This window comes from Neorhizobium vignae, from assembly GCF_000732195.1.
GTDB lineage: Bacteria > Pseudomonadota > Alphaproteobacteria > Rhizobiales > Rhizobiaceae > Neorhizobium > Neorhizobium vignae.
The window spans coordinates 172,088-284,241 of sequence record NZ_JNNU01000006.1; the positions used below are offsets into that span (position 1 = coordinate 172,088).

At 62.4% G+C, this 112,154-nt stretch carries 114 protein-coding genes (2 of these 114 running past the window's edge); 75 read left to right on the plus strand and 39 right to left on the minus strand.

All coding sequences use genetic code 11. The features are described from left to right. From GQ59_RS11935 to GQ59_RS11950, 4 genes are all read left to right on the plus strand, one after another. Positions 1-1,306: the 3' portion of an ammonium transporter gene (locus tag GQ59_RS11935; RefSeq protein WP_037081398.1), read on the plus strand. 122 nt of this gene lie to the left of the window's left edge; 1,306 of the gene's 1,428 nt are visible here — the last part of the coding sequence; its start codon lies off the left edge, out of view; the stop codon is at positions 1,304-1,306. 242 nt (positions 1,307-1,548) lie between these two features. Beyond that, positions 1,549-4,248, plus strand: a complete 2,700-nt coding sequence (locus tag GQ59_RS11940; protein WP_037081399.1) for an FtsK/SpoIIIE family DNA translocase — start codon at positions 1,549-1,551, stop codon at positions 4,246-4,248. 74 nt (positions 4,249-4,322) lie between these two features. After that, positions 4,323-4,979, plus strand: coding sequence for an outer membrane lipoprotein carrier protein LolA (locus GQ59_RS11945; protein ID WP_037081401.1), 657 nt, complete (start codon positions 4,323-4,325; stop codon positions 4,977-4,979). Positions 4,980-5,090: 111 nt separating this feature from the next. After that, positions 5,091-5,894 (plus strand): exodeoxyribonuclease III, encoded by an 804-nt coding sequence (locus GQ59_RS11950; protein WP_037081402.1) that lies wholly within the window; start codon positions 5,091-5,093, stop codon positions 5,892-5,894. Positions 5,895-6,067: 173 nt separating this feature from the next. Here GQ59_RS11950 and GQ59_RS11955 read toward each other — a convergent pair whose 3' ends face one another. Together GQ59_RS11955 and GQ59_RS11960 are read right to left on the minus strand one after the other, a co-directional pair. Further along, positions 6,068-6,523 (minus strand): cyclic nucleotide-binding domain-containing protein, encoded by a 456-nt coding sequence (locus tag GQ59_RS11955; RefSeq protein WP_037081404.1) that lies wholly within the window; start codon positions 6,521-6,523, stop codon positions 6,068-6,070. A 9-nt stretch (positions 6,524-6,532) separates the two neighbouring features. Next, entirely contained in the window at positions 6,533-7,216 is a 684-nt protein-coding gene (locus tag GQ59_RS11960) for a response regulator transcription factor (RefSeq protein WP_037081405.1), read from the minus strand. 243 nt (positions 7,217-7,459) lie between these two features. Here GQ59_RS11960 and GQ59_RS11965 point away from each other — a divergent pair, with 243 nt between their 5' ends. Next, positions 7,460-8,020 carry a L,D-transpeptidase family protein gene (locus tag GQ59_RS11965; protein ID WP_037081406.1) on the plus strand — a complete coding sequence of 187 codons (561 nt, stop codon included), beginning with the start codon at positions 7,460-7,462 and terminating at the stop codon, positions 8,018-8,020. Here GQ59_RS11965 and GQ59_RS11970 read toward each other — a convergent pair. Both GQ59_RS11970 and leuC read right to left on the minus strand, forming a co-directional pair. Continuing rightward, positions 8,017-8,562 (minus strand): SixA phosphatase family protein, encoded by a 546-nt coding sequence (locus GQ59_RS11970; protein ID WP_037081407.1) that lies wholly within the window; start codon positions 8,560-8,562, stop codon positions 8,017-8,019. The two genes, GQ59_RS11965 and GQ59_RS11970, sit on opposite strands and share 4 nt — an antisense overlap. Positions 8,563-8,629: 67 nt before the next feature. Further along, positions 8,630-10,039: a 3-isopropylmalate dehydratase large subunit gene (leuC, locus tag GQ59_RS11975; protein ID WP_037081409.1), complete on the minus strand. Its 1,410-nt coding sequence runs from the start codon at positions 10,037-10,039 to the stop codon at positions 8,630-8,632. Positions 10,040-10,362: 323 nt separating this feature from the next. On the opposite strand from leuC, the gene ppk2 reads away from it, so the two are divergent. After that, a complete protein-coding gene (gene ppk2 / locus GQ59_RS11980) occupies positions 10,363-11,277 on the plus strand; it encodes a polyphosphate kinase 2 (RefSeq protein ID WP_037081831.1) in 915 nt (304 codons plus the stop codon). Between the two features lie 79 nt (positions 11,278-11,356). Here the strand turns inward: ppk2 and GQ59_RS11985 are convergent, their stop codons facing one another. Further along, positions 11,357-12,175 carry an amino acid ABC transporter permease gene (locus tag GQ59_RS11985; RefSeq protein ID WP_037081412.1) on the minus strand — a complete coding sequence of 273 codons (819 nt, stop codon included), beginning with the start codon at positions 12,173-12,175 and terminating at the stop codon, positions 11,357-11,359. Between the two features lie 5 nt (positions 12,176-12,180). Then, positions 12,181-12,975, minus strand: coding sequence for a transporter substrate-binding domain-containing protein (locus GQ59_RS11990; protein WP_037081414.1), 795 nt, complete (start codon positions 12,973-12,975; stop codon positions 12,181-12,183). Between the two features lie 167 nt (positions 12,976-13,142). On the opposite strand from GQ59_RS11990, the gene GQ59_RS11995 reads away from it, so the two are divergent. Both GQ59_RS11995 and GQ59_RS12000 read left to right on the plus strand, forming a co-directional pair. Further along, entirely contained in the window at positions 13,143-14,423 is a 1,281-nt protein-coding gene (locus GQ59_RS11995; RefSeq protein WP_037081415.1) for an MFS transporter, read from the plus strand. Between the two features lie 136 nt (positions 14,424-14,559). Continuing rightward, positions 14,560-15,060, plus strand: coding sequence for a nuclear transport factor 2 family protein (locus GQ59_RS12000; protein ID WP_244447953.1), 501 nt, complete (start codon positions 14,560-14,562; stop codon positions 15,058-15,060). 63 nt (positions 15,061-15,123) lie between these two features. Here GQ59_RS12000 and rplS read toward each other — a convergent pair whose 3' ends face one another. After that, the gene (gene rplS, locus GQ59_RS12005; protein ID WP_037081417.1) at positions 15,124-15,669 is read right to left on the minus strand and encodes a 50S ribosomal protein L19; all 546 of its coding nucleotides are present in this window, start codon (positions 15,667-15,669) and stop codon (positions 15,124-15,126) included. Between the two features lie 263 nt (positions 15,670-15,932). Between rplS and GQ59_RS12010 the strand changes: the two genes are divergently transcribed. Next, positions 15,933-16,679 carry a sulfite exporter TauE/SafE family protein gene (locus tag GQ59_RS12010; protein WP_037081419.1) on the plus strand — a complete coding sequence of 249 codons (747 nt, stop codon included), beginning with the start codon at positions 15,933-15,935 and terminating at the stop codon, positions 16,677-16,679. 135 nt (positions 16,680-16,814) lie between these two features. On the opposite strand, the gene trmD is transcribed toward GQ59_RS12010, so the two are convergent. From trmD to ffh, 5 genes are all read right to left on the minus strand, one after another. Then, positions 16,815-17,516 carry a tRNA (guanosine(37)-N1)-methyltransferase TrmD gene (gene trmD / locus GQ59_RS12015; RefSeq protein WP_037081421.1) on the minus strand — a complete coding sequence of 234 codons (702 nt, stop codon included), beginning with the start codon at positions 17,514-17,516 and terminating at the stop codon, positions 16,815-16,817. A gap of 5 nt (positions 17,517-17,521) precedes the next feature. Beyond that, the gene (rimM, locus tag GQ59_RS12020; protein WP_037081424.1) at positions 17,522-18,088 is read right to left on the minus strand and encodes a ribosome maturation factor RimM; all 567 of its coding nucleotides are present in this window, start codon (positions 18,086-18,088) and stop codon (positions 17,522-17,524) included. Positions 18,089-18,207: 119 nt separating this feature from the next. Continuing rightward, positions 18,208-18,573, minus strand: coding sequence for a 30S ribosomal protein S16 (gene rpsP / locus GQ59_RS12025; protein WP_037081427.1), 366 nt, complete (start codon positions 18,571-18,573; stop codon positions 18,208-18,210). Between the two features lie 78 nt (positions 18,574-18,651). After that, complete coding sequence (locus GQ59_RS12030) at positions 18,652-18,966, minus strand: chorismate mutase (RefSeq protein WP_037081430.1); 315 nt, start codon at positions 18,964-18,966, stop codon at positions 18,652-18,654. Positions 18,967-18,980: 14 nt separating this feature from the next. Beyond that, positions 18,981-20,561, minus strand: a complete 1,581-nt coding sequence (ffh, locus tag GQ59_RS12035; protein WP_037081433.1) for a signal recognition particle protein — start codon at positions 20,559-20,561, stop codon at positions 18,981-18,983. 296 nt (positions 20,562-20,857) lie between these two features. Between ffh and GQ59_RS12040 the strand changes: the two genes are divergently transcribed. The 14 genes from GQ59_RS12040 (at position 20,858) to GQ59_RS33395 (ending at position 34,993) form a co-directional block, all read left to right on the plus strand. Next, on the plus strand, positions 20,858-21,100 hold the full coding sequence (locus GQ59_RS12040; RefSeq protein WP_037081435.1) for a type II toxin-antitoxin system VapB family antitoxin: 243 nt from the start codon (positions 20,858-20,860) through the stop codon (positions 21,098-21,100). After that, positions 21,100-21,537, plus strand: coding sequence for a type II toxin-antitoxin system VapC family toxin (locus tag GQ59_RS12045; RefSeq protein WP_037081436.1), 438 nt, complete (start codon positions 21,100-21,102; stop codon positions 21,535-21,537). The genes GQ59_RS12040 and GQ59_RS12045 overlap by 1 nt, the downstream gene beginning before the upstream one ends. 64 nt (positions 21,538-21,601) lie before the next feature. Further along, positions 21,602-22,684 carry an MBL fold metallo-hydrolase gene (locus GQ59_RS12050; protein WP_037081438.1) on the plus strand — a complete coding sequence of 361 codons (1,083 nt, stop codon included), beginning with the start codon at positions 21,602-21,604 and terminating at the stop codon, positions 22,682-22,684. A 239-nt stretch (positions 22,685-22,923) separates the two neighbouring features. Further along, positions 22,924-23,454, plus strand: a complete 531-nt coding sequence (locus tag GQ59_RS12055; protein ID WP_051903922.1) for an RNA polymerase sigma factor — start codon at positions 22,924-22,926, stop codon at positions 23,452-23,454. Further along, positions 23,447-24,376 (plus strand): FecR family protein, encoded by a 930-nt coding sequence (locus GQ59_RS12060; protein ID WP_037081439.1) that lies wholly within the window; start codon positions 23,447-23,449, stop codon positions 24,374-24,376. Before GQ59_RS12055 ends, GQ59_RS12060 begins: the two co-directional genes overlap by 8 nt. 137 nt (positions 24,377-24,513) lie before the next feature. Further along, the gene (locus GQ59_RS12065) at positions 24,514-27,063 is read left to right on the plus strand and encodes a TonB-dependent receptor (RefSeq protein ID WP_084683132.1); all 2,550 of its coding nucleotides are present in this window, start codon (positions 24,514-24,516) and stop codon (positions 27,061-27,063) included. 28 nt (positions 27,064-27,091) lie between these two features. Then, positions 27,092-27,682, plus strand: a complete 591-nt coding sequence (locus tag GQ59_RS12070) for a biliverdin-producing heme oxygenase (RefSeq protein ID WP_037081444.1) — start codon at positions 27,092-27,094, stop codon at positions 27,680-27,682. A gap of 425 nt (positions 27,683-28,107) precedes the next feature. Further along, complete coding sequence (gene dapF / locus GQ59_RS12075; RefSeq protein ID WP_037081445.1) at positions 28,108-29,025, plus strand: diaminopimelate epimerase; 918 nt, start codon at positions 28,108-28,110, stop codon at positions 29,023-29,025. Further along, positions 29,022-30,308, plus strand: a complete 1,287-nt coding sequence (gene mtaB / locus GQ59_RS12080; protein ID WP_037081446.1) for a tRNA (N(6)-L-threonylcarbamoyladenosine(37)-C(2))-methylthiotransferase MtaB — start codon at positions 29,022-29,024, stop codon at positions 30,306-30,308. The genes dapF and mtaB overlap by 4 nt, the downstream gene beginning before the upstream one ends. A gap of 15 nt (positions 30,309-30,323) precedes the next feature. After that, positions 30,324-31,922, plus strand: a complete 1,599-nt coding sequence (gene ftsY, locus GQ59_RS12085) for a signal recognition particle-docking protein FtsY (RefSeq protein WP_037081448.1) — start codon at positions 30,324-30,326, stop codon at positions 31,920-31,922. A gap of 64 nt (positions 31,923-31,986) precedes the next feature. Then, the gene (locus GQ59_RS12090) at positions 31,987-32,670 is read left to right on the plus strand and encodes a septation protein A (RefSeq protein ID WP_037081454.1); all 684 of its coding nucleotides are present in this window, start codon (positions 31,987-31,989) and stop codon (positions 32,668-32,670) included. Next, positions 32,667-33,254 (plus strand): DUF2585 domain-containing protein, encoded by a 588-nt coding sequence (locus GQ59_RS12095; protein ID WP_037081457.1) that lies wholly within the window; start codon positions 32,667-32,669, stop codon positions 33,252-33,254. Before GQ59_RS12090 ends, GQ59_RS12095 begins: the two co-directional genes overlap by 4 nt. A 537-nt stretch (positions 33,255-33,791) precedes the next feature. Further along, positions 33,792-34,160: a hypothetical protein gene (locus GQ59_RS33390; RefSeq protein WP_341872385.1), complete on the plus strand. Its 369-nt coding sequence runs from the start codon at positions 33,792-33,794 to the stop codon at positions 34,158-34,160. A gap of 92 nt (positions 34,161-34,252) precedes the next feature. Further along, on the plus strand, positions 34,253-34,993 hold the full coding sequence (locus GQ59_RS33395; protein WP_341872386.1) for a GGDEF domain-containing protein: 741 nt from the start codon (positions 34,253-34,255) through the stop codon (positions 34,991-34,993). Here the strand turns inward: GQ59_RS33395 and GQ59_RS12105 are convergent, their stop codons facing one another. From GQ59_RS12105 to ccmA, 5 genes are all read right to left on the minus strand, one after another. Beyond that, positions 34,994-35,596: a DsbE family thiol:disulfide interchange protein gene (locus tag GQ59_RS12105; protein WP_037081459.1), complete on the minus strand. Its 603-nt coding sequence runs from the start codon at positions 35,594-35,596 to the stop codon at positions 34,994-34,996. Beyond that, positions 35,593-35,763 carry a heme exporter protein CcmD gene (gene ccmD / locus GQ59_RS12110; protein WP_037081462.1) on the minus strand — a complete coding sequence of 57 codons (171 nt, stop codon included), beginning with the start codon at positions 35,761-35,763 and terminating at the stop codon, positions 35,593-35,595. The genes GQ59_RS12105 and ccmD overlap by 4 nt, the downstream gene beginning before the upstream one ends. Before the next feature lie 4 nt (positions 35,764-35,767). Next, entirely contained in the window at positions 35,768-36,526 is a 759-nt protein-coding gene (locus tag GQ59_RS12115; RefSeq protein WP_037081465.1) for a heme ABC transporter permease, read from the minus strand. An 89-nt stretch (positions 36,527-36,615) separates the two neighbouring features. Then, the gene (gene ccmB, locus GQ59_RS12120; RefSeq protein ID WP_037081467.1) at positions 36,616-37,275 is read right to left on the minus strand and encodes a heme exporter protein CcmB; all 660 of its coding nucleotides are present in this window, start codon (positions 37,273-37,275) and stop codon (positions 36,616-36,618) included. Positions 37,276-37,606: 331 nt separating this feature from the next. Further along, positions 37,607-38,251 (minus strand): heme ABC exporter ATP-binding protein CcmA, encoded by a 645-nt coding sequence (gene ccmA / locus GQ59_RS12130; protein WP_037081834.1) that lies wholly within the window; start codon positions 38,249-38,251, stop codon positions 37,607-37,609. A gap of 271 nt (positions 38,252-38,522) precedes the next feature. Here ccmA and acnA point away from each other — a divergent pair, with 271 nt between their 5' ends. The 4 genes from acnA (at position 38,523) to GQ59_RS12150 (ending at position 43,805) form a co-directional block, all read left to right on the plus strand. Continuing rightward, positions 38,523-41,216, plus strand: coding sequence for an aconitate hydratase AcnA (gene acnA / locus GQ59_RS12135; protein WP_037081472.1), 2,694 nt, complete (start codon positions 38,523-38,525; stop codon positions 41,214-41,216). A gap of 216 nt (positions 41,217-41,432) precedes the next feature. Next, entirely contained in the window at positions 41,433-42,176 is a 744-nt protein-coding gene (locus GQ59_RS12140) for a sulfite exporter TauE/SafE family protein (protein WP_244447954.1), read from the plus strand. A gap of 195 nt (positions 42,177-42,371) precedes the next feature. After that, complete coding sequence (locus GQ59_RS12145) at positions 42,372-43,121, plus strand: DUF1223 domain-containing protein (protein ID WP_037081474.1); 750 nt, start codon at positions 42,372-42,374, stop codon at positions 43,119-43,121. Between the two features lie 294 nt (positions 43,122-43,415). Next, positions 43,416-43,805 (plus strand): DUF2794 domain-containing protein, encoded by a 390-nt coding sequence (locus GQ59_RS12150; protein ID WP_037081477.1) that lies wholly within the window; start codon positions 43,416-43,418, stop codon positions 43,803-43,805. A 9-nt stretch (positions 43,806-43,814) separates the two neighbouring features. On the opposite strand, the gene GQ59_RS12155 is transcribed toward GQ59_RS12150, so the two are convergent. The 4 genes from GQ59_RS12155 to GQ59_RS12170 form a co-directional block, all read right to left on the minus strand. Continuing rightward, positions 43,815-44,372, minus strand: a complete 558-nt coding sequence (locus GQ59_RS12155) for a GNAT family N-acetyltransferase (protein ID WP_037081480.1) — start codon at positions 44,370-44,372, stop codon at positions 43,815-43,817. A gap of 108 nt (positions 44,373-44,480) precedes the next feature. Further along, complete coding sequence (locus GQ59_RS12160) at positions 44,481-45,263, minus strand: Bax inhibitor-1/YccA family protein (protein WP_037081483.1); 783 nt, start codon at positions 45,261-45,263, stop codon at positions 44,481-44,483. Between the two features lie 233 nt (positions 45,264-45,496). Beyond that, positions 45,497-48,040, minus strand: coding sequence for an ABC transporter permease (locus GQ59_RS12165; RefSeq protein WP_037081486.1), 2,544 nt, complete (start codon positions 48,038-48,040; stop codon positions 45,497-45,499). Beyond that, positions 48,037-48,750 carry an ABC transporter ATP-binding protein gene (locus GQ59_RS12170; RefSeq protein WP_037081488.1) on the minus strand — a complete coding sequence of 238 codons (714 nt, stop codon included), beginning with the start codon at positions 48,748-48,750 and terminating at the stop codon, positions 48,037-48,039. The genes GQ59_RS12165 and GQ59_RS12170 overlap by 4 nt, the downstream gene beginning before the upstream one ends. A 76-nt stretch (positions 48,751-48,826) precedes the next feature. Between GQ59_RS12170 and GQ59_RS12175 the strand changes: the two genes are divergently transcribed. The 4 genes from GQ59_RS12175 to GQ59_RS12190 all read left to right on the plus strand — a co-directional run bounded on the left by GQ59_RS12175 (position 48,827) and on the right by GQ59_RS12190 (position 50,928). Beyond that, the gene (locus tag GQ59_RS12175; protein ID WP_037081490.1) at positions 48,827-49,477 is read left to right on the plus strand and encodes an arylesterase; all 651 of its coding nucleotides are present in this window, start codon (positions 48,827-48,829) and stop codon (positions 49,475-49,477) included. Between the two features lie 66 nt (positions 49,478-49,543). Then, positions 49,544-50,134 carry an RNA 2',3'-cyclic phosphodiesterase gene (thpR, locus tag GQ59_RS12180; RefSeq protein ID WP_037081493.1) on the plus strand — a complete coding sequence of 197 codons (591 nt, stop codon included), beginning with the start codon at positions 49,544-49,546 and terminating at the stop codon, positions 50,132-50,134. A 36-nt stretch (positions 50,135-50,170) separates the two neighbouring features. Then, entirely contained in the window at positions 50,171-50,473 is a 303-nt protein-coding gene (locus tag GQ59_RS12185; protein WP_037081496.1) for a 4a-hydroxytetrahydrobiopterin dehydratase, read from the plus strand. A 56-nt stretch (positions 50,474-50,529) separates the two neighbouring features. After that, on the plus strand, positions 50,530-50,928 hold the full coding sequence (locus GQ59_RS12190; protein ID WP_037081499.1) for a YkvA family protein: 399 nt from the start codon (positions 50,530-50,532) through the stop codon (positions 50,926-50,928). Between the two features lie 12 nt (positions 50,929-50,940). Here GQ59_RS12190 and GQ59_RS12195 read toward each other — a convergent pair whose 3' ends face one another. Then, on the minus strand, positions 50,941-51,504 hold the full coding sequence (locus GQ59_RS12195; RefSeq protein WP_037081503.1) for a sigma-70 family RNA polymerase sigma factor: 564 nt from the start codon (positions 51,502-51,504) through the stop codon (positions 50,941-50,943). A gap of 328 nt (positions 51,505-51,832) precedes the next feature. On the opposite strand from GQ59_RS12195, the gene GQ59_RS12200 reads away from it, so the two are divergent. Then, on the plus strand, positions 51,833-52,399 hold the full coding sequence (locus GQ59_RS12200) for an invasion associated locus B family protein (protein WP_037081837.1): 567 nt from the start codon (positions 51,833-51,835) through the stop codon (positions 52,397-52,399). Positions 52,400-52,619: 220 nt separating this feature from the next. Further along, entirely contained in the window at positions 52,620-53,858 is a 1,239-nt protein-coding gene (rlmN, locus tag GQ59_RS12205) for a dual-specificity RNA methyltransferase RlmN (protein WP_037081505.1), read from the plus strand. Between the two features lie 31 nt (positions 53,859-53,889). Here rlmN and GQ59_RS12210 read toward each other — a convergent pair whose 3' ends face one another. Together GQ59_RS12210 and GQ59_RS12215 are read right to left on the minus strand one after the other, a co-directional pair. After that, positions 53,890-54,531 carry a LysE family translocator gene (locus GQ59_RS12210; protein ID WP_037081508.1) on the minus strand — a complete coding sequence of 214 codons (642 nt, stop codon included), beginning with the start codon at positions 54,529-54,531 and terminating at the stop codon, positions 53,890-53,892. 72 nt (positions 54,532-54,603) lie between these two features. Further along, positions 54,604-55,461, minus strand: coding sequence for an SDR family NAD(P)-dependent oxidoreductase (locus GQ59_RS12215; protein WP_037081511.1), 858 nt, complete (start codon positions 55,459-55,461; stop codon positions 54,604-54,606). 194 nt (positions 55,462-55,655) lie between these two features. On the opposite strand from GQ59_RS12215, the gene GQ59_RS12220 reads away from it, so the two are divergent. Beyond that, on the plus strand, positions 55,656-56,879 hold the full coding sequence (locus GQ59_RS12220; protein WP_037081514.1) for an argininosuccinate synthase: 1,224 nt from the start codon (positions 55,656-55,658) through the stop codon (positions 56,877-56,879). 55 nt (positions 56,880-56,934) lie between these two features. Here GQ59_RS12220 and GQ59_RS12225 read toward each other — a convergent pair whose 3' ends face one another. Both GQ59_RS12225 and GQ59_RS12230 read right to left on the minus strand, forming a co-directional pair. Then, entirely contained in the window at positions 56,935-58,110 is a 1,176-nt protein-coding gene (locus tag GQ59_RS12225) for a multidrug effflux MFS transporter (protein ID WP_037081517.1), read from the minus strand. Positions 58,111-58,132: 22 nt separating this feature from the next. After that, positions 58,133-58,636 carry a MarR family winged helix-turn-helix transcriptional regulator gene (locus tag GQ59_RS12230; RefSeq protein WP_432762582.1) on the minus strand — a complete coding sequence of 168 codons (504 nt, stop codon included), beginning with the start codon at positions 58,634-58,636 and terminating at the stop codon, positions 58,133-58,135. 115 nt (positions 58,637-58,751) lie between these two features. On the opposite strand from GQ59_RS12230, the gene GQ59_RS12235 reads away from it, so the two are divergent. Beyond that, positions 58,752-59,393, plus strand: a complete 642-nt coding sequence (locus tag GQ59_RS12235; protein WP_037081519.1) for a LysE family translocator — start codon at positions 58,752-58,754, stop codon at positions 59,391-59,393. Positions 59,394-59,420: 27 nt separating this feature from the next. Here the strand turns inward: GQ59_RS12235 and GQ59_RS12240 are convergent, their stop codons facing one another. After that, a complete protein-coding gene (locus GQ59_RS12240; protein ID WP_152564312.1) occupies positions 59,421-59,876 on the minus strand; it encodes a hypothetical protein in 456 nt (151 codons plus the stop codon). Between the two features lie 157 nt (positions 59,877-60,033). Between GQ59_RS12240 and GQ59_RS12245 the strand changes: the two genes are divergently transcribed. From GQ59_RS12245 to ppa, 4 genes are all read left to right on the plus strand, one after another. After that, positions 60,034-62,124: a M3 family metallopeptidase gene (locus tag GQ59_RS12245; protein ID WP_037081525.1), complete on the plus strand. Its 2,091-nt coding sequence runs from the start codon at positions 60,034-60,036 to the stop codon at positions 62,122-62,124. A 339-nt stretch (positions 62,125-62,463) separates the two neighbouring features. Then, complete coding sequence (gene typA, locus GQ59_RS12250; protein WP_037081527.1) at positions 62,464-64,287, plus strand: translational GTPase TypA; 1,824 nt, start codon at positions 62,464-62,466, stop codon at positions 64,285-64,287. A 203-nt stretch (positions 64,288-64,490) separates the two neighbouring features. Beyond that, a complete protein-coding gene (locus GQ59_RS12255) occupies positions 64,491-64,997 on the plus strand; it encodes a GNAT family N-acetyltransferase (protein ID WP_037081530.1) in 507 nt (168 codons plus the stop codon). A 147-nt stretch (positions 64,998-65,144) separates the two neighbouring features. Further along, positions 65,145-65,678, plus strand: a complete 534-nt coding sequence (ppa, locus tag GQ59_RS12260) for an inorganic diphosphatase (RefSeq protein WP_037081533.1) — start codon at positions 65,145-65,147, stop codon at positions 65,676-65,678. A gap of 4 nt (positions 65,679-65,682) precedes the next feature. Here the strand turns inward: ppa and GQ59_RS12265 are convergent, their stop codons facing one another. After that, positions 65,683-65,997 carry a DUF167 domain-containing protein gene (locus GQ59_RS12265; RefSeq protein ID WP_037081536.1) on the minus strand — a complete coding sequence of 105 codons (315 nt, stop codon included), beginning with the start codon at positions 65,995-65,997 and terminating at the stop codon, positions 65,683-65,685. Next, positions 65,994-66,314: a YggT family protein gene (locus GQ59_RS12270; protein ID WP_084683133.1), complete on the minus strand. Its 321-nt coding sequence runs from the start codon at positions 66,312-66,314 to the stop codon at positions 65,994-65,996. The genes GQ59_RS12265 and GQ59_RS12270 overlap by 4 nt, the downstream gene beginning before the upstream one ends. Before the next feature lie 111 nt (positions 66,315-66,425). Here GQ59_RS12270 and GQ59_RS12275 point away from each other — a divergent pair, with 111 nt between their 5' ends. Continuing rightward, positions 66,426-67,685: an MFS transporter gene (locus GQ59_RS12275; protein WP_037081548.1), complete on the plus strand. Its 1,260-nt coding sequence runs from the start codon at positions 66,426-66,428 to the stop codon at positions 67,683-67,685. Here the strand turns inward: GQ59_RS12275 and GQ59_RS12280 are convergent. The 6 genes from GQ59_RS12280 to hemC form a co-directional block, all read right to left on the minus strand. Further along, positions 67,673-68,440, minus strand: a complete 768-nt coding sequence (locus GQ59_RS12280; protein WP_432762583.1) for a glutamine amidotransferase — start codon at positions 68,438-68,440, stop codon at positions 67,673-67,675. The two genes, GQ59_RS12275 and GQ59_RS12280, sit on opposite strands and share 13 nt — an antisense overlap. 13 nt (positions 68,441-68,453) lie before the next feature. Next, positions 68,454-68,933: a tellurite resistance TerB family protein gene (locus GQ59_RS12285; protein WP_037081551.1), complete on the minus strand. Its 480-nt coding sequence runs from the start codon at positions 68,931-68,933 to the stop codon at positions 68,454-68,456. A 22-nt stretch (positions 68,934-68,955) separates the two neighbouring features. Further along, positions 68,956-70,581, minus strand: a complete 1,626-nt coding sequence (locus GQ59_RS12290; RefSeq protein ID WP_037081554.1) for a heme biosynthesis protein HemY — start codon at positions 70,579-70,581, stop codon at positions 68,956-68,958. A gap of 15 nt (positions 70,582-70,596) precedes the next feature. After that, positions 70,597-71,847 (minus strand): COG4223 family protein, encoded by a 1,251-nt coding sequence (locus GQ59_RS12295; protein ID WP_037081556.1) that lies wholly within the window; start codon positions 71,845-71,847, stop codon positions 70,597-70,599. Between the two features lie 90 nt (positions 71,848-71,937). Next, a complete protein-coding gene (locus GQ59_RS12300) occupies positions 71,938-72,648 on the minus strand; it encodes a uroporphyrinogen-III synthase (RefSeq protein WP_037081558.1) in 711 nt (236 codons plus the stop codon). Positions 72,649-72,652: 4 nt separating this feature from the next. Continuing rightward, a complete protein-coding gene (gene hemC, locus GQ59_RS12305; protein WP_037081561.1) occupies positions 72,653-73,582 on the minus strand; it encodes a hydroxymethylbilane synthase in 930 nt (309 codons plus the stop codon). Positions 73,583-73,653: 71 nt separating this feature from the next. Between hemC and tsaD the strand changes: the two genes are divergently transcribed. The 5 genes from tsaD to GQ59_RS12330 are packed head-to-tail and all read left to right on the plus strand — an operon-like array spanning position 73,654 to position 77,169. Continuing rightward, a complete protein-coding gene (gene tsaD / locus GQ59_RS12310; protein ID WP_037081564.1) occupies positions 73,654-74,751 on the plus strand; it encodes a tRNA (adenosine(37)-N6)-threonylcarbamoyltransferase complex transferase subunit TsaD in 1,098 nt (365 codons plus the stop codon). Next, complete coding sequence (locus tag GQ59_RS12315; protein ID WP_037081567.1) at positions 74,748-75,752, plus strand: NAD(P)H-dependent glycerol-3-phosphate dehydrogenase; 1,005 nt, start codon at positions 74,748-74,750, stop codon at positions 75,750-75,752. The genes tsaD and GQ59_RS12315 overlap by 4 nt, the downstream gene beginning before the upstream one ends. A 22-nt stretch (positions 75,753-75,774) precedes the next feature. Further along, complete coding sequence (locus GQ59_RS12320) at positions 75,775-76,065, plus strand: YciI-like protein (protein WP_037081570.1); 291 nt, start codon at positions 75,775-75,777, stop codon at positions 76,063-76,065. 8 nt (positions 76,066-76,073) lie between these two features. Further along, positions 76,074-76,514, plus strand: a complete 441-nt coding sequence (locus tag GQ59_RS12325) for an EVE domain-containing protein (protein ID WP_037081573.1) — start codon at positions 76,074-76,076, stop codon at positions 76,512-76,514. A 7-nt stretch (positions 76,515-76,521) separates the two neighbouring features. Continuing rightward, positions 76,522-77,169: a class I SAM-dependent methyltransferase gene (locus GQ59_RS12330; RefSeq protein WP_037081576.1), complete on the plus strand. Its 648-nt coding sequence runs from the start codon at positions 76,522-76,524 to the stop codon at positions 77,167-77,169. A 101-nt stretch (positions 77,170-77,270) separates the two neighbouring features. Here the strand turns inward: GQ59_RS12330 and GQ59_RS12335 are convergent, their stop codons facing one another. Then, positions 77,271-77,639 carry a DsrE family protein gene (locus GQ59_RS12335; RefSeq protein WP_037081578.1) on the minus strand — a complete coding sequence of 123 codons (369 nt, stop codon included), beginning with the start codon at positions 77,637-77,639 and terminating at the stop codon, positions 77,271-77,273. A gap of 68 nt (positions 77,640-77,707) precedes the next feature. Between GQ59_RS12335 and GQ59_RS12340 the strand changes: the two genes are divergently transcribed. Further along, on the plus strand, positions 77,708-78,700 hold the full coding sequence (locus tag GQ59_RS12340) for an AraC family transcriptional regulator (RefSeq protein ID WP_037081581.1): 993 nt from the start codon (positions 77,708-77,710) through the stop codon (positions 78,698-78,700). A gap of 86 nt (positions 78,701-78,786) precedes the next feature. On the opposite strand, the gene GQ59_RS12345 is transcribed toward GQ59_RS12340, so the two are convergent. Next, complete coding sequence (locus GQ59_RS12345) at positions 78,787-79,209, minus strand: hypothetical protein (RefSeq protein WP_037081584.1); 423 nt, start codon at positions 79,207-79,209, stop codon at positions 78,787-78,789. Positions 79,210-79,494: 285 nt separating this feature from the next. On the opposite strand from GQ59_RS12345, the gene sdhC reads away from it, so the two are divergent. The 17 genes from sdhC to GQ59_RS12430 all read left to right on the plus strand — a co-directional run bounded on the left by sdhC (position 79,495) and on the right by GQ59_RS12430 (position 96,690). Beyond that, a complete protein-coding gene (gene sdhC, locus GQ59_RS12350; RefSeq protein WP_037081586.1) occupies positions 79,495-79,887 on the plus strand; it encodes a succinate dehydrogenase, cytochrome b556 subunit in 393 nt (130 codons plus the stop codon). An 11-nt stretch (positions 79,888-79,898) separates the two neighbouring features. Further along, positions 79,899-80,279 (plus strand): succinate dehydrogenase, hydrophobic membrane anchor protein, encoded by a 381-nt coding sequence (sdhD, locus tag GQ59_RS12355; RefSeq protein WP_037081588.1) that lies wholly within the window; start codon positions 79,899-79,901, stop codon positions 80,277-80,279. A 6-nt stretch (positions 80,280-80,285) separates the two neighbouring features. Further along, on the plus strand, positions 80,286-82,130 hold the full coding sequence (gene sdhA / locus GQ59_RS12360) for a succinate dehydrogenase flavoprotein subunit (RefSeq protein WP_037081590.1): 1,845 nt from the start codon (positions 80,286-80,288) through the stop codon (positions 82,128-82,130). A gap of 17 nt (positions 82,131-82,147) precedes the next feature. Then, positions 82,148-82,927: a succinate dehydrogenase iron-sulfur subunit gene (locus GQ59_RS12365; protein ID WP_037081594.1), complete on the plus strand. Its 780-nt coding sequence runs from the start codon at positions 82,148-82,150 to the stop codon at positions 82,925-82,927. Positions 82,928-83,113: 186 nt separating this feature from the next. Beyond that, positions 83,114-83,656 (plus strand): protease inhibitor Inh/omp19 family protein, encoded by a 543-nt coding sequence (locus GQ59_RS12370; protein ID WP_037081597.1) that lies wholly within the window; start codon positions 83,114-83,116, stop codon positions 83,654-83,656. A 30-nt stretch (positions 83,657-83,686) separates the two neighbouring features. Beyond that, positions 83,687-84,850: a cell division protein ZapE gene (gene zapE / locus GQ59_RS12375; protein WP_037081599.1), complete on the plus strand. Its 1,164-nt coding sequence runs from the start codon at positions 83,687-83,689 to the stop codon at positions 84,848-84,850. Positions 84,851-85,026: 176 nt separating this feature from the next. Beyond that, positions 85,027-85,989 (plus strand): malate dehydrogenase, encoded by a 963-nt coding sequence (mdh, locus tag GQ59_RS12380; RefSeq protein WP_007757753.1) that lies wholly within the window; start codon positions 85,027-85,029, stop codon positions 85,987-85,989. Between the two features lie 36 nt (positions 85,990-86,025). Beyond that, on the plus strand, positions 86,026-87,219 hold the full coding sequence (gene sucC / locus GQ59_RS12385; protein WP_037081601.1) for an ADP-forming succinate--CoA ligase subunit beta: 1,194 nt from the start codon (positions 86,026-86,028) through the stop codon (positions 87,217-87,219). Positions 87,220-87,238: 19 nt separating this feature from the next. Further along, positions 87,239-88,144: a succinate--CoA ligase subunit alpha gene (gene sucD / locus GQ59_RS12390; protein ID WP_037081603.1), complete on the plus strand. Its 906-nt coding sequence runs from the start codon at positions 87,239-87,241 to the stop codon at positions 88,142-88,144. 236 nt (positions 88,145-88,380) lie between these two features. Beyond that, positions 88,381-91,377: a 2-oxoglutarate dehydrogenase E1 component gene (locus GQ59_RS12395; RefSeq protein WP_037081605.1), complete on the plus strand. Its 2,997-nt coding sequence runs from the start codon at positions 88,381-88,383 to the stop codon at positions 91,375-91,377. A 12-nt stretch (positions 91,378-91,389) separates the two neighbouring features. Next, the gene (locus tag GQ59_RS12400) at positions 91,390-91,716 is read left to right on the plus strand and encodes a YciI family protein (protein WP_037081607.1); all 327 of its coding nucleotides are present in this window, start codon (positions 91,390-91,392) and stop codon (positions 91,714-91,716) included. A gap of 30 nt (positions 91,717-91,746) precedes the next feature. Beyond that, entirely contained in the window at positions 91,747-93,003 is a 1,257-nt protein-coding gene (gene odhB / locus GQ59_RS12405) for a 2-oxoglutarate dehydrogenase complex dihydrolipoyllysine-residue succinyltransferase (protein WP_037081608.1), read from the plus strand. Between the two features lie 15 nt (positions 93,004-93,018). Then, on the plus strand, positions 93,019-93,435 hold the full coding sequence (locus GQ59_RS12410) for an MAPEG family protein (protein ID WP_037081610.1): 417 nt from the start codon (positions 93,019-93,021) through the stop codon (positions 93,433-93,435). Between the two features lie 15 nt (positions 93,436-93,450). Then, positions 93,451-93,942, plus strand: coding sequence for a hypothetical protein (locus GQ59_RS12415; RefSeq protein WP_152564313.1), 492 nt, complete (start codon positions 93,451-93,453; stop codon positions 93,940-93,942). Between the two features lie 39 nt (positions 93,943-93,981). Further along, positions 93,982-95,388, plus strand: coding sequence for a dihydrolipoyl dehydrogenase (lpdA, locus tag GQ59_RS12420; protein WP_037081613.1), 1,407 nt, complete (start codon positions 93,982-93,984; stop codon positions 95,386-95,388). Positions 95,389-95,566: 178 nt separating this feature from the next. Next, a complete protein-coding gene (locus GQ59_RS12425; RefSeq protein WP_037081842.1) occupies positions 95,567-96,067 on the plus strand; it encodes a DUF2867 domain-containing protein in 501 nt (166 codons plus the stop codon). A 131-nt stretch (positions 96,068-96,198) separates the two neighbouring features. Continuing rightward, entirely contained in the window at positions 96,199-96,690 is a 492-nt protein-coding gene (locus GQ59_RS12430) for a cytochrome b (RefSeq protein WP_037081614.1), read from the plus strand. A 13-nt stretch (positions 96,691-96,703) separates the two neighbouring features. Here GQ59_RS12430 and GQ59_RS12435 read toward each other — a convergent pair whose 3' ends face one another. Next, positions 96,704-97,783, minus strand: a complete 1,080-nt coding sequence (locus GQ59_RS12435; protein ID WP_037081615.1) for a TraB/GumN family protein — start codon at positions 97,781-97,783, stop codon at positions 96,704-96,706. Between the two features lie 97 nt (positions 97,784-97,880). Beyond that, entirely contained in the window at positions 97,881-98,816 is a 936-nt protein-coding gene (locus GQ59_RS12440) for a tyrosine recombinase XerC (RefSeq protein WP_037081617.1), read from the minus strand. A gap of 152 nt (positions 98,817-98,968) precedes the next feature. Here GQ59_RS12440 and GQ59_RS12445 point away from each other — a divergent pair, with 152 nt between their 5' ends. The 12 genes from GQ59_RS12445 to GQ59_RS12500 form a co-directional block, all read left to right on the plus strand. Beyond that, positions 98,969-99,898, plus strand: coding sequence for a GNAT family N-acetyltransferase (locus tag GQ59_RS12445; RefSeq protein WP_037081619.1), 930 nt, complete (start codon positions 98,969-98,971; stop codon positions 99,896-99,898). 53 nt (positions 99,899-99,951) lie between these two features. Then, the gene (locus tag GQ59_RS12450; protein ID WP_037081620.1) at positions 99,952-101,094 is read left to right on the plus strand and encodes an AAA family ATPase; all 1,143 of its coding nucleotides are present in this window, start codon (positions 99,952-99,954) and stop codon (positions 101,092-101,094) included. A gap of 49 nt (positions 101,095-101,143) precedes the next feature. Further along, positions 101,144-103,366, plus strand: a complete 2,223-nt coding sequence (locus GQ59_RS12455) for a primosomal protein N' (protein ID WP_037081622.1) — start codon at positions 101,144-101,146, stop codon at positions 103,364-103,366. 62 nt (positions 103,367-103,428) lie between these two features. Beyond that, a complete protein-coding gene (locus tag GQ59_RS12460) occupies positions 103,429-103,812 on the plus strand; it encodes an AGROH133_08824 family phage infection protein (protein WP_037081844.1) in 384 nt (127 codons plus the stop codon). A 261-nt stretch (positions 103,813-104,073) separates the two neighbouring features. Further along, positions 104,074-104,640: a F0F1 ATP synthase subunit delta gene (locus GQ59_RS12465; protein WP_080956527.1), complete on the plus strand. Its 567-nt coding sequence runs from the start codon at positions 104,074-104,076 to the stop codon at positions 104,638-104,640. Next, positions 104,640-106,169 carry a F0F1 ATP synthase subunit alpha gene (gene atpA / locus GQ59_RS12470; RefSeq protein WP_037081627.1) on the plus strand — a complete coding sequence of 510 codons (1,530 nt, stop codon included), beginning with the start codon at positions 104,640-104,642 and terminating at the stop codon, positions 106,167-106,169. The genes GQ59_RS12465 and atpA overlap by 1 nt, the downstream gene beginning before the upstream one ends. 30 nt (positions 106,170-106,199) lie before the next feature. Continuing rightward, entirely contained in the window at positions 106,200-107,078 is an 879-nt protein-coding gene (locus tag GQ59_RS12475; RefSeq protein ID WP_037081629.1) for a F0F1 ATP synthase subunit gamma, read from the plus strand. Positions 107,079-107,101: 23 nt separating this feature from the next. Beyond that, the gene (gene atpD, locus GQ59_RS12480) at positions 107,102-108,532 is read left to right on the plus strand and encodes a F0F1 ATP synthase subunit beta (RefSeq protein WP_037081630.1); all 1,431 of its coding nucleotides are present in this window, start codon (positions 107,102-107,104) and stop codon (positions 108,530-108,532) included. Positions 108,533-108,609: 77 nt separating this feature from the next. After that, positions 108,610-109,017 (plus strand): F0F1 ATP synthase subunit epsilon, encoded by a 408-nt coding sequence (locus GQ59_RS12485; RefSeq protein WP_037081632.1) that lies wholly within the window; start codon positions 108,610-108,612, stop codon positions 109,015-109,017. A 151-nt stretch (positions 109,018-109,168) separates the two neighbouring features. After that, positions 109,169-110,062 (plus strand): LysR family transcriptional regulator, encoded by an 894-nt coding sequence (locus GQ59_RS12490; protein ID WP_037081634.1) that lies wholly within the window; start codon positions 109,169-109,171, stop codon positions 110,060-110,062. Between the two features lie 183 nt (positions 110,063-110,245). Next, a complete protein-coding gene (locus GQ59_RS12495) occupies positions 110,246-110,725 on the plus strand; it encodes a formate dehydrogenase subunit gamma (protein ID WP_037081636.1) in 480 nt (159 codons plus the stop codon). Beyond that, positions 110,722-112,154 carry the 5' portion of a formate dehydrogenase beta subunit gene (locus GQ59_RS12500; protein WP_037081639.1) on the plus strand. 124 nt of this gene lie beyond the right edge of the window, so only the first 1,433 of its 1,557 coding nucleotides appear in the window; it begins with the start codon at positions 110,722-110,724; its stop codon lies off the right edge, out of view. Before GQ59_RS12495 ends, GQ59_RS12500 begins: the two co-directional genes overlap by 4 nt.

Below are 112,154 nucleotides of genomic sequence, written 5' to 3' on the forward strand. Positions count from 1 at the left end.
TCCGGCCATGACGGTCGACAAGGGCGATACGACCTGGATGCTGATTTCGTCCATCCTTGTCCTTCTGATGATCGTGCCTGGTCTGGCACTGTTCTACGGCGGTCTCGTTCGCGCCAAGAACATGCTCTCGGTTCTGATGCAGGTCATGATGATCGCCGCCGTGGCGATGATTGTCTGGGTCACCTACGGTTATTCGCTCGCCTTCACTGACGGTGGCTCGATGAACAGCTTCATCGGCGGCTTCTCCAAGATGTTCCTTGCAGGCGTCGATACGACGACGATGTCGGAAAGCTTCACCAAGGGCGCCGCCATTCCGGAACTCGCCTTCGTCTGCTTCCAGATGACCTTCGCAGCCATCACCCCTGCGCTGATCATCGGTGCGTTTGCCGAACGCATCAAGTTCTCGGCAGTCATCCTGTTCACCATCCTGTGGCTCACCTTCGTCTACTTCCCGATGGCCCATATGGTCTGGTTCTGGGGCGGTCCGAGCGCCTATTCCGGCCCGACCGGCCTGATCTTCGGCTTCGGCGCGATCGATTTTGCAGGCGGCACCGTCGTCCACATCAACGCGGGTATCGCAGGTCTCGTCGGCGCCATCATGGTCGGCAAGCGCACCGGTTTCGGCAAGGACATGATGGCTCCGCACTCGATGACGCTGACCATGGTCGGTGCCGCGCTTCTGTGGGTTGGTTGGTTCGGCTTCAATGCCGGTTCGAACCTCGAAGCCAATGCCTACGCTGCTCTTGCAATGATGAACACCTTCGTTGCGACCGCGGCCGCTATCGTTAGCTGGGCCCTCGTTGAAACCTTCGCTCGCGGCAAGGCTTCCATGCTGGGTGCTGCTTCGGGTGCCGTTGCCGGCCTCGTCGTGATCACCCCGGCTGCCGGCTTCGTCGGCCCGATGGGTGCTATCATCATGGGCCTGATCGTCTCGCCGGTCTGCTACTTCTTCGTCTCGACCGTCAAGAACAAGTTCGGTTACGACGATACGGCTGACGTCTTCGGCGTACACGGCATCGGCGGCATCATCGGTGCGATCCTCACCGGCGTGTTCGTCAACCCGGCTCTCGGTGGTGCAGGCATTGTCGACTATTCGACGGCTGACTTCGCTGCCAGCTATGCCGGCACGGCTACCCAGGTCTGGGCTCAGCTCAAGGGCGTCATCGTCACCCTACTGTGGTCCGGTATCGGTTCCGCGATCCTCTACAAGATCGTCGATCTGATCGTCGGCCTCCGCGTCACGGTCGAAGCCGAGCGCGAAGGTCTCGACCTCGCCACCCACGGCGAAGCCGCTTACCACTCCTGATCACCGGTTCTCGGCGGCGGGTGACCGCCGCCGCATAATCAAGCCGCAGCTTTTTGTGGAAGCTGTATTGGCCCGGGTTTCGACCCGGGCTTTTTTATTCATGTTTTCAGCCTTCGCCGGGCCCGGTTTGGTTAAAGGGACATTAACCACCATCGCGCTATTCTCCGCTGGAATTGCGTGAATCAGCTCTCAGGCTGCCGATTCGCGCTTGGAGTTGCGTTCAAGGACGGCGGGCAGACACGATGGGCAGAAGCAGTTCAGCGGCTATGGCAAACCGGTCCACCCGCCTGGTGCTCACCGCCTTCGTGTGGCGCCAGGCGCTGGCACTCGCCGGTTTCGGCATCTTCCTCGCATTGGCGCTGGCGGTTGCGGCGCTGGCCACCTGGAACGTCGCCGACCCGAGCTTCTCCTATGCGACCGACAATGCGCCGACCAATATCCTCGGCTTTCCGGGGGCAGCCTTCGCCGACCTGATGATGCAGTTCCTCGGGCTTGCAAGCCTCGTCGCCCTGTTGCCGGTGCTGGCTCTTGCCCTGGCATTGATCGCTGGGCGCAAATACGACCGCGTTCCGGCGCGTCTTGCGGCCTGGGGCGGCGGCACGCTGCTCGCTTCCGCAACATTGGGCTGCTTTCCCGCGCCGCTCACCTGGCCGATCCCGAACGGCATCGGCGGTGTCATCGGCGACATGATCCTGCGCTTCCCGGCGTTGTTCGTCGGCGCCTATCCGACGGGCACCGTGGCGATGGTGCTCGGTTGCCTGTTCATCATCCCCTGCGCCTGGCTGATGCTGTTTGCCTCCGGCCTCGTCGGCGAAGCCTTCGCAGACGATGCCGAGGACGACGACCAGCCGGTTGCCGCCGCAAAAACCCGTTCCAAGCGCGAGGAGATCGAGGAAGAGGACGACGAGGACCGGTTTGCCGGTTTCCTGGCGTTCGGCGCCATCGCTCACTACTGGTATATCGCCCAGGCCAGATTGCGTCGCCTTGCCGGCATCAAGCCGCGCAGCCGGATGGATTTCGACCAGCCCTACGATTTCAACGAGGACGAGTTCGGAACGCTGAACGAGCCGGTCCGCGCGAGAGCGGCACCCGTTGCCCCCGGCCGTCGCATGGAGCCCTCGCTCGATGGTCCTGCCGAGCGGATCACCTCGCCGCGTCGGGTGGTGGCAGCTCCGCCGATTTCCCGCCATGACGATGACGAGGACTACGATCCGCCCTTCGACCTGGACGACATGCCGCCGCGTCCGGCCGGCATCCTGGCCGATGACGACGAGGACGATGATGCGCCGTTCGTCGCCTCGCGCGCACCGCAGACCGTCAACGGCGTCCGCGTCCAGCAGCGTGTGGCGCCGTCGGCTGCGCCGCCGAAGCCGAGCGCCCGTGTTGCCCGCGAAGCCCAGGGTTCGTTCATCGCGCCTGATGGCTTCCAGCTTCCTTCCGTCCATCTGTTGAACGAGCCGAAGGCCGTCGCCCGCGACGCCTCGCTGTCCGCCGATGCGCTGGAGCAGAATGCGCGGCTTCTCGAAGGCGTGCTCGAGGACTTCGGCGTCAAGGGCGAGATCATCCATGTCCGCCCTGGCCCGGTCGTCACGCTTTACGAACTCGAGCCCGCGCCGGGCATCAAGTCGTCGCGCGTCATCGGCCTTGCCGACGATATCGCCCGTTCGATGAGCGCGATCGCTGCCCGCGTCGCCGTCGTTCCCGGTCGCAATGCGATCGGCATCGAACTGCCGAACCGAACCCGCGAGACGGTCTATCTGCGCGAAATGATCGGCTCGAAGGATTTCGAGGGCAGCAAGGCGAAGCTCGCCATGGCGCTCGGCAAGACGATCGGCGGCGAGCCTGTCGTCGCCGACCTTGCCAAGATGCCGCATCTGCTCGTCGCCGGTACCACCGGCTCGGGCAAGTCGGTTGCCATCAACACCATGATCCTGTCGCTTCTCTATCGCTACACGCCGGAGAAGTGCCGCCTGATCATGATCGACCCGAAAATGCTCGAACTCTCCGTCTATGACGGCATCCCGCATCTCCTGTCGCCCGTGGTCACCGATCCGAAAAAGGCGGTCGTCGCGCTCAAGTGGACCGTCCGCGAGATGGAAGAGCGCTACAAGAAGATGTCGAAGATCGGCGTGCGCAATATCGACGGCTTCAACAGCCGCGTCGAGCAGGCGATGGAAAAGGGCGAGGTGCTGACCCGCACCGTGCAGACCGGCTTCGACCGCCATACCGGCGAGGCGATGTACGAGACGGAGGAATTCGATCTCCAGCCGATCCCCTATATCGTCGTGATCATCGACGAAATGGCCGACCTGATGATGGTCGCCGGCAAGGATATCGAAGGCGCCGTGCAGCGCCTGGCGCAGATGGCGCGTGCCGCCGGCATCCATGTCATCATGGCGACGCAGCGCCCCTCGGTCGACGTCATCACCGGCACGATCAAGGCGAACTTCCCGACCCGCATCTCCTTCCAGGTGACGTCGAAGATCGACAGCCGCACGATCCTTGGCGAGCAGGGTGCCGAACAGCTGCTCGGCATGGGCGACATGCTCTACATGGCCGGCGGCGGCCGCATCCAGCGCGTCCATGGACCTTTCGTCTCCGATACGGAGGTGGAAGACATCGTCGCCTACTTGAAAACTCAGGGGCAACCCCAATATCTCGATGCGATCACGGCCGATGACGACGAGGATGGTGATGGTGCCGGCCCGGCCGGCATGTCCAATCTGGCGGAGTCGGACGACCCCTATGATCAGGCGGTGGCGATCGTGCTGCGGGACGGCAAGGCGTCGACGTCCTATGTCCAGCGCCGTCTCGGCATCGGCTACAACCGCGCCGCTTCGCTCATCGAGCGGATGGAGCAGGAGGGGCTGATCGGGCCGGCCAACCATGCCGGCAAACGCGAAATCCTGGTGCCGACAGAGGCCGACATCCTCGAACGGTAAGGCTTTCGTGATCGCCACGGGCCGGCCATGAAGCCGCCGCCTTTGGTGCGGAGGAATAACGAAAGGAGACCAGAATGAAGAACGAAAAGACCATCCTTTCAGACATCAATTCCAGCGCGCTCGGCCGCCGGCAGTTTTCGCTGGGTCTTGCGGGCCTGGCCGCGGCTGCCTTTGCGCCGAACCTCGGCTTCGCCCAGAGCGCCGGCAGCGCGGCGGCACAGAAAATCGCCGACCATTTCTCCTCGGTCAAAACCATGATGGGCGAATTCGTGCAGTTCGGCCCGCGCGGAGAGCAGACCGGTGGAAAATTCTTCATCGAGCGTCCCGGCAAGCTGCGCTTCAACTTTGAGGATCCGTCGCCGATCCGCGTCATCGCCGACGGCAAGAATGTCGTCATCGGCAATATGAAGCTTAAGACCTGGGATATCTATCCGCTCTCCAAGACGCCGCTCAGCCTGCTGCTCGCGAGCCGCATCGACCTCGGCAACCAGATGGTCCGCGACGTCAAGGAAGAATCCGATCTCACCACGATCGTGCTCGGCAACAAGACCGTCTTCGGCGATTCGACCATCACCATGATGTTCGATTCCAAGACCTACGACCTGCGCCAATGGACGATCACCGACGCCCAGAACAAGGATACGTCCGTGATGATCTACAACGTCCAGAACGGCGTCAATCTCGACGATAAGGTCTTCATCATCCCCTATGAGGACGTCCGTAAGGGCTGACCTCGACAGGGCTTGGAATCAATGAAGGGCTGCGCTTGACTGCGCAGCCCTTTTTGCTTCTCAGGGACCGCAAAATTCCCTAAAGCTCGCGGCAGAGCCCCGAGGAATATCATGACATTTTCGATTACGACCTGGAATATCAACTCCGTGCGGCTGCGCATGCCGATCGTCCAGCAGTTCCTCGTCCGCCACAAGCCGGACATTCTCTGCCTGCAGGAAATCAAGTGCCAGGAGCCCGAGTTTCCGCTGCAGCCGCTGAAGGACCTCGGCTACCAGCACATCATCATCCACGGCCAGAAGGGTTATCACGGCGTCGCCATCGCCTCGAAGGTGCCGCTTCTCGAAGACCATCGCCAGAACTACTGCGATGTCGGCGATGCCCGGCATATTTCGGCGCTCTTCGAGCGCGGTTCGCGGCGCATTCGTCTGCATAATTTCTACGTGCCTGCCGGCGGCGACGAGCCGGACCGGACGATCAACCCGAAATTCGGCCACAAGCTCGATTTCATCGAGGAGATGAAGGCGCTAAAGGCCGATGCCATGCCCGGTATTTCATCGATCCTGGTGGGCGACCTCAATATCGCGCCGCTGGAGCACGACGTCTGGTCGCACAAGCAGCTCCTGAAGATCGTCAGCCATACGCCTGTTGAGACCGAGGGTATGAAGGAGATCATCGCGAAAGGCGGCTGGCTCGACCTGATGCGCCAGTACACGCCCGAGCCCGAGAAGATCTATACGTGGTGGAGCTATCGCGCCAAGGACTGGGAAGCGGCGAACAAGGGCCGGCGGCTCGACCATATCTGGTCCTCGCCTGATCTCGGGCCGTTCCTGGAGCGTATCGACGTGCTGAAGGAAGCCCGCGGCTGGAACCAGCCTTCGGACCACGTGCCGGTGACGGCGGTGTTCAAGTTCTGATGCAACGTGGGACGTTGCGTCTGGATCCTCGGGTCAGGCCCGAGCATGACGAAAACAAGGGGCGGTGCCGTGCCGTGATCTCCGCCTGAAGAGCATCAAGGTCGTCATCTTCGGGCTTGGCCCGAGGATCCAGACACGAGGCTCGACGATCTAGGACGAAGCTCCTTCGAAGTTCAGGCAAACCGGTCCTGCATCGCCGCCGCCGCCTTGGCAAGGCTGGCGATATTGTCGCGGATGCGGCTTTCAATCACCCGGCCGACCTGCGGATATTCCTCCAGCAGGCGGTGGAACAGCGAGCGGCTGATCTTCAGGGCTTCGGAATCCTCGATCGCAATTGCGGTGAACTTGCGCTCCACCATGGTGACGAGGGCGAGCTCCGACAGCAGCGTACCGGGCCCGACGGTGGCCTCGACCTTCATCTCGCCGCCCCGATCCGCCATCAGCAGCTCGAAACGGCCCCTGGCGACGATGAAGGCCGATTCCGCCGGGGATTTCTCCCGAAACAGCTGCTGGCCGGTCGCCACCTGCCGGCGCTCGGCACCGAAGGCGACGAGGCGCAGCTGGTCGTCGTTCATGTCCCGGAACAGGGGGACCTGCGAAAGCAGGCGGATATCTTCGGTCAGCGACATCAGGGCCCTTTACGGTACGATCTTGTAGCCGCCGTTTTCGGTGACCAGGATTTCGGCGCTCGACGGATCGCGCTCGATCTTCTGGCGAAGACGGTAGACATGGGTTTCCAGCGTATGCGTTGTGACGCCGGAATTATAGCCCCAGACTTCCTCCAGGAGGACATCGCGGGTCACGACCTTCTGACCGGCGCGGTAGAGATAGCGGATGATCGCCGCTTCCTTTTCCGTCAGGCGGATCTTCTTGCCGTCATCGGTCGTCAGCAGCTTCTGGCTCGGCTTGAAGAGATAAGGACCGACCGTGAAGGTGGCGTCCTCGCTCTGCTCGTACTGGCGAAGCTGGGCGCGGATGCGGGCGAGCAGCACGGCGAAGCGGAACGGCTTGGTCACGTAGTCGTTGGCGCCGGCTTCGAGGCCGAGGATCGTGTCGGAATCGGTGTCGTGGCCGGTCAACATGATGATCGGTGCCTTGAAGCCGTTCTTGCGCAGCAGCTTGACCGCCTCGCGGCCATCCATGTCCGGCAGTCCGACGTCCATGATCAGAAGGTCGATCTGGGCGTTCTTGGCCGTCTGCATCGCCTTGGCGGCATTCGCCTCCTGGAGAATTGCGAACTCTTCGTAAAACGACAACTGCTCGACGAGCGTCTCGCGCAGATCGTCGTCGTCGTCCACCAGGAGTATCGTGCGCGCTGCCATGCGTTCTTGCCTTTCGTCTGCCGTTGCGTTCCGACTGTCACTGCCAGTCAATCCAAGCGCATTTAGGGCTCTTCGATGTAAATCCCTACAGCATCAGCCCGAAAATCGGAATCGGTTTTCGGAAAGTACGATGCTTCGATTCAATATGCTAAAGCGTCGTTTGCGCATCCGGAGGATGCGCGGCGCTTTAGTGTGCTATGAATTCAAACGAAATCATATTCAAAGCAAAACCTTGTGAGAGAAATGCAACGTTTTCGCGAGGGAAATCACAAAAAGACGGCTGTCGTCACCGTCCGGACCGCGCCGCGCGACCGGCGCCGGGCAATCGTCTCCTTCGGCGGCATCACCGTGCCGGCAGCGCTCGGGCGTTCCGGCACCACGCCCTTCAAGCGGGAAGGGGATGGCGCAACGCCGATTGCCGCTATGCGCCTGCTCCATGGCTATGTACGTGGGGACCACGTGCGACTGCCTCCCACGGCGCTTTCGATGACGCGGATCGGCAAGGACCTGTTGTGGTGTGATCAGCCGGAGCACCCGGCCTATAATCGCCCCGTCAGGAAACGCCCCGGGGCCCCGTTTCGGCCAAGCCACGAGGAGATGATGCGGGCCGACGGGCTCTACGACATCTGCCTCGTTCTCGACTGGAACATCAGGTCGCGCGCCCGCAACCGCGGTTCGGCGATCTTTTTCCACCTCATCAAGCCCGGCTACCAGCCCACTGCGGGATGCGTTGCCGTCAGCCTTGCCGATATGAAGCGGCTCATCCGCTTCATGCGCAAGGGAACGGTGGTGAGGGTGCTTTAATCGAGCGATCGGGGTGTGACGAACCGTTCGAGACGGCCCGTTGCCTTGCCGATCCCCTGCCAGCCTTCGGTATCGAAGTCGATCACGGCCAGTCCGGCAGTCGGATATTTCGCGGCCATTTTTTCAAGAGCATCGGTATCTCCCGCTTTGACGAGAGACTGCGCAAGCTCCTGCAGTCCGGGATTGTGTCCAATCACCAGGACCGTATGGTGGACGGGCTCGATTTCGTTCAGTATTTCGAGAATGTCGGATGCCGCGGCTTCGTAGATGCCAGCGCAGTCACGAACCTCAGGAGAAGCCGGCAGCTTGGTCTTTACCAGGCTCCATGTCTCCTGCGTCCGCCTTGCGGGGGAGACCAGGACAAGATCGGGGACAAGCTTTTCCCGCGCTATATATTTGGCCATGATCGAGGCGGCTTTCCGCCCCCGTGGCGCCAGCGGCCGCTCTTCGCCCGCCACTCCTTCCGGCCAGGCTGATTTGGCATGTCGAAGCAGGATCAGACGACGGCGCTGCGCGTTCTTCTTTTCCGTCTCGGCAGTCATAACGAAAAGAGTCCTCCGCCGCGGAAGTGCCGCCCGTAAAAGGGCGGCACGGAGGCCTGAAGCGGCGTTATTTCCACTCGCGGATGTCGACGAAATGTCCGGCGACCGCGGCAGCGGCCGCCATGGCCGGCGAGACGAGATGGGTGCGGCCCTTGTAACCCTGGCGGCCCTCGAAATTGCGGTTCGAGGTGGAGGCGCAGCGCTCGCCCGGCTTCAGGCGGTCGTCGTTCATCGCCAGGCACATCGAGCAGCCCGGCTCGCGCCATTCGAAACCTGCATCCTTGAAGATCTTGTCGAGACCTTCGGCTTCCGCCTGTTCCTTGACGATGCCGGAGCCGGGGACGACCATGGCGGAAACGGTCGATGCGACGGTGCGGCCTTCGACAACCTTGGCTGCGGCACGCAGGTCTTCGATGCGGCCGTTGGTGCAGGAGCCGATGAAGACGCGGTCGATAGCGATATCGGTGATCTTGGTGCCGGGCTTCAGGCCCATATACTCCAGAGCGCGCCATTTGGAGGTGCGCTTGGTTTCGTCCTGAATATCGTCCGGGTTCGGAACGGAACCCTCGACCGAGATGACGTCTTCCGGCGAGGAACCCCAGGAGACGATCGGCGGCAGGTTGGCGGCGTCGAGCACGACGACCTTGTCGAAATGCGCGCCTTCGTCGCTCTGCAGCGTCTTCCAGTATTCGAGCGCCATGTCCCAGGCCTTGCCCTTCGGGGCGCGCGGCTTGTCCTTGATATACTCGAAGGTCTTTTCGTCCGGCGCGATCAGGCCGGCGCGGGCGCCGCCTTCGATCGTCATGTTGCAGACCGTCATGCGGCCTTCCATGGAGAGCGCGCGGATGGCCTCACCGGCGAACTCGATGACGTGGCCGGTGCCGCCGGCGGTGCCGATTTCGCCGATGATGGCAAGGATGATGTCCTTGGCGGTAACCCCCGGCGGCAGCTGGCCGTCGACGCGCACCAGCATGTTCTTCGCCTTTTTCTGCACCAGGGTCTGGGTGGCGAGCACGTGCTCGACTTCGGACGTGCCGATGCCGTGCGCCAGCGCGCCGAAGGCGCCGTGGGTCGACGTGTGGCTGTCGCCGCAGACGATGGTCATGCCCGGCAGGGTGAAGCCCTGTTCCGGGCCGACGATGTGGACGATGCCCTGGCGGACGTCCTTTTCGGAATAATATTCGACGCCGAAGTCATGGGCGTTCTGGGCAAGCGCCTCCACCTGGATGCGGCTTTCCTCGTTCTTGATGCCTTCGTGGCGGTCGGCCGTGGTCGGGACGTTATGGTCCACGACGGCAAGCGTCTTTTCCGGCGCGCGGACCTTGCGGCCGGCAATACGCAGGCCTTCGAAAGCCTGCGGTGACGTCACTTCGTGAACGAGGTGACGGTCGATGTAGAGAAGACAGGTGTGGTTTTCATCCTCGGAAACGACGTGGTCGTCCCAGATCTTGTCGTAAAGGGTGCGGGGTGCGCTCATGGCTGCTGTCCGTTAAGCTGACTGAAACAGGAAATGGGTATCCGGCAGCACGGGGCTGCCTCAAGCTGAGGAAAGTCAGCTAAGTCGGTCGCAAAGCGCCCCGGACACCCGCGCGAAAAACCGTGCCGGCAGACGCTTGTGGTCCTGCAGCACGACGATGTGGTTCGCGAGGCATCCGAATTTCGATCCCATGGTGGCTGGAATACCAGTTTCCGAAGAAATCGGCAATCGAATTGCGTTGCGGAAAATCTGTCGCATCTCTGTCATATAGCTTTCGCGGAAACGTGGTTGATCTCAGTTTCAATAACGGAGGAATGCCGACCATGTCCGAGCCCATGCAAGACCAGCTCAGCCGCATCAAGGAAGAGATCGCCGACAGCTTCGATGAAGAGCTGGAAATGCAGATGGAAGAGGACCGGCTCGACGAGCTGGTCGCCGAGGGCATGTCCGAGCCCGCCGAGGCGACGATCGACCGCCGCATCTATTTCCGCGAGCTCTTCCGCCTCCAGCACGAGCTCGTCCGCCTGCAGGACTGGGTACAGTACAAGAAGCTGAAGATGGTCGTGCTGTTCGAAGGCCGCGACTCTGCCGGCAAGGGCGGCGCCATCAAGCGCGTCACCCAGCGGCTCAACCCGCGCGTCTGCCGCACGGTCGCACTTCCGGCGCCGACCGAGCGCGAGCGCAGCCAGTGGTATTTCCAGCGCTACGTGCCGCACCTGCCGACCGCCGGCGAAATGGTGCTGTTCGACCGCTCCTGGTACAACCGGGCCGGCGTCGAGCGCGTCATGGGCTTCTGCACCAAGGACGAACTCGAAGAGTTCTTTCGCTCGGTGCCGGAATTCGAACGCATGCTGGTCCGCTCCGGCATCATCCTCGTCAAATACTGGTTCTCGATCACCGACGAGGAGCAGGAATTCCGCTTCAAGATGCGCATCCACGATCCGTTGAAGCAGTGGAAGCTGTCGCCGATGGACCTCGAAAGCCGCGTCCATTGGGAAGAATATACCAAGGCCAAGGAAGAGATGCTCCAGCGCACCCACATTCCGGAAGCGCCGTGGTGGGTGGTGCAGGCCGTCGACAAGAAGAAGGCGCGGCTCAACATGATCTCCCATCTTCTCGCGCAGGTGCCTTACGAGACCGTGCCGAAGGAACAGATCGACCTGCCGGGCCGCGTCCGGAACGACGATTACATCCGCCATCCGGTGCCGGCGGACATGTATGTCCCGGAAGTCTACTGAACAAAACTGCTGCGCCTGCCGTCGTTGATGCTGTGGGGCGCAGCCAGAGACTGAAACGGGAGGCGGCCTTCGGGCTGCCTCACCGCTCCGTCCGCCTGCGCAATCGGCTCTCGACGCCGCGCAAGGCTAACGACAGGCCGATCGTCAGCAACAGGTAGATATAGGTGACGATCGAATAGGTCTCGAAGAAGCGGAAGGAGCCGGCCGCATAGACCTTGGCCATCTGGGTGATGTCGGCGACGCCGAGGACCGAGACGAGCGACGAATCCTTCGCCATCGAGACGAAGTCGTTGGAAAGCGGGGGCAGGATCACCCGCATCGCCTGCGGAAAGACGATCAGCCGGAAACGCTGCCAGCGGGTGAAGCCCAGTGCCTTTGCCGCCTCGATCTGGCCGATGTCGACGGCCTGGAACCCGGCACGAAAGATTTCGGCGATGAAGGCGGCATAACCGATGGTCAGGGCGATGATCGCCCGCCACAGCAGCGAGACGTCGCGCACGAGAAGCGCCTCGGCCCAGCCGCCCTCGATCAGCGGCGCCAGCGCCCAGTTATAGAGCGTCACGAAGGCCGGTGCGCCGACGAAGGCGATGTAGAAAAGCAGCACGAGGATCGGGATGCCGCGGATGAGCTCGATATAGAAACGCGCCGCCTGCCTCAGCACGACATTGCCGGAAAGACCTGCAAGCGCAATGCCGAGCCCCAGCAGCGTCGCCAGGAGAAAGGCGGCGAGCGTCACCCCGACCGTGATGCCGATGCCCTTGACGACGACATAGAAGACCTGGGAATAGAGGTCGTTGAGGGCGATAACCGCCGCGAGGCCGAGGCAAAGTATCGCGAAGGCGACCAGCCACCAGGGGAAATCCTGCGGCTCGGACGTCCTGCGACGCGAAGGCGCCATGCCCTTTACTGGCCCATCTTGTAATCGAGGAACCACTTCTTGTTCAGCCCGTCGAGCGTGCCGTCGGCCTTCAGCGCGGCGATCGCGGCGTTGAGCGGCGCAACCAGATCCGAGCCCTTCTTGAAGATGAAGCCGAAATCCTCGGTGCCGAGCGGCTGGCCGATCAGCTTTAAGGAGCCGCCGGAGGCCTTGACGTATCCGTCGCCGGCGGTGCTGTCCGTCAGGACCAGGTCGACGTCTCCCGCCTTCAGCGCCTGCACTGTCGCACCGAAGGTCTCGAAGAGCTTGACCCGCGGGTTCTGCTCGTTGCCGTCGAGGATCTCGTACACCGCCGTGTAAAACGGGCTCGTCCCCGGCTGTGCGCCGATAAGTCCGGTGGTGAGGGCGCCAAAACTCTTGGCGTCGGTGAAACGCTTTTCGTCGCCGCGCACCAGCATCAGTTGCTGCGAGCGCATATAGGGATCGGAGAAATCGACCTTCTCCCTGCGATCGTCCTTGATGGTGATGCCGGTCATGCCGATGTCGTATTGGCCGTCGGAAACGGCCTGGATCATCGCATCCCAGCTGGTGTTCTGGTATTCGAGCTTGAAATTCAGCCGTCTGGAAATCTCGTTCATCGCATCATATTCCCAGCCGATCGCCTTGCCGCTTTTCGGATCGACGAATTGCAGCGGTGGATAGGCGTTTTCCGTGACCACGACAACTGTCCGGCCCTTCAGGTTCGGCAGTTCGGCGGCGCCGGCGGCGGGTGCAAAGGCAAGGGCGGCAAGGCCGGTGATCAGCATACGGCGTGAGAGCATTCTGGCACTCCTGACAAATGGCTGGCGAATCCCTCTCATGAAAAGCCGGCCGATAGCAAGCGACCGAAAGCGGGCATCTTTTTCTTGCCGCGCATAAGGGGGTCCTCTACATCCCCATCACCGAAATACGCCGCTTCCTCTGCGGCAAATGCTTTGGAGTAAATAAGTTGGTTCAGGAAAAAGAGCTAATTTCAAAGATCGTGTGGCGGCTTATGCCGTTCCTCGGCATCCTTTATCTGATTGCCTATATCGACCGTCAGAACGTCAGCTATGCCAAGCTGGAAATGGTCGGCGCGCTCGGCATGAGCGAATATGCCTATGGTCTCGGCGCCTCACTTTTCTTCATCGGCTACTTTCTGTTCGAGGTCCCGAGCAACCTCTTCCTAAACCGGTTCGGCGCCAGCCGCTGGTTCGCCCGCATCATGATCACCTGGGGCATTGTGACCGTGGCGCTCGCCTACACGCAGAACGCGACGATGTTCTACATCCTCCGTTTCCTGCTCGGCGTCGCGGAAGCAGGCTTCTTCCCGGGCGTCCTCTACCTGCTGACGCTCTGGTTCCCGAAGGATTATCGCGGCCGCATGGTCGGCCTGTTCATGATCTTCAGCGCGCTCGCCAATGCCGTGGGCGCCCCGATTGGCGGCATGCTGCTCGATCTGAACGGGCTGCTTGGCCATGAGGGATGGCAGTGGGTCTTCCTGGCAACCGGCATTCCCGCGGTGCTCGCCGGGATCGTCACTTTCTTTTATCTCGACGACACCCCGGAAAAGGCGAAATTCCTGACGGAGGATGAAAAGCGCTGGCTGCGCGATCGGCTGGCGCGCGAGAATTCCGGAATGGAAGAGCATGCAGACAACGGATTCAAGGCGCTCGTCAATCCGCGAGTGCTTCTGATGGCGCTTTGCTATATCGGCTTTCCGCTCGCTGCCTACGGTCTCAGCTACTGGCTGCCGACCATCGTCAGGGGGTTCGGCGTCTCGAACACGACGAACGGCTTCATCAACATCATTCCGTGGGTGATCGTGGCGCTCGCGCTATGGGTGGTGCCGGCCGCCGCAGACCGGGCCGAGAGCAAAACTCCGTATATTGTCGGTCCCGCCTTCGTCGGCGCGATATGCCTGGCGCTTTCGGCGATCGTCACCTCGCCGATCTTGCAGTTCACTTTCCTTTGCGTCGCCGCAGCCGGCATTTTTGCGGGGCAGCCTGTCTTCTGGAGCCTTCCCTCACGCTTCCTCAGGGGTGCGGGCGCAGCGGCCGGCATCGCGGCGATCAATTCGGTGGGCAATCTCGGCGGCTTCATCGCACAGAACGTCGTCCCTTGGATCCGGGATTCGACCGGCAACAATATCCTGCCGATGGTCTTCCTCGCGATCTGCCTTGCTGTCGCCGGTGTCCTCGTCATCATCGTCGCCCGAATGTTGGCCGCGAGACAGGCGATCTCCGCCTGACCGGACGATACCGCCACTGGTTCCCTCTGCGGAACCAATGGCGGTAAAACTGCCTGCTTCCGCCTCATCGGCGTTTCTCCTATGTCTTTTGGCAAGTCAGATCAAAACGCTTGGGAGAATGTCGATGATAAGAGCCTTGAAACATGCCGCTCTGGGTTTGCTCCTGTTCGGGGCCGCGGTGGGCACGCTTGCCGCGCCGTCGCTGGCACAGGAGCCGGTGTTGGCCGCCCCGGACAAAGACGCGCTTTTCACCAGTACGGACCCCAAGCTGCATGCAAACAAGCAGGTTGCCTACGGTATCGTCCGTGATCTGCTGGAAGCCAATCAGTGGGACAAGGCCGATCGGTATCTCACTGAACGTTACATCCAGCACAACCCGAATGCCGCGTCAGGGCGCGAGGGGGTGGTGCGCTATTTCATCGACGTCCTGAAGCGGAAGCCGAGCCCCATTCCTGACAAGATAAAGACGCCGGTCGTCTTTGTCACAGCGGAAGGCGATCTGGTGACCGTGGGGACGGTGCGCGAAATGAAGGATCCTCGCGATCCTTCGAAGAGCTATACCAGCACCTGGTACGACACATGGCGCATCATCAACGGCAAGGCGGACGAGCACTGGGATTCTGCCATCAGGAATTAAACCGGTATCGCGCAACAAAAAAGGCGGCTCGAAGGCCGCCTTTTCCGTATTCGATATAAAAGCTTATTCGGCAGAAGCTTCAGCGGCCTTGGCGGCTTCGGCTGCTTCAGCAGCGGCCTTTGCTTCAGCGGCTTCCGCTGCTGCCTTTTCGGCGGCGAGAGCCTGGGCTGCTGCAACCTTCTCGGCTTCGATACGTGCCTTCTCTTCGGCAACGGCCTGACGTTCGGCGTCGTTCAGCTTGCGGGCGCGAACGCCGGTGTCTTCGACGATACGGGCCGACTTGCCGCGACGATCGCGCAGGTAATAGAGCTTGGCGCGACGGACCTTACCGCGGCGAACGACTTCGACGCTTTCGACCATCGGCGAGTAGACCGGGAATACGCGCTCGACGCCTTCGCCGTAGGAGATCTTGCGAACGGTGAAGCTTTCGTTGATGCCGCCGCCAGAACGGGCGATGCAGACGCCTTCATAAGCCTGTACGCGGGTACGGTTGCCTTCGGTAACCTTCACATTGACGCGGAGCGTGTCGCCGGCGGAGAATTCCGGAAGCGTACGCTTGGCCGCAATCTTGGCGGCCTGTTCGGCTTCCAATTCCTGGATGATATTCATCGTCTCAAACCTTTGGTTCTTCTGAAACAGCCAGAGCGCTCGGCTATATCCCTTTGGTCACAGCCTTGGGGATTTGCCTTTCGGCAGAGCGAATTCACCATTCTTTGTTGCTGGTCGACGGGATATTTCCCATTTCCGGGTGCGCCAATACACGAAAGACATGGGTTTGTCATCCCGTTGATTGCGATTTTGTGACGAAAAAGCCCGCTATTGCCGTGTTTCGCCGAAGCCGCTATCTGATGGCCAGGGATGAGGAAACATCAATGACAATCACAATGATAGCCCTGCTTGCCGCGGCGGGCTTCCTGTCCGGCGCGGTCAACGCGATCGCCGGCGGCGGGACCTTTCTGACCTTCGGGGCGATGACGCTTGCCGGCATTCCGCCGATCCTCGCCAATGCGACGTCCTCGATCGTACAGTTTCCCGGCTATGTCACTTCGACGATCGCCTACTGGGACGAGATTTCCAGCCGCTGGCGCAGCGCGCTTGTATTGGCGCTCGTTTCGGTCGTCGGTGCCTTCGCCGGTGCCTTCCTGCTGCTGTCGCTCGACAATCCGTCCTTTCGCGCGCTCGTGCCCTGGCTTTTGGCGGCCGCGACGGCGGTGTTTGCCGCAGGTCCCTGGCTGAAACCCAAGGCATCGGCGGAGCGCCCGGCCAATTCTCCCGGTTCCGTCATCGGACAGTTCCTGACCGCGATCTATGGCGGGTTCTTCGGTGCAGGCATGGGCATCATGATGCTCGCCGTGCTCGGCGTCACCACCGGCGGCAGCTACCACCACCTCAATGCGCTGAAAAACATGCTGGCGATCCTGATCGCGGCCGTCGCCATCGTCGTCTTCGTCGGCGGTGGCGTCATTGCCTGGCCGGAAGCGCTGGTGATGATCCCGGCCGGCGCGCTTGGCGGTTATGCCGGCGTGTGGATGGCGCGGCGGGTGCCACAGGCTGTGCTGCGCTGGTGCGTGGTGGCGGTTGGGGCGGGATTGACGATCTATTATTTCGTGACGGGGTGAGCCAGTCGCCCCCTCACCCGGCCTCCGCTCCGCTCGGCCACCCTCTCCCCAAGGGGAGAGGAGGATTGGAGGCGTCGCGGCACAACTATCTTCTCCCCAGCGGGAGAAGGTGGCCCGAAGGGTCGGATGAGGGGGTTACTTCGCCTTGTCCCGCAACGTGTCGGCAAGCAAATCCGGCCGCCTCTCGGCTGTTAGCTTCTTCGCCTCCTCATGCCGCCATTTCTCGATCGCCGCATGGTTGCCGGATGTCAGCACAGCCGGAATCTCGCGCCCCTCGAACACCTGCGGCCGCGTATATTGCGGGTGCTCAAGCAGCCCGTTCTCGAAACTCTCGTGGGTGCCGGACAGCGCATTGCCCATCACGCCCGGCAGGATGCGCACCACCGCGTCGAGCAGCGTCAACGCCGCCGGCTCGCCGCCGGACAGAACGTAGTCGCCGATCGATACTTCTTCGAGATTGCGACCATCGATCACGCGCTGATCCACGCCTTCGAACCGACCGCAGACGATCACCACGCCGCCGCCGGCCGCAAGCTCGCGCACCTTTTCCTGGGTCAGCGGCTTTCCGCGCGGACTCATCAGAAGACGGGGGCGGCTGTCATTTTCAGAGACGCTGTCGATCGCCTTGGCGAGAATGTCCGGCTTCAGCACCATGCCGGCGCCGCCGCCTGCCGGCGTGTCGTCCACCGTGCGATGTCGGTCCTGCGCAAAATCGCGGATCTGTACCGTATCGAGCGTCCATTGTCCGCGCTCCAGCGCCTTGCCGGCCAGGGACGAGGCCAGGTGTCCCGGAAACATTTCCGGGTAAAGCGTCAGGATGGTGGCGCGGAAGGTCATCGTTGCTATTTGCCCTTTTTGGGCAGGCCCGGTGTGGGGTCGTCGTCTTCCGGATTCTCGGCAAGGCCGGCAGCCTGCGGGTCGATGATGATCTTGCCGCCTTCCAGGTCGATTTCCAGCACTGCCGCCTCGGAGAAGGGGATGAGGGCAGGGCGGCGGCCGGGGCCTTTCAGCTCCAGGAGATCGCCGGCGCCGAAATCATAGACGGCGCTTACCGTGCCGTAACTTTTGCCTTCCTCGTCGACTGCTTCGAGACCTTCGAGGTCGGCATAATAGAATTCGTCTTCCTCGAGCTCGTCGTCGGGCAGGTTGTCGCGCTCGATGAAAAGTTCGAGACCGGCCAGTGCTTCGGCCGCGTTGCGGTCGTTGATGCCACGGAAACGGACGATTGCGATGTTCTTGGCCTCGCGGATTTCGAGGATTTCGAAGATCCGGCCGTCCTCGCTATGCAGGTTGCCGTAGTCGCCGAGCGCAGTCGGATCCGCCGTATACGTGCGCACCCGCACCTCGCCCCGGAGGCCCTGGGCGGCGCCGATGGTCGCCATCAGAATGGGGTTTTCGAGCTTGGTCATCAGGGTCGTGATCTCGGTTGTCGTGGGCTCATTTAAGCTGTGCGCGATCAAAAGCAAACAGCAAAACGGGCAGCGCGTTGCCGCGCCGCCCGTCGTTCAGGAAAGAATGGTCGCGAAGCTTATGCTTCGGCGGCAGCAGCTGCTGCATCTTCGGCCTTCTGGGCGCGTTCCTTGATACGTTCCTGGGCCTTCTTGCCCGGCTGACCCTTGCCAGGGTTGTTCTTGGCTTCGCGCTGGGCAATGCCGGCTTCGGCGAGGAAGCGCAGAACGCGGTCGGTCGGCTGGGCGCCGTTGTCGAGCCAATGCTTGATGCGTTCGGCGTTCAGTTCGACGCGCTTGGCATCATCCTTGGCGAGCATCGGGTTCCAGGAACCGAGCTTTTCGAGGAAGCGGCCGTCGCGGGGCGAACGGGCGTCGGCAACGACGACGGTGTAGTACGGGCGCTTCTTGGAGCCGCCGCGGGCGAGACGGATTTTCAGGGACATTGCAATTACTCCTAGGTTTCTCCGGGCTGCCGTCGGCGGGCCGGGGTTCTCGTTGTGCCCGCCGTCAGGCGGGCTGATTCATGCTGTCTTCGTGCCGACGTGTTCGGCGGCAATGGCTTCATGGTGCCGGATGACTTCCGTGATGACGAAGTTCAGGAACTTCTCGGCGAAATCCGGGTCCAGATGCGCTTCCTTCGCCAGGCGGCGAAGTCGCTCGATCTGGAATTCTTCGCGCGCCGGGTCAGCCGGCGGCAAATCGTATTGGGCTTTGAGGACGCCCACTTCCTTGGTGCAGCGGAAACGCTCCGCCAGCATGTGCACGAGCGCCGCGTCGATATTGTCGATCGACTGGCGGTAGCTTGAAAGCTTGGCCTTGACCTCAGGGTCAATCATCGGCGTGTCCTCCCTCACTTCTTCTTGGGCAGGCCGGGAAGGCCCGGGAAACCGCCACCAAGGCCGGGCAGCTTGGGCGCACCGAGACCCGGCATGCCACCACCCGGCAGGCCAGGCATCGATCCCGGCTTGAAGCCGGCGGCCTCCGCCTGCTTCTGCAGCGCTTCGAGCTGTTTCGGATCGAGCTTGGACAGGTCGGGCATGCCGCCCATTCCACCCATTCCGCCGCCCATGCCACCAAGGCCCATCTTCGAGGCAAGGCCGCCCATCATCTGCTTCATCATGCCGCCCTTGCCCTTGCCGCCCATCATTTTCATCATGTCGGCCATCTGGCGGTGCATTTTCAGAAGCTTGTTGATTTCCGCGGCATCCGTGCCGGAGCCGGCGGCGATGCGCTTCTTGCGGCTGTGCTTCAGCATGTCGGGATTTGCGCGCTCGGCCCTGGTCATCGACTGGATGATGGCGATATGGCGGGCGAACGTCTTGTCGCTCATGCCGGCGGCCGAAAGCTTGTCCTTCATGCCGCTCATGCCGGGCATCAGCCCCATGATGCCGCCCATGCCGCCGAGCGATTGCATCTGCTTCAGCTGTTCGGCGAGATCGTTCAGGTCGAACTTGCCCTTGGCCATCTTTTCGGCCATGGCGCGCGCCTTGTCGGCGTCGATATTTTCCGCGGCCTTCTCGACCAGCGAAACGATGTCGCCCATGCCGAGAATGCGGTCGGCGATACGGCGGGGATGGAATTCCTCCATCTCCGTCATCTTTTCGCCCGTACCGATCAGCTTGATCGGCTTGCCGGTGACGGCGCGCATCGAAAGGGCGGCGCCGCCGCGGCCGTCGCCGTCCATGCGGGTCAGCACGAGGCCGGTAATGCCGACGCGTTCGTCGAAATTGCGGGCGAGGTTGACGGCGTCCTGGCCGGTGAGGCTGTCGGCAACCAGCAGGATTTCATGCGGGTTGGAGCGGCGCTTGATCTCTGCCATCTCTGCCATCAGCGGCTCGTCGATATGGGTACGGCCGGCGGTATCGAGGATGACCACATCGTGGCCGCCGAGCTTGGCGGCCTGCACGGCTCGGGCGGCGATCTCGGTCGGCGACTGGCCGGCGATGATCGGCAGCGTATCGACGCCGGTCTGGACGCCGAGCTGGCGGAGCTGTTCCTGGGCGGCCGGGCGACGCGTGTCGAGCGATGCCATCAGCACCTTCTTGCGCTCGCGATCGGTCAGACGCTTGGCGATCTTGCCAGTCGTCGTCGTCTTGCCGGAGCCCTGCAGGCCGACCATCATGATCACCACCGGGGCGACCGCATGCAGGTCGATGCCGACCCCTTCGGAGCCGAGCATCTCGATCAGCTCGTCATGGACGATCTTGACGACCATCTGGCCCGGCTTGATCGACTTCAGGACTTCGGCGCCAACGGCCTTTTCGCGCACCTTGTCGGTAAAGGAGCGCACGACTTCCAGCGCCACGTCCGCTTCGAGCAGGGCACGGCGAACCTCGCGCAGAGCGGCGGACACATCCGCCTCGCTCAATGCGCCACGGCCGGTCAGTCCACTCAAGATGGAGCCAAGACGGTCCTGGAGGCTTTCGAACATCGTTTCTTCCTTCTCGCGTTTCGGATGACCGAAACGTCGGGTTCTCATCCGCCAAAAACAAGAGACAAAGCCAAAAAGCACCCGAGGGCGCAACGCGCTGTCGGGTGTTGACCTCCGGGCTCAGTCTATCGGCCCCGGTCGGCGGCTCCAAGTCGTAACTTGTCAGCAGATGGGCGGGCTTAAACAGCAAGAGCAATGAAAAGTCAAGTCCGCTGGCCGGCAGGCGGTCGGCGCCTTGCCTTGCGGGAATATTCAATTGCTCTATACTGAATATTCAAACCTGTGGGGTGGTAGCCATGTCCCTGTATATACGCGACGCCAAAGTGAATGAACTCGCTGATGAAGTCATGCGGCGGCTTGGCACCAAGACCAAGACCGAAGCAGTGCGGGTGGCGCTGGAGAACGAGCTGAAGCGGGCCGATAAAGATATTCCGCTCGCTGAGCGGGTCAAAAAATACCAACGCCAGATTGCCGAACTTGGTCCACGCGACCCGAACTTCGATGAAAAGGCCTTTATGGATGAGATGTGGGAGTATTGATGTTTCTCGATGCTTCCGCGATCGTTGCAATTCTACAAGAAGAGGATGCAGGAGCGTCTTTGCTCAATCGTATAGAGGCTGCGGAAGGTCCGATTTACTATTCCTCGCTTGCCGTTTTTGAGGCAGTCATCGCTTTGTCGCGCCAAAGAAAGATAGCTACGCTGGGCGAGTACGCATCAACCCCGCCCGATCTCATTGCGAAGACGGAAATTTATGTCGAAGGCTTTTTGAAGGAGATAGGCGCCATTGAGGTAACTCTCCCTCCTGGGTTGCATTCTGTCGCCCTCGAAGCCGCGCGTACTTACGGCAGGTTCGTTGGCCATCCGGCCAAACTGAACTTCGGTGACTGCTTTTCCTACGCCACCGCAAAGACGCTCAAGTCTCCACTACTCTTTGTCGGCGACGATTTCTCCAAAACGGATGTCGAAGTCGCGTAAATGTGTTCTTCGCCCACGCAACGTCTCTTCCCAGGTGTAAGAGCACGCTGATAGACATCATCCTATGAACCGACGAAAATTTCTGAAATGGTCCGGCATCGGTGCGATCGCGGCCCTCGTGGGCGGGTTTGCGGCAAGGGGAGCCATGGCTGCCAACAAGTATTATTCCGGTCCGGTCTCCGATCATTTCGACGGAACCTATTTCTTCAATCCGGGTGGCGAGGAGCCGCGCGGCGGGCTCGACCTGCTGCGATGGAAGCTTGCCGGCAACAATATCGCCTGGCCCGACAGCTTTCCGAGCCCGTTTCCGCAGGCAGTGCCGGAAACCCGCGTCTCGGGCGACCGGTTGACCGTCACGATGGTCGGCCATGCCGCGATGCTGATCCAGGTCGCCGGCCTCAACATCCTGACAGACCCGGTCTGGGACGATCGCGCCAGCCCGGTGCGTTTCGCCGGTCCGAAGCGGGTCAATCCGCCCGGCGTTCGCATCGGCGACCTGCCGCCGATCGACGTCGTGATCGTCACCCATAATCATTACGACCATATGGACCTCGAGACCCTCTGGGTGCTGCAGAGCCGCGACAAGCCGCATTTCGTCACGCCGCTCGGCAATGACGCGCTCATCCGCTCCCGCGTCAAGGATGCGAAGATCACGGTGATGGAGTGGGGCGGCCAAGAGCAGATCGCGCCCGGCATCGTCCTGCATTGCGAGCCCTGCCATCACTGGTCGGCGCGAGGGGTGGGCGACCGGCGCATGGCGCTGTGGGCGGCCTTCGTCTTCGAAACCCCCGCGGCCAAGATCTACCATATCGGCGATACCGGCTTTCATGGCGGCATCAATTACCGCGCGGCACGGGAAAAGCATGGGGCCTTCCGGCTCGCCAACCTGCCGTTCGGCGCCTATGAGCCGCGCTGGTTCATGCAGGCGCAGCACCAGAACCCGGACGAGGCGGTCGAGGGCATGCTTCTCTGCGACGCGGCTTTCGTCGCCGGCCATCATTGGGGTACGTTTGACCTCACCGACGAGGGGATCGAGGAGCCGTTGGCGGCGCTTCATGCCGCTCTCGATAGACGCCGCATTTCGCGCGACCGCTTCCGGCCGATGCGGCCCGGCGAAGTCTTCGAGGTGCCCACGATTTCCGTCTGAGCCCTCGGGAACTGTTGCGGAAACGCGACAAATGGTCCGTTTCAGCAATAATTCAGTCTCTGCGCCGCAAGGCGGGCAGCTGTCCAACGTGCTGATTTTGCATTAAAACATGATTTTAATTATCATGTTTTTTCAGTCTTCCTTGGATTCATTCCAAATCATTGATGTTGAATCATCTTTTAGGCGGCGCTAAACGCGGCCCGATTGGTCGGGCAGGTCCCGGCCCGGGGGTTACCGACTTGGACATCAGTCTTATCGAGCAGTTGCAGCAGACCGAGGAAGGGAAGCTGCGGCGGTTCTTTCTTCGGCGTCTGCGCAACAGGGAGGATGCGGCGGACGCGACACAGGAGACTTTTCTGCGGCTGCTGACGGCATCGCCGAAGGAAGACTTGCGCAATCCGCATGCCTATCTTTTCCAGGTCGCCCGGTCCGTGGCTCATGGCATCACCGCCCGGCTGATACGCGACAGCGCGCTCTTCGCAGAAGAGATGGACGGGGCGCAGGTCGCCGATGAGGCGCCGAGCCCGGAGCGGGTGCTGGCGGCGCGCCAGCAGCTCGGGCTTCTGATCGAAACGATATCCGCCCTGCCGCCGAAATGCCGGGTTGTGTTCGTGCTCAGCCGGCTCGAAGGGCTTTCCAACGGAGAGATCGCGGAGAGGCTCGGGATCTCCCGGAACATGGTTGAAAAACACATCATCCGTGCACTCATGGCTTGCCGTCAGGCCCGCCTTGCGGCATTGCCTCCCGCCGGGGGGATTGCATATGACTAATGTTTCAGACAAGGCGCGTGAGGATGCCATTGCGGAGGAGGCGGCAGGCTGGGTCGCGCGGCTCGGCTCCCGCGATGCGACCGATGCCGATCGCCGCCGCTTCGAATTCTGGAAAATGCGGGATCCGGCTCACGCGGCTGCCTTTGACGAAATGAGTGCTCTCTGGGGCGATCTCGCCGCGGTGCCGAAAACGGTCGCGCCGCGAAGGCGCCGGGTGATAGGGGGTGGCGTTGCCGCCCTGCTTCTGTTGGGCTGTCTTGGCATCATCGCCAACGAGACCGGCCTCATCGCCCGGTATCGTTCGGATTTCTACACGCCGGTCGGCGTCATCCAGCGCATCGACCTCGATGACGGGTCGGTGGTGACGCTCAACACCGATAGCGCGATCAAGGTTCGATTTGGCCAGACTGAGCGCCGGATTGTGGTCCTGCGCGGCGAAGCCTTTTTCGATGTCACCCCGAACCCGGCACGGCCTTTCGTCGTCAGCGGCGACGAAACCCAGGCGATCGCGCTCGGCACCCATTATGCGGTGCGGGTCGGCGAGCGGGACGAGGTGATGGTCGAGGAGGGGCAGGTGGCCGTGACCGCCGGCTCCCAGCGCGCTGTGATCGAGACAGGCGGTACCGCGCATCTCGGCGCCGATGGCCGTCTGGCAACCGGCTCCGGCGATGTCGCCGATCTGACGAGTTGGCGCAGCGGCAAGCTGGTCTTCTCCGGCCGGCCGCTCGGTGAGGTGCTCGGCCAGATCGGCCGTTACCAGCGGGGCCGTATCATGGTGCTCGACGACCAGGCCTCGCAGTTGCGGGTCAGCGGCGTCTTTGCCGTGAACGATGTCGACCAGGCTTTCGTGGCTCTGCAGGAGAGCCTGCCGATCCGCGTCATCCGGGTTTCCGACTGGGTCACGCTGGTCCGTTCACGCTGAAGACATGCCCATCTGAAAAATTGAGTATTTATATCATCTTTTTTCGAAGCCGACGTCAGGAGTTGGACCCCCCTTTCACTCATAACCACCAGGGGCCGCGATGAGAGCGGTCCGAAGTTTGAGTGCAGGGGGTCTAAATGAGTTTGAGGGGGCCGATTTTTTCGCGGCATGTCCGGATCGCGCTTGGTTGCGCATCATGGCTGGGCGGCATGGCTCCGGCCATCGCACAGCAGCCGGCGCCAGGTGTCCGGTCGCAGCAGGTCGCCGTTTCCATTCCCGCCGGGCCGCTTGAAAGCGCACTTCTCGCGCTCGGCCGCCAGACCGACCTGCGTCTCGTCTATCGCAGCGAAATCACCGCCGGAAGGACCACGGGTGGTGTGACCGGTTCGCTGACGCCGTCTGCCGCCCTGTCGCGGCTGCTCTCCGGCACCGGCGTTTCCTTCCGGTCGAGCGGCGGCAATACAGTGACGCTGGAGGCCGCATCTGCGGTTTCGGCGGGCAGCCCGCCGGATGGGTCGGATGATACGACGCTCGCGCCGATCGTGCTTCGCGACGGTGAAAGCGACGGCGTGGATGCGCCTTACGAGACGGCGGGCTCGACGAGCTATATCACCGCCGAACAGATAGAGCGGTTCCGCGGTTCCAGCGCGGGTGATGTATTCAAGAACGTGCCGGGCGTCATTTCGGCCAGCAACCACAGCAGCGGCTCAGTCAATGTCAACATCCGGGGCTTGCAGGGCCAGAACCGCGTTCGGGTCGCGATCGATGGTACGCAGCAGACGACAACCACCTGGCGCGGTTACGGCGGCGTGGATGACCGCACCTATATCGATCCGGACCTGATCGGCGGCGTCGGCATTTCCAAGGGACCAACTGGCGGCGCTGTGGGCGCCGGCGTCAATGGCGGCGTGGTCGAGATCACCACGCTGAAAGCCAAGGATATCGTCGAGGACGGCAAGCAATATGGCGGCCGCATCAAGATCGGCGCTCAGGACAACACGACGAAGGATTTCACGGTCAATTCCTACGACCAGCAGACGGATTCGGCTGAATTCTTCGATTTCACCAATGGCTCGGGCAGCTTCGCGTTCGGTACGGTGCAGGACAATTTCGATTTCGTCATTGCCGGTGCCCGCCGCTATCGCGGCAACTATTTCGCCGGCAAGCACGGCAAGAACTATTACGAGTTCCAGGGCCGCAACCAGTTCCTCTCGCGGACCAAGCAGGGTGAGGAAGTTTTCAACTCGTCCAACGAATCCACCTCGTTTCTCGCCAAGGGTACGCTTCGCTTCGACGACGATCAGAGCCTGGAACTGGGCTATGTCCGCTATGAAAGCCAGTTCGGCCAGATCATGACGTCGCTTCTGACCTCCGGAGACAACACATTCCGGCAGGCGCCGCTATCCGATGTCACGACCGACACGTTCACCAGCCGCTATCGCTACAACCCGAGCGACCTGATCGATCTGAAGGTCAATGCATGGCTAAGCATCGTCGATCAAAACTCCATGTCGACGGGTCTCGGCTTATATTACCCGCAGTTCAACATCATACCGGGTGACGATCCTCGCTACGCCATGACCCATACCTGGGGCAGCGACATTTCGAATACGAGCCTGTTCGACACGGAATACGGGCCGTTCAAGGCCAATTACGGCATGTCCTACCTGCTCGAGGATATCGATTCCAGGCGCTATTTCAGCCGCAGTCATACGACCGACCGCGGGGTGCCGATGGATCCAAGCATCGGCAACCGGTCGATCGCCAGCGTGTTCACCGACGGCCAGTGGGAGGCGACCGACTGGCTGACCTTCAATGCCGGGCTGCGCTATGACGGTTACTGGATGAATGACAAGGGTATCGAATCCAGGACCGGCATCCGCCACAAGGAAGGCGGCCGGTTCAACCCGTCCATCAGCGCCATCGTGGAGCCGATCGAAGGCCTGCAGTTCTACGCGCTTTATGCCGAAGGCATGCGCCCGCCGACCATGCGCGAAACCATGGGCAATGACGGTAACGTCATCCAGAACCCCTATCTGAAGCCCGAGGTCTCGAAGAACTGGGAAGTCGGCGTCAACTACAGTAAGGATGGCCTGTTGCTCGCGGACGACGCGCTGCGTCTCAAGCTGTCCTATTTCAACAACAACTACACCGACTATATTTCCCGCGTGCCCTCCAATGCGGGGCCGGGCCAGCCGGTCTTCACCTTCGATAATCTCAGGAGCACCCGGTTCTCAGGTATCGAAATCTCCGGCTCCTACGAGGCCGGCCCATTCTTCAGCGAAGGATCGGTGACCAAGTATCTGAGCTATGAGTTCTGCCGCACCCTTTCCACCTGCTCGGACACGACCGTGTCGATGGACTATGCCGCCAACCACATGCCGCCCGAAATCATGGCGAGCCTGACGCTCGGCATGCGCCTGTTCGACGACAGGCTGAGTTTTGGCACCCGCTTCACGCATGGCGGCGCGCGCCTGTCGCCGGTCACGCAGGAAGCCCGGATGTATACGGGCATGTGGATTCCCTATACAACCGTCGATGCGTTCGCCACCTACAAGATCACCGACCACTTGACGTTCGATCTCCAGGCGGAGAACTTGACGGATCGATTTTACGTGGATGCGCTCGACGGGTTCACGCCCGCTCCCGGCCGAACAATCCGAGCGTTCCTGACGGCTAAATTCTAAAGTATATAAGTATCTGGACATTGCACGCATGCAGATCGAACTCGAAACCCCCGTTGCGCCGACCCGGGTCCAGCGCCTGAAGGCTCTCACGGACGCCACCCATGAGCGCCTCGACAAGCGCATCATGGCCGCTGATCCCTTCGCCAGCCGCGAGCGTTACGCGCTTTTCCTCGCCGTGCAGCACCATTTTCACGCCGATGTCGATCCGCTGTTTACCGATCCGCGGCTCAACCGCCTCGTCCCCGATCTTCCGAGCCGCGTCCGGCTTGAAGCGCTGCGGCAGGATATTGCCGATGTGACCGGAAGCGAGCCGCCCGTCCTCACCGCCAGCACGGGTAGGCTCGATATCCCGGCCGCACTCGGCTGGCTTTATGTCGCCGAAGGTTCGAACCTCGGCGCCGCCTTCCTCCTGAAGCAGGCGGCCAGGCTCGGCCTGTCCGAAGAATTCGGCGCCCGCCACCTCGCCGGCCACCCCGCCGGCCGCGGCCTCCACTGGCGCACCTTCGTCGCCGCCTTCAACGGATTCGCCATGTCCGAGGCGGAGGAAGCGGATATGGCCGAAGGCGCCAAGGCGGCGTTCCGGCGGGTGCATGCGCTGGTGGACGAGTTTTTTGTTTGATGGGGATGCGTGGATCCTCGGGTCGAGCCCGAGGATGACGGAGTTGGATGTTTTCATCAGAATGGCAAACGCGAAGGGGTGAGATCTAGGTTAGGGCATATTTTTGGGCGTATCCTATGCCCAACCGAAAATGCTTATCAGCCCTTGGCGGCGCTTCGCGCACCCTACTTTCCATGTCGTGTTCACTTTCTCTATGTCGTCATCCTTGGGCTTGACCCGAGGATCCACGGCCACGCATTGCAACGTTTCCAAAACCTTGCCCTCTTTCGCGCCCTCTCGGCCCACGTCCCAATCCTCTGGCCTGCGCGACCAAGCGGGGCCGATGCCACGCCAAGGGCATTGCCTCACCCCCACTGGTAATTCCCTGCCTTTTCCGCCATATACAGCCCGATAAGCGGGCAGATGGCCCGGAATGGATTAATGTCATGACGGAACTGGTGGAATTCGCGCGGATGAACGGGCTTGGCAACAAGATCCTGGTCGTCGACATGCGCGGACGCACCGACATGGTGACGCCGCAAGCCGCGATCGCGCTGAATGCCGATCCGGCCACCCACTTCGACCAGATCATGGCAATCCACGATCCGAGGGCTGAAGGCACCGACGCCTGGATCGACATCCTCAATTCCGACGGTTCGAAGGCGCAGGCCTGCGGCAACGGCACGCGTTGCGTGGTGCAGGCGCTGAGCGCCGAGACCGGCCGCAAGACCTTTACCTTCCAGACCGTCGCCGGCATCCTCAACGCGGTCGAGCATGAGGACGGCACGATCTCGGTCGACATGGGCAAGCCGGTGTTCGAGTGGGACCGCATTCCGCTCGCCGAGGAATTTTTCGATACCAGCCGGATCGAGCTGCAGATCGGCCCGATCGATGCGCCGATCCTGCATTCGCCGTCTGCGATGTCGATGGGCAATCCGCATGCGGTCTTCTGGGTGACAAGCGATCCGATGAGCTTCGATCTCGAACGGTTCGGTCCGCTGCTCGAAAACCATCCGATGTTTCCGGAAAAGGCCAATATCACGCTGGCGCAGGTCACCTCGAAGTCGTCGCTGCGCACCCGCACCTGGGAACGCGGTGCCGGCCTGACGCTTGCCTGCGGTTCGGCGGCCTGTGCCGCTGCCGTCTCCGCCGCCCGCACCGGGCGCACCGGGCGCACGGTGACGATCGACGTCGCCTCCAGTCCGGTCCGCCAGCCGCTCGTCATCGAGTGGCGCGGTGACGATCACGTCGTGATGACCGGGCCGGCCGAATGGGAATGGTCGGGCAAGGTCGATCCGACCATTGGAACCTTTACCCGCGACACAGTGCAGCACGCCGACGGCCCGGAGGCTCGGGTCAATTGAGCGGCGTCGAGGTCATCACCTTCGGCTGTCGGCTCAATACCTATGAATCGGAAGTGATGCGGGCGGAGGCCGAAAAGGCCGGGCTCAACAACGCCATCCTGGTGAATACCTGCGCCGTGACCGGCGAGGCCGTGCGCCAGGCCCGCCAGGCGATCCGCAGGGCGCGGCGCGAAAACCCGCATGCCCGCATCATCGTCACCGGCTGCGCCGCCCAGACCGAAAAAGACACCTTTGCCGAGATGGCCGAAGTCGATGCCGTGCTCGGCAACGAGGAGAAGCTGAAGAGCGCCTCGTACCGGGCGCTGCCGGATTTCGGCGTCTCGGCGGAAGAGAAACTCCGCGTCAACGACATCATGAGCGTGCGCGCCACCGCGCCGCAGATGGTAAAGCATATAGACGGGCATGTGCGCGCCTTCATCCAGGTGCAGAACGGCTGCGATCATCGCTGCACCTTCTGCATCATCCCCTATGGCCGCGGCAATTCCCGCTCGGTGCCGATGGGCGCGGTGGTCGATCAGGCCAGGCGGCTCACCGAAAGCGGTTATCGCGAGATCGTGCTGACCGGCGTCGATGCCACCAGCTACGGCGCCGATCTCCCCGGCCAGCCTTCGCTCGGGCTTCTCGCCAAGACGCTGCTCAAACAGGTGCCGGAGATTCTGCGCCTGCGCCTGTCCTCGATCGACAGTATCGAGGCGGACAAGCATCTCTGGGACCTGATTGCCGACGAACCGCGGTTCATGCCGCATCTGCACCTGTCGCTGCAGCATGGCGACGACATGATCCTCAAGCGGATGAAGCGCCGCCATTCGCGCGCCGAGGCGCTGGCCTTCACCGAACAGGCGCGGCGGCTCAGGCCCGAGCTTGCCTTCGGAGCGGATATGATCGCCGGTTTCCCGACCGAGACCGAAGAGATGTTCGAGAATGCCGCGACGCTTGCGGAAGAGGCCGACATCGCCTTCCTGCACGTCTTCCCCTACAGCGCGCGCCCCGGCACGCCGGCTGCCCGCATGCCGCAGGTCGATCGGGCGCTGGTCAAGGATCGGGCGGCGCGGCTGCGGGCGCGGGGCGAGGCGCTGCATCGCGACCATCTCGATCGCATGGTCGGCACCGAGCAGACGATCATCGTCGAGAACAACGGCATGGCGCACACGGAAAACTTTTCGCTGGTGGCCGCGCCGCGCCTTGTTCCCCGCGAGTTCAAGCGCGTTATGATTACCGGCCATAACGGCAAACATCTGGAAATGCAGGTCACGTCCGCCCTTGTCCCGTCTCGGGCGGCGTAACCGGAACAGGTTCTCATGGCATTGGGCTTCATCAAACGCGTCTTCACCTTCGGCAAACCCGCCGAGGAACCGGTTCCCGATGCGGCAACGCCGGAGGATGTTGCCGCCATCCAGGCGGAACTGGAGCCGAAGTCGCGCGACGAAGACCTGCCGGTCTCGCCGGTCGATCCGGTGGCTCTGACGGAGATCGAGACTGCAGGCGGGCCTGTTGCGGATGTGGCGGCTGAGGCTATCACCGAGGCGATATCGGAAGACGAAACGCCGGCCATTCTTCCCGGTGTTGAGAGCGCGCCGGATATCGGCATGGTGCCGCTGTCGCTGTTGCAGGCGGAAGCAGAGGCCGAAGAAGAGGCCGTAGCGCTTGCGGAAGCACCCCCCTCTGTCCTGCCGGACATCTCCCCCTCAAGGGGGGAGATCACGGATGCGCCGTCGTCTCCAGCATCCGATATCGGCGCTATGGACTCTGGTACTGGCGCCGCGGGTTCCGGGTTCGCTTTGGAGCGGGAAGAGAGCCACGATTCGATCTCCCCCCTTGTGGGGGAGATGTCCGGCAGGACAGAGGGAGGTGCTTCTTCAGACGAAGCGGTCCCCGTTGTCGCTCCAAGTGAAAAGCCTCGCCCCGAACCCACTCTCCCCAGAGGTTTCTCCACCGCCCGCCCGGAACCCACGCCCGAACCCGTCGCCACTGCCCCCAAACTCACCTGGTTCCAGCGCCTGCGCGCTGGCCTCGCCCGCACGTCGTCGCAGCTCACCGGCCAGATCGGCGCCCTTTTCACCAAGCGCAAACTGGACGAAGACACGCTGGAACAGCTCGAAGATCTGCTGATCCAGGCCGATCTCGGCGTCGAGACCGCGATGCGGGTGACGGGCGCGCTTTCTTCAGAGCGTTACGGCAAGGACGTCACCGGCGAGGACGTGTCGCGGATCATGGCGGCTGAAATCACCAGGGTTCTGGCGCCGGTCGCCAAGCCGCTGGCGCTCGATCTCAATCACAAGCCGCATGTCATTCTCGTCGTCGGCGTCAACGGCACCGGCAAGACCACGACGATCGGCAAGCTCGCGGCAAAACTCTCCGGCTCCGGCCTCAAGGTCATGCTCGCTGCCGGCGACACCTTTCGCGCGGCGGCCATCGAGCAGCTGAAGATCTGGGCCGATCGCACCGGCTCGGGCTTTATCGGCACCAAGCTCGGCGCCGATGCGGCCGGCCTTGCCTATGACGCCTACGAGCAGGCGCGCGCCAACAAGAGCGACGTGCTGATCATCGATACCGCCGGCCGGCTGCAGAACCGCACCGAGCTGATGGCCGAACTCGAAAAGATCGTCCGCGTGCTCGGCAAGCTCGATCCCGATGCGCCGCATACGGTGCTGCAGACGCTGGATGCCACGACCGGCCAGAACGCCATGAACCAGGTCGAGATTTTCCGGAACGTTGCGGGGGTCAGCGGGCTTATCATGACGAAGCTCGACGGCACGGCGCGCGGCGGTATCCTGGTGGCGATCGCCGCCAAGCACAAGCTGCCGGTCTATTTCATCGGGGTCGGCGAAGGTGTAGACGATCTCGAACCCTTCGAGGCGCAGGATTTTGCGCGCGCCATTGCCGGGATTGCCCATTGATGCCACAAATCTGCCTTGGCATCCGCGCAGGGCCAAGGCAGGATTAAGCAGGTTTGACCTATATATGAAATTCGAAAGCGATACGACGCCCACCGCCGCCGACCGGCACCATCCGATGCTGAAGCTCTCGCTTGAGCTCGGGCCGCTGCTCGTCTTCTTCTTCGCCAATCTGCGCGGGGAATGGCTAGGCGCGACCTTTCCTTGGCTTTCGGTGCTCGGTGGTCCGCTGTTCATCGCCAGCGGCCTGTTCATGGTCGCGACCGTCATATCGCTCGTCGTCTCGAAGATCGTTCTCGGGCATCTGCCTATGATGCCCTTCATTTCCGGGATCGTTGTCCTCGTTTTCGGCGGGCTCGGCATCTGGCTGCAGGACGAGCTGTTCTTCAAGATGAAGCCGACCATCATCAACACGCTGTTCGGCGTCGTGCTGCTCGGCGGATTGCTGTTCGGCAAGTCGCTCCTCGGCTATGTGTTCAATGCGGCCTTCCAGCTCGATGATGCCGGCTGGCGCAAGCTGACCGTCCGCTGGGGTGTGTTCTTCCTGTTCCTCGCCGTGCTCAACGAAATCGTCTGGCGCGGCGCCAACGCCTATTACCTGCCTGACGTCAAGGCGGCGGACAACTTCTGGGTGGCCTTCAAGGTCTGGGGTACGATGCCGATCACGCTGATCTTCACCATGACACAGATGCCGCTGATCATGCGCCACACGATCCAGGAGCCGGCAGGCAACGCCGAGGCCGAAAAGTGACGGCGGCGGAATTCTCCCCATCGAGCTCGTCCTCCAAGCGCTGGTTTCTCGCCGCGCTCATCCTGTTTGTGCTCCAGATCGCCATCCTCTACGCGATCGGCCGCATTCCGATCTGCGAATGCGGTTATGTGAAGCTCTGGGAAGGCGGGGTGAATACCAGCGGCAATTCGCAGCATCTCTCCGACTGGTACACGCCGTCGCACATCATTCACGGCTTCTTGTTCTATGGTCTCGGCTGGCTGATCCTGCGCCGGGCGCCGCTCGCGGCCCGGCTGTCGCTGGCGGTGCTGATCGAGGCGGCCTGGGAGATTGCCGAGAATTCGCCTCTGATCATCGACCGTTACCGCACCGCGACCATGGCGCTGGGTTATACCGGCGACAGCATCCTCAATTCGGCGATGGACACGGTGTTCATGGCGCTCGGCTTCTTCGCCGCCGCGCGCCTGCCGGTCTGGCTGACGGTCGCCATCGCCATCTTCTTCGAGCTGGCGACCGGCTATATCATTCGCGACAACCTGACCCTCAACGTGCTGATGCTCGTCTGGCCGCTGGATGCGGTGCGGGTTTGGCAGGGTGGGCTTTAGGCGCTGCTGTCGTGCGGTATGGGTTTCGGCCGGGGGCGATTTTTTCACCCCAAGAAAAATCTGCCAAGCTGATCAGCGCTTTAGCCATATCCACTTCCCCATTCATCCCCGCCGCTCAAACCGATTCCATAATCGTCCCGTCATCGGATGGGAAACCGGGTTCGCGAACCGGCCTCCTCTCCAAGGGTTCTCGGACCCCGGTTCCGGTGATGGCTGCAAGGTGGGTGGCGAGGCCTGGCAATCCTCGAAAGACCATCAAACAGTCGGGGCAGGCACAAATACCTACCTCCTACATACCCGATACCGCCTGCCCCATTCCCAACCCAAAACCGCGCCGGACAAGATGCCCGCGCGGCCAAAACTGCTTGCTTTCAAGTGGTGGTCAATGTGATGGAAGCGACTGCCACCGTGTTCAGACCCCAATGATACAGGTTTGATCCAGGTCCTTGATTGCCGGTCAAGTTTTTTTAACGACAAGCAGCTAGATTTCGTCGCCAGCACCGAACGTCGAGGGGAATGCTTTCGTGCGGGGATCACATGGAATCGCACGATAACTTCGCCTATCTGCTGCCGTTCATCTTTTTCGTGTTCGGCTGTACGTTCCTTTTTCTGGAGCGCTGGGGATCTGCGCCGTCCCGCTACTGGGGCGTCGGATACATCGTCGCAGCGCTCGGGTTTGTCTCGCCGCTCATCTTGGCCGGCTTGCCGGTCCCGGTCCAGGCGATTGTCGCAAACACCTTCTTCCTGGCCGCGTTCTTTTCCTTGGGCCACGCCATTCTTACCCGCTTCGGCCGGCCGCTTCTCACTGCCGGGCGGCTTATATTCTGTGCTGCCGCATTCCACTGCATTTCCTACATGGTCCTGGTGAACCCGATCAGCGAGGAGAGCTGGCCGTCAGTGACATAGCCTGCTCGATCCTGCTGATCATCCCGCTATGGCAGGTCCGCCGCCATATCCGCCTGCCGATCGACCGGCTGCTCGTGGCCCTGGTGGGCCTGGTGATCGCCGACAATCTCGTCAGGGTCTCGGCCCTGCTGATCCTCACGTCATCCGGGACCTATACGACGCTCGATGATTTCCTTGCCTCCGACTACGCCTTCTTCATGCAGATGAGTGCGAGTGTCATCGGCTTCCTGATGGCGCTGACAGTGCTCGGTACCGTCATGCTGGATGTCGTCTGGCAGCATCGCCATGCGGCCGAGCATGATCCGCTGACCGATCTCCTGAACCGCCGCGGTTTCGAGCGGGCCATCCCCGATTTCAGCAGGGAGAGTTTCCCCTCGGGCGCCGTTCTCGTTTGCGATATCGACCATTTCAAGCTCGTCAACGATCGTTTCGGCCATGCGGCCGGGGATATGGTGATCGTCGGTCTGGCCGCCGCACTTCGCGACGGGCTGCCGTCCGATGCGCTGGTGGCGCGTTTCGGCGGAGAGGAATTCGTAGCCTTCCTGCCGGGCGTGACGCTTGCGGAAGCCGGGATGCTCTGCAATGCGATCCGACTCGCCTTTGCCGCGCGCGACTGGCGCGAAGGCGGCGTCACCCAGCAGATCACCGCAAGCTTCGGAGTGTCTGCCACCGCCAGCGGCGATCACTCCATGCATGATGCGATCGGTCGGGCCGATGCCTGTCTTTACGCGGCGAAATCCGCTGGCCGCAACCAGGTTGTGATGGAAGGCCAACAGGCAGCGCACGCGCCGACACAGCTGCGGGTCGTCTCCGCCGCGGACCGTCGTGCCTGATCAGCCTTTCGCGGCCGCCTTTTCGATCGCCGGCATGAGGTCCTGGGTCAGGCTGCGCTCGTCGAAGGGGCCGACCTTCTTGTAGAGGATCGTACCGTCAGGCGCGACCAGGTAACTTTCCGGAATGCCGTAGACGCCCCAGTCGATCGCCGCCTTGCCGTTCGGATCGACGCCGATCGCCTTATAAGGGTTGCCGAGTTCACCGAGGAAACGCAACGCGTTGTCGTTGCGGTCCTTGTAGTTGATGCCGACGATGGTGAGCCGGCTATCGTTCGCCAGTTCCTTCAGGATCGGATGTTCCTGCCGGCAGGGCACGCACCAGGACGCAAAGACGTTGACGAGCGTCAGCTTGCCGCCGATCGCGGCGGTCGTCAGCGCCGCGGTGTTCGAGCCTTCGAGCGGCGGCAGCGCCAGCGATGGCGCCTTCTTGCCGATCAGGGCGGAGGGGATGGCCGAGACGTCGCGGCCGTTGACGTCCTGGTCGTAGAGCATCTTGCCGGCGACGGCCGCAAAGCCGAGAAAAATCGCCAGCGGGATCAGAGGCAGCGCATAACGCGCCAGGCTTTTGCGCGCGGCGGGCCGATTTTCGGTCTCGGTGCTCATGCCGCGTCGTCCTTTGCCTGGGCGGAACGGCGGCGGACGCCGGAGGCTTCGAGCTCGGCCAGTTCCTGTCTGCGAGCGCGGCCGTCGAGCCAGGTCCAGGCGACCAGACAGAGGATGACGATTGCCGAAACGGCATAGGACATGGCGATGTAGAAGGTATGGCTCATGGTCTCACGCTTCCCGTCCGGCCATCCGCGCGGCCATCCGCCGCTGGGCGGCGACGCGGCGGCGCCAGATCTCGTTGCGCATCGCCGTTGTGTGCAGGGTGAAGAACAGCATGGTGAAGGCGATCGCCATGATCAGCAGCGGCCAGAGGAATTCCTGGTCGATGGTCGGGCCGCCCATGCGGATGACGCTGGCGGGCTGGTGAAGCGTGTTCCACCAGTCGACCGAGAACTTGATGATCGGGATGTTGACGAAACCGACGAGGATCAGCACGGCGGACACGCGGGCTGCCCGCGACGGATCGTCCATGGCGCGGTTGAGCGCGATCAGCCCGAGATACATGAGGAAGAGCACGAAGACGGAGGTGAGGCGCGCATCCCACACCCACCAGGTTCCCCACATCGGCCTGCCCCAGAGGGAGCCGGTGGCGAGCGCGATCAGCGTGAAGGCGGCGCCGAGCGGGGCTGCGGCCTTGTGGCTGACGTCGGCGAGCGGATGGCGCCAGACCAGCGTGCCGATCGCCGAAACGGCCATCACCGTGTAGCACATCATCGACAGCCAGGCGGCCGGCACATGCACATACATGATGCGCACCGTCAGGCCCTGCTGGTAATCGCCTTCCGTCGTGAAGCTCAGATAAAGCCCGATTGCGAAGAGCATCACGGTCGCCGCCGCCATCCACGGCAGGATGCGGGCCGCCAGCGCCAGAAATCGCGTCGGGTTGGCCAGGTCGGTGAATTTGCTGATGGCAAGGCTGTCGGTCATGGGCACTTTCTAATATGCGCGCGGAAAAATCAGCTTGATCCTGGTCAATTCGCCGGTCGTTGATCCGATCCCGTTCAATTCGATTCTAATCAATCGCCGGCATTGCGCAACGCCAGTGCCGCGCCGAGCGGACCGAGGACGGCAAAAAACATCGTGATCGCCACCAATATCAGGAAAGGCGGCATAAACGGGGCAGGATCCTCGACCGCCGCATAGGAGGCGCTGACCCCGAAGATCAGCACGGGGATCGCAAGCGGCAGGACGAGGATCGAGACGAGCAGTCCGCCACGTGGCAGGGCAACCGCGACCGCCGCTCCGACCGCACCGATGAAGGTCAGCGCCGGGGTGCCGACCAGCAGCGTCAGCATGGTGGCGCCGATCGCCACCTCGTCCATGTTCATGAACAGGCCGAGCAACGGCGATGCGATCACCAGCGGCAGGCCGTTGCCGAGCCAGTGGGCGAGGCATTTGACCAGCACGGTCAGCACCAGCGGATGTTCCTGCATCAGCAGCAGGTCGAGCGACCCGTCCTCGCGCTCGGTCTGGAACAGGCGGTCGAGGCCGAGCAGGGCGGAGAGCAGCGCGCCGATCCAGACGATTGCCGGGCCGATGCGGGAGAGAAGGTTGAGATCCGGACCGACGCCGAAGGGGATGACGGCGACGACCGTCATGAAGAAGAGAACCCCGATCAGGGCGCCGCCGCCGGCGCGGACCGAGAGTTTGAGGTCGCGGAGGAGGAGGGCGGTCATAATCTGTCGCTCCACGTCCGGGGCGCACCCCCCTCTGCCCTGCCGGGCATCTCCCGCAACTCAGTTCCCGTCATCCTCGGGTCAAGCCCGAGGAAGACGGCGAGAAGGCGGCGGATGACGGCGGGTGTGAGGGTGCGAGGAGCCCCTCTTCCTTGTGGGGAGGGGTTGGGGAGGGGGTTTCTGTCTCCATAAGACCCCTTCCGCCTGCCGGCCACCCTCCCCACAAGGGGGAGGGCTAAGAGTGCAGCGCCGTTCCAGGCCCCATCCACCATAGCCATTCCCTTGCGGTGGGGGCCGCCAGGGCAGAGGGGGGTAACGCGAGGCACGACGATCACCATCTCCCCTCCGCCACGCCCGCAAACCCGGCCATCTTCAATTCCCTTGCATTCCCCAGCCCCAGCGGCTGATGAGTCGCCGCCAGCACTATGCCGCCGCCAGACAGATGCGCATTGATCAGCGCCGTGAACATGCTTTCCGCATTCACATCCAGCGCCGCAGTCGGCTCGTCCAATATCCAGACCGGCCTATAGGCGACGAGCAGCTTGGCAAACGCCATGCGGCGCTGCTGCCCGGCCGACAGGTAACCGAAGGGGAGGTGGATGATCCCGCCAAGGCCAACCGTCTCGGCAGCCTCGCCGGGGGAGATGCCCTTGCTGCCCTCCACGTCGCCGAAAAACTCCTTCCAGAAACTCAGATTTTCAAACACCGATAGTTCCGCCTTCATCGCATTGCGATGGCCGAGATAGTGGCAGGCCTCGGCGGCGCGCATTCCCGATTCGGCACTCTCCGAAACCCAGGTGACGCGACCCGTCTCCGGGTGCAGCAGTCCGGCGACGACGCGCAGCAGCGTCGATTTTCCCGATCCGTTGCGGCCCGTCAGGACGAGGCTTTCACCGGCTCCGAGGGTAAAGGAGATGTCCGTGAAAATCAGGTCTTCGCCGCGTCTTGCGCTCAAGTTTTCGGCCAAAAGCCGCATGCCGGAGACCTTCATTAAGATTTTAATCATCGCGATCCGAAAATTTATTCGGAATGGGCGCCAAGCGTCTGGAACCCTTCTTAGAAATTATCTATAAGCACTGCAACCACGCAAGCGGCCGGCGTGATTTCAATCTTCCGCCGAACCTGAAGGTCCCAAAAAATCTTCTCGTGCGGACAGCGGAAATGGTCGCACCCGCATCCTGATGTGCATGAAGTGCATAGGCGTCCGCACGCGCGTGTTGGCTCTTTAATCAGCGGGGTTACTTTCCGTGGCTAAATCTCTCGACAGTTTCAATTGTCGCTCCATCCTTACCGTAGGCGGTAAGGATTACGTTTACTACAGCCTCCCGAAGGCTGAGCAAAACGGCCTTGCCGGCGTTTCGAAGCTGCCCTTCTCCATGAAGGTGCTGCTGGAAAACCTGCTGCGCTTCGAAGACGGCCAGTCCGTCACCAAGGAACAGATCCTCACCGTTGCCGAATGGCTGAACAACAAGGGCCTCACGGAAGCGGAAATCGCCTACCGTCCGGCCCGCGTGCTGATGCAGGACTTCACCGGCGTTCCCGCCGTCGTCGATCTTGCCGCAATGCGTGACGCGATGGTGTCGCTCGGCGGCGATCCGGAAAAGATCAACCCGCTGGTTCCCGTCGATCTCGTTATCGACCACTCGGTCATCGTCGACGAGTTCGGCACCCCAACTGCGTTCGCGAAGAACGTCGAGCTCGAATACGAGCGCAATGGCGAGCGCTACCGCTTCCTGAAGTGGGGCCAGCAGGCGTTCAAGAATTTCCGCGTCGTTCCTCCGGGCACGGGCATCTGTCACCAGGTGAACCTGGAATATCTCGGCCAGACGGTCTGGACCAAGGAAGAGGACGGCGAAACGGTCGCCTATCCGGACACCTGCGTCGGCACCGATTCGCACACCACGATGATCAACGGCCTCGGCGTTCTCGGCTGGGGTGTGGGCGGTATCGAAGCGGAAGCCTCGATGCTCGGCCAGCCGGTCTCGATGCTCCTGCCTGAAGTCATCGGCTTCAAGCTGACCGGCAAGCTCAAGGAAGGCGTCACCGCGACCGACCTCGTGCTCACCGTCGTGCAGATGCTGCGCAAGAAGGGCGTCGTTTCCAAGTTCGTCGAATTCTTCGGCCCGGGTATGGACAACATGCCGCTCGCCGACCGTGCGACGATCGGCAACATGGGTCCGGAATACGGCGCGACCTGCGGCTTCTTCCCGGTCGATGGCGAAACCATCAACTACCTGACGATGTCCGGCCGCACGCTGGAGCGGATCGCGCTGGTCGAGGCCTATTCCAAGGTTCAGGGCATGTGGCGCGAAGGCGACGGTTCCGACCTCGTCTTCACCGACACGCTCGAACTCGACCTCAACGACGTCGTGCCGTCCATGGCCGGCCCGAAGCGTCCGGAAGGCCGCATCTCGCTCGACAAGATCGCCTCCGGGTTTGCCGGTTCGCTTGACACCGAATACAAGAAGCCCGGCCAGCTCGACAATCGTTACCCTGTCGAAGGCACGGACTTCGATCTCGGCCATGGCGACGTGGCGATTGCCGCCATCACGTCCTGCACCAACACCTCCAACCCGTCGGTGCTGATCGCTGCCGGCCTTCTCGCCCGCAACGCGGTTGCCAAGGGCCTGAAGTCCAAGCCGTGGGTGAAGACTTCGCTTGCACCGGGATCCCAGGTGGTCGGCGAATACCTTGCCAAGTCCGGCCTGCAGGCCGATCTCGACAAGCTCGGCTTCAACCTCGTCGGCTTCGGCTGCACGACCTGCATCGGCAATTCCGGCCCGCTGCCGGCGCCGATCTCGAAGACGATCAACGACAAGGGCCTGATCGCCGCCGGCGTGCTCTCGGGCAACCGTAACTTCGAAGGCCGTATTTCTCCGGACGTCCAGGCGAACTACCTCGCGTCGCCGCCGCTCGTCGTCGCCTATGCGCTTGCCGGTTCGGTCCAGAAGGACCTGACCACGGAACCGCTCGGCGAAGACCAGAACGGCAACCCGGTCTTCCTCAAGGATATCTGGCCGACCTCGAAGGAAGTCCAGGAATTCATCCTCAAATACGTCACCCGCGAACTTTACGAAACCAAGTATGCGGACGTGTTCAAGGGCGACGAGAACTGGCAGGCGGTCAAGGTTCCTCCGGGCCAGACCTATGCATGGGACGACAATTCGACCTATGTGCAGAACCCGCCTTACTTCGTCGGCATGGGCAAGACCGGTTCGGGCCTCAAGAACATCAAGGGCGCCCGCATCCTCGGTCTCTTCGGCGACAAGATCACCACCGACCACATCTCGCCCGCCGGTTCGATCAAGGCTGCTTCGCCGGCCGGTGCATACCTGACGGGTCACGGCGTCGGCGTTGCCGACTTCAACCAGTACGGCACGCGTCGTGGCAATCATGAAGTGATGATGCGCGGCACGTTTGCCAACATCCGCATCCGCAACCACATGCTCGGCCCGAACGGCAAGGAAGGCGGCTACACCTTCCACTATCCGTCCAAGGAAGAGATGTCGATCTACGACGCGGCCATGCAGTACAAGGCCGAGGGCGTTCCGCTCGTGATCTTCGCCGGCGTCGAATACGGCAACGGTTCGTCGCGTGACTGGGCCGCAAAGGGCACCAACCTGCTTGGCGTCAAGGCGGTCATCGCCCAGTCCTTCGAGCGTATCCACCGCTCGAACCTGGTCGGCATGGGCGTCGTTCCCTTCGTGTTCGAAGAAGGCACGACCTGGGCCAGCCTCGGTCTCAAGGGCGACGAGACCGTCACCATCGAGGGCCTGGAAGGCGACATCAAGCCGCGTGAATGGAAGACCGCCAAGATCACGTACGGCGACGGCACGGTGAAGGAAATCAACATCCTTTGCCGCATCGATACGCTCGACGAGGTCATCTACATGAACAATGGCGGCATCCTGCAGACAGTTCTGCGCGACTTGGCTGCCTAAGCGACAACGGCCACCCGCAGGCGAAGCCTGCGGGTGGTTTTTTTGCGCAATTCCATCGGTCCTCATTCCTGTGCTCGTCACAGAAATCCAGCCAGCCCAAGTCCTTGGGCTGAAAAGAGTCTCCCGACCCGATAGACATCGGGTCACCGGATTCCTGTGACGAGCACAGGGATGAGGGAGGTGAAGGCCCTCGATCCCAACTGCCCCTAAGGTCCCGTGCCCTTGACCGTCGTCATCCTCATCGGAATGGCTGTCACCGTTTTCCTGACGTCGCTGCTTTCGGGAATTTTCGGCATGGCGGGCGGGCTGATCCTGCTCTGGGTGCTGCTTTTCCTCTTTCCGGTCAGTACCGCGATCGCCATCCATGGCGTCATCCAGATGGTCTCGAACGGGTCGCGTGCCTGGTTCTCGCGCGCCTATATCGACTACCGAATTCTCGGCATCCTGGGCCTCGGTCTCGTCATCTCGAGCATCATCCTGCTGATCGTCGATTATCAGCCGGATCTGATCGTCGTGTCGATCGCCATCGGGCTGATGCCGATCCTGGTCTGGATGCCGGTCTCGAGACTGCGGCTCGACGCCTCGAAGCCGCTGCATGCGCTGGCCTGCGGGCTGATCGCCGGCGCCTTGACGGTCGGCGTCGGGGTGTCGGGACCGACGATCGATATCTTCTTCATCCGCACGACGATGGACCGGCGCAAGGTGATCGCCACCAAGGCGGCCGTGCAGGTCGCCTCGCATGCCACGAAGGTGGTGTTCTACTGGAATGCGGCCTCGGAACTGCCAACCACCGAATGGATCGCGGTGCTGGTCGCGGCACCGATCGCCATCCTTGGAGCGCGGGCCGGCAACGACATCCTGCAGAAGATGACCGACCAGAATTTCCGCGCCTGGACGCGCTGGATCGTCACCGGCGTGGGTGCCGTTTATTTTACTCAAGGCCTGCTCAAACTGATTTGACCTCGGCGCGTTTTTCGCCAAGTTTGACACCCAACGAAACGCATTCGGAAACCGACCAAATATCCGGTCTTCACCCCTTCGTGACTTTCTCTTGAGGGTGCCCGGCGGTTACTTTCCGCCATCCCGTGCGTTAGCCCCTTGATCGCCCCGAGCAATCGTGGATAACAGTTACCCTGATAAAAAGGTCTGCCACCCATGCCCTTCCCTTTTCGCTCCGTACTCCTTGTTGCGGGCCTGTTTTATGCGGGCGCTGCATTTGCGGGAGAGGTCAGGGCGCCGAAGGGCGTGATCGAACTTTTTACCTCCCAAGGCTGCTCCTCCTGTCCGCCGGCCGACGCCGCTCTGGGTGAGTTGGTGGCGCAGGGAGACATGGTCGTGCTTTCCTATCACGTCGATTACTGGAACTATCTCGGCTGGACCGATACGCTGAGCTCCAAGGAAAATACCGAGCGGCAATATGGTTATGCCAAGACCCTGGGACGGAGCGGCGTCTATACCCCGCAGGCCGTCATCAACGGCCGCGATCACGTCAAGGGCACCGACCTCACGATCATCAACGACAAGGTCAAGGCCCTCGGCCAGACCGGCAAGGGGCTCGACGTCCCGGTCACCGCGGCGATGCGCGGCGATGAAATCGAGATCGAGATCGGCGACGGCAAGGGGCAGGCGGACGTCGTCGTCGCCTATTTCACCAAGCGCCAACTGGTGGATGTCACCAAGGGTGAAAACAGCGGCAAGACGATGGAATATTGGCACGCCGTCTACGACGTGCAGTCGGTCGGCACCTGGAACGGCCAGAGCATGAAGCTGACCCTGCCGGGCAAGCTGATGGGCAAATCGAAGAAGGATGGTTGTGCGATCCTGCTGCAGACATCCGGCCCGGGCGGCGAGCCTTCGGCAATTCTCGGCGCGACCGTCCTGATGGCGGGCCGCAAGAAATACTGACCGCGGATGCGGTTCCTGGCTGCCGGATTGTGCGTGGATCTCTTGTTGGCGGCCCGATCCAATAGCATCGGGGGGCTGGGGGTAAGGGTCAATGCACCAGACCGGGCCATATGGCGCAGAAAAACGGCGCCAACCAACGCTGCCAATCTCGCTTCGAAATCGGGCACTCTTTTGTTCGAAATGGGGCAAGAATAAAATCATGCGGTTCATCCCCGGCCGGATTGCCGGGGTTGATTTTTGCTGCCTCTCGGGCACACTGTCATATCTCTGACATTTGACGATTTGGGAGTCTTGATGACAGATCAGCCGGATTTGCCGGGGGGACAGAGACCCCAGGACGCAGCCGTCGTCGTCGATCTCAGTGAATATCGGCAGAACCGCGATCCCGCACCGGTCACCTTCCACCGGCGCGAACTCGACGCGATCTTGAGGATTTACGGCCGAATGGTCGGCGAGGGAGAGTGGAAGGACTATGCGATCGACCACCTGAAGGACCGGGCCGTGTTCTCCGTCTTCAAACGCTCCGGGGAAAGCCCGCTCTTCCGAATCGAGAAGAACCCTAAGCTCGCCGCCAAGCAGGGCGCCTATTCCGTCATGAACACCCATGGCATGATCATGAAGCGCGGCCACGAGCTGCCGCAGGTGCTCAAGGTGTTCGACAAGGTGCTGAAACTGATCGACTGAGGCGGCGCCCTATTCGGTAAACAGCGAGCCGGGATAGACGCCGGGATCCGGATCGGTTTCATTGCCTTCGCCGAGCGAGACCTGCATCAGCACCGTATCCTGCCACTTCCCGTGTTTGAAGCCGGTGCCCTTCAGGGTGCCCGTCAGTTCGAAGCCAAGGCCACGATGGAGCGCCACGGAGGCGGGGCTGGCGCCGCCGATGACGGCGACCATCTGGCGGAAACCCAACGCCTCGCAACGCACCAGTAGTTCCTTGAGCAGCGCCTTTCCGACGCCCTTGCCGCGCGCGTCCGGCGCCAGGTAGATCGAATCCTCGACCAACCAGCGATAGGCGGGGCGGGTCCGGAAGGCGGATGCGTAGGCATAACCGAGGAGGGTGCCGTCTTCCTGTTCAGCCGCGATATAGGGATAGCCCTTGGCCCGGATCGCCTCGAAACGAGCCGCCATCTCCGCCTGGTCCGGCGGGGTGAGCTCATAACTTGCGGTGCCGTTCAGCACGCTGTCGCGATAGATCTCGGTGATGGCGGGAAGATCGGCGGGGGAGGCATCGCGGAGATGGAATGTCATCGAGATTCAGGCCGTTGAAAGGGATCACCAAGCCTATGCTGCGGCGCGAAGCCGGGCAATAAAAAAGGCGGCCCGGAGGCCGCCTTTTTCCTGTTCGTATTCCTCGAATTAGTTGTTCCGGTTGCCCAGGAACTGGAGGAGGAACGTGAAGAGGTTGATGAAGTCGAGGTAGAGGGTCAGAGCACCCATGATGGCCTTGCGGCCAGCAACCGCGACGTCGTCGCCGTCAAAGTACATTTCCTTGATCTTCTGCGTATCGTAGGCGGTGAGGCCTGCGAAGATCAGCACGCCGATCGCGGAGATCGCGAAGCCGAGGGCCGAAGACGCCAGGAAGATGTTGACGATCGAGGCGATGATCAGGCCGAACAGGCCCATGATCAGGAACGAGCCCATGCCCGACAGGCTTCTCTTCGTCGTGTAGCCGTAAAGCGACAGGGCGCCGAAGGAGGCAGCCGTGATGAAGAACGTCTGCACGATGCTCTGCGACGTGTAGATGAGGAAGATCGACGACAGCGAAAGGCCCATCAGGGCCGCGTAGCCCCAGAAAGTGGCCTGTGCCGCGCCGACGCTCATCTTATGAACGCGGAAGCTCAGGAAGAACACCACCGCGAGCGGTGCGAGCATGACGACCCAGCGAAGCGGCGAACCGTAGATCGCAGCGCCGAGGCTGGTCAGCAGGATGCCGTTCGGAAGCCGGGCGACAGCTGCAGCCGCATCCGTCGTCGTTGCGAGGGCCGAGATACCATAGGCGGCGATACCGGTGATAGCCAAGCCGACAGCCATCAGGTTGTAGACCTTGAGCATGTAGGCGCGCAGGCCTTCATCGATCATCGCGCCGGACTGGGCGCGACCCTGCGCCGCCCGGGTCTGGTAGTTGTTAAAGTCAGCCATTGTTTCCTCTTTAAGCTCCGGAATTATTCACGGTGTCGGGCCCCCTTTTTACGGACCCAGGCGCCGCTGCGGAGCTCCAGCAAGCCTGCGCATAAATATGATGCGAGATTGCTTCACATACAAGAGGTGCGGGAAGCGAAAAACGCAAGCCATGGGAGCTATTTAGCAACCTATGGGACGCTCTGACGGGAATTTGATCAGAGGGTTAACGGGAAATACTACCTGTGGGCGAATTAGAGCTCGCGCAGCACCGGTGCGGCCTTCTGCCCTAATATGCGCCATGTGCCGGCGAGGCCTATTCCGACGGTCAAAACCAGAGAGACGGCGAGCGTCAGCACTGCAATGTCAGGCAGGAAGACCGACTGGAGCCGCATGATCCGGCTGACCACGAACCATGCGGAGAGGCCGCCGGCGAGAAGCGCGAAGAGCGCCGTCGCCGTTCCGAGGATCATGTATTCGTAGCTGAAGGCGCGCATCAGCATGCTGCGCGTGCCGCCGAGCGTTTTCAGGATGACTGCGTCATGGGTGCGTGCCCGGTTGCCGGCTGCCAGCGCACCGGCCAGCACCAGCACGGAGGCGATCAGCGCAACGGCCGCCGCGGCCCGGATGGCGGCTGCGAGCTGGCCGACGAGCTGGTCTACGATATCGATCGCGTCCTTCACCCGAACGCTGGTGATGGTCGGGTAGGCGTTGGTAACGGCGCGCAGGATCGAGGCTTCCTGCTGGGCGGTGGCTCCGGGATCGCTGAGCGTCGCGAGCCACGCATGCGGCGCGCCGCGGAAGGTGTTGGGCGAAAAGACCATCACGAAGTTGATCGAGAGCGATTCCCACTGAACCTTGCGGAAATTGGCGATGCGGGCGGTGATATTGCGGCCGAGCACGTTGACGGTGACGGTGTCGCCGATCTTCAGGCCGAGTTCGCCGGCCTCCTCCGCCGAGAAGGAGACCAGCGGCTCGCCGGCATAGTCGGCGCCCCACCACTCTCCCGCCGTCAGCGCCGAGTTGGAAGGAAGTTTCTCCTCGTAGGTGATGCCGCGGTCGCCGCGCAGCACCCAGCGGCCGGCGGGAGGCACGTTCATCTGGGTCACGTCCTGGCCGTTGAAGGCGAGGATGCGGCCGCGCAGCATCGGCACCTGGGTGATCGCACCCTCCGGCGCCTGCTGTTTCAGGATGTTGACTAAACCTTCGCGTTCCGGTCCCTGAATGTCGACGAAGAAGAAGTTCGGCGCCTGCTGGGCGATGCTGCCGGTCAGCTGGCGGCGCATGTTGCCGTCGATCAGGGCGAGCGTCACGAGCAGGGCAAGGCCGAGGCCGAGCGACAGCACGACCGACGGCGTCAGCGCGCCCGGCCGGTGGATGTTGCCGATCGCCAGCCTGAGCGCCGGCGAGTTGACCCGCGGGCTTCTTTTGGCAAGCGCCGCGATCAGGGCCGCAACGAGGCGCAAGAGCACGAAGGCACCGGCGACGGCGGCGAGGAAAACGGAGGCGATGAAGCGCTCTTCCGCAGAAACGATCGCAAGTGCTGCGAGGGCGGCAAGGGCCAGGCCGGCTGCAAGAAGGTAGGGCCAGGAGGGAAGGCGGGTATTGTCGAAGCTCTGTTCCCGGAAAAGCGCGGTCGCCGGCACTTCGCGGGCGTGGCCGAGCGGCAGAACCGCGAAGGCGAAGGTGATCAGGATACCGAAAAGGGCTGCAAGCGCCAGCGCCGAGGGATAGAAGGTGACTTCCTTCGGAACCGGCAGCACGCCTTCGAGGAACTGCAGCGCGACGAAGGGCGAAACCGCGCCGATGACGAGGCCGATCAGGATGCCGATCACCGCGAGCAGCATGATCTGGATGAGATAGATCATCGTCACCACCGAGGCCGGTGCGCCCAGGCATTTGAAGGTGGCGATCGTGGTGCGCTTGGAATCCAGGAAGGCGCGTACCGCATTGGCGACACCCACGCCGCCGACGATCAGTGCCGTCAGGCCGACGAGCGTCAGGAATTGCGAGAAGCGGTCGACGTTTTCGGTGAGCGACGGGGCGGCACGGTCGCTGGTGCGAACCGACCAGCCGGCGCTCGGGAACTCGCGATTGGCGCGGGCGGCGAGCGTCGAACGGGTCGCCGGATCATCGAGCCGCACCTTGTAGGCATGCTCGACGAGGCTGCCGGTGGTGATCAGGCCCGAGGCGGCAAGCGCCTCGCGGCTGACGATCAGCCGCGGCGCAAAGCCGAACCCGTCGGAAAGCGCATCGGGCTCGGCGGTGATCGTGCCGCGCAATGTCAGCCGGGCATTGCCGAGCAGAAGCTGATCGCCGTCCTTGAGACCGAGGCGTTCCAGCAGAAGCGGAGCCGCCAGTGCGCCAAAAGTCTCTCCCTGTCTGCCGAGAAGGTCGGGCAGCGGTGCGGAAGGCTCTGCGCCAAAACTGCCGTAGAGGGGATAGGCGTCGTCCACCGCCTTGACCTCGACCAGCGCCTGCTGGGAACCGTCGGGCTTGCGGGCCATGGAGCGCAGGCTGGTGGAGACGGAGACCTTGCCGAGGCTCGCCAGGAACGCACGTTCCTGGTCGGTGGCTTCGCGGTTGTTCAGCTCGAAACGGATGTCGCCGGCAAGGATTTCCTGGCCCTGCGAAGCGATGGCGCCGGTGATGGCCCGCGATACCGAATTGACGGCCGCGATCGCCCCGGTGCCGAGCGCGATGCAGGCGAGGAAGATGTAGAAGCCGGCCAGGCCGCCGCGCATTTCGCGCAGGGCCAGGCGGAAGGAGATCGAGAGGCGCGGGAAGGCCGGCCTCATGCGGAGACCGCCTGAACCGGGTGATGGGCGGCGGCGCTGTCGCCGACGATCTCGCCGGAGCGGACGCGGATCTGGCGCGAGCAGCGAGCGGCAAGCGCGCTGTCATGGGTGACGAGCAGCATGGTCATGCCGCGCTCCGCCTGTTTCGAAAAGAGCAGGTCGGCGATCTGCCGGCCGGTCTCGGTGTCGAGATTGCCGGTCGGTTCGTCGGCGATCAGCACCGAGGGCGAGGGGGCAAGGGCGCGGGCGATCGCCACGCGCTGCTGCTCGCCGCCGGAAAGCTGGCCGGGATAGTGGCTCAGCCGCTCGCCGAGGCCGACGGCGGTCAGTTCCCGCCGGGCGATCTCGAAGGCGTCCCTGACATTGGCGAGTTCGAGCGGAACGGCGACGTTTTCGAGCGCCGTCATGTTGGCGATCAGGTGGAAGGACTGGAAGACGATGCCGATATTGCGGCCGCGGAAATCGGCCAGCCGGTCTTCGGACAGCGCGTGGAGGGGAGCGCCGTTGATGACGATCTCGCCGCTGTCCAGCCGTTCGAGGCCGGCCAGGACCATCAGCAGCGTCGATTTGCCGGAGCCCGAAGGCCCGACTATGCCAACGGCCTCGCCCGCGCGGATGTCGAGGTCGATCTGCTTCAGCACATGCACCGAGGCTGCCGCGCTGCCCAGGGTCAGATCGGCCTTCTTCAGTGTGATGATGGTTTTAGTCAAATCGAACCGTCCTATATAGGCGTGAAGCGTAACCCGAACACCGCGTTGCGGTAGCGCACAATCTAGGAGACGGATCGTGAGTTTTAAAGCAAGCCTGCTTCACTTCATTGTCATGTCGGCATTGGCGCTGGCTGCGTTGCCGGCTGCCGCGCAGGACAAGGCAGTCCAGCTCGTCGGTTTCGGCGACAGCCTGATGGCGGGCTACCAGCTTGCTCCTTCCGAATCCTACACGGCCCAACTCGAGGCGGCGTTGAAAGCCGCGGGGCAGACAGTCGTGGTCGCCAATGCCGGCGTCTCCGGCGATACGACGGCGGGTGGGCTTTCGCGCATCGACTGGTCGGTGCCCGACGGCACGGATGGCGTGATCCTCGAACTCGGCGCCAATGACGCGCTGCGCGGCATCTCTCCCGACCAGTCGGAGAAGAATCTCGATGCGATCCTGGCGCGGCTGAAGGAACGGAAGATCCCGGTCTTCCTGATCGGCATCCTGGCGCCGCCGAACATGGGTGGCGACTACGCCGAAAAATTCAACCCGATCTACAAGCGGCTGGCCGACAAATACGCGGTGCCGCTCTATCCGTTTTTTCTGGATGGCGTCGCGACCATTTCCAGCCTGCAGCTCTCGGACGGCATGCATCCGAATGCCAAAGGGGTCGCCGTGATGGTCGAAAAGACCCTTGAACCTGTCAAAAGCTTCCTGGGGGCTATTAAGGATACGGGAAAATAACACCTTGCGCGGAACCCCGTTGCATGATTCGCTGTTTGCATCTGCAAAAGATTCGAGGAGGTCCCTATGCCGAGACTTTTCACCGCCCTCGAAATTCCGCGCAATGTAGCGATGAGCTTGTCTCTCCTGCGCGGCGGGATCCCCGGTGCCCGGTGGATCGACGTGGAGAACTACCACATCACGTTACGCTTCATCGGCGATGTCGACGGCCGCACGGCGGACGAGATCGTCGATCGGCTGGACCGCATCGACCGGCCGGAATTCCAGGCGACGCTGACCGGGATCGGCTCCTTCGGATCGAAGAAACCGCATTCCATCTGGGCCGGCGTTTCGCCCTCGCCGGAAATCTACGCGCTGCAGGCGGAGATCGAACGGATCTGCCAGCGTATCGGCCTGCCGCCGGATCCGCGCAAGTTCACGCCGCATGTGACGCTCGCACGGCTCAAGAACTGCCGCCTGGACGATGTGGTGCACTATCTTGCCGGTCGCGGCAATTTCCACACGGCAGCCTTCACCGTCCCGCGTTTCGTGCTGCTGTCGTCGAAGGAATCGGTCGGCGGCGGTCCTTACCTGACGGAGGAAATCTTCCCGCTGCAGGAGGCGAGCTACGGCAACGCCTATGCAGGCGAGATGGAGCCGGTGAAGAGCCTCCTTTAATCCGAGGGAGCCCTTTGACCCGAAGGAGCCCTGGCCATGAACTACGAAAAGCTGGATGCAGCCGCCATCGAGCGCGAGTTCGCGACGCTTGACGGCTGGGATCTGAAGCCCGAAGGCGATGCGATCTTCAAGAGCTTCAAGTTCAAGACCTTCATAGAGGCTTTCGGTTTCATGGCCGAATGCGCGCTGTCCGCCGAGAAGCTCAACCACCACCCGGAATGGTCGAACGTCTATTCGCGGGTCGACGTGCTGCTGACCACCCACGCGACCGGCGGGCTGACCGATATCGACTTCAAGCTTGCCCGGGCGATGGACAAGGCATCCTCGCGCCGCAATTGAACTTCATGGTCCAAAACCCATATTGGATGGGCACACGTTGAGCGAACGGAGCGACCATGGACGACGTGAAGATCGGCGAAATTCTGCTGCCGGGTGACGAGGATACGCAAGGCCACCGGGAACGGCAGATTCGCGCCAGGTTCTGGCCGACCCTGAAGCGGGCCGTCCGGCAGGTGCCGTTCAGCCGCGACCTGATCGCCGCCTATTATTGTGCGATCGACCGCCGAACGCCAACCCGCGTGCGGGGCGTTCTGCTCGCGGCGCTCGCCTATTTCGTGATGCCGATCGATTTCCTGCCGGATATGTTCGTTCTTGTCGGCTTCACCGACGATGTCGCGGTGCTCGCCGCCGCGTTCCGGATGATCCAGGGCCATATCGCCGACCGACACTACGAGGCAGCGGATCTGGCACTGGCGGACAATCCGGACATCGCCGACGGCGTCCGCGGCAAATAGTCTCAAGGGGCCTTATCCCTCCGAAGGATCTTCGAGAACTCGTCGCAAGCGCTCGAAAGCGAGCCGGATTCGCGACTTCACCGTGCCGAGCGGAAGACCCGTGGACGAGGCGATTTCCGAATGGGACTGGCCGAGGAAGAAGGCCGCCCGAACCAGTTCCATCTGTTCGCCGGGGATATCGGCCAGTGCGGCGCGCACGAGGGCATCGCGTTCCTCGCCTTCGAAGATCGTATCGGCGCCCGGCGCCTCGGTGACGAGGAACAGGGGTTCGTAGACGTCCAGCGGCCTGTGCCTTGCCCGGCGTTCGGCGTCGATGCGGCGGTTGCGGGCGATACGGAAAAGCCAGGTGGACAAGGAGGATCGGGCCGGATCATAGAGGCCGGCCCGGTGCCAGAGAACGGCCATCACCTCCTGGACGAGTTCCTCCGCATCGTCGGGCCGCATCGACCGTTTCACCAGCCAGGATTTCAAACGCGGCGCGTAATAATCGAACAGCATGGTAAAAGCTGCCTGATCGCGCTCATCGGCCACTGCCCTTACCAAGCCGGCGAAGTGGTCTCTTTCGTCTACATTCATTTACGCTGCGCAAAGTTTCCCATGAGATTCGCATCATATTCGACCATTCTAATGTCATTGTGAGAGTTAGGAAAAGGACAAACTCTTGCCCCAATCCTTGTGTCACTGATTGACGAAACGCATGGAAATTCTGCTGGTTGGGTCTTTGGAGGCATGACGGTGAGTGCTAATCCTTCCATCCGGGGGCCAGGGCAGGAGATTCAGCAAATTCTAATGGTCTGGTTGACGGTTTGGTAACCAGGATCAAGTCAAAATGCGCCGAATCAGGATCATGCCTGGCAAGGCTTGCCCGCTCGGGCCGTTGAACGAACAAAACCGGCAGGAGACCATGTCTGTAAGAACAATCGCAACCGCATTGGCAATCTTGGCTGCAAGCGCCGGCCTGGCATCGGCTCAGGCGCCGAAAGCCACTGCCCCGGCCAAGCCGCAGCAGGCCCAGGCACCGGCAGCAGCGGCCGCAGGTCCCACGCGCATCCAGCAGTTCAAGGCATGGGGCGCCTATTCCTACAAGTCGGGCGCCAGCAATGTCTGCTACGTGCTTTCGGTGCCAACCACCAAGGAACCGGCCAGCGTCGACCACGGCGATATCTTCTTCATCGTCTCGCAGCGGCCCGGACAGAACATTTCCTACGAGCCGCAGGCGATGGTGGGATACGTGCTGCAGCCGAATTCCAAGGTGACCGTGACGATCGACAAGAAGAACTTCACGATGTTCACCAAGGACAAGGCGGCCTGGGTCGAGAACGCCGCGGAGGAGCCGGCGTTGGTCGCGGCAATGAAGACAGGTCAGAACATGAGCGTCAGCGCCGTTTCCGGCCGTGGCACCAAGACCTCCTACGCCTATTCGCTGCAGGGCATTGCGGCAGCGCTGAAGCAGATCGAAACCTGCAAGTAACGTCTGCTCATAAGGACAACCGAAGGCCGGTCTCGTGACCGGCCTTTTTGCATTTCTCGAAGAATAGTGACGCGGCGGCTATTTGATGATAAAGCCCGCCTCAACGAAGGTCCGGCACATGTGCCCGATGGGCCGATACAGGTTTCACGCATCCAACATGCCCTGACTTTCCCGCTGATCGATCGTGGGAAAGCTGCATGTGTTCGAACGGGATAAAAGAATGTCAGTCTCAGAGGCTCTGGCGCCGGTCGCCATCAAGAAGCCGCTCGTCGCCAATCCGGATCTGTTCGGCACCAAGCCGTCGCTGATCGGGCTGACGCGCGAGGACATGGCGGCGGCACTGAAGGAAAAGGGCGTATCGGAGAAGCAGGTGCGCATGCGCGTCAGCCAGCTCTGGCACTGGCTCTATATCCGCGGTGTTTCCGATTTCGATGCGATGACCAACGTCGCCAAGGACATGCGCGAGATGCTGAAGGCGCATTTCACCATCGCGCGTCCCGAGATCGTCGAGGAACAGGTTTCCAATGACGGGACCCGCAAGTGGCTGTTGCGCTTTCCGCCGCGCGGCGCCGGCCGTCCGGTCGAAGTCGAGACCGTCTACATTCCGGAAGAAGGTCGCGGTACGCTCTGCATTTCGAGCCAGGTCGGCTGTTCGCTGACCTGTTCGTTCTGTCATACCGGAACGCAGCGGCTGGTGCGCAATCTGACGGCGGAAGAAATTCTCGCCCAGCTGCTCTTGGCGCGCGACCGACTCGGTGATTTCCCGGGTACCGACACGCCGCCGGGCGCCTTCGTGCCGACCGGCGATCGCAAGGTCACCAATATCGTCATGATGGGCATGGGCGAGCCGCTCTACAATTTCGAAAGCGTCAAGACTGCGTTGCTGATTGCGACGGATGGCGACGGGTTGTCGCTGTCGAAGCGCCGCGTCACGCTCTCGACCTCCGGCGTCGTACCGGAAATCTACCGCACCGGCGACGAGATCGGCGTGATGCTGGCGATTTCGCTGCATGCGGTGCGCGACGACCTGCGCGACATGCTGGTGCCGATCAACAAGAAATATCCGCTGAAGGAGCTGATCGAAGCCTGCCGCAACTATCCGGGGCTTTCGAACGCCCGCCGCATCACCTTCGAATACGTGATGCTGAAGGACGTCAACGACAGTCTGGAGGACGCCAAGGCGCTGATCCAGCTTTTGAAGGGCGTCCCGGCGAAGATCAACCTCATCCCGTTCAACCCCTGGCCGGGCACGAACTACCAGTGTTCGGAATGGGCGCAGATCGAAAAATTCGCCGATTTCATCAACCAGGCGGGTTATGCCTCGCCGATCCGCACCCCGCGCGGCCGCGACATCCTCGCCGCCTGCGGCCAGCTGAAGTCGGAATCGGAACGGATGCGCAAGACCGATCGCCTCGCCTTCGAGGCGATGATGATCGCCGGGCACGGCGAAGACGATTGATGAGACCAGGCCGGCTTTGCCGGCCTTTTTGTCAGCGCGCCTGGGTGAAGAAGATCTTGGCCGCGAAGATCGAGAAGACGCCCGCGAACGTGTAGTCGAGGCCGCGCAGCACCTTCGGATTGGCCTGGAGCCAGCCCGAAAGCCAGTCGGCGGCCAGGACGACGATCAGGTTCACCGGCATGCCGATGACGATGAAATAGAAGCCGAGGAAGATCAGCTTGCCGGTGACATGCGGATCGCCGGCTGTCACGAACTGCGGCAGGAAGGTCATGAAGAAGATGATGACCTTCGGGTTCAGAATGTTGACCCAGAAGCCCGTCGAGATGTTGGCGAGCGGACTGCTTACGGTCTTTTCAACCTGCTCCACCGAAAAATTCGAGCCGAAGCGGATCGCCTGGATCGCCAGCCACAGGAGATAGGCTGCCCCGCCGGTCTTCAGGATGAAGAAGGCGGTCGGCGATGCGGTGATCAGCGCCGAGATGCCGAAGGCGACGAGCAGCGTGTGGCAGACGACGCCGAGGCTGGTGCCGAGCACCACGAACAGCGCCGGGCGCCGGCCCTGGCCGAGCGCGCGGCTGATCGACAGCGTCATGTCAGGCCCCGGCGTCAGCGCCAGAAGCAGGCCGGCGGCGGTGAAGGCAAGCAGGGTAGCAAGGCTCGGCAGGAATTCCATAAGTGCGCTCGAATGGCCGGGTAACGGATTGCACCATTTACCCGGCTTTAGACGCCGTCACAAATCAAACTATCAACGGCCGTTGATGAATTCCTTTGATGCATCGGCGAAATCCGGATGCCAGCGCGACAGTGGCGGACGGTTCTTGATGATGTCGCCGATCGCCCAAGCCATGCGGCGTTCGTCGGTTGCCCGGTCCACGTCGTTGTCAGGGCACAGGATGTAGAAGTCGCCGCGCTCAAGGCTGGTCAACATGAACTCGACCGTCTGTTCCGCCGTCCAGGCGCCGGCGGGTTTTTCGATGCGGTCGCCCTTGGTCAGGCTGGTAAACACGAAGCCGGGGATGAGGAGGTGGGCGGAGACCTGGCAGTTCGGCGTGTTGCGCAGCTCGTGCTGCAGCGCTTCGGTGAACGCCTTCACGCCGGCCTTGGCGACGTTGTAGGCGGGATTGCCGGGCGGGGTGGTGATGCCCTGCTTGGAGCCGGTATTGATGATCAGCGACGGTTCGCCATGGGCAATCATCGCCGGTCCGAACGTCCGCGTTCCGTTGATGACGCCGAGAAGGTTGACGGCAAAAACGCTGTCCCAGTTGACCTGCGGTCCGAATATCGAGCTTCCGGGGCTGATGCCGGCATTGTTCATCAGCACATGCACCCGGCCGAAACGCTGGATGACGGCGCGTTCCAGCGCCTCGATCTCGTCCGGCTTCGAGACATCCGTGCCGATGGCGGCGACATCCGCGTCGCCGTCCTCGGCAAGAGCCGCGACCTCGCCGGCTGCTTCCGCGAGCTTGTCGCCTTCGAGGTCGGCGAGGACGACCGAAAGGCCCATCCGGGCAAATTCCTTCGCGGTGGCGAGGCCGATGCCCGATGCGGCACCGGTAATCACGGCGACATTGTCCTTTTTCAGAGCGGGATGAGTGATGGTCATGGCAGATCTCCTCTAGGGCGCTGCTGTTCAAAGGTCGGGCGGGATATGGAACCCATACCCAAGCCTGTCAACGTGACAGTGCAGTTACAGTTTGCCCGGTTTTTCTTGCGTGCCTCAAGAAACTCGCTAAAAGTGCCGCAATTCCTGACAGAGCGGTGTTTGCCGCTTCCACCCGCAGACGGACGTAAATCGATATGGCACTCCCGAAAGACGTAAAGAAGGTCGTTCTCGCCTATTCCGGCGGTCTCGACACCTCGATCATCCTGAAATGGCTGCAGACCGAACTCGGCGCGGAGGTGGTGACCTTCACCGCCGATCTCGGCCAGGGCGAGGAACTGGAGCCGGCCCGCAAGAAGGCCGAGATGCTCGGTATCAAGGAGATCTATATCGAGGACGTGCGCGAGGAATTCGTGCGCGATTTCGTCTTCCCGATGTTCCGCGCCAATGCCGTCTACGAAGGCGTCTACCTGCTCGGCACCTCGATCGCCCGTCCGCTGATCTCCAAGCACCTGATCGAGATCGCCAGGAAGACCGGCGCCGATGCGATCGCGCACGGTGCGACCGGCAAGGGCAACGACCAGGTCCGCTTCGAGCTTTCGGCCTATGCGCTGAACCCCGATATCAAGGTCATCGCGCCGTGGCGCGACTGGGCTTTCAAGAGCCGCACCGATCTTTTGAAGTTCGCCGAGGAAAACCAGATCCCGGTTGCCAAGGACAAGATGGGCGAAGCGCCGTTCTCCGTCGATGCCAACCTGCTGCACTCGTCCTCCGAGGGCAAGGTTCTGGAAGACCCGGCCGTCGAGGCTCCCGAATACGTGCACATGCGCACGATTTCCCCGGAAGCTGCTCCCGACAAAGCGACCACGATCAAGGTCGGCTTCAAAAAAGGTGACGCGGTCTCCATCAATGGCGTCGCCATGTCGCCGGCGACCCTGCTTGCCGCGCTCAACACTTACGGCCGCGACAACGGTATCGGCCGTCTTGACCTCGTCGAGAACCGTTATGTCGGCATGAAGTCGCGCGGCGTCTACGAGACCCCCGGCGGCACGATCCTGCTGGCCGCCCACCGCGCGATCGAGAGCATCACGCTGGACCGCGGTGCCGCCCATCTCAAGGATGACATCATGCCGCGTTACGCGGAGCTCATCTATTACGGCTTCTGGTTCTCGCCGGAGCGCGAAATGCTGCAGGCGCTGATCGACAAGAGCCAGGAGCATGTGGAAGGCGAAGTGACGCTGAAGCTCTACAAGGGCAATGTCATGGTCATCGGCCGTGAGAGCGAAAAGTCGCTCTATTCCGACAAGTTGGTCACCTTCGAGGACGACCAGGGCGCCTACGACCAGAAGGATGCGGCGGGCTTCATCAAGCTCAATGCGCTGCGCCTGCGCACGCTCGCCAAGCGCAATCTGGGCAAATAATTCCCCATAACCCGATCAGCGAAACCCGCCTGCCCGAAAAGGGAGGCGGGTTTTTTCATGCCCTGCGGCTGGCGATCCGGAAACCGATGTAACCGAGCACGGCGATCAGGTGCATGGCGGGAATGACGATGCCGAACGCCGGCAGCGGCGAGCCGATCCAGGCAGAGGCGACGCCGCCGACGAAACCGGCGCCCATCTGGATGAAGCCCATCATCGCCGATGCGGACCCGGCAATATGCGGGAAGGGGATGAGGCCCGCCGCGGTCATGTAGGGTGACACGAAGGCGATCCCGAAGGCGCACATGGCAACCGGCACCATGACCGACAGAAAGGACGGCGACAGGTAGTGGACCGAAAGGGCCATGACGACGCCGCCGCTGCCGCTGAAGATCAGCCCGATCAGCGGTGCGCGTTCCGCCGGCAACCATCTCGATATGACGCGCAGGCAGACCGAGCCCATCAGGAAGAAGCCGGATTGCATCAGCATGCTCATGCCGAACTGGGTCGGCGTCAGCCCAACCTTCTCGATCAGGATGAACGGCAACACGGCCGCCTGGGCATACATGGAGCCCACGGCGCCGGCGAGAACGACCGCGGTGAACAGGAAGCGCGGCAAGGCGACGATTTCCACATAGGCCTGGACGAGCCGCAGCGGCTTCAGCCGGCTGCGATCCGGCACGGTCGTCTCCTTGAGGCAGACGGTGGAGAGAAAAACGAGCAGGGCACCGAAGCCGACCATCAGCAGGAATACCGATCGCCAGCCGAAGGCGGCGAGCGCAAGGCCGCCGATCGTCGGACCGAGGGACGGTCCGATCGCCAGGATGATGCCCATCGTGTTGATGATCCGCGCCGCGTCGCCGCCGTTGAACTGGTCTCGCACGATGGCGCGCGACACGGTGATGCCGACCGAAGCGCCGATACCCTGGATGAGGCGGCCGGCGAGCACCCATTCGACCGTCGGAGCAAATGCCGCAAGCAGAGAACCGGCAAGATAGATGAGGAGGAAGCTCAGCGAGGCAGTCTTGCGGCCGAAGGCATCGGACACGGGGCCGGCGACCAGCTGCGCCAGCGCAAAGCCCGCGAAATAGAGCGACAGTGACATCTTGATCGCTGCTTCCGTGGTGTCGAAAGCACGCACCAGTTCCGGCATCGCCGGCGTGTAGATCGCCATGGAAATCGGCCCGATCGCCGTCAGGAGGGCGCCGATGATCGTGGTTCGGCGCTCGCTCATCCGAGCGGGGATAGGCGGCACGTTATCGGCTTTCATCAGGTACGGTCTGCAGTGCGGCGGCAGGGACGGCGGCCTGCAGGTTGGCGTTGAACAGGGCCAGCGCCTCGCGCAGGATCCGGTTGTTTTCCTCGCTGAGGCCTTCGGTCGCCTGGGCGAGAATGCCGTTCAACTCGTTGCGGATCGAACCGATCATCTCGCTGGAAGTCTCCGTGAGATTGATCCGCTTTGCACGCCGGTCGGCGGAGCATTGCTGCCTTTCGACCAGTCCAAGCGCCTCCAGCTTGTCGAGATAGGCGCAGAGCGTCATCGGCTCGACACCCATGCGGGCGGCAATGTCGAGCTGGCGGCTGCCGTCGAGAGCCGCGATGTTGATCAGGGCGCGAGCTTCCCCGGGCGTCAATCCCAGGCCTGCCTGGGCGATGCGGCGCTCGAAGGCCGCACGCAGCAGTCGGGCACTGTCGACGATCAGGAACCCCAGAATGTCCATATGCTTTGCCGCACCCTTCGCGCCGTCGTCGGATTTCATAAGGCACCCTTACTATCTTTCGGGTGCGAGGCAAACGGAAAAGCGGAGACTCCGGTTGCATTGACACCGGTAAAACCGGAGGCGAGATTGTCGCAACCTTCCGACGGAGACCATCATGTCATCATCGCTGCTTGCCGGCGCCTTTTTCGCGGCGCTTGCCTATACGCTCATTCCCGGGCCGGCATTCCTGGCCCTGCTCGGCATCGGTGCTGGACAGGGAAGACAGGCCGGCGCCTTTTTCATGGGCGGCCATCTGGCGGGGGACATCCTGTGGTCCGGACTGGCGCTGGTGGCGATCATCGGCGCCAAAACGGTCGGCACCACCCTCTTCGACATACTCGGGGTTTTCTGCGGGCTCTATCTCGGCTGGATCGGCTGGAGCGCATTGCGGGCGAAACCGAAGGAGAATGGCGGCGCGCTGATGATGGTCGAAAAACCGCTGCGGCGCGGGCTGATCTTCGGCCTGACGAACCCCAAGGGATATCCGGTGGCGCTGGCGACGTTCACGGCGCTGCTTGCGAGTTCAGCCGATGCACTGGATTTCGGCGCGCTGCCGCTTCTTCTCGCCGTGTCGCTGATCGGGTTCCTGACGGCCGATCTGGTCCTGATCGGGATTATCGGCGCCGGCGTGGTGCGGCGGTTCTATCGGAAACACGAGAGGGTGATCGTCCGGCTCTCCGGCCTGCTGTTCATCGGTTTTGCGGTGCAGGCGCTCTGGCACTCGGCACCGGGCCTGTTCGGCTACCGGCGGGCCTGAAGCTGGGATGCGGCTAAGCCTGGCCGATCAGATTTCGATGAAAGCCATGACCGCGCGAAGCACGTTGGCGCGGGACGTATCGCCAAGCGACATGGCGATTTCGAGCTGATTGCGGTAAAAATCGTGGAAATTGAAGCCGGTTTCGTCGGTAACCTGCGACAGGTCCATCAGCTGTCCCTGAGCATCGACGGCATGTGTTGGAAGTTCTTCGGACAGCGTTATGTATGTGTCCTGGTCGATCTTGCCGGCCTGATAGTTTTCAAGCGCGAGCGCGCGCAGATCGCGCGGGGTGATCGCCGAAAAATCAATCGGCGATTCATCCGCGTCGGGCACCTGAAAGGTGATCTGGCTCTGCCGACTTCCATGCTCGGAAGATTTCTCGACCTTGTTGTTTCGAGAATGGTCTCTTTGCAGTAAGTTGGTAGACCAGCGCAAGGAACTGATTTCCATGGCTATATCCTGTTTCATCGGATACTGGGCCAAAAATACCTTTGAATACTGCACTGCGTCAAATGGTTAATAACCGTTAATTATTGTGTATGATTTCTTGCTGAAAAAACGAAAATGGAGGCGCGCATACCCATTCCCGCCGGCTTCTCCTATATGAATGGCGAAGCATCGTTATGAAGGATATATATTCATGTCTTCTAATCTTCTGGTGAACCCCGCTCTGGTGGACTGGAACGGTCATCACGGCCTGCCGCGCTTCGATCAGGTGAAGGACGAGGACTTCGCTCCCGGCTTCGACGCAGCGCTTGCCGACCACGAAGCGGAGATCGATGCGATCGCCAACAATCGGGAAGAGCCGACCTTTACCAACACGGTCGTCGCCCTGGAGACCGCAGGCGACGCCCTGTCGCGCGTTTCGGCGCTGTTCTGGGGTAAGGCCGGCGCCCATACCAACGAGAATATTCAGGCGCTTGAGCGCGAGATCGCGCCAAAAATGTCCCGCCATTATTCGAAGATCGGCATGAATGCGGCGCTGTTTGCCCGCATCGACACGCTCTGGGAGAATCGCAAGGAACTGGGCCTCACGCTTGAGGAAGAGCGGGTGCTCGAGCGTCACTGGAAGGGCTTCGTCAAGTCCGGTGCCAAGCTCGCCAAGGCGGAGCAGGAGCGGCTGGCCGATATCAACGAGAAGCTTGCCGGGCTCGGCGCCCAGTTCGGCCAGAACGTGCTGGGCGACGAGAAGAGCTGGTCGCTGAAATTGTCCGACGAGGCCGAACTCGGCGGTCTGCCGGCGTTCCTGCGCGATGCCATGGCATCCGCGGCCCGCGAACGCGGCGAGGCGGACGGATATATGGTGACGCTGTCGCGCTCGATCATCGAGCCGTTCCTCACCTTCTCGACCCGCCGGGACCTGCGCGAACAGGCTTTCAGAGCCTGGGCGGCGCGCGGACAAAACGGCGGGGAAACCGACAATCTCGGCCTCGTGCGCGAGACGCTGGCGCTGCGGGCGGAAAAAGCAAAACTGCTCGGATACGAGAATTTTGCCGCCTACAAGCTCGATAATACGATGGCGAAGACGGCCGATGCGGTGAATACGCTGCTCCGCCAGGTCTGGGACAAGGCGCGCACCAAGGCGCTGGAGGAAGAGGCGAGCCTCGGCGGCCTGATCGCCGAGGAGGGCAAGAACCACGAGGTCATGCCGTGGGACTGGCGTTATTATGCCGAAAAGCTGCGGCAGCGGACCTTCGATTTCTCCGAAACGGAGCTGAAGCCCTATCTGCAGCTCGAAAAGATCATCGAGGCCTGCTTCGATGTCGCCGAGCGCCTATTCGGCATCAAGGCGGTCGAGGTGAAGGGTGTTTCGGCCTACCATCCGGATGTGCGGGTGTTCGAAATCCGTGGCAGGGACGGTTCGCTGAAGGCGCTGTTCCTCGGCGACTATTTCGCCCGGTCCTCGAAGCGCTCCGGCGCCTGGATGAATTCCCTCCAGTCGCAGCATAAGCTGCCGCTGAAGAATGGTGCGCAAGGCGAACTGCCGATCATCTACAATGTCTGCAATTTCGCCAAGCCCGCGGAAGGCAAGCCGGCCTTGTTGTCGATCGACGACGCCCGCACCCTGTTCCACGAGTTCGGCCACGCGCTGCACGGCATGCTGTCGGATGTCACTTATCCGTCGGTCTCCGGCACCGGCGTGTCACGCGATTTCGTCGAGCTGCCGTCGCAACTTTACGAGCACTGGCTGACCGTGCCGGAAATTCTCGAGAAATATGCCGTGCATTACGAAACCGGCAAGCCGATGCCGAAGGCGCTGCTCGACAAGGTGCTGGCGGCCCGCACCTTCAACGCCGGCTTCACGACGGTGGAATTCACCTCCTCGGCGCTGGTGGACATGGCGTTTCATACCCGCGGAGCGGTGGAAGATCCGATGGCGGTGCAGAAGGAAGTGCTCGACGAGATCGGCATGCCGGCCTCGATCGTCATGCGCCACGCGACGCCGCATTTCCAGCACGTGTTCTCGGGCGACGGCTATTCGGCGGGCTACTATTCCTACATGTGGTCGGAAGTGCTCGATGCGGACGCCTTCTCCGCCTTCGAGGAAACCGGCAACGCCTTCGATCCGGTCATGGCGCGCAAGCTCAAGAACAACATCTATTCCGTCGGGGGCTCGATCGATCCGGAAGAGACCTACAAGGCCTTCCGCGGAAAGTTGCCGGACCCGAAGGCGATGCTGAAGAAAAAGGGCCTCGCGATGGTCGAGGAACTTTCCGGCAGCGACGCCTGAGCGGTTCCGATCCCGGTCTTGCGGGATGAGACAGGACCGAAGATTTGCCAATCATCGGCCTGTCATGCGGCGGCCGTAAAACCGTAGCGCCAGATCGCAACACCGATCTGGCGGCAGCCGCGCAGGGGTCAATCTGGCCCGGCGTGGCCATGGCCTTCATTGCAATCGTGGCCACCACCTTCTTGCCGCCCTCTTGAGGCGCAGCGGGCTGGTGGCGAAACAGCCATCAACCATCATCGCGCTCACCCCTTTCGCAAATGCGAAAAACAGGGTATGAGGCCGCAAAACGAATTGGGTGCCGCCTCCCGTTGCCGCGCCAAGAGCTCAGAGATTCAAAACATGAAAATGCGAAATATCGCGATCATCGCACACGTCGACCATGGGAAGACCACTCTTGTCGACGAACTCCTGAAGCAGTCCGGCTCGTTCCGTGACAACCAGCGCACCACCGAGCGCATGATGGACAGCAACGATCTCGAAAAAGAACGTGGCATCACCATCCTCGCCAAGGCGACCTCGATCGAGTGGAAGGGCGTTCGCGTCAACATCGTCGATACGCCCGGCCACGCCGACTTCGGCGGCGAAGTAGAGCGCATTCTCTCGATGGTGGACGGCGCGATCGTTCTCGTCGACTCGTCCGAGGGCCCGATGCCGCAGACCAAGTTCGTGGTCGGCAAGGCGCTGAAGGTCGGCCTTCGCCCGATCGTCGCGATCAACAAGATCGACCGCCCGGACGGCCGCCACGAAGAAGTCATCAACGAAGTCTTCGACCTGTTCGCCAATCTCGACGCCACCGACGAACAGCTCGATTTCCCGATCCTCTACGGTTCCGGTCGCGATGGCTGGATGAACGTCAATCCGGAAGGTCCGAAGGATCAGGGTCTCGCCCCGCTTCTCGACCTCGTCCTGAAGCACGTTCCCGAGCCGAGCGTCGGTGAAGAAGACGGCGCGTTCCGCATGATCGGCACGCTGCTCGAAGCCAACCCCTTCCTCGGCCGCATCATCACCGGCCGTATCCATTCCGGTTCGATCAAGCCGAACCAGGCCGTCAAGGTGCTCTCCCAGGACGGAAAGACGGTCGAGACCGGCCGTATCTCCAAGATCCTCGCCTTCCGTGGCATCGAGCGTACGCCGATCGACGAAGCGCATGCGGGCGATATCGTCGCGATCGCCGGCCTCTCCAAGGGCACGGTCGCCGACACGTTCTGCGATCCGTCCGTCACCGAGGCGCTGCATGCACAGCCGATCGACCCGCCGACCGTTACCATGTCCTTCCTCGTCAACGACTCGCCGCTTGCCGGCACCGAGGGCGACAAGGTCACGAGCCGCGTCATCCGCGACCGCCTGTTCAAGGAAGCCGAAGGCAATGTCGCGCTGAAGATCGAAGAAGCCGAAGGCAAGGATTCGTTCTACGTTTCCGGCCGTGGCGAATTGCAGCTCGCGGTTCTCATCGAAACCATGCGCCGCGAAGGCTTCGAGCTTGCCGTGTCGCGTCCGCGCGTCGTCATGCACAAGTCCGAGGACGGCACGCTGATGGAGCCGATCGAGGAAGTCGTCATCGACGTCGATGAAGAACATTCCGGCGTCGTCGTGCAGAAGATGTCCGAGCGCAAGGCCGAAATGGCCGAGCTGCGTCCGTCCGGCGGCAGCCGCGTCCGCCTGGTATTCTTCGCGCCGACCCGCGGCCTGATCGGCTACCAGTCGGAACTTCTGACCGATACCCGCGGCACAGCGATCATGAACCGCCTGTTCCACGACTATCAGCCCTACAAGGGGGAGATCGGCGGCCGCACCAACGGCGTGCTTCTGTCCAACCAGGCCGGCGAAGCCGTCGCCTATGCGATGTTCAACCTGGAAGATCGCGGCCCGATGATCATCGAGCCGGGCGAAAAGGTCTATATGGGCATGATCATCGGCATTCACAGCCGAGACAACGACCTTGAGGTCAATGTCCTCAAGGGCAAGCAGCTGACCAACATCCGTTCTGCCGGCAAGGACGAAGCCGTTCGTCTGACCCCGCCCATCCGCATGACGCTCGACCGCGCCCTGTCCTGGATTCAGGACGACGAGCTGATGGAAGTGACGCCGAAGAACATCCGGCTGCGCAAGACCTATCTCGACGCCAACGACCGCAAGCGCTTCGGCAAGGCGAAGATCGCCTGATTTCGACAGCATGCTCTGAGCCTTTCAAAAACCCGGCAGAAATGCCGGGTTTTTTCTGTGCCTGAGACCCGTCCGGCCTTGTCGCAAAGGTTAAAAACACGTTAACGTTGCCTCGTTGTCCACATGAGAAGTCTGTGGGCAATCCGCTGTACCCACATTGGTGGAATGGCGGATTGTCCGCATCAGGGCCTAGAGTAAACGTTATGAAAACGTTATCGATCGATGTCCGGCGGGCCGAACCGCAAGACGCTCGCGCCATTTCCGAGGCGCACCGCCAGGCATGGACCCAGGCCTATGCGGGCCTCATTCCCCACAAGCCGCTGACCCAGATGCTGGAGCGCCGGGGCGAGGCATGGTGGCGCAAGGCGACCCGCGGTCCCGCCACCCTGCTGGTGCTCGATGTCGCCGATCAGGTCGCCGGTTACGCCACGATTGGCCTGAACCGGGCCCGTGCCCTGCCTTATGACGGCGAGGTCTACGAAATCTATCTGCGTCCGGAATTCCAGGGGATCGGCCTTGGCCGCCGTCTGTTCGGCGAAAGCCGTCGGCTCCTGAAGTCGCTGGGCTGCGAAGGTCTCGTCGTCTGGTGCCTGGAGGACAGCGAGCATGCGGCGCGTTTCTTCCGTCGGCATGGCGGCGTGGATCTTGCCGAGGGCATGGAAGATTTCGGCGGCACGCAGCTTCGCAAGATCGGTTTCGTGTGGTCCTGAACGGGCAGAGTTCAACGTCCTGAATCTGAACGCTTTCTCATGTTGCGGTGCGCATTGCTGTTCAACATTGGTATCAAAGCCTTGTTGCCTTGCAGCATGATTCCCGCTATCGACGCTTAACTTTGTCGAACCTCATCGGGGACCAGAATGCGTATCGATGCAATTTCCGTTGGCAAGAATCCGCCTGAAGACGTCAACGTCATCGTTGAAGTGCCGGTCGGCGGCCAGCCGATCAAGTACGAAATGGACAAGGAAGCCGGCGCTCTCGTCGTCGACCGCTTCCTCTACACGCCGATGACCTATCCCGGCAATTACGGTTTCGTACCGCACACGCTTTCGGAAGACGGCGACCCGATCGACGTCCTCATCTGCAACACCCGTCCGCTGGTTCCTGGCTGCGTCATCAACGTGCGCCCGATCGGCGTGATGATCATGGAAGATGATGGCGGCAAGGACGAGAAGATCATCGCCGTGCCGGTTCCGAAGCTGACCCAGCGCTACGACAAGATCAAGAACTACACCGACATGCCCGAGATCACGCTGAAGCAGATCGAGCACTTCTTCGAGCACTACAAGGATCTGGAGCCCGGCAAATGGGTGAAGATCGGCGGCTGGCAGAATGTCGACGTGGCAAAGACGCTGATCATCGAAGCCATCGAGCGCTACAAGGCCCAGAAGTAAGCCGTCAGGCCTTCAGGACCTTTTTCAATCTCTCTTCCAAATCCTCCGGGTCGCCATCGATCCGGAGGATTTTTTTGCGCGCGGTTTCGCCCGAGATGATCGAAATGGAGGATTTGGGCAGGCGGAACGTATCGGCCAGCAGCAGGATCAGCGCCTTGTTGGCCTTGCCGTCTTCCGGCACGGCGGTGACGCGTGCCTTCAGGAACACCTCGCCATCGGCGGCGGTCTCCATGCCCTCGACAGCATTGCGGCCCGAATTCGGGGTCAGCCGGATTGCGAGCCGCAGATGGTCGGAATGCCTGCTATAGGCGCCGCTCACGCAACCAGCGGGTAGATCGACGTCCACATCAGCGAGCGAATGAAGAAGATGATCAGGAGCAGGATGACCGGGGAGATATCGATGCCGCCGAGGTCCGGCATGATGCGACGGATGGGACGCAGCGCCGGCTCGGTGACGGCGAAGAGGAAACGGCCGATCGCATCGACGAACTGGTTTCTCGAATTGATGACGTTGAAGGCATAGAGCCACGAGAAGATGGCGCTGGCAATCAGCACCCAGGTATAGAGGTTCAAGGCCAAATCGATGGTCTGAAACAGGGCGAGCATTAACGTCTCCATTTCGTTGTTGACAGACATGTAGACATTGGCGAACTAACGGGCAAGTGCCGCGCCCGCGCCTCATCCGATTCATGTTTAACGGGCGATGGGCGTCTTGCCGGCTTCCGGTTCCGCTGAAAGTGCTGCCTCATGTCCATTTCTGCCTCGGGCGATCGTTTCGCCGCCTTTCGGCACGCATCCTATACTCGTTTCTTCTTTTCCCGACTTTTCGCGGCCTTTGCGATACAGATCATCAGCGTCGCGGTCGGCTGGCAGATGTACGACGAGACCAGCAATCCGCTCTATCTCGGCCTGATCGGGCTTTTCCAGTTCCTGCCGTCGCTGCTCCTGATCCTCGTCACCGGTTCGGTCGCCGACCGCTATAACCGACGCGCGATCGTGGCGATCTGCATGGTGGTCGGCGCGCTCTGCGCCGGCGCCCTCCTGGTGCTCACCGTCACGCATTCCTTTTCGCCCTGGCCGGTCTTCGGCATCCTGATCGTGTTCGGGATCGAGCGCGCCTTCATGGGGCCGGCGGTCCAGTCGCTCGGGCCGAACCTGGTTCCGGAACAGGACCTGCCGAACGCGGTCGCCTGGAATTCCTCGTCCTGGCAGACGGCGGCGATCGTCGGCCCGGTGGCCGGTGGCCTGCTCTACGGCGTCAGTGCGGTTGCCGCCTATTCGATCGCTTTTGCCTTTCTCATCCTGGCGGCCGTGCTGGTCTTCATGATCCCGAAACCTCCGCAGCGAAATGCTGCCGAGAAGGTGAGCTGGGGCCAGATCCTGGCCGGTTTCCACTTCATCTCGCGGGAAAAGATCGTGCTCGGAGCGATCTCGCTCGATCTCTTCGCGGTCCTGCTTGGGGGCGCGGTGGCGCTGATGCCGATCTTTGCGCGTGACATTCTCGAACTCGGCCCCTGGGGCCTCGGCATGCTGCGGGCAGCACCGGGCGTCGGGGCGATCATCGTCGCGATCTACCTCGCCTTCTATCCGATCCGCCACCATGCCGGTCTGGCAATGTTCATCGGCGTCGGGCTGTTCGGCGTCGGCACGCTGATCTTCGGCCTTTCGGCGACGCCCTGGCTGTCGATCTCGGCGCTGATGCTGATGGGAGCGTCCGACATGATCTCGGTCTATGTGCGCGAGACGCTGATCGCGCTGTGGACGCCGGACGAGGTGCGCGGCCGGGTCAACGCGGTCAACATGGTGTTCGTCGGTGCATCCAACGAGCTCGGGGAATTCCGCGCAGGCACGATGGCCTCGATCTTCGGCGCCGTACCGGCCGTGGTGATCGGCGGTGTCGGCACGCTGGGCGTCGCGATCATCTGGGCGATGGGCTTCCCGAAGCTGCGCAGGATCGACAGTCTCGATGCGCCGGACCGGGAAGAGAGATCGGTTCAGCCGGCCTGAAGCGCCGGCTGTCGGCCGTGTCTCATCTGTCCGCCGTCCGCCTGCGGCTCGAAGACGAGATCGAGGAAATTCCAGAGCCATTCCTTGAGCGGCGCGTCGAAGATCATCCGGCCCTCAAGATGATCGCGGCCGGCCTGTGCATTCGGCATGGTGAAACGCTCGGCGCCATGCACGACCCAGCGCTGCATCATGGCCCGTGTCAGTTCCGCATGGAATTGCAGGCCCCAGGCATTGTCGCCGTAGCGGATCGCCTGGTTCGGATAGGCATCGCCTTCGGCAAGCAGCTGCACGCCGCGCGGGGTGTCGAAGCCTTCCCGGTGGAAGTGATAGACCATTTTCGGCCATTTCATCAGCAGCCGGCCGTGTTCGGTGGCGCGTAGCGGATACCAGCCGATTTCAGTGAGGCCGTTTTTCTCCGCGGCGACCGTGCCGCCGAGATGGCGCACCATCATCTGCGCGCCGAGGCAGATGCCGAGATAGGGCTTGTTCTCCCTCAGTGGAACGCCGATCCAGTCGATCTCCGTCTTGACGAACGGATCCGGATCGTTGGCGCTCATCGGCCCGCCGAAGATCACCGCGCCGGAATGATCGGCCATGGTGCCCGGCAGCGGATCGCCGAGCACGGGGCGGCGGATATCGAGAGGGAAACCCTTGTCGGACAGCATCTGGCCGACGCGCCCAGGCGACGAGCGCTCCTGGTGCAGCACGATCAGCACGGGAAGTTTTCGGGTATGACGGGAGGGAAACATCAGCATTTCAACAACGTCCTCAGTCTCCTCCCTCATCTCCTCCGGTTGCACGGGCGGCGGCCTGCTGGCGCTCCAGAACCCTGTCGCGCGCCGAGACGCCTAGAAGATCGGCGATCCTCCAGATCACGTGATCCTCGATCTCGCTGCGCTGACCGTCGGCATAGACGATATCCCAGAGGATGCCGAGAAGCTCGACGCGGTCTTCTTCGTTGACGAGATGTTTTCTAAGATCGGAAGTGAAGCGGTAATAGTCAACCGCCTCGCTGCCGGCCTGGTGGCCGACCTCGATCAACGCCTTCAAGCGATCCTCGCTCAAGTCGTAACGTTCGCGCAGCAGGTCGCGAAACTTCTGCTGTTCCTGATCGGAGATGTTGCCGTCCGCCTCCATGACCTGGAAACAGAGTGCGACAAAGGCCACCCGTGGATCATCGGGCGCAAATTCTTCCGTGTGGTGGGATCCGGTCAGCGTCTGGAGGAAGGCCTGAATGCGATCTAACATCTATCTCCAGGCCCTCGTCATTCTAGAATAGCCGGAGCCTCGTTGCGGGCTGCCCGGCATCGGGATCTTTCACACCCGGATCATCCGGTGGACGGCCAAAAAAGGGAACGGCCTCCTCCTCATTTTCAGGGGATTTTCCGCCCTTCGCGGTCACATTCGCCGGGGCTGGTGTTTTTGCTGCAACAGCTAACTCCTTCGGAAGGGGCTTTGCCTCCTGCGCGGCCGGCTTGACCTCGACGAGAATGGGCTTGGGAGCCTCTTCCGTCACTGTGTCGGCCTTCACCTCGCTGACGGTGACGGGCGGCAGGCTGGCGATCGCGGTATCGGCCGCGAGCGAACCTTCCTCGACCGGGCCTTCGAGCTGGTCGAACGGCGCCTTCCATTCGAAGGCATCGAGCCGGCCGGTCACCGGGGACAGCGGTAGCCACTTTTCCGAGACGAAGCCGTCTGCTACCCAAGCTGGATCGCGGGGGGCGCGGAGCGCCTGCGCCATCCAGTGACGGACGCGGCCCTGGTCGCCGGTTTCGGCTTCCTCGATATCGGCGAGCAGCAGGTAGACGGCCTCGCGCGGCTGCATGCGGGCGGCGGCTTCCGCCTTGGCACGTGCCTTCTTGAACTGCTGGGCATCGAGCGCGGCCTGGGCGACGGCCAGCAGCGATTCGATATTGTTGGGGCGCATCGCCTCTAGCTTCTCGGCGCGTTTCAGGCGGTCGATGGTGCTGTCGCCGCTGCGGGCGCGGATATAGGCGCCAGCGATTTCCGGATGCGGCCCGAGCTTCCAGACACCTTCGAGGGTGGATGCGGCCTTTCGGACATTGTCCTCGCGCAGCCAGGCCTTGGCGGCGATGACGGCGGCGGGCACCAGGTCCTTGGCGAGCTTCAGGGCCGTCATGGCATCGTCGCGGGCGCCCTTCGGATCGCCTTCCAGCCGGTCGTTTGCCTTGGCGGTCAGGAGCACAGCCTTCCAGCGTTCGGCCTGCGGCTTCTCAAGAATATTGGCCATGCGCTGCTGGTCGAGTAGGCGGATCGCATCGTCCCAGCGGCCGGACTGGCTGCGGGATTCGAGCGTCGCCTGGGCGGCCCAGGGCAGGTAGGGCGCGTGTTCGACGGCCTTTTCGGCATATTGGCGGGCGGCCTCGTTGGCGCCGAGCCGGCGGGCTTCCATGTATAGGCCGCGCAGGCCGAGCTCGCGGGTTTCCGGATCCTCGGCCATCTGCTCGAATTTCTTGCGCGCTTCGTCGTGCTTGCCTTCGATGAGGGCGGCCTGGGCTTCGAGAAGATGGATCAGCGGCTCCTGGTCGGCGCTGATCAGGCCGCGGGTGCGAAGGCTCATCTTGCGGGCGAGCAGCGCATTGCCGGCACCGGCGGCGATCAGGCCGGTCGACAGCGCCTGGTAGCCACGGTCCCGCTTGCGGGCGCGAAAATAGCGGCGGACGGAATAGGGCGAGGTCCAGATCACCCCGACGATCCACCAGAGGAGCATCGCGGCGCCGATCAGCGCGACCATGGCGGTGGCGGCCACCATCAGGCTTGTTTCGATCAGGTGGTCCTGCCAGGTGATGGAAATCAGGCCGGGGCGATCCGCAAGCCAGGAGAACCCCCAGCCGAGAGCCAGCACCACAACGAGAAAAATGAAAAGTCTGACCATCCGGTTCTTCCGTCCTCAGCCTTGGGTGCCGGCGACGGCGCGCGACAGCGTTCCGCCCACGAGATTTTCCACCTGAATGCGGGCATCGAGCTTCTGCTTGAAATCGCGCGAGACGGCCTTTGCCGGTTCCGGCAGCGCGTCCCATTCGCGGGCGGAGGCCTGGAGATCGCCGTTGCGCAGCGCATTCTCCATGCGGGCGACAATCGCATCCGGTGTTTCGCCCTGGACATCGCCGACGCGCCGGACCTTGACGACCGACAGTGCGGAAGAAAGCAGCCGGCCGGCGATGCCCTCGTTAGGGTCCGCCTGGACGGTCGCTTCCAGCATCGCATCGGCGATGCGGGGGAAGTCGCGCTGCAGCTCGGCCCGGGCGGGCACACCTGCGGAGGCAAGTTTCTGCAGGTCGGCGACCGCCGGGTCATCGCCGGCGACAGTCTTGAAGGTCTGCAGTTCGGTCTCGAACGGGCCGCCGCGATCGATGCCGGCCTTGAGGGCTGCGGCTGCCACCGCACGGGCGACCTGCTGTTCCGGGCCGCGATCGTTCAGCTTGGCTTCGGCCTGGTCCAGGCGCTGGGCGAGGCTGGAATCGGCGCCTGCGACCGACTGGACGGTGGCGCGGAGCCGGTCGAGATCGGCCTTCAGCGCGGCAAGCGCCTGCTCGCTTGCGCCATTCGGTGTCCGGGGGGCTGCCTCAAGGGCGGCGACGCGGCTGGCGAGTGCGGCATCCGGGGCGACCGCGGTTGCAGGCCGGTTTCTCAGGGCAGCGATTTCCTGGCGCAGTTCGGCGATCTCGGAGGAGAGACCGGCGGTATTCGGGGCCGCCGGCGCGGGCCTGGCAGCCGGGAGGTAACCGGCATATTGCATGCTGCCGGCCAGCAGAAGCGCGACCAGGCCGCCGAAAATGCCGGCGGCGATCAGCGTCGAGGTGGCGGGGCTTGGGCGCAGGGGTGCCGCAGGCGTCGGCTCCGGTTCAGGCGCCACGGTCGCAGGCTGCGGCTCGCTCTGGGCGGCGGCAGACCAGGGGTCGTCATAACGCGGCTCGCCTGCGGCCGAAGCGCTGGATGCCGGCTCTTCCGCGGGCTCGGGCTTGGCCGGTTCTTCGGCGCTTGCAGAAACGTCCTCGGTGGGTTCGGTCGCGCTCACCACATCATCAGTGTCATTGCTGCGAACGGGCTCGGCGACGACATCCGATTGCTCGGCGGTCAGGTCGATCGTGACCGGCTCCTTGTCTGTCTTGGATCGGCGGGGTGGTTGTTCCGGTACCATCTCGACCTCTTTTTGCATGCGCTCACAGGAAACTAGTGGGTGGGTCGTCGGAAAGAAAGGGGCGGGCGGGATTTTGGCGCCACCCCTCTACTAAAGGAGTGCGAAAATCCCGTCCTCGTCAGGGTGGCTGGCGATCTTGATATTTCTATGGAATTCCCGCGGAATGATTTCGGCCACATTGTCGCTGAGGCAAACGAACTGCAGAGACGCAAGTTCCGTCAGGTGCGGTGCAGCGAAATCGCAGAACAGCCGGGCGTTTTCGCGCGAATAGAGAAGCACCACATCCGCGGGCGGATCGAGCAGGACGCTACGGAGGAAAACCTCATCGTAGGCTATGGGTGTCATCTCATAGACTTCGGCCGTCACGAACGGGACATCATTCGTCCGCAGCCCGTCCTCGAATTTCGGTGAGCGCGGCTTGCCGGCGAGATAGAGGAAAGGGGCATCGAAAGTCGATGCATAGCTGGCAATGAGTTCGGCGAGTTCGGCCCCCGTTCCGGCGCCGGGGCGAATATTCCGGAACCCGGACTCTTCGGCCGCCTTCGCCGTCGTTCCTCCGACGGCGTAGAGGGTTTGGCCGAGATAGGGGGTGAGGCGCTCGCCCAGCAAGGACAGCACCCGGACGGCTTCGCCGCTGGTGACGGCGAGCGCGGCATGCGGAACGGCGAGTGCCGCCTCGGCAGCGTCCGGATGATGGATGGCCTTGGTCAGCGGCAGCAGGACGGGCTGATGGCCGAGATCCTGCAGCCGTTCGGCGGTGCGCCGGGCCGAGTTTTCGGGGCGGGTGACGACGACCCGCATGGCTTTACGACCAGCCTTCGAAGAAATCGGTCCCGGCCGCCGCGCGGACCGCTTCACCCGCCTGCCGCCCGAGCTTTTCAGCGTTTACGCGTTTACCTTCGGTCTCGATCGAATGTTCCCTGCGGCCATCCGGCGTCAGGATCAGGCCCGAGAATTTCAGATGGTCGCCCTCGCAGATGGCGTAGCCGCCGATCGGGGTGCGGCAGGAACCGTCGAGCGCTGCCAGGAAGGCACGTTCGCAGGAGACGGCGTCATAGGTCGGACGGTCGTTGATCGGGTCGAGCAGCGCATCGATGCGGGCATCGCCGATGCGGCTTTCGACGCAGATCGCGCCCTGCGCCGGTGCTGGCGGGAAGTCGGTCGGGTCGAGCAATTCGGTGACCACGTCCTGCTTGGCAAGGCGCTTGAGGCCGGCATAGGCGAGCAGGGTCGCGTCCACCTGGCCTTCGTTCAGTTTGCGCAGCCGCGTTTCGACCAGGCCGCGGAAGGTGATGACGTTGATATCCGGCCGGATGCGGCGGATCAGCGCCTGGCGGCGCAGCGACGAGGAGCCGACGGTGGCGCCGTCCGGAAGGGCGGCTAGCGTATGGGCCGTGCGGCCGATGAAGGCATCGCGGAAATCCTCGCGCGGCAGGTAGGCCGCGAGGCGCAGGCCGTCGGGGAGTTTGGTCGGCATGTCTTTCGAGGAATGCACGGCGAAATCGAGGTCGCCGGAAAGCAGTCCCTCTTCGAGTTCCTGGGTGAACAGGCCCTTGCCGCCGAGTTCCGAAAGCGACCGGTCGGTGATGCGGTCGCCTGTGGTCGACAGCACGACGATCTCGAACATCTCCTCCGGCAGACCATGCGCCGTCATCAGCCGTGCGCGCGTTTCGGAAGCCTGTGCGAGCGCCAGCGGGCTGCCGCGCGTGCCGATCCGGAAAGGTTTTGTTTGCATCCGCGTCATTCCATTGTTACCGGAGGCTTTCGTAGACCGGTTTATCCGGCATCGCAATTATCGATAGGCGTATGGCGACCTTTCTTCGCATCCTCGGCATTGAAACTAGCTGCGACGAGACGGCGGCTTCCGTCGTCGCGCGCCATGAGGATGGCCGCGGCGAAATCCTCTCCGACATCGTGCTCTCCCAGCTCGACGAACACAGCGCCTATGGCGGCGTCGTGCCGGAGATCGCAGCGCGTGCGCATGTCGAGGCGCTGGACGGGCTCATCGAGGAGGCGCTGACCCGCGCCAACGTTTCGCTCGACGAGATCGATGCGGTGGCGGCGACTTCCGGCCCCGGCCTGATTGGCGGTCTGATCGTCGGGCTGATGACGGCCAAGGCGATCGCACGGGCTGCCGGCAAGCCGCTGATGGCGATCAACCACCTCGAAGGCCACGCGCTGACGGCGCGGCTGACCGACGGGCTTTCCTTTCCCTACCTGATGCTGCTCGTGTCCGGCGGCCATACCCAGCTCGTTCTGGTGCGCAGCGTCGGCGAATACGAGCGCTGGGGCACGACGATCGACGATGCGCTCGGCGAGGCCTTCGACAAGACGGCGAAACTGCTGGGGCTTCCCTATCCCGGCGGACCGGCGGTCGAGAAGGCGGCGCTGAAGGGCAATCCGGACCGGTTCTCGCTGCCGCGGCCGCTGGTCGGCGAGACGCGGCTCGATTTCTCCTTTTCCGGTCTCAAGACGGCGGTGCGCCAGGCGGCGACCGAGATCGCACCGCTCTCCGAGCAGGACGTCGCCGATATCTGCGCTTCGTTCCAGAAGGCGATTTCGCGGACGCTGCGCGACCGCATCGGCCGCGGCCTGGCGCGCTTCAAGCAGGAGTTCGCGCATCTCGATGTCGACCGGGCGCTGGTCGTCGCGGGTGGCGTTGCCGCCAACCAGGAAATCCGCCGGACGTTGCAGGCGCTGTGCATCGAAAACGGTTTCCGCTTCATCGCGCCGCCGCTCAGGCTCTGCACCGACAATGCGGCGATGATCGCCTGGGCGGGGCTCGAGCGGATGGCGGAGGACATGCCGACGGACGGAATGGACGTGGCGCCGCGCTCGCGCTGGCCGCTCGACAAGGACGCCAAGACCCTGCTCGGGTCCGGCAAGCGAGGAGCCAAGGCATGAGTGCTCGGGAACGGATTGTCGTTATTGGTGCCGGTGCCTTCGGTACGGCGCTTGCCGCTGTTATCTCGCTGGAAGGCCGGCATCCGGTGACCCTGATCGGCCGCGATCCCTCGCTGATGAGCGATCTGCGCGATGACCGGGTGCACGATGCGGCCCTTCCCGGTGTGCCGTTGCCGGATGCGTTGGAGTTCTCGGCCGAGCCGGATGCGATCGGCGAGGCGAGCTTCGTGCTGTTCGCCATGCCTTCGCAGGCGCAGGCGGATGCGGCGCGGCATTACGGTCCCTATCTGGCCAAGGGTGCCGTGGTCGTCACCTGCGCCAAGGGTATCGACAAGTCTTCCGGCCGGTTGCTGACCGAGGTGCTGGAGGCTGAATTGCCGCATCACCCGGTCGCCGTGCTGTCCGGGCCGGGGTTCGCGGCGGATATCGCCCGCGGCCTGCCGACGGCGATGGCGATTGCGGCGGACGATCATGCGCTGGCGGAGCGGCTTGCCAATGCGCTTTCCGGCCGCACCTTTCGCCTTTATGCCTCGACCGATCGGATCGGCGTGCAACTCGGCGGGGCGTTGAAGAACGTGCTGGCGATCGCCTGCGGCATCATCGAAGGTGCCGGCCTTGGCGAATCGGCGCGGGCGGCGCTGATTTCCCGCGGCTTGGCGGAAATGTCGCGGCTGATCGAGGCGATGGGCGGCAAGGCGGACACGGTGCGGGGCCTGTCGGGCCTCGGTGACCTGGTGCTGACCGGCACCAGCCATCAATCACGCAACCTGCGCTTCGGCATTGCGCTCGGCCAAACTGGCGGGAGTTGGGGCGACCCCGCGGAAGCGGTGGGCGGACCGCTGGTCGAGGGGGCTTTTGCGGCCTCCGTCGCCGCGCGTCTCGGTGAAAAATTCGCCGTCGAACTGCCGGTCACCCATGCGGTGGCCGACATCATCGACGGCAAGCTCGATATCATGACGGCCATGGAACAGCTGATGACCCGGCCGATCACCACCGAATAAGATCATCCTCAAGGAGAGACTGATGCTGTTTGCGTTTCTGTGCACCGACAAGCCCGGCCATCTGAACGTGCGGATGGAAACCCGCCCGACCCATGTGGAGCACCTGAACAAGCTTAATGCCGAGGGGGTTCTGAAGTTCGCCGGTCCGTTCCTTGACGATGACGGCAAGCCGAACGGCAGCCTCGTGGTCGTCGACGCCGCCGACATGGCCGCTGCCCGCACGATCGCCGAGGCCGATCCCTATTATATGGCCGGCCTGTTCGAGAAGGTCGAAGTGAAGGCCTGGAACTGGGTCTTCAACAAGCCGGAGTGAGGCGACAGATGGCGTACTGGCTTTACAAATCCGAACCGTCGGCCTGGTCCTGGGAACAGCAGAAGGCGGCGGGGGAAAAAGGCACCGAATGGACCGGCGTGCGAAACTACCTGGCGCGCAACAACATGCGGGCCATGAAGATCGGCGACAAGGGTTTCTTCTACCACTCGAATGACGGGCTGGAGATCGTCGGCATCGTCGAGGTCTGCGCGCTGTCGCATCCCGATTCGACGGCACAAGGCGATCCGAAGTGGGATTGCGTCGATATCCGCGCCGTGACCGACATGCCGACGCCGGTGACGCTGAAGGATATCAAGGCAAACCCGAAGTTCGAGAAGATGTCGCTTGTCACCTCGATGCGGCTTTCCGTACAGCCGGTGACCGACGAGGAGTATTTCGAGATCTGCCGTCTCGGCGGCCTCGATAACCCTCCCAAATCTCCCACTTGATCCCGCCTTGAAGACCGATCCGCAGGCTTTCATTCTCGAAAACACCGATCTCATGCGCCCGCCGCATGTGCCGGAAATCGTGCTGCATCTGGCGACGGAAGCGCACGATCTCTGGCTGAAGACCGAAGAGGATCTGGAAAAGATCGGCCTGCCGCCGCCCTTCTGGGCATTTGCCTGGGCGGGTGGGCAAGGCTTGGCGCGCCATATTCTCGATCATCCGGAAACGGTAGCCGGCAAACGGGTTCTGGACTTCGCCAGCGGGTCCGGGCTGGTGGCGATCGCGGCGAAGCTCGCCGGTGCCTCGGATGTGCTGGCGGCGGATATCGATCCGTGGGCTGCGAGCGCTATTGCGCTGAATGCTACGGAGAACGGGGTGGTAATCCGCTCCACTGCCGACGACCAGATCGGCAGGGCGATCGAAGCGGATGTCATCCTTGCCGGCGATGTCTTCTACGACCGGGAGTTTGCGGCCGCCTTGATCCCATGGTTCACGCGCCTTGCGGGTGACGGGAAGCTGGTCCTGATCGGCGATCCCGGCCGCAGCTACCTTCCGAAAGACAGACTGGAGCAACTCGCCGTCTATCAGGTTCCGGTCACCCGGGCGCTGGAGGACAGCGAGGTGAAGAAGACGACGGTCTGGCGGTTTGCCCGATAAGTTGGCGGTCTCGCCAATCGTTGCCGCGGCAGCGATGGGGCCGAGCGGAGAAGAGGATCTGACCAGCCTCACCGCACGGTCCCACCGGATGTTCGTGGCGGTCAAAACGAGAGCGTGGCGGCTCCGTCCTTGATCTCGGCGTGCATTGCGCTTGCCCCGACGATGACGACGCCCTCGAGCAGGTCGTTCTCGTCGTAACCGCGCGACTTAACGCAGGGCGGGCATGCCCAGATCGTGCCGCCGCGTTTCTGGAAGTCGTCGATCGATTGTGCCAGCGGATCGAGCGGCGCCACATGGGTCATCCGCTGCCCGCCCTTGCGGACGAGATCGATCGCGGCGCTGGTCAGAAATACAGAAACCTTGAGCCCCGCAGTGATGCCGCCATTGGCAATCGTGAAGGCGACCGACGACAGTTCGGAATCGATGCCCTTGGTGACCAGCACCACTAGTTTGTCAGTTTGAGTTTGCATTGTATTCTCCCACGGTTGAGTTGACGTGCTCACTGTAGGAAGGCAGGCGAAACCTGTCTTTGGCCGAGATGCGTGAAGACTTGTCCGAAAATCCTGAACTGAGGCGTGGCGTGGCGCGGGACGACGTGCTGTCTGCGCTTTTGTCGACCATCCGCCTTTCAGGGTCGTTGCAGTTCTGCTTCATGCCCTCCGGCAACTGGCAGACGGATGCCACGCCCTCGATGGCGAACCTTTCGGGGAAGGCAATCGGCACGGTACCGTTTCACATCGTCGCCGCCGGCCATTGCTGGCTGAAGATGGAAGGCCAGGAGGCGGCGCTCGAGCCGGGCGATGTGCTTATCTTTCCCTTCGGCACCGGGCACCAGCTGGGCTCGGGGGGTGACGGTGCGGTTGTCAACCCGACGCGGCAATTGCCGCCGAAGCCGTGGCGCCAGATTCCCGTCATTCGCCACGGCGATGACGCGCAGGGGGTCAGGCTGCTCTGCGGCTATCTCCAGTGCGACGCGCTGAGCTTTGCGCCGCTGAGGCGAGCGCTGCCGAAGCTGATCCATGTCAGGACGCGCAGTGCGAATGACGGAGACTGGCTGCGCGCGACCATCCGGCAAATGGTGGAAGAGGTCGACATGCCCCGTGCGGGCGGGATCTCCATGCTGCCGAGACTGACCGAAATACTTTTCATCGAGATGCTGCGCCACCGGATCACCATGGCGGAACCGCGGGCCGCCGGCTGGCTCGCAGCGCTGGCCGATCCGGCGCTGTCGCGCTGCCTGTCACTCATTCATGACGATCCGACGCGCGACTGGTCACTGGAGGAACTGTCGATCGCATCGGGGATGTCGCGCAGCGTGCTGGCGGAACGTTTCCAGACGATCCTCGGGACTTCACCCGTCCGATATGTGCGCGAGTGGCGCCTTTATCTGGCGAGCGTCGCTCTGGCAACGACGGGGCAGGCGATTGCCACGATCGCCTACGATGCCGGATATGCGACCGAAGCGGCTTTCAGCCGTGCCTTTTCGCGAACATACGGCACGCCGCCGGCGGCATGGCGTGCCATGGGATGAACGTGGCGAGGCCTAGAGACGGCGTTGCCGGAGACCTGCACGGGGCCGTCTCCCGTACATGCGCGGGCTCTTGCCGCGTCGCGGTTTCAATTTCCGCCGCGGATGACGCACACGCCGGCCTCGTAGGCGCAGGCGTTTCCGAAGCCGCGCAGGCCGCTGTCGACATCGATGATCTTGGCCTTGGGTGCAAGCACCACCCGGCCTTCCTGTCCCCAGTAGTCCTCCGAGAAATAGCGCGAAAAATGGATGCCGAAATCGGGGATCGGGCGGGCCTGCAGCGCGCCGCTGAAAATGCCGAGCTTGCGAACGAACGATGCGGTGCCGGTATAGAAGACGTGGAAGCCTTCGACATCCGACATGTTGTCTGCCCGCTCGACCCAGCGATTGCTCCCAAGGCGGTAGACGCTGCCGTCAGGATCGGTCCAGTCATCGCGGGCGTCGGCGGCGGATGCGAACGACGCAAAAAGGGCCGCGGCGACCAGGACAGGCTTGATGCGATTCGCGATCATGGCGAAACTCCGGGAAACATGATTAACGAAACCTTACCATAAAACGGCTCCTCCCGTCCCGGCGGCAACGAAATCTTTCCAAATCGTAGTTAATGTGACCGCCGGGTTGACCCGCGCCAGCCACGAGAAAGACACAATCGATTAAATTGGAAATCGGTCTGAATTGTTCTTGTCGTCAGACATCCGTGCGATTAAACCACGCCAATGATGCAATGCACATTTCTTCGGCACCGTGCATTGTTGGGCGCCCGCCCTTGATACCGCATACGACGCCGCGAGGTTCTGATGGCGAATGTGACAAATAACCGGCCCCTGTCGCCGCATCTTCAAATCTACAAGCTGATCCCCACCATGGTCATGTCGATCGTTCACCGCATCACCGGCGGTGCGCTCTATGTCGGCACGATTCTGGTGGCGTGGTGGCTGGTCGCCGCCGCCAGCGGCCCGGCCTATTACGACTGGGCCAACTGGGCGCTCGGCAGCCTTCTCGGCAAGCTCGTGCTGCTCGGCTATACCTGGGCGCTGATCCACCACATGCTCGGCGGTTTCCGCCACTTCATGTGGGACCTCGGCCACGGTTTCGAGAAGGAATTCTCCACCAAGCTCGCCATCGCCAATATCATCACATCACTCTGTCTGACCGTGCTGGTCTGGGTGATCGGCTTCCTCGTTCGGTAAGGTTCTCATCCATGGATATGCGTACCCCGCTCGGAAAAGTCCGCGGACTGGGCTCCGCCAAGGACGGCACCGATCATTTCTGGCGCCAGCGCCTGACGGCCGTCGCCAACGTGCCGCTGATGATCTTCTTCGTGATCTTCATGATCATCTATGCCGGCAAACCCTATCCGGAAGTGATTGCCGCGCTGTCGAACCCGTTCGTCGCCGTCGTCATGGGCCTCATCGTCATCTCCGGCGTCATTCACATGAAGCTCGGAATGCAGGTGATCATCGAGGACTATGTGCACGGCGAATTCGCCAAGGTCGCGCTGATCATGCTCAACACCTTCTTCTCGATTTTGATCGCCGGGCTCTGTCTGTTCGCCGTTCTGAAAATCGCATTCGCAGGATAATCCGTCATGGCACCAGTCACTCCCATCGCCCAGAACGGCAAGGCCTATACCTATGTCGACCATTCCTATGACGTGATCGTCGTCGGCGCCGGTGGTGCTGGCCTGCGCGCCACGCTCGGCATGGCCGAACAAGGTTTCAAGACCGCCTGCATCACCAAGGTGTTCCCGACCCGCTCGCACACCGTCGCAGCCCAGGGCGGCATCGCCGCCTCGCTGCAGAACATGACGCCCGACTCGTGGCAGTGGCATCTCTACGACACCGTCAAGGGCTCCGACTGGCTCGGCGACGTCGACGCCATGCAGTACATGGTCATGGAAGCGCCGAAGGCCGTCTACGAACTCGAGCATTACGGCGTGCCCTTCTCCCGTAACGAAGAGGGCAAGATCTACCAGCGCCCGTTCGGCGGCCACATGCAGAATTTCGGCGCCGGCCCGCCGGTGCAGCGCACTTGCGCTGCGGCAGATCGAACCGGCCACGCCATCCTGCACACGCTCTACGGCCAGTCGCTGAAGAACAACGCGGAATTCTTCATCGAATATTTCGCGCTCGACCTGATCATGTCGGATGACGGCAGCCGCTGCACCGGCGTCGTTGCCTGGAACCTCGACGACGGCACGATCCATCGCTTCGCCGCCAAGATGGTGGTGCTGGCGACCGGCGGTTACGGCCGCGCCTATTTCTCGGCAACGTCTGCCCATACCTGCACCGGCGACGGCGGCGGCATGGTGGCCCGCGCCGGCCTGCCTCTGCAGGACATGGAATTCGTGCAGTTCCACCCGACCGGCATCTACGGTTCGGGCTGTCTGATCACCGAAGGGGCGCGCGGCGAAGGCGGTTACCTCGTCAATTCCGAGGGCGAACGCTTCATGGAGCGTTACGCGCCTTCGGCCAAGGATCTTGCCTCGCGCGATGTCGTCTCCCGCTGCATGACCCTGGAAATCCGCGAAGGCCGCGGCGTCGGCAAGAACAAGGACCACATCTTCCTGCATCTCGACCATCTCGATCCGGCCGTTCTTCACGAACGCCTGCCGGGCATTTCCGAGAGCGCCAAGATTTTCGCAGGCGTGGATGTGACGCGCGAGCCGATCCCGGTCCTGCCGACCGTGCACTACAACATGGGCGGCATCCCGACCAATTTCTGGGGTGAAGTGCTCAACGCCGACAGCAACAATCCGGAACGTCTGCTGCCCGGCCTGATGGCCGTGGGCGAGGCGGGCTGCGCCTCGGTTCACGGCGCCAACCGCCTCGGCTCCAACTCGCTGATCGATCTCGTGGTCTTCGGCCGCGCCGCCGCGATCCGCGCCGGCGAGGTGATCAACAAGGCCGAACCGATCCCGGCGCTTAACATCGCCGCCTGCGACAAGATCATGGACCGCTTCGACCGCCTGCGAAACGCCAATGGCGCGACGCCGACTGCGGTTCTGCGCGACAAGATGCAGCGCACCATGCAGGACGACGCCGCCGTGTTCCGCACTCAGGAATCGCTGGAATCGGGCTGCAAGCGCATGTCGGCGATCTGGGGCGAGCTGAAGGACATCAAGGTCACCGACCGTTCGATGATCTGGAATTCGGACCTGGTCGAGACGCTGGAACTCGAAAACCTGATGGCGAACGCGATTGCCACGGTGGTCGGCGCGGAAGCCCGCAAGGAAAGCCGCGGCTCCCACGCCCGCGAGGACTACACGTCCGGCCCGTTCGGCGGCCGCGACGACGAGAACTGGCGCAAGCACACGCTTGCCTGGGTCAACGACAGCGGCGACGTCAAGCTCGACTACCGCCCGGTTCACACCGAGCTCATCGCCGAAGGCATCGATCCTCACAAGATCGAGCCGAAGGCACGCGTGTACTGATCTGAGGGAACTGGACCATGGTTGAACTTGCTCTCCCCAAGAACTCTCAGATGACCGAAGGCAAGACCTGGCCGAAGCCGGCGGGTGCCAAGAACGTCCGGGAATTCCGTATCTACCGCTGGAGCCCGGATGACGGCCAGAACCCGCGCATCGATACCTATTACATCGATGTCGACGATTGCGGCCCGATGGTTCTCGACGGTCTGCTCTACATCAAGAACAATATCGACCCGACGCTGACGCTGCGCCGCTCCTGTCGCGAGGGCATCTGCGGCTCCTGCGCCATGAACATCGACGGCACCAACACGCTCGCCTGCACCAAGGGCATGGACGACGTGAAGGGCACTGTGAAGGTCTATCCGCTGCCGCATATGCCTGTGGTCAAGGATCTGGTTCCGGACCTCACCAATTTCTACGCCCAGCACCGCTCGATCGAACCGTGGCTGAAGACGGTTTCGCCGCCGCCGGCCAAGGAATGGAAGCAGAGCCACGAAGACCGCCAGAAGCTCGACGGCCTCTACGAGTGCATCCTCTGCGCCTGCTGCTCGACCTCCTGTCCGAGCTACTGGTGGAACGGCGACCGTTACCTCGGCCCGGCCACCCTGCTGCAGGCCTATCGCTGGCTGATCGATAGCCGAGACGAAGCCAAGGGCGAGCGCCTCGACAACCTCGAGGATCCGTTCCGGCTCTATCGCTGCCACACGATCATGAACTGCGCCCAGACCTGCCCCAAGGGCCTGAACCCGGCCAAGGCGATCGCCGAAATCAAGAAGATGATGGTCGAGCGTCGCGTCTAAGGCAATCTCGACAATCGATCTCTCATCCGGTCCCCGCGTTGGCGGGGATCGAGCGCATTGCAGCATTCTTCTGGCGACCATGCCGAATTGTTCCAGTACGACTTGATTAACCAAGGTGGTTTACGATAATTCGGTCTCAATTCAGTGGCATCGGTGGCGGATCAAGCTGAGAGCAGGAGTTAGATGATGCAGTTCAGATACGTGGCGACGGGACTTGTTCTTGCTTTGGCACTGGCCGGTTGCCAGCGCACTTCCTATAGCCCCTATAGTGATCTGCCCGCCCAGCCTTCTCAGCCGGCGCCGCTTCAGGCGCAGCCCGTGCCGTCCGTTCAGGGCGGCCAGCTGCCGCCGCCTCCCGGCACCGCGGGTTCCTCCCAGTTTCCGAGCGCACCCGGCGCAAATCCTGCCATGGCATCGGCCAATGCGGCCGCACCGCCGGCGACTGCGCTCGACATCAAGAAGGAAGCGATGGTTGGCAACTGGCGCGTTTCCAACGGCGGTTCGTCCTGCGACATGTTCTTGACGCTCACCAATCTCGGCGGCGGTTCGCGCGGCGGTACCCGCGGCTGTGCCGGCGAACTGACGGCGATGGGCTCCTGGGATGTGTCGGGCAAGATGGTCCAGTTCAAGAACCGGGCCGGCGACGTGATCGGACGCGTCTACAAGAGCGCCGAGAACCGCTTCGACGGTACGATGAACTCCGGTCAGCCGGTCAGCCTCAGCCGCTAAGCGGTTCCCCGCAGTTTCGAGGGCGTCCGTTTGGAACCCATTCCCGAATACACGACGAGCGTCGGCGAGGAGCTGAAGGCTTTGACCGTGTCGGGTGTGCTGACCGCCGACGCAGCCCAGCTGGCGGTTGCCGCCAAGCTCGACCATCTGCTGACCTGCCTTCGCGAGACGGGACCTGCGAAGAAAAAGAGCGCGCTCGGCTGGCTTTTCGCCAAGGGCGGCGGGCGGCCGCGCGAAATCCGCGGTCTCTACGTGCATGGCAGCGTCGGCCGCGGCAAGACCATGCTGATGGACATGTTCTTCAAGAAGGCCCCGACGACCAAGAAACGCCGGGCGCATTTCCACGAGTTCATGGCGGACGTGCATAACCGCATCCACGAACACCGGCAGAAGCTGAAGCGCGGCGAAACCAAGCAGGCGGATCCGGTGCCCCCGGTCGCCGCCGCGCTCTTCGCGGAGGCCGAGCTTCTCTGCTTCGATGAGTTTTCGGTCACCGACATCACCGACGCGATGATCCTGGCTCGGCTGTTCACGGAGCTGTTCGGGCTTGGCTGCGTGCTGGTCGCAACCTCCAATGTAGCCCCGGGCGATCTCTACAGGGACGGGCTGAACCGCGGGCTGTTCCTGCCGTTCATCGCGCTTCTCAACCGTTATGTGGACGTGGTCACCCTCGACTCGCCCAACGACTACCGCATGCAGAAGCACGCAAGCCTGCCGGTCTACGTGACGCCGCTCGATGCGCGCGCCGACGCCGCGATGGAATCCGCCTGGCACCAGGTGACCGAGGGCAAGAAAGCGGCGCCTGCCGAGATCCCCATCAAGGGCCGCAGCATCCACGTGCCCGCCGCAGCCGGGCGTGCCGCGCGCTTCAATTTCAAGGACATCTGCGGCAAGCCGCTGGGGGCGTCGGACTATCTGGCGCTCGCCGCTCGCTTCGATGCGATCTTCGTCGAGCGCATTCCGCAGCTCGGGCCGGAGAAGCGCAACGAAACCAAGCGGCTGATCAACCTAGTCGATGCGCTCTACGACCACGCGGTCCGGCTCTATATCTCCGCTGCGACTGCGCCGGAAGATCTCCTCCTGGAGCGAAAAGGTACGGAAGGCTTCGAGTTCGACCGCACCGTATCGCGTCTTTTTGAGATGCGCAGCCCCGACTATCTTGCACTGCATCAGGAAAAACGCCGCCGACTTTAACGGTTTGGTGACAGAAGATCTTACGTTTACGTAAGACTTTTAACATCTAACCGATTGAAAAAGTTGGGCCGGAAATAATCGATTGCCATTTCAGGCGGATGACGGTATGCGGTCTGGCACGTTGGTAGGCGAGCCGTAGTCTGCCATGGATTCGGATCTCGAAAGGAAGCTTTTCGATGGCGCGCAAGAAGATCGCACTTATTGGTTCTGGCATGATTGGTGGCACGCTGGCGCATCTCGCCAGCCTGAAGGAACTGGGCGACATCGTCCTCTTCGACATCGCCGACGGCATTCCGCAGGGCAAGGGCCTCGATATCGCCCAGTCCGGCCCGGTCGAGGGCTTCAATGCCAAGCTTTCCGGTGCCAGCGATTACGCGGCCATCGAAGGCGCAGACGTCTGCATCGTCACCGCCGGCGTCGCCCGCAAGCCGGGCATGAGCCGCGACGACCTGCTCGGCATCAACTTGAAGGTCATGGAACAGGTCGGCGCCGGCATCAAGAAATATGCCCCGAACGCCTTCGTGATCTGCATCACCAACCCGCTCGACGCGATGGTCTGGGCCCTCCAGAAGTTCTCGGGCCTGCCGAAGAACATGGTCGTCGGCATGGCCGGCGTGCTCGACTCGGCTCGCTTCCGTCTCTTCCTCTCCGAAGAATTCAACGTTTCCGTCCAGGACGTCACCGCCTTCGTTCTCGGCGGCCATGGCGACACGATGGTGCCGCTCGCCCGTTACTCGACCGTCGGCGGCGTTCCGCTCACCGACCTCGTCAAGATGGGCTGGGTCACCAAGGAACGTCTCGAAGAAATCATCCAGCGCACCCGTGACGGCGGCGCCGAAATCGTCGGTCTCCTCAAGACCGGTTCGGCCTATTACGCTCCGGCCGCCTCGGCGATCGAAATGGCCGAATCCTTCCTCAAGGACAAGAAGCGCGTTCTGCCGGCTGCCGCCTATCTCTCCGGCCAGTACGGCGTCAAGGACATGTATGTCGGCGTTCCGACGATCATCGGCGCCGGCGGCGTCGAGCGCATCATCGAGGTCGAGTTCAACAAGGATGAAGAAGCCGCCTTCCAGAAGTCCGTCGGCGCCGTTGCCGGTCTCTGCGAAGCCTGCATCAACATCGCCCCGGCTCTCAAGTAATTGACGCGCTGAAGTCATCGAAACAGGGATAAACCCATGAACATTCATGAATATCAGGCCAAGGCTCTGCTGAAGGGCTATGGTGCGCCGGTTGCGGAAGGCGTCGCGATCCTCAAGGCTGAAGAGGCCGAGGCTGCTGCGAAGTCGCTGCCGGGTCCGCTTTACGTCGTCAAGAGCCAGATCCATGCGGGCGGCCGCGGCAAGGGCAAGTTCAAGGAACTCGGCCCCGACGCCAAGGGCGGCGTTCGCCTCGCCTTCTCGATCGAGGAAGCCAAGGCGCATGCCAAGGAAATGCTCGGCAACACGCTGGTGACCGCGCAGACCGGCGAAGCCGGCAAGCAGGTCAACCGTCTCTACATCGAAGACGGCGCCGACATCGCTCGCGAACTTTACTGCTCGCTGCTGGTCGATCGCTCGGTCGGCCGCGTTGCCTTCGTCGTTTCGACCGAAGGCGGCATGGACATCGAAGCCGTTGCCCACGATACGCCTGAAAAGATCCAGACGATCGCCATCGATCCGGAAGCCGGCGTGACGGCTGCAGACATCGCTGCGATCTCCAAGGCTCTGGAACTCGACGGCGCTGCCGCCGAAGACGCCAAGTCGCTCTTCCCGCTGCTCTACAAGGCCTTCAACGAGAAGGACATGGCCCTTCTCGAGATCAATCCGCTGATCGTCATGAAGAACGGCCACCTGCGCGTTCTGGACGCCAAGATGTCGTTCGACGGCAACGCGCTCTTCCGTCACGACGACGTCAAGGCGCTGCGCGACGAGACCGAAGAAGACGCCAAGGAAATCGAGGCCTCCAAGTGGGACCTCGCCTACGTTGCCCTCGACGGCAATATCGGCTGCATGGTCAACGGCGCCGGTCTCGCCATGGCGACGATGGACATCATCAAGCTCTACGGCAAGGAGCCGGCTAACTTCTGCGACGTCGGCGGCGGCGCCGGCAAGGAGAAGGTGGCTGCGGCCTTCAAGATCATCACCGCGGACCCCAAGGTCGAGGGCATCCTCGTCAACATCTTCGGCGGCATCATGCGCTGCGACGTCATCGCCGAAGGCGTTGTCGCGGCGGTGCAGGAAGTCGGTCTGAAGGTTCCGCTCGTCGTTCGCCTCGAAGGCACCAATGTCGAGCTCGGCAAGAAGATCCTGAATGAGTCCGGTCTCGCCATCACGGCGGCTGACGACCTTGACGACGCGGCGAAGAAGATCGTCGCGGCGATCGAAGCCTAACCTGGAAGGACCGGAACCAATGTCTATTCTCGTCAACAAAGACACCAAGGTCATCGTCCAGGGCCTGACCGGGAAGACCGGCACCTTTCACACGGAGCAGGCGCTTGCCTATTACGGCACCAAGATGGTGGGCGGCGTTCATCCGAAAAAGGGCGGCGAATCGTGGTCGTCCGGCGTCGATGGCACGTCGCTGCCGATCTTCACCTCGGTTGCCGAAGCCAGGGAACGGACCGGCGCCGATGCGACCGTGATCTACGTCCCGCCGGCAGGCGCAGCGGACGCGATCATCGAGGCGATCGAAGCCGAAGTCCCGTTCATCACCTGCATCACCGAAGGCATCCCGGTCATGGACATGGTGCGCGTCAAGGCCCGCCTCGACCGTTCCAAGTCGCGACTGCTCGGCCCCAACTGCCCGGGCATCCTGACGCCGGAAGAATGCAAGATCGGCATCATGCCGGGCTCGATCTTCCGCAAGGGTTCGGTCGGCATCGTGTCCCGTTCAGGCACGCTGACCTATGAAGCCGTGTTCCAGACCTCGAACGAAGGCCTCGGCCAGACGACCGCTGTCGGCATCGGCGGCGACCCGGTCAAGGGCACCGAGTTCATCGACGTCCTGGAAATGTTCCTCGCCGACGACGCAACGACCTCGATCATCATGATCGGCGAAATCGGCGGCTCGGCTGAAGAAGACGCGGCACAGTTCCTCAAGGACGAAGCCAAGAAGGGCCGCAGCAAGCCGATGGCCGGCTTCATCGCGGGCCGTACCGCACCGAAGGGCCGCACCATGGGTCACGCCGGCGCAGTGGTTTCCGGCGGCAAGGGCGATGCGGAATCGAAGATCGCGGCCATGGAATCGGCAGGCATCAAGGTGTCGCCTTCTCCGGCCCGTCTCGGCAAGACCTTGGTTGAAGTCCTGAAGGGCTGACGCCACATAAAGGACACTCGCCGCCGATAGATAGGTGGCGATTGATCCGACAAGCTTCGGACAGGCGAAGCGCCACATTGTTTCGCCTGTCCATGTTTTGCGTCTCCCAACTTCTCGAGACGCGTAACCGCCAAGCGCGGTTCGGTACCAAGACGAAGACCAAGAAAATGCGGAGGCCGGAGATATTTTCCGGTTCCGATTACGTCAGGAGGCGGGCGCGGCGCCCGCAGATAACCATGGCACGGCAAGAAGCCAACGAGCAGTTCCTCATCACCTCTTTCCTCGACGGACAGAACGCAGCCTATATCGAGCAGCTTCATGCTCGTTACGAGGATGACCCGACATCCGTCGCGCCGGAATGGCAGGCCTTCTTCAAGGCGCTGGCCGACAATCCGGACGATGTGAAAGCGGCGGCGAAGGGTGCCTCCTGGCAGCGCAAGAACTGGCCGATCACGGCCAATGGCGAGCTGGTATCGGCGCTCGACGGCAACTGGCCGATCGTCGAAAAGGCGATCGAAACCAAGGTCAAGGCAAAGGCCGAAGCTGCCGCCGTTGCGACCGGCAAGCCGGTCAACGAAACCGACGTGCTGCAGGCGACACGCGATAGCGTCCGCGCCATCATGATGATCCGCGCCTATCGCATGCGCGGCCACCTGCACGCGAAGCTCGATCCGCTCGGTATTGCCAGCGCGGTCGAGGACTATAACGAGCTTTCGCCGACGGCTTACGGCTTCACGGAAGCCGATTACGACCGCAAGATCTTCATCGACAACGTGCTCGGCCTCGAATACGCGACTCTCCGTGAGATGATCGAGATCCTTGAGCGCACCTATTGCTCGACGCTCGGCGTCGAATTCATGCATATCTCCAATCCGGAAGAGAAGTCCTGGATCCAGGAGCGCATCGAGGGCCCCGGCAAGGGCGTCGAATTCACCGCCAACGGCAAGAAGGCGATCCTTCAGAAGCTGGTGGAAGCGGAAGGTTACGAACAGTTCCTCGACGTCCGCTTCAAGGGGACCAAGCGTTTCGGCCTCGACGGCGGCGAATCGCTGATCCCGGCGCTCGAACAGATCATCAAGCGCGGCGGCCAGGACGGCCTGGAAGAAGTCATCGTCGGCATGGCCCATCGCGGCCGCCTGAACGTTCTCACTAACGTCATGGGCAAGCCGCACCGCGCAGTGTTCCACGAGTTCAAGGGCGGTTCGTTCAAGCCGGACGAAGTCGAAGGCTCGGGCGACGTGAAGTACCATCTCGGTGCTTCTTCTGACCGCGAGTTCGACGGCAACACCGTGCACCTGTCGCTCACGGCCAACCCTTCGCATCTTGAAATCGTCAACCCGGTCGTCATGGGCAAGGCGCGCGCCAAGCAGGATATGCGTGCCAAGGTCTGGGAAGGCGACGTCATTCCGCTCAAGGAGCGTTCCAAGGTTCTGCCGCTGCTGTTGCACGGCGATGCGGCCTTTGCCGGCCAAGGCGTCGTGGCTGAAATCCTCGGCCTTTCGGGTCTGCGCGGTCATCGCGTCGCCGGCACGATGCACGTCATCATCAACAACCAGATCGGCTTCACCACCAATCCGGCCTTCTCGCGTTCGTCGCCCTATCCGTCCGACGTCGCCAAGATGATCGAGGCCCCGATCTTCCACGTCAACGGCGACGACCCGGAAGCGGTCGTCTACGCCGCCAAGATTGCGACCGAATACCGGATGAAGTTCCACAAGCCGGTGGTCGTCGACATGTTCTGCTACCGTCGCTTCGGTCATAACGAAGGCGACGAGCCGGCGTTCACGCAGCCGAAGATGTACAAGGTCATCCGCGCCCACAAGACGGTCGCGCAGATCTATGCCGACCGCCTGATCGCCGAAGGTCTCGTCACCGACGGCGAGTTCGAGAAGATGAAGGCCGACTGGCGCGCCAATCTCGAAACCGAGTTCGAGGCCGGTCAGAGCTACAAGCCGAACAAGGCCGACTGGCTGGACGGCCAGTGGTCGGGCCTGCGTTCGGCCGACAATGCCGACGAGCAGCGCCGTGGCAAGACCGCGATGCCGATGAAGGAACTGCGGGAGATCGGCCGCAAGCTGTCGACAATTCCGGAAGGCTTCAATGCGCACCGCACCATCAAGCGGTTCATGGAGAACCGCGCCCAGATGGTCGAGACCGGCGAAGGCATCGACTGGGCCATGGCGGAAGCCCTGGCATTCGGCTCGCTTGCCGTCGAAGGCACCAAGATCCGCCTGTCCGGCCAGGATTGCGAACGCGGCACGTTCAGCCAACGTCATTCGGTTCTCTACGATCAGGACACCGAAGAGCGCTACATTCCGCTCGCCAACCTGTCGCCGACCCAGGCCCGGTACGAAGTCATCAACTCGATGCTTTCGGAAGAGGCGGTCCTCGGCTTCGAATACGGGTATTCGCTTGCCCGCCCGAATGCACTGACCCTCTGGGAAGCCCAGTTCGGCGACTTCGCCAACGGTGCACAGGTCGTGTTCGACCAGTTCATCTCGTCTGGCGAACGCAAGTGGCTGCGCATGTCCGGTCTCGTCTGCCTGCTGCCGCACGGTTATGAAGGCCAGGGTCCGGAACACTCCTCGGCACGCCTCGAGCGCTGGCTGCAGATGTGCGCCGAAGACAACATGCAGGTCGCCAACGTCACGACGCCGGCCAACTACTTCCATATCCTGCGTCGCCAGACCAAGCGCGACTTCCGCAAGCCGCTCATCCTGATGACGCCGAAGTCCCTGCTGCGCCACAAACGGGCTACCTCGACGCTTGCCGAACTGGCCGGCGAATCCTCCTTCCATCGCCTCCTCTGGGACGATGCGGAGGTCATCAAGGACGGCCCGATCAAGCTGCAGAAGGATGCCAAGATCCGTCGCGTCGTGCTGTGCACCGGCAAGGTCTATTACGACCTTCTCGAAGAGCGCGAAAAGCGCGGCATTGACGACATCTACCTGCTGCGCATCGAACAGCTTTATCCGTTCCCGGCCAAGGCGCTGATCAACGAGCTTTCCCGCTTCCGCAACGCGGAAATGGTCTGGTGCCAGGAAGAGCCGAAGAACATGGGTGCCTGGTCGTTCATCGACCCGTATCTGGAATGGGTTCTGGCGCATATCGATGCCAAGTATCAGCGCGTTCGTTACACGGGCCGGCCGGCAGCGGCCTCGCCCGCAACGGGCCAGATGTCGAAGCATCTCGCACAGCTCGAAGCCTTCCTCGAAGACGCGCTGGGCGGCTGAGGGGACGGGCGGATGGCCTATTTTCACCTGAAGCTCGTTCCGCCTCGGCCGAGCTTTCCGCATGACGCAACGCCGGAGGAAATGACGGCGATGCAGGCCCACGCCGCCTATTGGCATGGCCATGCGGAAACCGGCGTCGCGATCGCCGTCGGTCCCGTCTTTTCGGAAGGCGGGGCTTTTGGCATCGCGGTAGTGGAAGCTGCGGATGCGGCGGCCGCCCAGGCGCTCGGCGACAACGATCCGGTGATCAAGGCGGCTCTAGGCTTCCGCTTCGAAACCTCTCCCATGCCATCCATCATTCTTCGGACGTCTGCGGCAGATGCCGCCGCCGCCGTCTAAACGAAAACAAACCATTCAGGAACTCACACAATGGCCACTGAAATCCGCGTCCCAACCCTCGGAGAATCCGTCAGCGAGGCGACCGTCGGCACCTGGTTCAAGAAGGTCGGCGAGACGGTCAAGGCCGACGAGCCGCTCCTCGAGCTCGAAACGGACAAGGTGACCGTCGAGGTTCCGTCGCCGGCTGCCGGCGTTCTGACCGAGATCGTCGCCGCCAACGGCGAGACCGTCGGCCTCGGCGCCCTGCTCGGCCAGATCGCCGAAGGTGCAGCAGGTGCCGCGACTGCCGCTCCGGCCGCAAAGCCCGCCGAAGCCGCACCGGCCAAGGCTGCCGAACCGGCTGCTCCGGCGCCTGTCGCCGCTGCCGCCAGCGCCTCTGCTGCCGCCACCTCGATGCCGCCGGCTCCGGCTGCCGCCAAGATCGCTGCGGACAACAACATCTCGACCGCCGATATCGATGGTTCGGGCAAGCGTGGCCAGGTCCTCAAGGGCGACGTGATCGCTGCGGTCGCCAAGGGCATTTCCGCTCCGGCTGCCGCGCCTGCCGCTCCGGCAGCACCCCGTCCGGTTTCCTCGGCTGACGACGCATCGCGCGAAGAGCGCGTGAAGATGACGCGCCTGCGCCAGACGATCGCCCGCCGCCTCAAGGATGCACAGAACACCGCCGCCATGCTGACCACCTATAACGAGGTGGACATGAAGGCGGTCATGGACCTGCGCAACCGCTACAAGGACGTGTTCGAGAAGAAGCACGGCGTGAAGCTCGGCTTCATGGGCTTCTTCACCAAGGCCGTGACACATGCGCTGAAGGAACTGCCGGCCGTCAACGCCGAGATCGACGGCACCGACATCATCTACAAGAACTACTGCCATGTCGGCGTCGCCGTCGGCACCGACAAGGGTCTCGTGGTTCCGGTCGTGCGCAATGCGGACCAGATGTCGATCGCCGAAATCGAGAAGGATATCGGCCGCCTCGGCAAGCTCGCCCGTGACGGCGCGCTCTCCATGGCCGACATGCAGGGCGGTACGTTCACCATCTCGAACGGCGGCGTCTACGGTTCGCTGATGTCCTCGCCGATCCTCAACGCTCCGCAGTCCGGCATTCTCGGCATGCACAAGATCCAGGATCGCCCGGTCGTCATCGGCGGCCAGATCGTCATCCGCCCGATGATGTATCTGGCGCTCTCCTACGACCACCGCATGGTGGATGGCAAGGAAGCCGTGACCTTCCTCGTGCGCGTCAAGGAAAGCCTCGAAGATCCGGAACGTCTGGTTCTCGATCTCTAAGACGGGAACGAACCCATGGAAACGCTCGGGGTTACCGCAACGCCGTACATGACGCTGCTGGCCTTGAGCGTTGTCCTTCTGGTCTTCCATGTCCTGCTGCAGGGTACGCTCTCGACCCGCGAACTCGGGTCGGAGTGGAATGCCGGGCCGCGGGACGCGGGGCTGGCACCGAAGGGCAGGTTCGCCGGCCGCGCGGAGCGGGCGTCGAAGAATTTCCAGGAAACCTATCCGGCTTTCGTCGGGCTTCTGCTCGGCGTCGCCTTTGCCGGCGACGACGCATCCGGCTGGGGCCTGATCGGCGGCTGGATCTGGCTTGTTTCGCGGGTCGTCTATATTCCGCTCTATATGGGCGGCGTGCCCTATATCCGGTCCCTCGTCTGGACGGTGAGCCTGATCGGGCTTCTCGCCATGACCATTGCGCTCTTCCGGTGACCCATGATCGCTTCCTTGAAAACATGGCTTCCGATTTTCTGCCTGGTGCCGGGCATGGCTGCGGCCGCCGAACGGTGCGCGATCGAGAAGGCGGTATTCGTCGAGGCGACTGCCGGAACGGTGCTCGCCTTCAAGCCGGTCGCTTCGAATGCAGCTGTGGTCAGCCATCTCTTCACGATCACCGGGGCCAAGCTGAAGCTCGACGGCAACGTGATGTACGACGACGAATCCAAGCGCCCGGGCGGCATGGTGACCAACAACTGCCCACAGGGCGATGCGACGGGCGCGGAACTTCGGGCCTGCACCGTCTGGACCGGCGTGCCCTATGCCCTTGATGTGGCGACCGGCCATATCGACATATTGGGCGCGGCGAATACTCCGGCACCGGACGCAATCCTGATGCCCGGTTTCGGCCCGTCGATCCGACATTCGACGCTGTGGGGCAAGAGCGGTCTGAAACAGGTCCCGTGGGATCTCTATGAATTCAAGGAATGCAAGGCGGCGTGAGCGAGGCTCCTCCGCGGGTTATCAAGAGAAGGATTTGTGATGGCATATGATCTCGTCGTAATCGGAAGCGGCCCCGGCGGTTACGTCTGCGCGGTAAAGGCCGCCCAGCTCGGCCTCAAGGTCGCGGTCGTGGAAAAGCGCGCCACCTATGGCGGGACCTGCCTCAACATCGGCTGCATCCCTTCCAAGGCGCTGCTGCACGCCTCCGAAATGTTCGCCCACGCCGCCCACGGCATGGATGCGCTCGGCGTCGAGGTTTCCGCTCCGAAGCTCAACCTTGAAAAGATGATGGCCCACAAGGACGCGACCGTGAAGTCGAACGTCGACGGCGTCTCGTTCCTGTTCAAGAAGAACAAGATCGACGGCTTCATCGGCACCGGCAAGATCGTCTCGGCTGGCAAGGTCTCGGTGACCGGCGAGGACGGCAAGGTCCAGGAACTCGAAACGAAGAACATCGTCATTGCCACCGGCTCCGACGTTGCGGGCATTCCGGGCGTCAATGTCGAGATCGACGAGAAGGTGATCATCTCGTCCACCGGCGGCATCGCGCTGGAAAAGGTGCCGCAGCACCTGATCGTGGTCGGCGGCGGCGTCATCGGCATGGAGCTTGGCTCTGTCTGGTCGCGCCTCGGCGCCAAGGTCACCGTGATCGAATATCTCGACAAGCTGCTCGGCGGCATGGACGGCGAAGTGTCCAAGCAGTTCCAGCGCATGATGGCGAAGCAGGGCATGGACATCCGCACGGATGCCAAGGTCACCGGTGTCGAAAAGACCGCCAACGGTGCCAAGGTCACCTACGAGCCGGTCAAGGGCGGTGACGCCCAGACGCTCGAAGCCGACGTCGTGCTGATCGCCACCGGCCGCAAGCCCTACACGGCGGGTCTCGGTCTGGAAGAAGCAGGCGTCAAGCTCGACAACCGCGGCCGCGTCGAGATCGACGGCCACTTCAAGACCAATGTCGAAGGCATCTACGCGATCGGCGACGTCGTTCGTGGTCCGATGCTCGCCCACAAGGCGGAAGACGAAGGCGTGGCGATGGCCGAGATCATCGCCGGCCAGCATGGCCATGTGAACTATGACGTCATCCCCGGCGTCGTCTACACCCAGCCGGAAGTGGCGTCCGTCGGCAAGACCGAGGAAGAGCTGAAGGCTGCGGGCATCGCCTACAAGGTCGGCAAGTTCCCGTTCACCGCCAACGGCCGCGCCCGCGCCATGCTGGCAACGGACGGCTTCGTGAAGATCCTTGCAGACAAGGATACCGACCGGGTTCTCGGCGGCCATATCGTCGGTTTCGGCGCCGGCGAAATGATCCACGAGATCGCCGTGCTGATGGAATTCGGCGGCTCCTCGGAAGACCTCGGCCGCACCTGCCATGCCCACCCGACCATGTCGGAAGCCGTCAAGGAAGCCGCACTCGCGACCTTCTTCAAGCCGATCCATATGTAAGAATGAACTTCGGACCCAAAGGCCGTCGGATCCCGTGATCCGGCGGCCTTTGCTGTTTATGGAGATGCGTGTTCAGCCGCCGGCCATATTGCCGCAGCGCCTATGGAGTTCACCGATGGCGGCAGTTGCATGTTAATGTGAGGCACGATCCAGGATCGCCAAGGCACTCATGATGCAAATGTCCGTGACGCCTACCAAAACAGCGCCCCGCCTGCCGGATCCGGTACTGCCCCTGGCAGATTGGGCGGATCGCTATGAAATCGTCGTGCCGGCAAGGGAACTGACGGCAATCGAGGCCGCCAGGCTTGCGCTCGGACATTTCCCGCGTTGGGTGCGGGTCCTGATGGCGATCAGAAACGCGGCGGTCGCGCCTTTCGGCCTCAAGTCGTCGGGATACCATTCGCCGAACGTGGTGGAGATGATCGGCCTGTTTCCCGTCCTTTCCCAGTCGGCACGCCAGGCCGTGCTCGGGTTCGATGACCATCATCTCGATTTCCGCATCGTCGTCGATGTCGATGACAGTTCGAAAGGCAAAGTGGTCGGCGTCACCACGCTGGTGCGGCGCAAGATCCTGTTCGGCAGGATCTACATTGCCGTCATCACCCCGTTTCACAAATTGATTGTTTCGGCGATGCTTTCGAACGTGGAAAAACGGTTGGCAGGCTCCGAAGCCCAGTAACGGCGGCCTGTTTTGCGAAACATCAATTCCAGGATTAAATCTTGGACAGGCTTGCCGGTTTCGCTTGAGCGTCGGGATAATGGTCCTAAACTGAATGCCATTGCACTAACCTTCTGAAAAGGGTCAAGAAAATGGTTCCCTACTTCTCGATGCCGCAGCGTATTTTGCATTGGCTGATGGCGGCTCTCATTCTTTTCAACTTGCTCTTCACCGATGCCATGGAAACTGCCGGGCGGCTGATGTTCGGGGGGCAGACACTGACGCCGGAGCAGGTAAGTGCGGCGAACATCCATGCCTATGTCGGCATCACCGTGCTGCTGCTTGCTGTCGTCCGGCTCTGTCTGCGGTTCGTCCAGGGCGCGCCGCCGGAGCCGGAGCAAGAGCCGCCGTTCCTGCGGGTGGTGGCGAGGATCAGCCACTGGGCCTTTTATGCGCTGTTCTTCGTGATGCCGTTTGCGGGTATCGGGGCCTATTATTTCGGGAACAAGACCGCGGCTTTCGCGCATGCGGGACCGCTGAAACTTTTGATGTGGGCGTTGATCGTCGCCCATATCGCAGGCGCGCTGGTGCATCAGTTCTATTGGAAGACCGATGTGCTGAAGCGGATGACGAGTGGCCGATGAAGGATGGGCGGTGTCAATTGACCGCCGTCACCTTGAAGCCCTTCTTCCGGAAGAGTTCGACAAGGCCTTCCTCGCCCGGCAGGTGAAGAGCGCCGACGGCCATGAAGGCGCCGCCTTGGTCGAGGATTGGGGCTGCCCGATCGGCCATCACGTGGTTGCGCTTGCTGACGACGAGGTTTTCGAAGTCGCCGTAACCGGCTTCGTCCTCGGTGCCGTCGGGTGCGACGGCTTTCAGCATCGGCATGGCAAGGCCGATCTCGCCGGAAATATAGACTTCCGTCAGAGTCTCGAAGACATCGTCGACGCGCTTGCCGAGCTTGATGGTTTCGATCAGCGACTTGAGGTGGAGATCGATCGGGATCGCATTCAGCGCCGCCGCCTGCTCTTCGAGCGTTTCCAGGCCCCTGACCGGCTTGCCCTCGGCCGTTGCCTGTTCGGCAATCTTCTTGTCGAGGAAGGCGACGTTCTGGGCCTTGCGGGCAAGCTCGCAGGCCGGCACGGAAACGAGTGCCATCAGCATCCACGGCCGCATGCGCGAAACGGCAGAGAGCGGCACTCCGCGTGCCTTCAGGCCGGTTTCGAGCAGAGCGACATCGTCCTTCGACAAGAGCGAATCGATCGTGCTGCCGTCCGTCAGCATCATCAGTTCCGGTTTGGCCAGCATCTTGGCCATCGCCTTCTTCTCGTCGATGACCTCGTCGGATTCGATGACGATGGTTTTCGCCTTGGAATGGGCTTCCGCGGCGCCGAGCGGCATTTTCAGAACCCGCGGATCGGACACATGCATGGTGCCGAGCAGATAGGATGGCGCCAGCCCGTCCTTCTCGATCTTCCAGAAGATGCCCTTGCCGTTCGGCACCTTGGCGCCTTCCGCGATGATCTGGTCGTAGAGCGGCGACTTTTCCGCCTTCATCTCTTCGAGGAGGTTCCGGCCGTCGCATGCGGGCGTTTCCGCCCATGCAGGCGACAGCGATGCGAGGACGAGAAGGAGAGAGGCAAGTGCCACGACGTGGGCGGCCGCGATCAGCCACAGCACGAAACCTTGGGCGCGCTTGACCAAAGCGCCGGTGGAAGAGGCAAAGGCGGGAGTCATCATGTCATCCGTCTGAAAGTTGCCGGCATATTAGCGATGGCGGCTGCACAAGCGCTTAACGCAACTGGTTAAAACTTCGTTCAGGCAGATCTAGGGGCTACGCACGGGGGTGGGCACGGTCGTAGACTTCCAGAAGCCTCGAGGAATCGACGCCGGTATAGACCTGGGTCGTCGAAAGGCTGGCATGGCCGAGCAGTTCCTGGATGGTGCGCAGGTCGCCGCCGCCGGCGAGCAGATGGGTTGCAAAGGAATGCCGCAGCGCATGCGGCGTTGCCGTCTCCGGCAGTCCGAAGGCGCTCCTGAGCTTCTGCATTTCCCGCTGGATGATCGCCGGCTGCAGTGGACCGCCGCGAGCGCCGCGAAACAGCGGCTTTTCGGCTTCCAGATGGTAGGGGCAGAGTTTCGTGTAGGTGGCGACGGCATCGAATACCGCCTGCAGCAGCGGCACCAGGCGGGTCTTGCCGCCCTTGCCGGTGATCCGCAGAGTTGTCGCGCCAGGCAGCAGGTCTGTCGGCCTGAGACCCAAGGCCTCGGAGATGCGCAGGCCGCAGCCGTAGAGCAGGGCCAGCACGGCGGCATCGCGGGCGGCGACCCACGGCTCTTCCTGCAATTGGGCGCCTGTCGTGACGAGGTTGAGCGCCTGGCGGTCGGTCAGCGGCTTTGGCAGGGACTTCGGCTGCTTCGGAGCGCGGATGGCACCGGCGGCTGCGGCGTTCACCAGGCCCTTGCGCTCAAGATAACGAAGAAATGAACGAAGCCCCGCGAGATGCCGGCCGAGCGACCTTGCTCCGGAACCGTCGCGGCGGCGCGCAGCCAGGAAAGCACGCAGGTCGGCCGGGCGCAGGGTGTGGATATCGGAAATTTTTGCGGGACCTGCCAGATGTCGGGTCAGAAACGTCAAAAACTGCCGCGTATCGCGTTCATAGGCATCGAGCGTGTTGTCCGACAGCCGGCGTTCGTTTGCCAGGCTCTCCAACCATTCGCGACGTTTTTCCACGAGATCGGGTGCGGCGATAATCAGCAGCTCATTCACTGTCGGCCCCGTTGAATTCGGATTGGTTGCGCCCCAGATTGCTCTGGACGGCGTTACGAAATCCCTAAGACTGCCTTAGTCGTGGGTAACGATGTCATCGTTCGATCATACGGGGCTGCCATACCAAGCAGGTCCTGCCTGCGGGAGTTTCTATGGCGCGCCGTGATTCTACGACCACTTTTGGACAGTTCGCGGAAACAATCGCCCTCGTTTCACAAGGCAGACCCGGTCACATCGTCGACACGCTGATCGCCGAACGCGGCCAGCGCATCGTCCAGAATCCGCTCTGGCCGGTGATGCGGCCATTTCTCTACACGCTGCTGCGTTATGGACGGGCGATCAAATTCGCCAACGACATCTCGACGCTCAGCGGCTTCCAGTGCTTCGAATACATGAGCGACCTCCTGAAGCTGGATGTGACGGTCGCCAACGCGGAGCGCATTCCCGAAAAGGGCGGCTTCATTCTCGTTAGCAACCATCCGACCGGGATTGCCGACGGGGTTGCCGTCTTCGACCTCCTGAAGTCGCGCCGTCCGGACATGATGGTGTTCGCCAACCGCGATGCGGTGCGCGTCAATCCGCGTTTTTCCGAGATGATCATCCCCGTCGAATGGCGGGAGGAATACAAGACCAAGCTGAAGGCGCGCGAGACGCTGGTTCTGACCAACAAGACCATCGAGGACGGCAAGGTCATGGTGCTGTTTCCCTCGGGGCGCATCGCCTATTGGGCGGATGGCCGGCTGAACGAGCGGCCGTGGAAAACATCCGCCGTCAGTCTCGCCCGCAAATACAACCTGCCGATCCTGCCGATCCACATGCGCGCGCGCAATTCCGGCCTGTTCTATTGGTTTGCCAAATGGTCGACGGAACTGCGCGACATGACGGTGTTCCACGAGCTCCTGAACAAGAAGGGCGATCATTTCGATTTCACCGTCGGCCAGATGATCCCCCCGAGTGCGCTGGATGGCGATATGACGGAGGTCACCAAGGCGCTGGAACAGCACACGGTGTTCGAACTTGCCGCCGATGGCGATGCGGTGTTCAAGCCCGACGAGAAGGCGCGGACGGCGTCGGCGGCGTGAAGCGAGGGCTCGGCGGTATTTTTTCCATCCGGCTCTTCGGTTAGGAATGGAAGATGCTGCTTCGCTCGATGTTTGCCGCCAATTACCGCTCGCTGCGCTCGATCCGCATGGATCTGGCAGGTGTCAATCTGTTCATAGGCGAGAACGGCGTCGGCAAGTCCAATCTCTATCGCGCCCTGCAGCTCGTGCAGGCCGCGGTGCGCGGCAATCTGGCCTATGAGATCGCGGCCGAAGGCGGGATGGCCTCGGCGCTCTGGTCCGGCCCTCGCCGGCAGGAGAAGAATTTCCGCATCAAGCTCGAAGTCGAGGTTCTTGATGAAGAGCGGGCGGTGACGTTCCGCTACCGGGTCGAGGCGGGGCTTCGTCCGCCTATCGATGCGGCGGGCTTTGCCTTCGAGCCGCAGGTGAAGGAGGAGGAGCTTGTCGTTGAAACCGGTTCGCGGCCCGTGACGATGATGAAACGCACCGGGCCGGGAATCATGGTGCGCGGGAAAAGCGGTCGGATGGAGGAGTATCCCGAAAAGGCGATGACCTCGGAAACGGCGATCGCCCTGCTCGGCGATGCCGGCCACTATCCGGAAGTCGGCGCTTTTCGGCGATTGATCGACGGCTGGCGGTTCTTCCATGGTTTTCGAACGGATAGGGATTCCGCCCTGCGGCGGCCCTGCCTTGCCGTTACCTCGCCGCTGCTCGATCAGGACGGTGGTAACATGGCGGCGGTGTTCGCGACGCTCGTCCATACCCGCGGGGACACGGTGGAGCTCGACAGCGCCGTCGCTGCGGCTCTTGGCGGGGCGAAACTGCACGTGCCTGAGCCGGGTGAATATGCGGAATTCGGTCTGGTATTTCCCGATTTCCCCAAACGGATTTTTCAGCCGCGCGAGCTTTCCGATGGCCAGATCCGTTTCCTCGGGCTCGCCGCGGCCCTGATGTCCTATCGCCAGCCGCCGCTGATCGCGCTCAACGAGCCGGAGGCGAGCCTGCATCCGGACATGCTGCCGCCGCTCGCCGATATGATCGCCCAGGCCGCCCGCCACAGCCAGATCTGGATCGTCACCCATTCCGAACCGCTTGCGTCGGCCGTTCGGGAGCGTTGCGGCACGCGGCCGCGGCGGGTGATCCGAAAGGAGGGCGCCACCTGGATCGACGGCATGCGGCTGACCGGCGTCATCGACGGGGAAGACGGGGACGAGTAGTCCCGTTTAGGGTTCCCTTTTGTTCCATGTTTGGGCATGGTCGCCGCCCATGGGGATAGATTCGTCCGATCTCTTCGGTTCGCTGTTTGAAGCGCCGTCATTGGCGAGGGTGGTGCCGGTTCTGGTGCCGCTGCCGGTGCCGGTCGCCTATAGCTATGCCGTGCCGGACGGCGTGCATGTGGAGCCCGGTTCGGTGGTTCAGGTGCCGGTCGGCCCGCGGCAATTGATCGGCGTCGTCTGGGACGGCGACAACGACGACAAGCTCGACCCCAAGAAGCTAAGGCCGCTGACCCTGGTCTTCGATTGCCCGCCGCTCTCCAAGGAGATGCGCGATTTCATCGACTGGGTGGCGAGCTACACGCTGTCGCCGCCGGGCCTGGTCGCGCGCATGGCGATCCGGGCGCCGGCAGCACTCGATCCCGAGCCGATGGTCGAAGGTCTTCGCTATCTCGGCGGTCAGCCGGAGCGGCTGACCCCGGCGCGTGCTCGCGTGCTCGATCTCGCTGGCGAAGAAGAAATTCCGTGGACACGCAGCGGGCTGGCGCATGCCGCCGGCGTCTCGATGAGCGTCATCGACGGGCTGACCGCACAGGGGATTTTCGAAACCGTATTCCTGCCCCCGCCGCCGGTCGTGGCGATGCCCGATCCGGATTATATCAGCCCGCGCATCGAGGGACCGCAGAAACAGGCGTCCGTGGACATCCTGGAGTCGATCCGGGCGGGTGGCTTTTCCGCCTCGCTGATCGACGGCGTTACCGGCTCGGGCAAGACGGAAGTCTATTTCGAGGCGATCGCCGAAACCTTGAGGCGCGGAAAGCAGGTGCTGATCCTGCTGCCGGAAATCGCGCTGACCTCGAGCTTCCTCGAACGTTTCCAGGAGCGGTTCGGCGCCAAGCCAGGCGAATGGCATTCGGATCTGGCGCCCCGCATGCGCGAAAAGGTCTGGCGCGGCGTGGTGACCGGGGAGGTGAAGGTGGTGGCAGGTGCGCGCTCAGCGCTGTTCCTGCCCTTCGAGGATCTCGGCCTGATCATCGTCGATGAAGAGCACGACCCGGCCTACAAGCAGGAGGATCGGGTCTTCTACAACGCGCGCGACATGGCGGTGGTGCGGGCCCGGATCGGCGATTTTCCGATCGTGCTCGTCTCGGCGACGCCGTCGGTGGAGAGCCAGGTCAACGGCCTGGCCGGCCGCTACAACACCGTGCACCTGCCGACCCGTTTCGGCGATGCGGCGATGCCGGACCTGCACCTGATCGACATGCGCCGCCATCCGCCGGAGCGCGGCGGCTTCCTGTCGCCGGTACTGCTGCGCGCCATGAAGAAGACTCTTGAGAGAGGCGAGCAGTCGCTGCTCTTCCTCAACCGGCGCGGTTATGCGCCGCTGACGCTCTGCCGCGTCTGCGGCCACCGGTTCCAGTGTCCGCAATGTTCGAGCTGGCTGGTGGAGCACCGGTTCAAGAACCAGATCCAGTGCCATCAGTGCGGTTATTCGGAACGGACCCCGGAAGCCTGCCCGGAATGCGGTACGCTCGACCACCTCGTCGCCTGCGGGCCGGGCGTCGAGCGCATTGCCGAGGAAGTGGAGAAGCATTTTCCGGAGGCGCGCACGATTGTCATGTCGTCCGATCTGCTTGGCGGCGTCAAGCGCATGCGGATCGAGCTGGAGGCGATCGCCAAGGGCGAGGCGGATATCGTCATCGGCACGCAGCTCGTCGCCAAGGGCCATAACTTTCCGCTGATGACGCTGGTCGGCATTGTCGATTCCGATCTCGGCCTGTCCAACGGCGATCCGCGCGCCGCGGAGCGCACCTTCCAGCTTCTGAGCCAGGTGACGGGTCGCGCCGGGCGAACCGGTCTCAAGAGCCATGGCCTGCTGCAGACCTTCCAGCCGCAGCATCCGGTGATGCAGGCGATCGTCTCGGGCGATGCCGGGGCTTTTTACGAACGCGAGATCGCCGAACGGGAAAAGGCGATCCTGCCGCCTTTCGGCCGGCTGGCCTCGCTGATCGTCTCTGCCGAGACCCGCGCGGACGCGGAAACCCATGCGAGAGGCTTGCGGGCCGCCGCGCCGAAGGTCACCGGCATTTCGGTGCTCGGTCCGGCGGAAGCGCCGCTGGCGCTGGTGCGCGGCCGGCATCGCTTCCGGCTGCTGGTGCATGGACGGCGCAATTCCGACATGCAGGCGTTTCTGCGGGCGATGATGGAAAACGGCCCGAAACAGCGCGGCTCGGTGCAGATCCAGCTCGATATCGACCCGCAGAGTTTTCTGTAGCTTCTTTGCGACTTGTTTACCGCTTGCGCTAGAATCTGGCGATTCGAATGGTGCGAGGCGACATGGAACTCTATTTTCCCACTGAACTCGGCGAGCAGGTGGCCTTTGTCTGTGCGGCGGCAACCGCAGCACTCGGCCTTCTCGTTTTCCTGTTTCCCGCCGTCGTTCTGCGCCTGACCGCGTTCCAGATCGGCGAGGTACGGCCGGAAGGGTATGCGGCCGTCCGCTCGACCGGTGCCCACCATCTCGGATTCGGCCTTGCGGCGATCATGCTGGCCCAGGACTGGATCTACATGACGCTCGGAATAGCGCTCGGATTTGCCGCTCTCGGACGGTTGATGTCCTGTGCGCTCGATCGTGGCTTCACCCTTAGAAATATTGCATTTTCCTTACTTCAGGTTGTACTTGCCGGCGGGCCGCTCGCCTATGTCTTCGGCTATCTTTGAGGCCTCACGTAAAGACTATGAGCCTCGGCCTGCCGAAAATCCTGCCGCTTCCGGTATAAAATCGCTCTCAGCCCTTGCGTGTCCGGCTTTTTCCGTTATCAGGCGTGTTGCGAGTCCTTACAGCCTATGCTAGACGGACCGCGAAAGTCGGAAAGGGTAGTGCGCAAGCTCTGCAGGTTCTGAGAAAAAATCAAACGATTTCAAGCTCTTGCTTCACCTCTCCCGTAGGGTCTGGCGCTTGGATGGCAATACAGGGAAACTGTGCCCGTGGCTGACACGTCCCAGCTTATTTCCGGTGTAGCGGAGCGTTATGCTTCCTCGCTTTTCGAACTGTCCCTTGAGGCCGGTTCGATCGACAAGGTCGGTGCCGATCTTGATCGTTTTCAGGCGCTGCTGGATGAGAGTGAAGACCTGCGACGCCTGGTCGCAAGCCCGGTATTTTCCGCCGAAGATCAGCAGAAGGCCGTTCTCGCCGTTGCCGAGCGGGCTGGCATTTCCGGTCTCGTGGCCAATTTCCTGAAGGTCGTTGCCGGCAATCGTCGCCTTTTCGCGATGCCCGGCATGATCCGCGCCTTCCGCCAGATCGCCGCAGAGCATCGCGGTGAAATCACAGCCGAGGTCACCTCGGCGCATGCGCTTTCCCAGGCGCAGGAAAACGAACTCAAGTCGGCGCTGAAGGGCGTAACCGGCAAGGACGTGGCAATCGCCGTGACCATCGACCCGTCGATCCTCGGCGGACTGGTCGTCAAGGTCGGTTCTCGTCAGATCGATACTTCCCTTCGCACCAAACTTTCCACCCTTAAGCTTGCACTGAAAGAGGTTGGCTGATGGATATCCGCGCCGCGGAAATTTCCGCAATTCTGAAAGACCAGATCAAGAATTTCGGCCAGGAGGCTGAAGTTTCCGAAGTCGGACAGGTTCTGTCCGTCGGCGACGGCATTGCCCGCGTCTACGGTCTGGACAATGTCCAGGCCGGCGAGATGGTCGAATTCCCGGGCGGCATCCGTGGTATGGCGCTGAACCTCGAAGCCGACAATGTCGGCGTCGTCATCTTCGGTTCCGACCGTGCGATCAAGGAAGGCGACATCGTCAAGCGGACCGGCGCCATCGTCGACGTTCCGGTCGGTCCGGAACTGCTCGGCCGCGTCGTTGACGCGCTCGGCAACCCGATCGACGGCAAGGGCCCGATCAATGCGACCCGCCGTTCGCGCGTCGACGTCAAGGCTCCGGGCATTATCCCGCGCAAGTCGGTTCATGAGCCGATGTCGACCGGCCTCAAGGCCATCGACGCCCTCATCCCGGTCGGTCGCGGCCAGCGCGAGCTGGTCATCGGCGACCGCCAGACCGGCAAGACCGCGATCATCCTCGATACGATCCTCAACCAGAAGGCCATTCACGATAACGGCCCGGACTCGGAAAAGCTGTTCTGCGTCTACGTCGCTATCGGCCAGAAGCGCTCGACGGTTGCCCAGTTCGTGAAGGTTCTCGAAGAGCGCGGCGCTCTGCAGTACTCGATCATCGTTGCTGCGACCGCTTCCGATCCGGCTCCGATGCAGTATCTCGCGCCGTTCGCCGGCTGCGCCATGGGCGAATACTTCCGTGACAACGGCCAGCACGCGCTGATCGGTTACGACGACCTTTCCAAGCAGGCTGTCGCCTATCGTCAGATGTCGCTGCTGCTGCGCCGCCCGCCGGGCCGCGAAGCTTATCCGGGCGACGTCTTCTACCTGCATTCCCGCCTCCTGGAGCGCGCTGCAAAGCTTTCCGACGAGCGCGGCAATGGTTCGCTGACGGCTCTGCCGGTCATCGAAACCCAGGGTAACGACGTTTCGGCCTTCATTCCGACCAACGTGATCTCGATCACCGACGGCCAGATCTTCCTTGAAACCGACCTGTTCTACCAGGGTATCCGCCCGGCCGTTAACGTCGGTCTGTCGGTTTCCCGCGTCGGCTCGGCCGCGCAGATCAAGGCGATGAAGCAGGTTGCCGGCTCAATCAAGGGCGAACTCGCCCAGTATCGCGAAATGGCCGCCTTTGCCCAGTTCGGCTCCGACCTCGACGCCTCAACGCAGCGCCTTCTGAACCGTGGTGCACGCCTGACGGAACTCCTGAAGCAGCCGCAGTTCGCTCCGCTGAAGACGGAAGAGCAGGTCGCTGTGATCTTCGCCGGCGTCAACGGCTACCTCGACAAGATCGCGGTCGCCCAGGTTGGCAAGTTCGAGCAGGGCCTCCTCTCGTACCTGCGTTCCGAAGGCAAGGCTATCCTCGATGCGATCCGCACCGAGAAGCAGCTTTCCGACGACACGCGTGCGAAGCTGAAGGCCGCTCTCGACAGCTACGCCAAGTCTTTCGCCTGAGAACAGATCAAGCTCGAGGACCGATAACGGATGCCTTCACTTAAGGATCTGAAAAACCGGATCGCCTCCGTCAAGGCGACGCAGAAGATCACCAAGGCGATGAAAATGGTCGCCGCGGCGAAGCTGCGCCGTGCTCAGGAGGCGGCCGAGGCCGCCCGTCCTTACGCGGAACGCATGACCAAGGTGCTGGCCGGCCTTTCGGCCGCCAATGCCGGCAATGCGGAAGCGCCGCTGCTGCTCTCGGGCACGGGCAAGGATCAGGTTCATCTGCTGATCGTCGCGACCGGCGAACGCGGTCTGGCCGGGGGCTTCAACTCCTCGATCATCCGTCTCGCCCGCGATCACGCATTGAAACTGCTTGCCCAGGGCAAGATGGTGAAGATCATCACCGTCGGCCGCAAGGGCAACGACATCCTGCGCCGCACGTTCAAGGACAACATCGTCGACTACGTGACGTTCCGCGAAATCAAGCAGCTCGGTTTCGCCCAGGCCGACGAGGTGGCACACAAGGTGCTCGCGCTCTACAATGCCGGCGAATTCGACATCGCGACGCTGTTCTACGCACGCTTCCAGTCGGTGATCTCGCAGGTGGCGACCGCCTCGCAGATCATCCCGGCCACGTTCGATGCGACGCAGGCTGCGGATGCCTCCTCGGCGCTCTACGAATACGAGCCGAGCGAAGAGGAAATCCTCGAAGACCTGCTGCCGAAGAACGTCGCGATCCAGATCTTCCGGGCTCTGCTCGAAAACAACGCTTCCTTCTATGGCGCGCAGATGTCCGCAATGGACAACGCGACGCGCAATGCCGGTGACATGATCAACAAGCTGACGCTCTCCTACAACCGTCAGCGCCAGGCACAGATCACCAAGGAACTTATCGAAATCATTTCGGGCGCGGAAGCGCTCTGAGGTAAAGAAAGAGGGTAAGAATCATGGCTACCGCAACGGGCACGTCCCTCGGCAAGGTGACCCAGGTTATCGGCGCTGTCGTCGACGTCACTTTCGACGGCGAACTGCCGGCGATCCTGAACGCGCTTGAAACCGACAACAACGGCAACCGCCTTGTTCTCGAAGTCGCGCAGCACCTCGGCGAAAGCGCCGTCCGCACCATCGCAATGGACTCGACCGAAGGTCTGGTTCGTGGTCAGCACGTCACGGATACCGGCGCTCCGATTACCGTTCCGGTCGGTCCGGAAACGCTCGGCCGCATCATGAACGTCATCGGCGAGCCCGTCGACGAAGCCGGTCCGCTGGTCACGTCCGGCAAGCGCGCCATCCACCAGGAAGCGCCTTCCTACGTCGAGCAGTCGACCGAAGGCCAGATCCTGGTTACCGGCATCAAGGTCGTCGACCTTCTTGCGCCTTACGCAAAGGGCGGCAAGATCGGCCTCTTCGGCGGTGCAGGCGTCGGCAAGACGGTTCTGATCATGGAGCTCATCAACAACGTCGCGAAGGCACACGGCGGTTATTCCGTGTTCGCAGGCGTCGGTGAGCGTACCCGCGAGGGCAACGACCTTTATCACGAAATGATCGAATCTGGCGTCAACAAGCACGGCGGCGGCGAAGGCTCCAAGGCAGCGCTCGTTTACGGCCAGATGAACGAACCGCCGGGCGCCCGCGCTCGCGTCGCTCTGACCGGTCTGACGATCGCTGAAGACTTCCGCGACAAGGGCCAGGACGTTCTGTTCTTCGTCGACAACATCTTCCGCTTCACCCAGGCAGGTTCGGAAGTGTCCGCTCTGCTCGGCCGTATTCCTTCGGCCGTGGGCTATCAGCCGACGCTCGCCACCGACATGGGCCAGATGCAGGAACGCATCACCACCACGACCAAGGGCTCGATCACCTCGGTTCAGGCGATCTACGTTCCCGCCGACGACTTGACCGACCCGGCACCGGCTACCTCGTTCGCCCACTTGGACGCAACGACGGTTCTGTCGCGTTCGATCGCCGAAAAGGGCATCTATCCGGCCGTCGACCCGCTCGACTCCACCTCGCGCATGCTCGACCCGCTGGTCGTCGGCGAAGAGCATTATGAGATCGCCCGTAAGGTCCAATCGACCCTGCAGCGTTACAAGTCTCTCCAGGACATCATCGCCATCCTTGGCATGGACGAACTGTCCGAAGACGACAAGATGACGGTAGCCCGTGCCCGCAAGATCGAGCGCTTCCTGTCCCAGCCGTTCTTCGTGGCCGAAGTCTTCACCGGTTCGCCGGGCAAGCTGGTCGCGCTCGAAGACACGATCAAGGGCTTCAAGGGCCTCGTGAACGGCGACTACGACCATCTTCCGGAAGCGGCCTTCTACATGGTCGGCTCGATCGAAGAAGCCGTCGAAAAGGCCAAGAAGCTGGCCGAAGCCGCTTGATCCTGAACGAGATGGCGCGCGGGACGATCTCCGGTGCGCCTTTTGCCGCATAAAACACGCTGAGAAAGTGGACCTTCATGGCCGAGGCTTTCAACTTTGAACTGGTTTCGCCCGAGCGCCTGCTCGTCTCGGAAAAGGTCACCGAAGTGGTGATCCCGGCGACGCTTGGCGAAATGACGGTGCTTGCCAATCACGCGCCGACGATGACGACGATCAAGCCGGGTGTCGTTTCGGTGAAGCTTGCCTCCGGCCAGGTCAACAAATACGTCGTTTTCGGCGGTTTCGCAGACATTCTGCCGACCGGCTGCACGCTGCTTGCCGAATCCGCGGTTCCGGTGAGCGAGCTGACCCACGCAACGCTGCAGAAGCGGATCGACACGATCCAGGCCGAGATTAACCACGCGCAGACCGACGAGCACAAGACGAAGCTCGAGCAGTTCCTCGCGGAACTGACGCACCTCAACGGCGTCGTCAATCCGGCCTGATACTTCAAAATTCTCTGCGAAAGATCGAGGCGGTCCGAAAGGCCGCCTTTTTCTTTGGGCGGTGGTCGGCTCCAGGCGACTATCGTGGTAACCGGATGACTGCTTGTATGTACCGCGCCATCTTGTTAGCCCTTGTCGGCGGAGGAACGCGATGATCGACAAGCTGGAATTTTTCATTGCCCTGGCGCGCGAGAGCCATTTCGGCCGGGCGGCGGAGGAATGCGGCATCTCGCAGCCCTCGCTTTCGGCTGCGATCCGCCAGCTCGAGGAGAGCCTCGGCGTGCAGCTGGTGGTGCGGGGCTCGCGTTACCAGGGCCTGACGCCGGAGGGCCAGCGGGTGCTGGAATGGGCAAAACGCATCGTCGGCGATGCACGCACCATGCGCGAGGAAATGCGTGCCGCCCGCAAGGGCCTTGTCGGCCATATAAGGCTGGCGTCGATCCCGACGGCGCTGGCGATGATCCCCAGACTGACCGAGCCGTTCCAGGCCAAGCACCCGGAGGTCACCTTTTCCGTCGTCTCGCGCAATTCCCTGCAGGTGCTTTCGCAGCTCGACAATTTCGAGATCGACGCGGGCATTACCTACCTCGACAACGAACCGCTGGGCCGTGTGACGAGCGTGCCGCTTTACGCGGAGCGCTACAATCTGGTGACGGCCGAGGGGGCGCCCTATGCGGATCGGGAAAGCGTCACCTGGAAGGAGATGGCCGATCTTAGGCTCTGTCTATTGACGCCCGACATGCAGAACCGCCGGATCATCAACCAGCACCTCGCGGAAGCCGGGGTGACGGTGAAGCCGATGCTCGAATCGAACTCCATGGTGGTGCTTCTCTCGCATGTGGGGACCGGGCGCTGGGCGAGCATCATGCCGCGCAACGTGGCGCGATCATTCGGGTTTACAAAAGAAATCAGGACGATCCCGATTGTCGATCCGGAAGCCACGCATATCGTGGGACTGGTTGCGACACACCGAGAGCCGTTTACGCCGCTGGTGTCGGCCCTGCTTCACGAGGCTCGCAGCCTCACTCCCGCGGCCATGGCTTGATAGCTTTTTTCTATCGCGTAACCGATCTCCTTTATTGACGGTTGAGGCCCCGGTTGCGACATTCCATTCCCAGTAGGCGAAGTACGATTGTCGGACAACTTCGTCGGCTTTCTGATCCGCATAGGAGCATGGTGGCGCCGACGCCACGGTGCCGGAAACGGATCAGCTGGGAGGCTACAGACCATGAATATGCGAATTTCCGCTGGTGAGTTCACCGAGCGGTCGCTTCAGATCATCAGGGATCTGAAGCATCTGGAAGGCCCGATGCTGCCGATCCTGCATGCGATCCAGGCGGAATTCGGTTATGTGCCGGAAGAGGTGAAGCCGGTCATCGCCAGCGAACTCAACCTGTCGCGCGCCGAAGTGCATGGCGTCGTCACCTTCTATCACGAATTCCGCGACCACCCGGCTGGCCGGCATGTGCTGAAACTCTGTCGCGCCGAAGCCTGCCAGTCGATGGGCAGCGACCGCATTGCGGACCGCGCCCGGCAGCTTCTCGGGATCGACTTCCACCAGACGACGCTTGACGGTGCGGTGACGCTCGAAGCGGTCTACTGTCTCGGGCTCTGCGCCTGCGCGCCCGCCGCCATGCTCGACGGCGAAGTTTTTGGCCGCGTCGATGAGCACTGTCTTGGCGACATCGTTGCGGAGGCACGCCGATGACGGTGACGATTTTCGTTCCGCGCGATGCTGCGGCGTTGGCGCTCGGCGCCGAGAAGGTGGCGAGAGCGATTGCCCAGGAGATTGCGGCCCGCGGCCTTGATGCGAAAGTCGTGCGCAATGGCTCGCGCGGCATGTTCTGGCTGGAGCCGTTGGTCGAGGTGCGCACGGAGCATGAGCGTATCGCCTACGGGCCGGTCAAGGCCGGCGATGTCAAGGGTCTGTTCGATGCCGGTTTTCTGGAAGGTGCAGAGCATGCTTTGCATCTCGGACCCACGAAGGACATCCCGTTCCTGCGTCAGCAGACGCGACTGACTTTTTCCCGTTGCGGCGTTACCGATCCACTGTCGCTCGACGACTATCGCCAGTATCAGGGCCTGAAGGGTCTCGAAAATGCGATCGCGATGACGCAGGCGCAGATCGTCGCCCAGGTGACCGATAGCGGCCTTCGCGGCCGCGGCGGTGCCGGCTTCCCGACCGGCATCAAGTGGAAGACGGTAATGGATGCGGCCGGGCCGCAGAAATACATCGTCTGCAATGCGGACGAGGGCGACAGTGCCACATTCGCCGACCGGATGATCATGGAAGGTGATCCCTTCGTGCTGATCGAAGGCATGATCATCGCCGGCATCGCGACGGGCGCCACCAAGGGTTATGTCTACACCCGCTCGGAATATCCGCATGCGATCGCGACGATGACAGAAGCCGTCGAGATCGCCCGCGCCGCGGGGATTCTCGGAGCGTCGGTGATGGGGTCCGCTCATGCCTTCGACATGGAGATCCGCTCCGGCGCCGGGGCCTATGTCTGCGGCGAGGAGACCTCGCTGCTGAATTCGCTGGAAGGCAAGCGCGGTATCGTGCGCGCCAAGCCGCCGCTGCCGGCGCTGCAGGGTTTTCTCGGCCGCCCGACCGTGGTCAACAACGTCATTTCGCTCGCTTCGGTGCCGGTCATCATGGACCGCGGTGCCGAGTTCTACAAAAACTTCGGCATGGGCCGGTCGCGCGGCACGATCCCGATCCAGATCGCCGGCAACGTCAAATACGGAGGGCTTTACGAAACGGCCTTTGGCCTGTCTCTCGGCGAGATCGTCGATCATATCGGGGGCGGCACGGCGACTGGCCGGCCGGTCAGGGCAGTGCAGGTGGGCGGCCCCCTCGGCGCCTATTTCCCGCGGGCGCTGTTCGATACGCCGTTCGACTATGAGGCCTTTGCTGCGAAGGACGGGCTGATCGGCCATGCCGGCATCACCGTGTTCGACGATTCGGCCGACATGCTCAAGCAGGCGCGGTTCGCGATGGAATTCTGCGCCATCGAGAGCTGCGGCAAGTGCACGCCCTGCCGGATCGGTTCGACCCGCGGCGTCGAAACGGCCGACAAGATCGCGCAAGGGATCGAGCCGGAGAAGAACAAGGCGCTGCTCGCCGACCTTTG

What these genes read in the sequence shown, in the direction of transcription:
- GQ59_RS11940 (WP_037081399.1), top strand. Translation starts at nt 1,549, where the DNA reads ATGGGCAGAAGCAGTTCAGCGGCTATGGCAAACCGGTCCACCCGCCTG.
- GQ59_RS12295 (WP_037081556.1), bottom strand. Translation starts at nt 71,847, where the DNA reads ATGGTACCGGAACAACCACCCCGCCGATCCAAGACAGACAAGGAGCCG.
- GQ59_RS12165 (WP_037081486.1), bottom strand. Translation starts at nt 48,040, where the DNA reads ATGAGGCCGGCCTTCCCGCGCCTCTCGATCTCCTTCCGCCTGGCCCTG.
- GQ59_RS12065 (WP_084683132.1), top strand. Translation starts at nt 24,514, where the DNA reads ATGAGTTTGAGGGGGCCGATTTTTTCGCGGCATGTCCGGATCGCGCTT.
- GQ59_RS12435 (WP_037081615.1), bottom strand. Translation starts at nt 97,783, where the DNA reads ATGACTCCCGCCTTTGCCTCTTCCACCGGCGCTTTGGTCAAGCGCGCC.
- GQ59_RS12290 (WP_037081554.1), bottom strand. Translation starts at nt 70,581, where the DNA reads ATGGTCAGACTTTTCATTTTTCTCGTTGTGGTGCTGGCTCTCGGCTGG.
- rimM (WP_037081424.1), bottom strand. Translation starts at nt 18,088, where the DNA reads ATGACCAAGCTCGAAAACCCCATTCTGATGGCGACCATCGGCGCCGCC.
- GQ59_RS12030 (WP_037081430.1), bottom strand. Translation starts at nt 18,966, where the DNA reads ATGATTGACCCTGAGGTCAAGGCCAAGCTTTCAAGCTACCGCCAGTCG.
- ffh (WP_037081433.1), bottom strand. Translation starts at nt 20,561, where the DNA reads ATGTTCGAAAGCCTCCAGGACCGTCTTGGCTCCATCTTGAGTGGACTG.
- rlmN (WP_037081505.1), top strand. Translation starts at nt 52,620, where the DNA reads ATGTCAGTCTCAGAGGCTCTGGCGCCGGTCGCCATCAAGAAGCCGCTC.
- GQ59_RS12475 (WP_037081629.1), top strand. Translation starts at nt 106,200, where the DNA reads ATGCCTTCACTTAAGGATCTGAAAAACCGGATCGCCTCCGTCAAGGCG.
- GQ59_RS12255 (WP_037081530.1), top strand. Translation starts at nt 64,491, where the DNA reads ATGAAAACGTTATCGATCGATGTCCGGCGGGCCGAACCGCAAGACGCT.
- GQ59_RS12195 (WP_037081503.1), bottom strand. Translation starts at nt 51,504, where the DNA reads ATGAATGTAGACGAAAGAGACCACTTCGCCGGCTTGGTAAGGGCAGTG.
- GQ59_RS12460 (WP_037081844.1), top strand. Translation starts at nt 103,429, where the DNA reads ATGGAACTCTATTTTCCCACTGAACTCGGCGAGCAGGTGGCCTTTGTC.
- ppa (WP_037081533.1), top strand. Translation starts at nt 65,145, where the DNA reads ATGCGTATCGATGCAATTTCCGTTGGCAAGAATCCGCCTGAAGACGTC.
- GQ59_RS12335 (WP_037081578.1), bottom strand. Translation starts at nt 77,639, where the DNA reads ATGCAAACTCAAACTGACAAACTAGTGGTGCTGGTCACCAAGGGCATC.
- ccmA (WP_037081834.1), bottom strand. Translation starts at nt 38,251, where the DNA reads ATGCGGCTTTTGGCCGAAAACTTGAGCGCAAGACGCGGCGAAGACCTG.
- GQ59_RS12370 (WP_037081597.1), top strand. Translation starts at nt 83,114, where the DNA reads ATGCAGTTCAGATACGTGGCGACGGGACTTGTTCTTGCTTTGGCACTG.
- GQ59_RS12060 (WP_037081439.1), top strand. Translation starts at nt 23,447, where the DNA reads ATGACTAATGTTTCAGACAAGGCGCGTGAGGATGCCATTGCGGAGGAG.
- GQ59_RS12010 (WP_037081419.1), top strand. Translation starts at nt 15,933, where the DNA reads ATGACAATCACAATGATAGCCCTGCTTGCCGCGGCGGGCTTCCTGTCC.
- atpA (WP_037081627.1), top strand. Translation starts at nt 104,640, where the DNA reads ATGGATATCCGCGCCGCGGAAATTTCCGCAATTCTGAAAGACCAGATC.
- dapF (WP_037081445.1), top strand. Translation starts at nt 28,108, where the DNA reads ATGACGGAACTGGTGGAATTCGCGCGGATGAACGGGCTTGGCAACAAG.
- GQ59_RS12115 (WP_037081465.1), bottom strand. Translation starts at nt 36,526, where the DNA reads ATGACCGACAGCCTTGCCATCAGCAAATTCACCGACCTGGCCAACCCG.
- GQ59_RS11945 (WP_037081401.1), top strand. Translation starts at nt 4,323, where the DNA reads ATGAAGAACGAAAAGACCATCCTTTCAGACATCAATTCCAGCGCGCTC.
- GQ59_RS11950 (WP_037081402.1), top strand. Translation starts at nt 5,091, where the DNA reads ATGACATTTTCGATTACGACCTGGAATATCAACTCCGTGCGGCTGCGC.
- GQ59_RS11955 (WP_037081404.1), bottom strand. Translation starts at nt 6,523, where the DNA reads ATGTCGCTGACCGAAGATATCCGCCTGCTTTCGCAGGTCCCCCTGTTC.
- typA (WP_037081527.1), top strand. Translation starts at nt 62,464, where the DNA reads ATGAAAATGCGAAATATCGCGATCATCGCACACGTCGACCATGGGAAG.
- GQ59_RS12210 (WP_037081508.1), bottom strand. Translation starts at nt 54,531, where the DNA reads ATGGAATTCCTGCCGAGCCTTGCTACCCTGCTTGCCTTCACCGCCGCC.
- sdhC (WP_037081586.1), top strand. Translation starts at nt 79,495, where the DNA reads ATGGCGAATGTGACAAATAACCGGCCCCTGTCGCCGCATCTTCAAATC.
- GQ59_RS12495 (WP_037081636.1), top strand. Translation starts at nt 110,246, where the DNA reads ATGAATATGCGAATTTCCGCTGGTGAGTTCACCGAGCGGTCGCTTCAG.
- GQ59_RS12275 (WP_037081548.1), top strand. Translation starts at nt 66,426, where the DNA reads ATGTCCATTTCTGCCTCGGGCGATCGTTTCGCCGCCTTTCGGCACGCA.
- GQ59_RS12270 (WP_084683133.1), bottom strand. Translation starts at nt 66,314, where the DNA reads ATGTCTGTCAACAACGAAATGGAGACGTTAATGCTCGCCCTGTTTCAG.
- GQ59_RS12490 (WP_037081634.1), top strand. Translation starts at nt 109,169, where the DNA reads ATGATCGACAAGCTGGAATTTTTCATTGCCCTGGCGCGCGAGAGCCAT.
- GQ59_RS12455 (WP_037081622.1), top strand. Translation starts at nt 101,144, where the DNA reads ATGGGGATAGATTCGTCCGATCTCTTCGGTTCGCTGTTTGAAGCGCCG.
- GQ59_RS11990 (WP_037081414.1), bottom strand. Translation starts at nt 12,975, where the DNA reads ATGCTCTCACGCCGTATGCTGATCACCGGCCTTGCCGCCCTTGCCTTT.
- GQ59_RS12245 (WP_037081525.1), top strand. Translation starts at nt 60,034, where the DNA reads ATGTCTTCTAATCTTCTGGTGAACCCCGCTCTGGTGGACTGGAACGGT.
- GQ59_RS12400 (WP_037081607.1), top strand. Translation starts at nt 91,390, where the DNA reads ATGGCCTATTTTCACCTGAAGCTCGTTCCGCCTCGGCCGAGCTTTCCG.
- mdh (WP_007757753.1), top strand. Translation starts at nt 85,027, where the DNA reads ATGGCGCGCAAGAAGATCGCACTTATTGGTTCTGGCATGATTGGTGGC.
- GQ59_RS12485 (WP_037081632.1), top strand. Translation starts at nt 108,610, where the DNA reads ATGGCCGAGGCTTTCAACTTTGAACTGGTTTCGCCCGAGCGCCTGCTC.
- GQ59_RS12190 (WP_037081499.1), top strand. Translation starts at nt 50,530, where the DNA reads ATGGACGACGTGAAGATCGGCGAAATTCTGCTGCCGGGTGACGAGGAT.
- GQ59_RS11985 (WP_037081412.1), bottom strand. Translation starts at nt 12,175, where the DNA reads ATGGCGCCTTCGCGTCGCAGGACGTCCGAGCCGCAGGATTTCCCCTGG.
- GQ59_RS12150 (WP_037081477.1), top strand. Translation starts at nt 43,416, where the DNA reads ATGACAGATCAGCCGGATTTGCCGGGGGGACAGAGACCCCAGGACGCA.
- GQ59_RS33390 (WP_341872385.1), top strand. Translation starts at nt 33,792, where the DNA reads ATGGAATCGCACGATAACTTCGCCTATCTGCTGCCGTTCATCTTTTTC.
- GQ59_RS12450 (WP_037081620.1), top strand. Translation starts at nt 99,952, where the DNA reads ATGCTGCTTCGCTCGATGTTTGCCGCCAATTACCGCTCGCTGCGCTCG.
- GQ59_RS11965 (WP_037081406.1), top strand. Translation starts at nt 7,460, where the DNA reads ATGCAACGTTTTCGCGAGGGAAATCACAAAAAGACGGCTGTCGTCACC.
- thpR (WP_037081493.1), top strand. Translation starts at nt 49,544, where the DNA reads ATGCCGAGACTTTTCACCGCCCTCGAAATTCCGCGCAATGTAGCGATG.
- rplS (WP_037081417.1), bottom strand. Translation starts at nt 15,669, where the DNA reads ATGAATATCATCCAGGAATTGGAAGCCGAACAGGCCGCCAAGATTGCG.
- GQ59_RS12365 (WP_037081594.1), top strand. Translation starts at nt 82,148, where the DNA reads ATGGTTGAACTTGCTCTCCCCAAGAACTCTCAGATGACCGAAGGCAAG.
- GQ59_RS12340 (WP_037081581.1), top strand. Translation starts at nt 77,708, where the DNA reads ATGCGTGAAGACTTGTCCGAAAATCCTGAACTGAGGCGTGGCGTGGCG.
- GQ59_RS12155 (WP_037081480.1), bottom strand. Translation starts at nt 44,372, where the DNA reads ATGACATTCCATCTCCGCGATGCCTCCCCCGCCGATCTTCCCGCCATC.
- GQ59_RS12145 (WP_037081474.1), top strand. Translation starts at nt 42,372, where the DNA reads ATGCCCTTCCCTTTTCGCTCCGTACTCCTTGTTGCGGGCCTGTTTTAT.
- GQ59_RS11960 (WP_037081405.1), bottom strand. Translation starts at nt 7,216, where the DNA reads ATGGCAGCGCGCACGATACTCCTGGTGGACGACGACGACGATCTGCGC.
- leuC (WP_037081409.1), bottom strand. Translation starts at nt 10,039, where the DNA reads ATGAGCGCACCCCGCACCCTTTACGACAAGATCTGGGACGACCACGTC.
- GQ59_RS12300 (WP_037081558.1), bottom strand. Translation starts at nt 72,648, where the DNA reads ATGCGGGTCGTCGTCACCCGCCCCGAAAACTCGGCCCGGCGCACCGCC.
- GQ59_RS12235 (WP_037081519.1), top strand. Translation starts at nt 58,752, where the DNA reads ATGTCATCATCGCTGCTTGCCGGCGCCTTTTTCGCGGCGCTTGCCTAT.
- rpsP (WP_037081427.1), bottom strand. Translation starts at nt 18,573, where the DNA reads ATGTCCCTGAAAATCCGTCTCGCCCGCGGCGGCTCCAAGAAGCGCCCG.
- sdhD (WP_037081588.1), top strand. Translation starts at nt 79,899, where the DNA reads ATGGATATGCGTACCCCGCTCGGAAAAGTCCGCGGACTGGGCTCCGCC.
- sucC (WP_037081601.1), top strand. Translation starts at nt 86,026, where the DNA reads ATGAACATTCATGAATATCAGGCCAAGGCTCTGCTGAAGGGCTATGGT.
- sdhA (WP_037081590.1), top strand. Translation starts at nt 80,286, where the DNA reads ATGGCACCAGTCACTCCCATCGCCCAGAACGGCAAGGCCTATACCTAT.
- GQ59_RS12445 (WP_037081619.1), top strand. Translation starts at nt 98,969, where the DNA reads ATGGCGCGCCGTGATTCTACGACCACTTTTGGACAGTTCGCGGAAACA.
- GQ59_RS12045 (WP_037081436.1), top strand. Translation starts at nt 21,100, where the DNA reads ATGTTTCTCGATGCTTCCGCGATCGTTGCAATTCTACAAGAAGAGGAT.
- GQ59_RS12325 (WP_037081573.1), top strand. Translation starts at nt 76,074, where the DNA reads ATGGCGTACTGGCTTTACAAATCCGAACCGTCGGCCTGGTCCTGGGAA.
- GQ59_RS12425 (WP_037081842.1), top strand. Translation starts at nt 95,567, where the DNA reads ATGTCCGTGACGCCTACCAAAACAGCGCCCCGCCTGCCGGATCCGGTA.
- GQ59_RS12280 (WP_432762583.1), bottom strand. Translation starts at nt 68,440, where the DNA reads ATGCTGATGTTTCCCTCCCGTCATACCCGAAAACTTCCCGTGCTGATC.
- GQ59_RS12200 (WP_037081837.1), top strand. Translation starts at nt 51,833, where the DNA reads ATGTCTGTAAGAACAATCGCAACCGCATTGGCAATCTTGGCTGCAAGC.
- GQ59_RS12050 (WP_037081438.1), top strand. Translation starts at nt 21,602, where the DNA reads ATGAACCGACGAAAATTTCTGAAATGGTCCGGCATCGGTGCGATCGCG.
- ppk2 (WP_037081831.1), top strand. Translation starts at nt 10,363, where the DNA reads ATGTCCGAGCCCATGCAAGACCAGCTCAGCCGCATCAAGGAAGAGATC.
- trmD (WP_037081421.1), bottom strand. Translation starts at nt 17,516, where the DNA reads ATGACCTTCCGCGCCACCATCCTGACGCTTTACCCGGAAATGTTTCCG.
- GQ59_RS12230 (WP_432762582.1), bottom strand. Translation starts at nt 58,636, where the DNA reads ATGAAATCCGACGACGGCGCGAAGGGTGCGGCAAAGCATATGGACATT.
- GQ59_RS12185 (WP_037081496.1), top strand. Translation starts at nt 50,171, where the DNA reads ATGAACTACGAAAAGCTGGATGCAGCCGCCATCGAGCGCGAGTTCGCG.
- tsaD (WP_037081564.1), top strand. Translation starts at nt 73,654, where the DNA reads ATGGCGACCTTTCTTCGCATCCTCGGCATTGAAACTAGCTGCGACGAG.
- atpD (WP_037081630.1), top strand. Translation starts at nt 107,102, where the DNA reads ATGGCTACCGCAACGGGCACGTCCCTCGGCAAGGTGACCCAGGTTATC.
- hemC (WP_037081561.1), bottom strand. Translation starts at nt 73,582, where the DNA reads ATGCAAACAAAACCTTTCCGGATCGGCACGCGCGGCAGCCCGCTGGCG.
- GQ59_RS11970 (WP_037081407.1), bottom strand. Translation starts at nt 8,562, where the DNA reads ATGACTGCCGAGACGGAAAAGAAGAACGCGCAGCGCCGTCGTCTGATC.
- GQ59_RS12215 (WP_037081511.1), bottom strand. Translation starts at nt 55,461, where the DNA reads ATGACCATCACTCATCCCGCTCTGAAAAAGGACAATGTCGCCGTGATT.
- GQ59_RS12070 (WP_037081444.1), top strand. Translation starts at nt 27,092, where the DNA reads ATGCAGATCGAACTCGAAACCCCCGTTGCGCCGACCCGGGTCCAGCGC.
- ccmB (WP_037081467.1), bottom strand. Translation starts at nt 37,275, where the DNA reads ATGACCGCCCTCCTCCTCCGCGACCTCAAACTCTCGGTCCGCGCCGGC.
- GQ59_RS12090 (WP_037081454.1), top strand. Translation starts at nt 31,987, where the DNA reads ATGAAATTCGAAAGCGATACGACGCCCACCGCCGCCGACCGGCACCAT.
- GQ59_RS12105 (WP_037081459.1), bottom strand. Translation starts at nt 35,596, where the DNA reads ATGAGCACCGAGACCGAAAATCGGCCCGCCGCGCGCAAAAGCCTGGCG.
- ftsY (WP_037081448.1), top strand. Translation starts at nt 30,324, where the DNA reads ATGGCATTGGGCTTCATCAAACGCGTCTTCACCTTCGGCAAACCCGCC.
- GQ59_RS12320 (WP_037081570.1), top strand. Translation starts at nt 75,775, where the DNA reads ATGCTGTTTGCGTTTCTGTGCACCGACAAGCCCGGCCATCTGAACGTG.
- sucD (WP_037081603.1), top strand. Translation starts at nt 87,239, where the DNA reads ATGTCTATTCTCGTCAACAAAGACACCAAGGTCATCGTCCAGGGCCTG.
- GQ59_RS12430 (WP_037081614.1), top strand. Translation starts at nt 96,199, where the DNA reads ATGGTTCCCTACTTCTCGATGCCGCAGCGTATTTTGCATTGGCTGATG.
- lpdA (WP_037081613.1), top strand. Translation starts at nt 93,982, where the DNA reads ATGGCATATGATCTCGTCGTAATCGGAAGCGGCCCCGGCGGTTACGTC.
- GQ59_RS12315 (WP_037081567.1), top strand. Translation starts at nt 74,748, where the DNA reads ATGAGTGCTCGGGAACGGATTGTCGTTATTGGTGCCGGTGCCTTCGGT.
- GQ59_RS12285 (WP_037081551.1), bottom strand. Translation starts at nt 68,933, where the DNA reads ATGTTAGATCGCATTCAGGCCTTCCTCCAGACGCTGACCGGATCCCAC.
- odhB (WP_037081608.1), top strand. Translation starts at nt 91,747, where the DNA reads ATGGCCACTGAAATCCGCGTCCCAACCCTCGGAGAATCCGTCAGCGAG.
- GQ59_RS12220 (WP_037081514.1), top strand. Translation starts at nt 55,656, where the DNA reads ATGGCACTCCCGAAAGACGTAAAGAAGGTCGTTCTCGCCTATTCCGGC.
- GQ59_RS12345 (WP_037081584.1), bottom strand. Translation starts at nt 79,209, where the DNA reads ATGATCGCGAATCGCATCAAGCCTGTCCTGGTCGCCGCGGCCCTTTTT.
- GQ59_RS12040 (WP_037081435.1), top strand. Translation starts at nt 20,858, where the DNA reads ATGTCCCTGTATATACGCGACGCCAAAGTGAATGAACTCGCTGATGAA.
- ccmD (WP_037081462.1), bottom strand. Translation starts at nt 35,763, where the DNA reads ATGAGCCATACCTTCTACATCGCCATGTCCTATGCCGTTTCGGCAATC.
- GQ59_RS12410 (WP_037081610.1), top strand. Translation starts at nt 93,019, where the DNA reads ATGGAAACGCTCGGGGTTACCGCAACGCCGTACATGACGCTGCTGGCC.
- GQ59_RS12225 (WP_037081517.1), bottom strand. Translation starts at nt 58,110, where the DNA reads ATGAGCGAGCGCCGAACCACGATCATCGGCGCCCTCCTGACGGCGATC.
- GQ59_RS12160 (WP_037081483.1), bottom strand. Translation starts at nt 45,263, where the DNA reads ATGGCTGACTTTAACAACTACCAGACCCGGGCGGCGCAGGGTCGCGCC.
- GQ59_RS12395 (WP_037081605.1), top strand. Translation starts at nt 88,381, where the DNA reads ATGGCACGGCAAGAAGCCAACGAGCAGTTCCTCATCACCTCTTTCCTC.